The following is a 101454-nucleotide window of genomic DNA, read 5'->3' on the forward strand; positions in this document are numbered from 1 at the left end:
TCAGGCTCATATTGCCTAGGTTTACCATCGCGTTGCGGCCAAATTTAGAGTGGTCTGTCACTAACATTACGCAGCGGGAATTCTCAATGATGGCACGTTTGGTGCGAACTTCATGGTAATCAAATTCTAAGAGTGAACCGTCGCCGTCGATGCCGCTGATACCCAAAATTCCGTAGTCGAGGCGAAATTGCGAGATGAAATCTAGCGTGGCTTCGCCCATTATGCCGCCGTCACGGGTACGTACTTCTCCGCCGGCCAAGATGAGCCTGAAATCTTCTTTAGCGGTTAATATCGTCGCCACATTCAGATTGTTAGTCACCACGCGCAGGTTCTTATGATTAAGTAGCGCGTGGGCCACGGCTTCTGGCGTGGTGCCGATATCAATAAACAACGTTGCGCCGTCTGGAATTTGGCTAGCGACGCGCTGAGCAATTCGCGCTTTCTCTTCCGACCACATAATTTTTCGGTCGGTATAGGCGGCATTCACCGAACTTGATGGCAGCGCCGCGCCGCCATGATGACGATGGATTTTATTCTGTTCTGCCAGGTCATTAAGGTCGCGGCGAATGGTTTGCGGGCTCACAGCAAAATGCTCAACCAATTCTTCCGTGCTGACGTAACTCTGCTGGCGTACCAGCTCAATGATTGCGTCATGGCGTTGTGTCTGTTTCACCCCAATCCCCTAGTTCTGTTTGTGACGTATGATGCGTAAATCTACAAATGCCATCAGCAGCCCCAAAATAAGGCCAAATACGTGGGCGGCGTTGGCAATAGCTAAACCGAATACATCGAAGTAACCCAACACTAGCCAAACGATGGAAAATACCATTAAGCCGCGTGGTAAAGAGAGCTGGCGCTCTGGTTTTAATTCGCCGGTCAGCCAGACATAACCCATTAATGCGTAGACTACGCCAGATAAGCCACCAAAATAAATACCGCTGAAAATAGCCTGTCCCCAGTTGCTCACTAATGCTGAGACGATGGCAATGGTAAACAGCTTGCCGCTGCCCAGGCGTTTCTCTACCGGTCCGCCGAGATACCACCACCACAGCAGGTTAAACAGGATATGCAGCGGACTAAAGTGCAACAAAGCTGGGGTAAACCAACGCCAGAGCTGCATATGTTGGGCATCATCCGCCGGCCATCCCAACCATTCCATGATGCTTTGATCGCCATAAATTTGTTGCAGAAGATAGACCGCAATACACAAGACCATCACACCAAGCGTTAACGGCCCAGCCTGACTAAGAATACGTTGTGCGTAGGAATAGCGCTGGTAGCTTAAGTTGGCATTGGTACTACCGGTGTGCCAACTGGCAGCCAGATAGCGCTCATGCGTTGGGTTTTCGAGAAAGAGTGCTAACTGCTTTTCAACCTCAGGCAGTTTGGACTCATCTTCTAACAAAATTTGTACTTCTTGATCTTGCTTGCGTACCTGCAAAACGATCCCCAAGGTTGCCATATAATCGACAAACGCCAGTGCCAGGCGTGGATTAGGCAGGCTGATAATTCGCACCATAGTATTTTGCAGATCCCATAATTGGTTGATTTATTAGCTCATTAGCAGCAGAGAACTTGTCTCTGGCGGTGAGGCGCTACTGATTATAACGTCAGCGGCGCTGGCTGTAAGCCAGATAAATTTTCACCAAGAGGACAAACACGCAATCATAAGGCTGAATTGTCATTTGTCTGCATGTTGTCTTGCTAACCTATGAGCAATATCACTTTTTTAATTAAGGGGATCGGGGAGGGATAACTGCGAGGAGTCTCTCCGCTGCATAATCCAGCGGAGAGATAAAATGCCGAGATGTCAGGCTATATCACGACAATTACAGCCCTTCCAGCGCTTGCTGCAAGTCAATTATCAGGTCTTCAGCGTCTTCAATACCAATACTGATGCGCACTAATCCTTCGGTAATTCCACTCTCAAGGCGCACCGCTTCTGGTACCGCGCTATGCGTGGTGGAAGCCGGATGACAAGCCAGAGAATCAGTATCACCTACTGATACCGCTTGGGTAATCAGCGTGAGTTTATCGAGGAAGGTGCGCGCTGCCGCACGTCCGCCGCGCAGTTCAATAGCCATAATGCCGCCGAACAAACGCATTTGTTGTTTAGCAATATCATGTCCAGGATGCGAACTCAGCCCCGGGTAAAACACCTTATCTACCGCCGGATGTGCGTTAAGCATCTCTGCAATATGCATTGCGCTGACGCAACTAGCCTCGACGCGCAGCGGCATGGTTTTTAATCCGCGGATCAGCAGGTTGGCTTCAAATGGGCTTAAACAGCCGCCGAACTGTTTCAAACTCAAGGTGCGAATTGGCGTGATTAACGCCTGGCTGGCGACCACTACACCGCCGGTCGCATCACCATGACCACCGATATATTTAGTGGCAGAATGCAGCACAATATCAATGCCTAGCTCAAGCGGGCGGGTCAGATACGGCGTCGCGAAAGTGTTATCGGCGACGCTGATTACCCCGGCTTGTTTGGAGATACGGGCGATCTCGCGTAAATCGGCAATATCTAATCCCGGATTAGCTGGCGTTTCGACAAACACCATCTTGGTTTTGTCGGTTAGCGCGCCGGCTAAATCGGCGGTGCTGGCGACATGCACCGGCTTGATGCCGTAACGTGGTAACAGATTACGAATCACCCCTTCGGTGCCGCCATATAAGGTACCGATATGGATGATCTCATCGCCGGGGACGAGCAGAGCAAACAAAATGGCGCTAATCGCCGCCATGCCGCTGGCGCAGGCTACAGAAGCTTCTCCACCTTCCAATGCCGCAATTTTCTTTTCAAATACCGATACCGTTGGATTGGCAAAGCGGCTGTATATATAGCCTGGTTCTTCACCGCTAAACCGCTTGGCACCGCTGTCAAAATCATCGTAGGCAAAAGCAGAGGCGGCAGTAATCGGCGTGGTAATTGAACCCGTCTGCGGGTCGGGTTGCTGGCCTGCATGAACTGCCAACGTGCGCATCCCGAGTGAGCGCGGGTTATTAAGTTTATTCATCTTTAAATCCAAAAAATAGTAGGAAGAAATTATATCAATACTTTTCAAGGGTAGCTGAATCTGCTTAATAATATTTAAACACGAGATTAAAACTGTTGGTTATATAGCAGGGAGAGATCAAGAGGCAGAAACATCACCTGCCACTCGATCGTTTTTGAAAGCTGCGTGCCGTAATGTCTTGCTGTGTTAAGCGTCGATATCTTGTGGGAAGGTGTTTGACCAAGCTTCAAAGCCACCATCAATACTGTAAACCGCATCAAATCCTTGAGTCAGAAGATACTGTGCCGCGCTACGGCTACTGATGCCGTGATAACACATCACCATGACAGGTGTATTGGTATCAGCCTGTTGCATAAAAGCGGCCATGCTTTCGTTGCTAAGGTGAAAAGCACCTGGCGCATGAGCCTGCTGGAAACTTTGCGGATCGCGAATATCAACCATCACCGCTGAGCCTTGCTTTAGACGAGAATGTGCCTGCTCGACGCTGAGCGTTTCAAACTGTTCCATACTGCGATACCTCAATGAAAAAGGAAGTCGTACTGGCAACGGTAAGTGCCAAAGAAAAATATCCGCCGCTATTGTAGCGAATTCCTCTGTCACTTCGCGTAGAAAAAGTGTGGCGGCTTGCGCATTTTTCGTCCGTGCCGCTAGGGCGATTTTTTGCACGATAAGAGTTATACCTAAAAGGACAGACAAAAAAATCGGCGCCTTTGTATTTAGCATGGCGTTTTAGCATGAATAAGAAACAGAACGATTTTGCGCTATCACCACCTGACGTCCGGTACGTTGCTATTTTGATGTGGCCTCGGCTGCTTGCATCAAGCAGATAGCAATAACTTGCCCAACTAAAAGGAAAGAGATTGCCTTATGACGATTCCGACTGTAACGACTGCTACGCTGCCTGCGTTAACCCCGCCAAGTTTTGATCAGGATATTTTTTTAGCGGCGCTTAAACGCCATTGGCAGGCTTTTGGTTTAACACGTGCTGAGGATATGACTCGCCATCAATGGTGGCATGCGGTAAGTGCTGCTGTCGCCGAGCAACTGCCAGCCTTGCATGATAAAGCCCCTGTCAGTAGCCCATCTCATACCATTGAACGTCACGTTAATTATCTGTCGATGGAGTTTTTACTGGGAAGATTGACCGGTAATAATTTGATCAATTTAGGTTGGTTTGATGATGTTGCCCGCGTCCTGACTGATTTTGAGATCAATTTAAGCGACTTGCTAGAAGAAGAAGTCGATCCTGCGCTGGGTAATGGCGGACTTGGGCGATTGGCCGCCTGCTATCTCGATGCCATGGCTTGTGCCAGTCAGCCGGCGATTGGGCATGGTCTTAATTACCAATATGGGTTGTTCCGTCAGCATTTTGTTGAAGGCAAACAACATGAAGCACCGGATGATTGGCAGCGTAATCGCTACCCTTGGTTCCGCCATAATAGTGCGCTGGCGGTGAATGTGGGTATCGGCGGCAAGCTGACGTATCGCAAAGGGGGCGTTGTTGATTGGCAACCTGAGCTGAAGATCCGCGGTGAGGCTTGGGATCTGCCGGTGCTGGGATATCGTAATGGTATTACTCAACCGTTGAGACTGTGGGAAGCAACCCATAACCATCCCTTCGATTTAGAAACCTTTAACGATGGGAAATTCTTGCAGGCTGAAAAGCGTGGGGTAGAGGCCGCTAAGCTGACCAAAGTGCTGTATCCCAATGATAATCATCAGGCGGGCAAACGACTGCGTTTGATGCAGCAATATTTCCAGTGCGCCTGCGCGGTGGCGGATATTTTGCGCCGGCATCACTTTTTGGGGCGAAAAATTACTGAGTTACCCGATTATGAAGTCATCCAACTTAACGATACACATCCCACCATTGCCATCCCTGAAATGCTGCGTATTTTGCTCGATGAGCATCAACTGAGTTGGGACGATGCCTGGTCTATTACCAGCCGTACTTTTGCCTATACCAACCATACATTGATGCCAGAAGCGCTAGAAACCTGGGATGAAAAGCTATTCCGCAAGCTGTTACCGCGCCATTTCGTCATCATCAAACAAATTAATGCCAATTTTAAACAGCTGGTTGATAAACAATGGCCCGGCGATGAAGCGGTTTGGGCAAAACTGGCGGTGCATTACGATAAACAGGTCAGAATGGCGAATCTATGCGTGGTGGCTGGGTTTGCGGTCAATGGCGTGGCGGCCTTACATTCCAAGCTGGTGGTTGATGATTTATTCCCTGAATATCATCAGCTTTGGCCAGAGAAATTCCATAATGTCACTAATGGGATCACGCCGCGCCGTTGGTTAAAACAGTGCAATCCTGCGTTATCTGCGCTGATTGACCAACAGCTGAAAACCCAGGATTGGGTGACCCATCTTGATGAGTTGAAAAAGTTGGAAGACAGTGTCAAAGATAAAAAATTCTGCCAGCAATATCAGCAGATAAAACGCGATAACAAGGTCAAGCTAGCCCGTTATGTCAAACAGCGGATGGGCATCACTCTCAATCCTGACGCCATTTTTGATGTGCAAATCAAACGGCTACATGAGTACAAACGCCAGCATCTCAACCTATTACATATCCTATCGCTTTATCATCAGATTCGCGCCAACCCCAAACTAGACATCGTGCCGCGAGTATTCTTATTCGGGGCGAAGGCAGCGCCCGGTTACTATCTGGCGAAAAATATCATCTATGCCATTAATCAGGTGGCAGAGAAGATCAATAACGATCCGATCGTCGGCGATCGTCTGAAAGTCGTATTTATTCCAGACTATAACGTGTCGGTTGCTGAGATGATGGTGCCTGCCGCCGATGTGTCGGAGCAGATTTCCACCGCAGGAAAAGAAGCGTCCGGCACCGGCAATATGAAGTTGGCACTCAATGGTGCATTGACCATCGGCACGCTGGACGGTGCTAACGTTGAAATTGCCGAGCAGGTTGGAGAAGAGAATATCTTCATATTTGGCATGACGGTCGATGAGGTGAAAGCGCTACAGAAGAAAGGCTATAAGCCGCAAAATATCTTGAAGCAGGATAAACATCTAAAAGCGATTCTCGATGAACTTGCCAGCGGTTTCTACAGCAATGGCGATAAACATGCTTTTGATTTGTTGCTGGATAGCTTGAAGCAAGGTGGCGATCCGTATCTGGTACTGGCTGATTTCGCCGCTTATAGCGAAGCGCACAAAAAAATTGATGCGTTGTATCGGGATGCTGATGAATGGACTCGCCGGGCGCTGCTCAATACGGCGCGGGTGGGGATGTTTAGTGCTGACCGCTCGATTCGTGATTACCAGCAGCGCATTTGGCAGGCAAAACGATAGGAGCCTCAATGTCAGGAGATAATAGAAGGGATACGTCACTTGCGCAGGCGGCAGAGCAGGCGGGGATTATCGACAATTTTATTAATATGCAACAGCAGGTGCAGTCTATCTCCGATGACACTAAACGCACGCTGCTTGCCATCATGAAGGGTGAGCATCACGCTGTGCCAGCTGCATCGCCATTGCCGCCGGTTGTCGTCTTTATTCAAGGTGAAGATATTCAACTTACTGCGCAGGGCGGCGGGGCGTTCGATTGGCAGTTAACACAGGAAAACGGCGAGCTGTCGCAGGGTAAAATCGACGGCGGTCGGCCTTTAGTATGGAATCAACCTTTACCGCTGGGTTATCACCAGCTCACGTTATTGCAGAATCAACAGCGTTGGCAGAGCCGGATTATTATTGCTCCCGCGCGCTGTTATGAACCCCCGGCGCTGGTGGCCGGGGAAAAACTGTGGGGCGCGACGGTGCAGCTTTATACCCTGCGTTCAGAAAACAACTGGGGTATTGGCGATTTTGGCGATTTAAAGCTTTTAGTGGAGCACATTGCACGACGCGGCGGGGCTTTTGTTGGGCTCAACCCGATTCATGCGCTCTATCCGGCTAATCCGTTCAGCGCCAGTCCTTATAGTCCGTCGTCACGCCGCTGGCTAAATATTATTTATATCGACGTTAATGCGGTGGCGGAGTTTGCTCAAAGCACAGCGGCGCAGGCCTGGTGGCAGGAGGCGGTAACCCGTGATGCGTTATTGCAGGCTCGCGGTGTTGATAACGTTGATTATTCACAAGTGATGGGGCTGAAATTACAGGCGCTAAAACTGGCCTGGCCGACGTTCAGTGCGCTTCCTGCAGATAGTTCGCGCAAACAGGCGTTTCAGCGCTTTGTATTACAAGGTGGCGAGAGTCTGCGTCAATTAGCCGTGTTTGATGCTTTGCATATGCACCTGCGCGAGTTGGATTTGGGGCTGTGGGGCTGGCCGGTTTGGCCGGAGGTTTATCGTCAGGCTGATAGCCCCGATGTTGCTGAATTTATTGAATACCATCAGGATGATATCGCATTTTATCAATGGCTACAGTGGTTGGCTGCCAGTCAACTTGCCCAGTGCTATCAGGCGAGTCAAAGGCATAATATGCCGATTGGTTTATATCGTGATTTGGCGGTAGGCGTTGCTGAAGGGGGGGCTGAAACCTGGTCCGATCCCGATTTATATTGCCTTGCTGCCACTATTGGTGCGCCGCCGGATCTTCTGGGGCCACAGGGACAGAATTGGGGATTGCCGCCGATAGATCCGCATATCATGCAGCAACGCGCCTATCAGCCGTTTATTGATTTGCTACGGGCTAATATGGCGCAGTGTGGTGCATTGCGTATTGATCATGTGATGGGATTGCTACGTTTATGGTGGATCCCCGCTAACGGGCAGGCCAGTGAAGGGGCCTATGTGCGCTACCCGCTGCATGACTTACTCGGTATTTTGGCGCTGGAAAGTCATCGCCATCAATGCATGGTCATTGGTGAAGATCTCGGTATCGTCCCGGATGAGATTGTCACTAGCCTGCACGATAGTGGTGTTTACTCTTATAAAGTGCTCTATTTCGAGCACGATAGCGACTGGGTTTATCACTCCCCGCAAGATTACCTGACGCAGGCGATGGCCACACTGAATACCCATGATTTACCGACGCTGCGCGGCTACTGGCAGGCTGAGGATTTAACCTTGGGGAAAACGCTGGGTATTTATCCTGATGCTGATGTGCTGGAAAATCTGTATCAAGAACGAGAGCGAAGTAAACAAGGGCTGCTCGAGGCGTTGCATCACGCGGATTGTCTGCCAGAGAAAGTCGCGCATGATGCGAAAAATGTCGCCATGAACCCGTTATTGAATCGGGGATTGCACCGTTATCTGGCCGCTAGCAATAGTGCTATGTTGGGGCTACAGCCGGAGGATTGGTTGGATATGTCGACGCCGGTTAATGTGCCCGGTACCAACACGGAATATCCCAACTGGCGGCGTAAGCTTGCCTGCGGTCTTGATGAGATATTCAGCAATCCAGAAGTGAACCGGCTGCTTAAGGATGTGGATCAACGGCGTAAAAATACTGATGGCTAAACGGCGGCCGCTTAACGTAAGTTTGGGCGGTAGGCTCATTTTGGGTTACACGATAAAACCAACGTGTTTGCCATCGGGTAGATCAACTTCGATGCGTAGCGTACCGCCCATCGCTTCAACGTAGCGTTTTAGCGTGGCAATTTTCAGGTCATTGCCGCGCTGTTCAATGGCGGCAACGGAAGGTTGAGCAATATCCATGGCTTTGGCTATCTGTGTTTGCGATAGCTGCAGGGATTCTCGCAGTTCATAAAGATGAGTTTCCAGACGCATCTCCGCGGCCATCTCTGCAATGCGCTTTTTGCTCTCGGGGGAGCGTTTGTCCATTAGTTCTTTTAACGTAGCCATCGTTTTATTGCTCCAGATTATTGAGATGCTTTTCGAACTCAGTGTCTGCAGTTCTCACCATATCTTTATAAAATTGTTTCTCTTTTTTCCCGGTTTTGTCGCCGGCGCATAGCATGATGGCGCAACGTTTGGGGTCAAAGGCAAAAAAAGCGCGAATAGGATGCCCTTCATGCTGAACGCGCAACTCCTTCATATTGAGGTAGTGTGAGTTTTCAAGCGTATCGACGTGAGGGCGAGATAGGTTAGGGCCATCTTCAAACAGAAGATGCATACCCGCTAACATTCGCTCCTGTAGACGTTCGCTCTGTTGCTCGAACCAGATATCAAAGCATTCCGTTGTGATGACTTCCCACATCCGTGTCGACCTCTCTATAGGCTATAGCATATATATATTGTAGTCTATATAAATTACAGTATATATAGACTGTAATTTATGATGTATAAAAATAGACGTTAATAAATGATGGGTGGTTCTACATCATATAAGTAACATTTATGAGAGAGTTAAACCGTGTTTTTATCGATTTTTCAGATAAGGCTCGCAAGAATACGTCGGTAAAAATATTTTTATAAATAAAGAGTTATCTAATATCTTGATGCAAGATTTAGGAGAGTAGTAGGTAGGCGAGGATGCAGTGAGATGACATATAAAAAGGCCAGTCAGAGTTAACTGGCTGGCCTGATATCGGGCTGAGAAGTGATTAGTAGAACGAGTGCTCGCCGCGTTGGTGCTCGGTCAAATCGCGCACGCCTTTGAGTTCAGGGAAGGCTTGCAGCAACTCTTTCTCAATACCTTCCTTAAGTGTCACATCAACCATTGAACAGCCGTTGCAGCCGCCGCCAAATTGTAGAATTGCTAAACCATCGTCGGTGATTTCCATCAGAGAAACTTTGCCGCCATGGCTAGCCAACTGTGGGTTAATCTGTGATTGCAGTTGATATTCTACGCGTTCGATCAACGGGGCGTCATCGGACACTTTACGCATTTTGGCGTTAGGTGCTTTTAACGTCAGCTGTGAACCCAACTGGTCGGTAACAAAATCAATCTCAGCATCTTGCAAGTAAGGTGCGCTTAACTCATCAACAAAGGCTGAGAGTCTCTCGAACTTCAGTTCGGTATCTGTCGCTTCTACGGCATCAGGTGGGCAATAAGAGACACCACATTCTGCGGTAGGAGTACCCGGATTAATCACGAATACGCGGATCTGGGTGCCTTCTTCTTGGTTTGCCAATAACTTGGCAAAGTGCGCTTGGGCAGCATCGGTAATGATGATCATAGTATTGGCTCAATAGTTGACTTCCACAGTAGGTTATAATACGCCCTTTCCTAAGCCGACTACAAGGTGCGACAAATGCTGAAGACCTGTATTGAAGCAATAGGTTGATTAAGAAGAACTTTAGTAATCTCCCTTAATGTACTGCCGGTGGTTATCACATCATCAAGTAGCGCAATATGCAGGCCGCTTAGATTTTCGTCGACGCTGAATGCATGGCGCAGATTACGTTTGCGCTGTTTTTCGCCAAGGCCTAGTTGCGGCGGTGTCGAGCGATGTCGCCTTAACGCATTCGCTGAATAATCACATTGCAGCCAGCGAGCCAAAGGGAGAGCTAATAATTCACTTTGGTTATAGCCACGTTGCCGATAGCGTTGTATATGCAGCGGAACGCTGAGCAGTACATCGGGGCGGTTCACACAGCCTTGCCGAAAACGGGTCAGCCAACGTAGCAGTAACAAGCGGGATAACGGCGTCGCCAGTTCTGGCAACGAAGAAAACTTCATTCGTTGTACCAGCCTGCCGATGGGGCCGTTATAGTCACTGGCAAACACCATCGTTTGCCAGGGCGGCGGTTGATTTAAACAACGCCCGCAGCTCATAAGAGAGCTGGCTGACGGGAGTCCGCAACGCGGGCAGCAAATAGGCAGTGCAGGTAAGTTTTTCAGACAAAGCGAGCAAAATCCCGTCTGGGCAAGCTGTAATGGCTGTTGGCATAGCCAACAGCGGCTGGCAATTGTTAGCATAGCTTCTCCTTATTATTGCAACGTCATCCTTTGACTCACGGACACTACACTATGAATCAGTTGTACTGGCAGACTATTGGCCAAGGCGATCGCGATCTTGTGCTACTTCACGGATGGGGGCTGAATGCCGAGGTCTGGCGTTACACCGCAGAGAGACTTGCGCCGCATTTTCGCCTGCATCTGGTTGACCTTCCTGGCTATGGTCGCAGCCAAGGGTTCCCCGCGATGTCGCTGCAACAAATGGCGGATGTGGTATTGGACGCGGCACCAGCTCGGGCTATTTGGTTAGGCTGGTCGTTAGGAGGGTTAGTGGCGAGCCAGGCAGCATTAAGTGCTCCAGAGCGCGTTAGCCGCTTGATTACCGTGGCTTCTTCTCCTTGCTTTGCTGCGCGCGAAGCCTGGCCGGGGATCCGTCCAGAAGTGTTGCAGGGCTTCCAACAGCAGTTGAGCGAAGATTTTAAACGTACAGTGGAGCGTTTTCTGGCATTGCAAACGCTTGGCAGTGACAGTGCGAGACAGGACGCTCGGCATCTGAAAGCCATTGTGTTGGGTCAACCGTTGCCAACGGTTGAGGTGCTTAATGGCGGCTTAGCGATTTTGCATGATGATGATTTGCGTCAGGCCATGTGTGCGCTGAGTTTGCCGATATTACGTATTTACGGTGCGTTAGATGGCCTGGTTCCGCGAAAAATCGTCCCCTTACTGGATGCACTGTGGCCTGCTTCGCAATCTGTTGTTATCGAGAAGTCGGCTCATGCACCGTTCATCTCTCATCCAGATATTTTTTGCCAGAAAATTATCGATTTTTGTGAATAAAAATATCAATAAGTAACAAAATAAATCACCTTCTCTATGGCTAATTTCCAATAGTGATTAATACTTGAACGGTAGCAGCAGAACGAAGGACCAACGCTTTTTAGGCGTTTTAAAAGGAAGGCAACGTCTCTGGGGAGATGGTGGCATTTGAGCACGATGCTCAGTGCCCGCGTTGCAATACGTTACTGCCTAATGACGTTAATAATTAATCATTTTATAAGAGGTCATACCATGAAGTTATTCCAAATTGTGATTGCAAGCGTGCTGGCCGGTGCGTTTTCTGTGAGTGCGATGGCTGCCAAAGAAATTACCCGTGAAGAAGCAGAAAAAGCTAATTATGTCAGCCTGGGAACCGTACAAGTTTCTGGTGAACCAACTGAGCCTAGTAGTACCAAGGCAGATCTTTCTAAGCTAGCCGATGAAAAAGGCGGCAGCTATTATGTGATCATTGCTGCTGACAACGATCGCCAAATCTCTGCGACGGCTGAAGTCTTCAAGCCTACCGAGAACTAATGATAAGTTATCGATAGAACCTATCCGGGATGCTGTTGGCATCCCTTTTTAGTATTTGCGGCACCTCTCTCATTCCTCTCTTTTCATCCATTTGATTTTTATATCTTTTAAATATTCATTACTCATAGCTTAACCAAGTGTCGCACAGCTTGATTGATACATGCTGCGCGGTTTTTCTACACTTATTTGGCGAAATAATAGGTTGTTTATGAAGTACCGCCGCTTGTTAAAACGCCTTCGTTCTCGGTTGACATAATGGGCTTTAATTTTTGAGCGTGGCACCTGTTATATCAATGCACACGGAGGCAGCAACGAGTTAACGCCAGGAGGTTAAGGCATGTCGCAATATTCAAAGACCCCTAAAATTTGGGACACTCATCGCCGAGAAAAACAGCGGCGTATCGAGTTAGTTAAGTCCGTCAGTCAGGGGAAAGTATTACCTACCGATCGTATTACCAGCATTCTTGAAACGCTGATTGTTCCCGGTGACCGTGTGGTCATGGAAGGGAACAATCAAAAGCAGGCTGATTTCCTCTCCCGAAGTCTGGCGCAAGCCAACCCGCAGAAATTACACGACCTGCATATGATTATGCCCAGCGTCAGTCGTGCTGAGCACCTGGATTTATTTGAACGAGGTATCGCCCGCAAGCTTGATTTTGCTTTCTCCGGCGCACAAAGCCTGCGTGTTGCCCAACTGCTGGAAGACGGGCAGATGGAGATAGGGGCCATTCATACCTATATAGAGTTATACGCCCGCCTGTTTGTCGATTTAGTTCCCAATGTTGCGCTCGTCGCCGGTTTTAAAGCGGATCGCAATGGCAATTTATATACCGGTGCCAGTACCGAAGATACCCCGGCACTGGTTGAAGCCGCTGCCTTTAAAAACGGTATCGTTATTGCTCAAGTCAACGAATTGGTTGACGAAGAGAACGATTTACCGCGCGTTGATATTCCCGGTTCTTGGGTCGATTTTGTGGTGGTGGCCGATAAGCCTTTCTTTATCGAGCCTCTTTTCACCCGCGATCCGCGCTTGATTAAACCGGTGCATGTATTGATGGGTATGCTGGCGATCAAAGGCATCTACGCAAAACATCAGGTGCAATCTCTTAATCACGGAATTGGTTTCAATACTGCCGCTATCGAATTATTGCTACCGACTTACGGTGAGCAGCTCGGTCTGCGCGGCAAAATCTGCAAACACTGGACGCTAAATCCTCATCCAACCCTGATCCCGGCGATTGAAAGCGGTTGGGTCGATACCGTGCACTGTTTCGGCGGTGAGTTGGGCATGGAGGAGTATATCCGTGCTCGTCCAGATGTGTTCTTTACCGGTCATGACGGCTCGATGCGTTCTAATCGCGCGATGTGCCAGATGGCTGGGCAATATGCGGTAGATATGTTTATCGGTTCCACCCTGCAGGTTGACGCCTTTGCCAACTCTTCGACGGTAACGCGCGGCAGATTGGCAGGGTTTGGCGGGGCGCCCAATATGGGGCATGACCCGCACGGCCGCCGTCATGCAACACCGGCCTGGCTGGATATGATTGAAGAGCCTGACCCGCTGGCGCGCGGTAAAAAGCTGGTGGTGCAGATGGTGGAAACCTACCAGGCAGGCGGTAAGCCGACCTTTATCGAGAAACTCGATGCCGTCGACGTGGGTAAGGACTCGGGGATGCCATTGGCTCCGGTGATGATCTATGGCGATGACGTCACGCACGTGCTGACTGAAGAAGGCATTGCTTACCTACATCGTGCCCGTTCAATGGAAGAACGCCGGGCGATGGTTGCTGCCGTTGCCGGAATTACTGATGTCGGCTTGGGGGTTGATGCGAAGCGAGTTGCTGAACTTCGTCGCCGTGAGTTAGTCGCCTTCCCGGAAGATTTGGGCATTCGCCGTACCGATGCGACACGCTCATTGTTAGCGGCGGGCAGCGTGAGTGACTTGGTTGAATGGTCTGACGGACTGTATAACCCACCTGCGAAATTCCGGAGCTGGTAATGACGCTATCCACCCTTCCTGTTAGTGCCTTTGCGGGTAATCAATGTGCGGAAGCCTTGGCGACGCAGCTTGCTGCTTTAGCAACCCAGTCATTGCTTGATGAAGTGCGTTTAAGCCCGAAGCCAGGCTTAGTGGATAGCAGAGGCTCGGGAGCACATCAAGATTTAACATTAGCCTTGATGGAACGTTCCGCACATAGCCTGACGCCGACTTTTCATGCCTTAGCGCTGCACAGTTGGCAGCGTCCTGCTGATATCGCTTTACGCCAAAAAATCGGGCAATTAGGTCGTCTTGGCGAACAGCACATGATGGCGGCAACCGGTGGGGTGAATACGCATCGCGGAGCGATTTGGGCGCTAGGGCTGCTGGTCTGCGCGGTGGCTATGAATTCTGCAAACGTAGTTGCGCAGGATATTGCGCAGCGGGCGGCACAGCTGGCGGCATTGCCCGATACGCTCAGTCCGAAATCTTTCAGCAAAGGTGCGCGAGTGGTGCAGCACTATCAGGTGCCGGGTGCCAGAGAAGAGGCGCAACAAGGTTTCCCCCATGTAATGCAATGTGCACTACCACAGCTTTTGCACAGCCGAAAACAAGGGGCGACTGAAACCCAAGCGCGGCTTAATGCGCTGCTGGCAATTATGACCACGTTAGCCGATACCTGCGTGCTATCTCGCGGCGGCATGTCCGCATTACAGGCGATGCACCTTGGGGCTGCGCAAGTACTGTCAGCAGGTGGGGTACAACACCCGGCCGGTCGCGACAGACTTGCCCAACTTGAGAAACGCATGCTGGCGGATAACGTCTCCCCAGGCGGCGCTGCCGATTTGCTGTCTGCAACGTTATTCCTCGACGGTATCAGCCGTGCTGAGCCAAACACATCATCATTAACATCATGATTTGAATAAAGAGGTGTTATGGAACGTTTTAAATTTTCTTATCCAGCCACTCAGCCACTGCCTGCACAGGCTCAGGCGGGTGTCGTGGGATCCGGTGATCTTGAAGCGCTGTACCAACCACAATTGGGCAATACGCTGAACATCAACGTGATGACTTCTGTTGATGGCAGCCATGGATTATGGCAGCACTTTTTCGACCGTTTAAGCGCCCTGCGTTCTCTGCCATCGGGCCAGTTAGACCTGCATGATTTTGGGGCTACGCCGGGCGTTGCGCGGCTGCGTATTGAACAGGTATTTGAGGAGGCTGGCGATGCAAACCAATAATCTTTTGCAGCACCCAAATCATCTTTTGCAACACCATAGTTTTATCGAATTAACCGCGCGTCAGCGCGCACATAAATTGCTTGATGCCGGTAGTTTCCGCGAACTGTTGGGCCCCTTTGATCGCATCGAATCTCCGTGGCTGCCTAAGCAGGATATCGTGCCGCAGGCCGATGACGGTATGGTCGTTGCCAAAGGCACAATCGAAGGTAAGCCAGCGGTAGTCATTGCTATCGAAGGTGGTTTTCAGGGAGGAAGCATGGGGGAGGTTTCCGGTGCCAAGATGGCTGCAGCATTGGAGTTAGCGGCAGAGGATAATCGCCAAGGTATTGCCACTCAGGCGGTGTTATTGCTGGAAACCGGTGGCGTGCGTTTACAAGAAGCTAATCTCGGTTTAGCGGCGATTGCCGATATTCATGCCGCGATTGTTGACCTGCGTCGCTATGTCCCTGTGATTGGCATTATCGCCGGTACTGTCGGTTGTTTTGGCGGGATGTCGATTGCGGCAGCGTTATGCAGCCGATTGATTGTTACCCGCGAAGCGCGACTTGGGCTTAACGGCCCACAAGTCATTGAGCAGGAAGCCGGCATTGATGAATACGACTCTCGAGACCGGCCATTTATCTGGAGCATAACCGGCGGCGAAGTGCGTTATCACACCGGCTTTGTCGATGCGCTGGTCGCTGATTCGGTCGATGAAGTGAAAAACAGCATGCTTTCATTTATCCATCAAGGCGTACCGACCAGCCATCGCAGCGAACAATACGATGTTTATTTGCCAAAACTTGCGGCATTCGATACTCGCATACAGGCGAGTCGTGACGTCACCATGGCGCTGTTTAACCGGGAGAAAACATTATGAGTGCATCAAGTAAAGTTCTCAGCCGCGGAGATTATTGGTTCAACCTGTTGGCTCATTCTGGGCGGACGGTTTCAGAGTTGTGCGCTTCGGTAAAAGCCGCCGATAGCCAGCTAAACGGACGACAGGTGCGTTTTATTGCCGTGGTACCCGATGCCAACAACCATTATCCGCGAGCCAGACAGGGTGAAGTGGGTTTATTAGAAGGTTGGACGCTTGCCAAAATTGTTCAACAGGTGATTGAGCAGGACGCGGATTTATCGGAAAAGCGTGCCATTGTTGCGGTGATTGATGTCACCAGCCAAGCCTACGGACGCCGTGAAGAAGCCTTTGGTATTCATCAGGCGCTAGCGGGCGCGGCGGGCGCTTATGCCCAGGCGAGGTTGGCCGGGCATCCGGTGATTGGTTTGATTGTCGGTAAGGCGATGTCAGGCGCGTTTTTGGCGCACGGTTATCAAGCCAATAAATTGATCGCCTTTAATGACCCGGCGGTGATGATCCACGCCATGGGGAAAGAGTCGGCGGCGCGTATTACTCTGCGCTCTGTTGAGGCGTTAGAAAAACTGGCGGCAACTATTCCGCCCATGGCTTACGACATTGAGCATTACTCATCTCTGGGTCTGTTATCGCAACTGATGAATATTGCTAATCCTGACAGCGCGAGTGCGGAGGATATTGCTCGTGTGCAAGCGGCGATAACGCAAGCCATTAAAGAAGTGGAAGAGCAAGGAGTTTATTTGGTTGATCGATTAGGGGCCACTAATCGAGCTAGTTCTTCAACCGTGCGCGAACTTATGCGCCAGCAGTGGCAGTAAAAAGCAAAGACGAGAAGCTAAGAGTAAAGGGACGTTATTTCTCTTGTCACTAACCGGTCAAACGCACCTGCAAACAGCGTGAAGTTGTCGTAAAAGCCAGATTCCGCCTGTCGTATTCGGTCGGGCGGTGATGGCCTTTTAAGCGGCATATGACTGTAAACAATAAAAAACATCGTTACCGGCGGGCCGGAGAATTTTTTTAAATTCTGACCAAGGGACTCCGCAATGACTTATGTGATTTTATATGCTTTGGCTCCGATTTTTATCATCATGCTGCTTGGCTATTTTGCCGGTAAGAGCAAGATGGTGAATAACCAAGATGTTTCGTTGCTGAACATTTTTGTGATGGATTTTGCATTACCCGCTGCGCTATTTGCTGCCACGGTACAAACACCTTGGGTGGGCATTATGCAACAGACGCCGTTGATTCTGGTGTTGGTGCTGGCGATGTGGATAACCTACGCGGTAATTTACTTGGTATGTACACGTGTTCTACACAAGTCGGCCCAGGATGCAGCGGTATTAACACTGACCGTGGCGTTGCCTAATTACGCGGCGCTTGGCTTGCCGATTCTAGGCAGTGTGTTGGGTGAAACACCGTCTACTTCGCTCTCTGTTGCGGTTTCTATCGCCTGTGGCTCTGTACTGATGACACCATTTTGTCTGCTAATTCTCGAACGCGAAAAAGCCAGAGCTAGCGGGGGAAGTCAGAGTGCTTCTGCGGCGTTGTTACCTATTCTTATGTGGCGTTCAGTAAAAAAACCGATCGTTTGGGGACCGCTACTTGGCGTGGTGCTATCAGCTTTTGGCGTCACGATGCCGGGAATTGTCTTGGCGGCACTCAAACCTCTGGGATTAGCCGCCACCGCGTCGGCACTGTTTTTAACCGGGATTATTTTGTCTGCTCGTCAGGTGAAAATTAATACGGCGGTGGTTATTTCCTGTATTGCTAAAAACCTTATTCAACCGTTTATCGCCTGGGGATTAGTGCTGGCATTTGGGCTGAGTGGCCAGGTAGCTGTGACGGCGATACTGATGATTGCATTGGCAGCAGGGTTCTTTGGTATTGTCTTTGGCAATCGCTTTGGCGTGCAATCGCCGGATGCTGAAGCATCGCTGCTTGTGAGTTCGGTACTCTGTATTCTAACCTTACCGTTGTTTATCACCTTAACGGCTTCGATGCATTAAAGACGGAGAACTCAAACCATGTTACTACCTCGCCCCCATGATTTGCTGTGGATCACTGACCGCTCAGATTTACAAAGTGATACGCCATTGCCTGATTGGGTGGCGAGCGCCTGGCGTCCCGCTCTACCGCTGGTGGTGCGTCGTGACAAACGAGCTGATGGCGCGGTTGCCGTTGGGATTCGCGGCGTCAATCGGCTTCAACGCGCTGCCGCTTGGGTGGCACCGGCCAGTATTAAGCATCTCATTACCCCAGAATCCTTGGTGGTTGACGTGAATACACTGCTACGTTCGCCGTTTGTTTCACAACAGCCAGTGCAGGCGTTGATCGCCTTGTGTGAGCAGCGTTTTCCCTGGATGTGGGGCGTGACCGGCAGTTGTGCTTATGCGTTGGCAACTGATATTCCGGTGATGCACGCTGAGAGCGATCTCGACTTACTGATCCGTTGCTCACAACGTGTCGAACGTGCGGAATTTAGCGATTTCTACTCTCTATTACAGAAATTACCTTGCCGCGCGGATGTACAAATCAATACGCCCGCTGGCGGATTCGCATTAAGCGAATGGCTGAGTGCGGATCGCGTTATGTTGAAAACCGATACTGGGCCGCTGTTGGTTGACGATCCTTGGGCGGTGATGGGGCAATGTGAAAGCGCGCTATAAATGATATTCACCAAGGGAGAGGCACAATGAAGATAATGTTTACTTTTCCCGGTCAGGGAGCCCAGAGCGCGGGAATGCTACATGCTTTGCCGGATGACGCTTTGACAATGGCTTTACTGCAACAGGCCAGCGAAGCGTTAGATGAAGATATCCTGTTACTCGATACGCCACAGGCGCTAGCGTCAACCCGAGCCGTTCAGCTTTGTCTGCTAATTTGTGGCGTGAGCTGGGCAAGACGGCTACAACAGCAAGGCGTGGTGGCAGATTTCATCTGCGGCATGTCGATTGGTGCGTTTCCGGCAGCGGTGATCTCCGGCGCACTATCCTTTGCTGATGCGTTGCGGCTGGTAGCGCTGCGCGGGGAGTTGATGCAACAGGCTTATCCGCAAGGTTTTGGCCTTGCCGCTATTAGCGGCTTGCGCCGTCTTCAGGTAGAAGGGCTGATTAAACAGGTTAATTCGCCACAACTGCCGGTCTATTTGGCGAATATCAATGCAGATACCCAAATCGTTATCGCAGGAAGTGAGCGCGCCATGCAGCAGGTTATTGACTTAGCTCATGAGCAAGGTGCGCAGAAGGCGCAGCATTTGGCTGTCAGCGTGCCCTCGCACTGCCCGTTACTGGACGAGCCTGCTGAGCAGCTCGCGCAGGCGTTTAAACAGGTCGAGTTACAGTCACCCACTTGTGGCTATCTTAGCGGCACCACCGGGCGGGTTTACTGGCAGCCGCAGCAAATTAGCAATGATTTGGCTTTTAATATGGCTCGTACGCTTAACTGGCATGATGCAATGATCGCTGCCTACCAGCGAGGTGTCAGATTGGCGATAGAGATGCCACCGGGAGCCGTGCTAACTGGGTTGACTCGTCCGGTGATGGAGCAGGGCGAAGCGTTGTCATTAAGCCAGACGAGTGTTGATGTTGCGAGAACCCTCGCACAACGGGTGACGGCTGGCGTTGAAAGCTATCAATAACAACTTACTTCTTATTCCCCAATACCAGCATGCGGCTTTCTGCCGCCAGCGCTAACAGATTAGGGTCGTGTTCCCGATTGCGCGGATAAACCAGAGAAATGGTTTGCCGCATTTGGTAGCTCTCGGTGAGTGGCAGCAGTTTGACGCTGTTTTCAAATACGCCTTTCATACGCCCTGGAACCAACGCAAAGCCGACGCCAGCCTGCACCAGACTCAACATTGAAAAGATATCGTTCACCCGAGTGACAATATCGGGTTCAAACCCCGCCACTTGAAATGCTTCTTTAAAGCCGTGGTAAGTCGCAAACCCATCGGCCAGGGCGACAAATTTTTGTTGGCGAAAATCACGCAGGTCGGCGACTGCTTTGCTATTTAACGGTGAACTAGCCGGAGCAGCCAGGAAAATATCGTCGATGAATAATGGTAAGTGTTCGTAGCGCTGCGGGTCGATATCGGTGTCGCTACTGGAAATCAAAATGGCATCTAATTGCCCATCTTCTAACCGGGCGTGTAAGTCGCAGTTGGAGCCCATAACTAACTCGATCTCCAGCTCTGGTCGACGTAATTTAAGGCCCATGATCAGACGCGGGATTGTTTCTAAGGTTAAAGAATACAGGGTGCCGACCTGTAATCGTTTCTGCCCAAAGCCTGCGGCAATCTGCGTTGCGACGATACCGCGCTCCATATGTTCGATAACCTGACGCGCGCTTTCCAACAGCGTATTGGCTGCCGGTAGCGGGACCAGACTTCGCCCTCGATGAACGAACAACGGGCAACGCAATCCTTCCTCAAGTGAATGTAAAGCACGATGCACGCTCACGCTGCTTAGACTGAGATGTTCGGCAGTGCGGGCGATATTGAGTTTTTCCATATAGGCCAGAAAAACCTCCAGCTTACGAAAGGTGATTTCATTGTCGATCATGCATGTCTCCGTGCTGGAAAAAATTCGATGGCAAGAAAATCATAGCGGCAGTGCTGGATGGGTTATATAGCCTAAAATCACCTTTTTTCATGAAGTTAACCAGTAGTTAGATCAAAAAGTGCGATTTATCACTGAATTAACCGATAGTGTGGCTGACGTCGACATTTCTTGCCCTCTGGGCAATGCTGGCAACCGCCCGCTAAGGTCGGTTCCTGCGCGGGGAGTTTTTCTGCTTTGTGCATGATAACCAGCTGTTCGAGCATCGCTTGTACCAACGGCAGAGATAAGTTTAGCCGTTGGCTGAGCTGATGAGCATCCGCCGTGCCGAGTAATGTCAGAGCATCTCTGATTTGCAATAAAGGCGTCACACTCTCCTCCCTGTAGACCGATAAGTGGTTAATGACATGCTCTACTGCCCGATTGGCAGCTTGTTTCTTCTGGCTTTGTCGATAGATTTACCGTCACTCTGCTACGCGATTTACGCAGCCCCAGCAGGATTAGGGCGTTGATGATGAACACAACGAATAGCGTGATCAGGCTTGATAATGGGTGCTGCGCCCAGGTGGCCAACTGATAAAAGATCGTTGCCAGTGAATAGGCAACATCCAGCCCCCACAGAATGGAGAACGTCATCCAGCCACGGTTGGTTTCTCGAGCGATAGCCCCCATCACGGACACGCAGGGAATATAAAGTAGAACAAAAATCAGATAACTGTATGCTGACACTGCCGAGCCAAATTTATGGCTCATCATTCCCATCGAGCCTGCTTCCATCTCGCCATCACCTTTGCTGGCTTCAATCGGATTGGAAAGTACGTTTAGGCTCAATGTCTCTTTTAAGCCTTGCCAGGTTTCGTCGACAGCATCTTTTAGCGTAGCGAACAGATTAAATTGCTCAGCATCAAAAGGCTGCTTGGTAATTTTCTCCGCGGTATAGAGCGTATTTAACGTACCAACGACCACTTCTTTGGCCATGGCTCCGGTGACTAAGCCCACGGTGGCCTGCCAGTTATCAGGATGTACGCCCATTGGGGAAAGCAACGGCGTCAGCACTTTACTGACGCTGGCGAGCGCCGAATCATTAATGCTATCCACTGCTTTACCATTAAATGAGAAGCTGTTTAGCGCGCCGATAAAAATACTGGCGACGACGATCACTTTCCCGGCACGCAGTACAAAGCCTTTTAGCCGTTGCCAGGTCTGTAAAAGCAGGCTTTTCAGATGGGGAACGTGGTAGACCGGCAGCTCCATCACGAAGGGTGAGGCTTCGCCGCGCATAATGGTGTATTTCATTACTAGCCCGGTAATGATAGCGACCACAATACCCAGCAGGTAAAGCGAGAACACAATCGATGCGCCTTGTTGACCAAAGAAGGCGGCGGAAAATACGGCAAAGATAGCCAGACGTGCGCCGCATGACATAAAGGGTGCCATCATCACGGTAATCAGCCGCTCTCGCGGGGCATCCAGCGTACGCGCTCCCATAATAGAGGGAACATTACAGCCGAATCCTACAATCAGTGGGACAAAGGATTTCCCCGGCAGGCCCAGCGATTGCATCATCCTGTCCATCACAAAGGCGGCGCGTGCCATATAGCCAGAGTCCTCCAGAAAAGAGAGGAACAGATACATCATGCCAATTTGCGGTACCAGCGGCAGCACGGTATTGATACCGCCACCGATGCCCTGCGCCAGAAAAATTGTCAGCCAGTCAGGCAAGTGCAAGGTAAATCCAACCCATTGCATACCCTGAATAAATATCGCTGCCGATCCTATCTCGAACAGCGGCTGTAATGCGCCGCCAATATTGATGGCAAGTACGAACATGACGTACATCACCAACAAGAAAATCGGCACACCGAGGAAGCGATTGAGGATCACCTTATCCAATACTTGCGTGAGACGATTAGGGGAACTCAGATGGCTGTTACTGGCATCGGCACACAGGGTGGTGATGGTCTGATAACGCGCATCGGCAATCAGTAGCGCCGGATCGTCTAGCTGCTGCTCGGCAAAACTGGCGTTAATTTGTGGCAGCAACGTCACAGCATCACCGGCCTGAGTATGGCTATAAATATCCCCTTCCAGCATTTGTATGGCTAACCAATCACGCTTTTGTTGCGTAAGCACTGTCGGCATTGCTGCCGCCAATATAGCGGCTTGTTGTTGTAATGCTGGATGGTAATGAATCTGGGGAAGTGGCTGGTTGGTGGCATGAGTGTCGATAGCCTCTTTTAGCTGGCCAATGCCTTCACCTTTGGTTGAAATGATGGCGATGACCGGGCAACCCAGGCGAGCGGCCAGCGTTGGAATATCAATCTCGATATGTTGCGCTTTGGCAATATCCAGCATATTTAACGCCACAATGCAGGGAATACCAAGCTCCAGCAATTGCAACGTCAGGTAGAGATTACGCTCCAAATTACTGGCATCGACCACATTGATCAGCAAATCAGCATCACCGCCGAGGATAAAATGGCAGGCGATTTGTTCATCGAGTGAAGTTTGTAATGAGAGCGTGCTCAGAGAATAGGTACCTGGCAAATCTATCAGCCGGACTTGATGTTGCGGCGTGGCAAATTGCCCTTCTTTGCGCTCGACCGTTACGCCAGCCCAGTTGCCTACTCGCTGCCTCGCACCGGTTAATTGATTAAATAATGTGGTTTTTCCTGCGTTTGGGTTGCCAATCAGGCCGAGGGTGAGCGTGTTGTTTGATGAGGTTTTATTCGGTGATGTTTGCATAGATTATCTTTGCATAGTGGCTAATGCCGCAGTGGCTTGAGGTCGAAGACGAGGGGGGCGATATTCATCCCTGAACTTCTAGTTGCAGCAGCGCCAAGTCTTTTTTGCGTAATACCAGACTGACGCGGCGGGTTTCAATTTGTAGCGGGTCGCCGAGTGGCGCAACGCGGATCACATCGAAGCAGGAACCGGGTAGCATCCCCAGAGACAGCAGTTTTTGTCGGTAGGCTGGGCTTATTTCGCTAGAAAAACCGGTAATTTTATAGCGATGTTTGGATTTGATTTGCATATCGCTCCTTGACTACAGCGAGCTGAAAAGAGGCTCTATTTTGAACGTGCAAGATAATGCATTGAAAATGATAGTGATTATCAGGAATATTTCGGTGCTGATAGCCATTAATGGTTAACCGCGTGGGAATATTCTATTGGCAGGGCTGATGATGGTTTTTGATGTAGCGCAGTAATTGAGCAAATTAGGACAAGGTGCAGGAAGGGGGAATGGTTAGCCTATGTCAGGATTGCAGCCCCGCGAGTAGATCTCGCGGGGCTGAGGGCAGCGTATAAAGCTTAAGACTTCTTACCGAAGGCCGCCGCTAATGCATCGCCCATGGCGCTGTTACCCGCTGAGGTGGATGTCCCACGACCAGCAGGTTTGTTCTGTGCAGGGCGTTTAGCTTGGGTATCGCGATGATTGCCAGCCGCCGCGGGAGCACCGCCTTTGCGGGATGCGGTTTCACCCGGTTGCTCATCCAGACGCATGGTTAAGGCGATACGTTTACGCTGCAAATCGACTTCCATTACCTTCACTTTGACGATATCGCCGGCTTTCACCACAGTATGTGGATCTTCGACGAATTTATTTGCCAGTGAAGAGATATGGACCAAGCCATCCTGATGCACGCCGATATCAACGAAAGCACCAAAGTTAGTCACGTTGGTCACTGAGCCTTCCAGTACCATGCCCGGCAACAGGTCGTTCATGGTTTCAACACCTTCAGCAAAGGCGGCGGTTTTAAACTCAGGACGTGGATCGTGGCCCGGTTTTTCCAGCTCTTTGATGATGTCGGTTACGGTTGGTACGCCAAAACGTTCATCGGTGAATTCACTGACTTTCAGGCCGCGTAATATATTGGCATCACCGACTAAATCGCGTAAAGCGAGATTGGTTGCTGCCAAAATACGTTCTACTACCGGATAGGTTTCCGGGTGAACGGTGGAAGCATCCAGCGGGTTGTCGCCGTGGTTGATACGCAGGAAGCCTGCGCACTGCTCAAAAGCTTTCGGCCCTAAACGGCTGACTTTCAGCAGTTGTTCGCGGTTGCGGAATTGCCCGTTCTCATCGCGCCAGTTGACGATATTCTGCGCCATCATTCGGGTTAAACCCGCGACGCGCGTCAGCAGCGGAACCGAGGCGGTATTGAGATCCACGCCGACGGCGTTCACACAGTCTTCCACCACAGTATCGAGTTTTTTCGCTAATTGGCTCTGGCTCACATCATGTTGATACTGGCCGACACCGATAGATTTTGGATCGATTTTCACCAGCTCTGCTAATGGATCTTGCAAGCGGCGGGCAATGGACACTGCGCCACGAATCGACACATCTAAATCTGGGAACTCCAGCGCTGCCAGTTCGGAGGCAGAATAGACCGATGCACCGGCTTCGCTGACGATCACTTTCTGAGCGTTAACCGCCGGGAACTGTTTTTGCAGATCCAGGAAGAAGCGCTCAGTTTCGCGTGAGGCGGTGCCGTTACCGATGGCGACCAGCTCAACGTTATGTTTGATACACAGCGCTGCAACCTGCTGTGCGGCTTTCGCTGCCTGCCCGGTGTGGGGATAAACTGTGTCGATATCCACCAGTTTGCCGGTGTTATCGACTACCGCGACTTTTACACCAGTACGCAAACCCGGGTCCAGACCCATAGTCGCGCGCATGCCGGCAGGTGCTGCCATCAGCAAATCATGCATGTTGCGAGCAAACACGTTGATGGCTTCGTCTTCGGCACGTTCGCGCACGGTGCTCATCAATTCAGTTTCCAGGTGCAGCATCACCTTGATGCGCCAGGTCCAGTTAACGACAGCACGGCGCCAAACGTCAGCCGGTGCACCGTTCAGACGCAGACCTAAATGATCGATAATCAACTGCTCAGCATAACTTTCACGCGGCGGCTCATCAAATTGAGGATCGGCATTGAGTGCCAGTTGCAGCACACCTTCGTTACGGCCGCGGAACATTGCTAGCGCACGGTGCGAAGGCACTTGTGAAATCGGTTCATGATGGTCGAAATAGTCACGGAATTTTGCGCCTTCGACTTCTTTGCCATCCACCATACGTGAGGTGAGATGTGCGTTTTTCCACAAATATTCACGCACTTTTGCCAGCAGCGCGGCATCTTCGGCAAAACGCTCCATCAGAATATAGCGCGCACCATCGAGAGCGGCTTTAACATCGGCCACGCCTTTATCTGCGTCCACAAAAGCGGCGGCGGTGGTATCTGGATCGTGCTCAGGCTCGTTCCACAATGTATCGGCCAGTGGTTCCAAACCTGCTTCAATAGCAATTTGTCCACGAGTGCGGCGCTTGGGTTTATAAGGGAGATAAAGGTCTTCGAGTTCGGTCTTGCTGAGCGTGCTACCGATAGCGTTGGCGAGTTCTTCGCTGAGTTTGCCCTGTTCTTCGATAGATTTGAGGATAGTCTGACGACGCTCTTCCAGTTCACGCAGGTACCCCAGACGCTGGTCCAACTGACGCAGTTGGGTATCATCCAATCCCCCGGTGACTTCCTTACGGTACCGAGCGATAAACGGTACGGTATTTCCTTCATCCAGCAGACGCACCACGGAAGCAACCTGCTCCGGGCGAACCTGCAATTCCATTGCGATAATGCGGCTCAGTTGATCATTCATAAGTCTGGTATCTGTTTTATCAAGTGGGTGGCGTATACTCGTCATACTTGAAGTTGCTTCTGCGTTGGCTACATTACTCGGCCCATCCGTGGGCCTCGCCCCGTTGGGGCCGCTGCAAGCAGCGTTCAAATCTGCTCCTGGCAGATTTGTCATTTACCCGAATCACTTACTTGAGTAAGCTCATCGGGATGCATTCCCTTACCGCCTTGAGGCAACTCCAATTATTTTGGGTATAAATCAGGGGACAGTTATACGTTTTGGTTAGTTAAAATGCTAGTTCACTAATCCGACTGTCATGTTTTGGTGCCTTCAGTCTTGCTGACCGTAATCAATGGCATTGATATACCACTGTGCTTCACCGACTGGCGTCATCACGGTTGTGACATCGCCCACTTCTTTTTTTAACAATGCGCGGGCCATCGGTGAATCGATAGAAATATAGTCTTTGCGGCCAAATATTTCGTCATAACCGACAATACGAAAGCGCTTAGTATCGCCATCGTCGTTCTCGACCTCAACCCAGGCGCCAAAGAACACTTTACCGTCTTGCTGCGGTGAGTAATCAACAATTCGTAGCTGTTCGAGGCATTTCGTCAGGTAACGCACGCGACGATCGATTTCGCGCAGGCGTTTTTTGTTGTACTGGTAATCAGCATTTTCACTGCGGTCGCCAAGGCTGGCGGCCCATGTCACCTTTTTGGTCACTTCTGGGCGTTCTTCACGCCACAGAAAATCCAGCTCTTGCTTTAGCTTGTCGTAGCCTTCACGGGTAATTAGCTTCGTTTTCATGTTGCCTTCTGCGTTACACAAATAGATAACAGTATTTTATAGAGCGCATTGTTTCACAAATCTATCGTGCTGGCAGTGATAGAAAATTTGAGGAAAGCAGTGTGTTGCTATGGAATAAGCAAGGATAACCAATAGCCCCGTATCTTGAAGTATCGTGGGTATATGGTAGTTATTCTGATTAAAATGAGTACGAATTTTTTAACCAGATATTGTGTGTTAAGGTTTATACCCCTAGTAAAGATAATGGATTATTTTTATGCTAAAACGTGGCGGTTTAAGAATTTTAACCGGAGGAGAAATTTCTCTAGCACAGGAACTCTACTCTTTCTCGATTCGCTATAATCAAGTATGGGTTCATCATGGTAGCTATCTGCCATTTAGTATGCAGGATAAAGATACAATAATCATTAGATATAAAAATTACGACCCGCGTGAAAGTATCAAAGAACTTATTGCTAAATATCAACGTGTAATTGGAAATTTTTCATCATGAAAAAATTAATAATAGCATTGATATTATTCATCTCTGGATGTGTCGGGGATCGATTGGATTTTAGACATGAAGGGAGTGTTTATAAAAAAGGAAATGATTCAGTTTGCGTCACTTCTAAAGAAGGGGATAACATAACTTACTATCTTTTAAGCTCATCAGAAAATAATTATAGTCCACCATTACTATTTGAAGATAATATTGAAAGAAAATACCCTAACCATTGTTTTGATGTGAAATTAAAAAAGGGCGTTACTTACAATCTTATTTATGAAATGAATGATATTAAATATCGCGTGGATTTTAAACTTGACGATAAAAGTAATATAAAACAAGGCGTGAATTTATAGCTATTCGATTGTGAGTGTTAGGGTACCTAATGTAAGCATCTAGATACATTCCCTTTTGCTCACTATGGCTAACCTTAAAACGTTTGATTATTGATGGCTATGCCAACTACTACATACAGTAGCAATCAATGCTGCTGGCAGAGGGTAAGTCACGCTCGAAATCGTACGTGTGCAATAGATAGGGTGCGGACGTATCTATATCCATGTAATTTATGTTGGTATCATTGATTAACACCCTTCTATAGGTTATCGGCGATAAGGCAAGTGCTGAGGGGAAAACAGGCGAAGATAGCATTAGCTAGCGTTCGTAAGCCTCAATACCAGACGATTAGCCTGAGATTGTTGATAATTTAGGAAAACAATATCCATTGTTACAATTTCGGCTAGAATGTATACCATTAAAAGCTAGGTGTTACGGCCAGCTTTTTTAACAATACGAACTTCAGGTATTCACGCCTTTGGGAGTAATAAAGATGCAAGAAAATCACAAAATTCTGGTGGTTGATGATGACATGCGCTTGCGCGCATTGTTGGAACGTTATTTGACCGAACAGGGCTTCCAGGTACGTAGCGTCGCTAATGCCGAGCAGATGGACCGCTTGCTGACTCGCGAATCCTTCCACCTGATGGTTCTTGATTTGATGTTGCCGGGCGAAGATGGCTTGTCTATCTGCCGCCGTCTGCGCAGTCAAAGCAACCCGATGCCAATTATCATGGTGACTGCGAAAGGCGAAGAAGTTGATCGCATCGTGGGCCTGGAAATCGGCGCTGACGATTATATTCCTAAGCCGTTCAACCCGCGTGAACTGCTGGCACGTATCCGTGCAGTATTGCGCCGTCAGGCCAATGAACTGCCGGGCGCACCGTCTCAGGAAGAAGCTGTGATTTCGTTTGGTAAATTCAAACTGAACCTCGGCACGCGTGAAATGTTCCGTGAAGATGAACCTATGCCATTGACCAGCGGTGAGTTTGCTGTGTTGAAAGCCTTGGTCAGCCATCCGCGTGAGCCGCTTTCTCGTGACAAACTGATGAACCTGGCTCGTGGTCGCGAGTACAGTGCGATGGAGCGTTCTATCGACGTACAGATTTCACGCCTGCGTCGTATGGTAGAAGAAGATCCGGCTCATCCACGTTATATCCAAACCGTTTGGGGTTTGGGCTACGTCTTTGTCCCGGACGGCAGTAAGGCATGAGACGAATACGCTTTTCACCGCGTAGCTCGTTTGCCCGAACCCTGCTGTTAATCGTCACTTTGCTGTTCGTCAGCTTAGTGACGACTTATTTGGTGGTGCTGAATTTCGCCATCCTTCCAAGCCTGCAACAGTTTAATAAAGTCTTGGCATACGAAGTGCGTATGCTAATGACTGATAAGTTGCAGTTGGAAGACGGAACGCTGTTGGAGGTCCCTCCAGCGTTCCGGCGCGAAATCTATCGCGAACTGGGTATTTCTCTTTATACCAACTCTGCTGCTGAAGAGAGCGGTTTGCGCTGGGCGCAGCATTACGAATTCCTCAGTCAGCAAATGGCCCAGCAGCTGGGTGGCCCAACGGATGTCCGCGTTGAGGTTAATAAAAATACCCCGGTAGTTTGGTTGAAAACCTGGTTGTCACCAGATATTTGGGTGCGAGTTCCTCTGACCGAAATTCATCAAGGCGATTTCTCCCCGCTGTTCCGCTATACCCTGGCGATTATGCTGCTGGCGATAGGCGGCGCATGGCTGTTTATCCGTATTCAGAACCGACCCTTGGTGGAACTCGAACACGCCGCGTTGCAGGTTGGTAAGGGGATTATTCCGCCACCGCTGCGAGAATATGGCGCATCTGAAGTCCGTTCCGTAACGCGAGCCTTCAACCAGATGGCCTCCGGTGTTAAGCAACTTGCCGATGACCGTACCTTATTGATGGCTGGTGTCAGCCACGATTTGCGTACCCCGTTGACCCGTATTCGTCTCGCGACCGAGATGATGAATGACGAAGACGGTTATTTGGCGGAGTCGATCAATAAAGATATCGAAGAATGTAACGCCATTATCGAACAGTTTATTGATTACCTGCGTACCGGTCAGGAAATGCAGACGGAGATGAGCGATCTCAACTCGATCCTGGGTGAAGTAATTGCTGCCGAAAGTGGTTACGAGCGTGAAATCGAAACCGATATCGCAGACGGTGAATTGCTGGTTGATGTGCATCCATTATCGATTAAACGTGCGGTAGTGAATATGGTGGTCAACGCCACTCGCTACGGCAATGGTTGGATAAAGGTCAGCAGCGGCAGCGAATTAAACCGTTGTTGGTTCCAGGTTGAAGATGACGGCCCGGGGATTGAACCGGATCAGTTACAACATCTGTTCCAGCCTTTCGTCCGTGGCGACAGCGCTCGTACGACCAGTGGCACTGGCCTAGGTTTGTCGATTATCCAACGTATCATTGATGCCCATGCTGGCTCACTGGATATCGGCAAGAGTCCGCGTGGTGGTTTACGGATCAGAGCTTACTTACCGCAAGTGGAAGTTACTGAGAATCAGCAGGTTCCCTCTACAGAGGTGAAAAGCTAGATCGAGCTTTTGGGCGATTTCTTTGGGCCAGAAGCGCTTTCAGATCAATGACCGTGATTTGGGGTGGTTATTAAAACCAGAACGGTGAATATTTCGGTTTATCAAATCTAGGCCGAGATTATGCGGCTTTATGAAAACCAGAATGGTGTAATTTTCGGTTCTTCAAATGCCGTGTTTAATGTGGCTTTGCAGTCTGAACCGCCAGAAGGGGCGGTAAGCGCCGCCCCTTCTGAATCCCGCGCCTTTTCAAACATTTACTCTGAGTCCAGCGGAGGCCATGTTTCAGGAGCTTGCGTGATAGCGCAAATTTCATCCCTCCAGGATGCCCGACTGCGGGGTCGAGCCAATGATAAACCTATTGTCTCTCACCACTTGCCGGTGAAATTTTGAGTGCGCTTAGCGGCTTTTAAAATCAAGTTCAAAGGTGAAGCAAAGCAGTTTTCGTTTTTGACTTCAAAAAATCCAACAAGGCGCGCTCGAAATGGCGCTGAAGGAGTGGTGAGAAATCGCGAAGGTTTATTGAGCGAGTCCGAATCCCGACTGAAGGCACTGCGGAGCAGCGGAATTTGCGCCTGTCGCTGTCGCTCCTGAAACATGGCCTCCGCTGGACTCAGAGTAAATGTTTGAAAAGGCGCCGGATTCTAAAGGGCCGCGCCTAGGCCCTTTAGACGGCTTAGGCTGCGGAGCCGTATTGAGAACTGTATTTGATAAGCCGGAACGTTCACTGTTCTGGTTTTACAAAACAGCCCAACACTCGGTAATAGCTTTCAAGCCCTAGAAACCGCCCAAAACTCTGTCAAGTTTTCCGACTCATCACATAATACTCAGCCGCTTCCTCATGCCAGCGTTGGTTGCTTGGTGTCTGCCATGGATTGATTAATTCAATGCCGATTGTACAGAACGCACTGCTCTGGCTGGTTGCCAAGGTCGCCTGATGTTGTTGGCAAATCGCGGCGATTTGTAGCGTGGTATGGCTTAGGGAATGATTGATGGGCTGGGCGGCTAACTGAGCGTAATGCAACGCGCTGGCCGCATCAAATGGCAGGATGCGGCCTGAAAAGTCTTGATTGAACATGGCTAATAACGTCGAGGAGAAACGTTGTTTCAGTTCGCCTTCACTGAGACTTGCTATTGCAGTGAACAGTTCTGCGACACTTAGCGCGGTGAGATATAGGTGGTGAGTGTCCTGTGCATCAAGCCATTGCAAAACTTGCCGCTGTGGATTGCTGCTGATGACTTCTTTGATGACGCAAGTATCGAGGATGATCATCGCGGCGGCAGTTCCAGAGGTTTGTCTGACAAAGTCGAGAATCGTTGCTGAAGTTTACTGCCAAGGCCCAGGCTCGGCTGCGTTGATTGCAACGCTTGCCGTAGGATAATACGGGCTTCTTCCTCCATCGAATGACCATTTTTGGCCGCCGACAGACGCAAGAGTTCTTTTATTTCATCATCCAGATTTCTGATGGTGATCGCGGCCATGTTTGCCTCAGGGTTATTCAGTAGTCACCGGCATATTTTGGTTCGTGGTTGGGCAGAACGCAATGCAATAAAAAAGGCGCGAGAGTCGCGCCTTTAAACCTATCACGGGCAAAGAATAACTTAGAGCTTTGGCCCAGCGTTAACTAACGCAGCACCTGCTGGCGTCACGGTATATTTATCAAAGTTGCTGATAAACCGCTGCGCCAGATCTTCTGCTTTTTCTTGCCACTCGCTTGCATTAGCGTAAGTGTTACGTGGGTCGAGGATCTCGGTTTCCACGCCTGGCAGAGCAGTCGGTACTGCAAGGCCAAAGATTGGCAGAGTGAAGGTTTCTTCTTTATCGATGTCACCATTAAGGATGGAATCAATAATGGCACGGGTGTTCTTGATAGAGATGCGCTTACCAGTACCGTTCCAGCCGGTGTTCACCAGATAAGCCTGTGCACCCGCAGCCTGCATGCGTTTTACCAGCACTTCCGCATATTGTGTTGGGTGCAGCGACAAGAAGGCCGCGCCAAAACAAGCAGAGAAGGTTGGGGTCGGCTCGGTAACGCCGCGTTCAGTACCCGCCAGTTTAGCGGTGAAGCCAGACAGGAAGTGATACTGAGTTTGATCTGCGCTCAAGCGTGATACTGGTGGCAGTACCCCGAAAGCATCGGCGGTCAGGAAAATGACTTTAGTGGCATGTCCTGCTTTAGAAACTGGCTTGACGATGTTATCAATGTGATTGATTGGGTAAGAAACACGGGTGTTCTCGGTCTTAGAACCGTCATCAAAATCAATATTACCATCGGCATCAACAGCCACGTTTTCTAGCAAAGCATCACGTCGGATAGCTGCAAAAATCTCAGGTTCAGCCTGTTGGCTCAGCTTGATAGTTTTGGCATAGCAGCCACCTTCAAAGTTGAATACGCCGTCATCATCCCAGCCGTGTTCGTCATCACCGATCAACTGACGTTTAGGATCGGTAGAAAGTGTGGTTTTGCCTGTGCCAGACAAGCCGAAGAACACCGCAACGTCGCCTTTTTCCCCAACATTGGCGGAGCAGTGCATAGATGCGATGCCTTTTAATGGCAGCAGGTAGTTCATCACTGAGAACAGACCTTTCTTCATTTCGCCGCCGTACCAGCTACCGCCGATCAACTGCACGCCTTCGGTGAGGTTGAAGGCGACAAAGTTCTCGGAATGGAGACCTTGTTCTTTCCAGTTAGGGTTGGTGCATTTCGCGCCGTTCATGACCACAAAATCTGGCTCAAAGTCGGCCAGTTCCGCCTCGCTTGGGCGAATAAACATGTTGGTAACGAAGTGTGCCTGCCAGGCAACTTCGGTGATAAAACGAACTTTAAGGCGAGAGTCAGCATTAGCGCCGCAGAATGCGTCGACGACAAACAAACGTTTGCCTGAAAGTTGCTGACCGACTAAAGATTTCAGTGATGACCAGACTTCCTGACTCATCGGCTGGTTGTCGTTTTTACCTTTGCCTTGATCAGACCACCAAATAGTGTCGCGAGTCATATCATCACGAACGATATATTTATCTTTCGGCGAACGCCCGGTAAAGATACCGGTGTCAACGTTAATGGCACCCAGTTTAGTGAGTTGGCCACGTTCGAACCCTTGCAGACCAGGCGCAGTTTCTTCCTGATACAACAAATCGTAATCTGGGTTATAGATGATTTCACTTGCCTGCTGGATACCGTATTGTGCCAGCTTCTCGGTGGAAAGATGCTTATGCGGCATATCCCTGCTCCTTGTAAGTGTTTTGTGATGTTTTTGTATTTCGAGTGGTAAAACAATTGTACGGAGAATACCTTGTCTGTCTGAGACTGCTATCAAAAATTGTCGGTAGCATTGAGTTTTTGGCTCTTTTGGGAGATGGCACACGTGAGGATGTAACTACAAAAACAGTGATACATTTTTTGCAGGTATAAAATAATGATGGGCAACAATGCAGTCACCCATCAAAAATTCATTTACTTATTAGTGTGTTAATGGACGTTGTTTTCAGTGCTGCCCGCACTGCCTGAGCGTAATGACACCATATCCATTGCATCGAAGATGTAGTGGCTACCGCAGTAATCGCAATGCATATCAATCTGGCCGTCTTCTTCCAACATTTCCAGCACTTCTTCATCAGGCAGCGTCAATAGCGCATCACCGCAGCGCTCACGCGAGCAGGTGCAACGGAAGCACACATCTTGTGGTTCATAAAGGGTGACTTCTTCCTGATGGTACAGGCGATATAACACTTCATTAGCCGGTAAGGTGAATAGCTCCTCGGCTTTGATAGTGGTTGTCAGTTGTACCAAATTATTAAATTCTTCAGCATCGGTTTCTTGTGCCGGGAGAACTTGCAGCAGCATACCGCCAGCAGCAGGCTGGCCTGCTGATTCGCCGGTACGGATGAAAATACGGGTAGGCAACTGCTCGGATTGCATAAAGTAGTTTTCCAAACATTCAGCCAGCGTTTCACCTTCCAGACCTACGATGCCTTGATAACGCTCACCTTCGCTAGGTGTAATGGTGATCACCATATAGCCGTTGCCAATCATTTGCTTCAAGCTGCTATCTGCAGCAATTTCACCCTGAAGACGGGCAACGCCACGCATTTCCTGGCGGTTATTGCCGTTGATAACGGCCAACTTTAATGGGCCATCGCCTTGTAACTGAACGGTGATGTCACCATCAAATTTCAGTGTTGCGGTGAGCAGGCTGGTTGCGACCAACATTTCACCCAAAAGGTGACGGACTTCTGCCGGATAATCATGGCCAGCAATAATTTGCTGATAAGTTTCGCTTAGTGAAACCAACTCACCACGTACGGCGTGATGGGTGAACAAATAGCGGTGTAACTGGTCTGGATTGGACATAATATTCTCTCTGTTTGGCGTTTGAAGCGGCTTGAGCATCTTAGCTATCGTCTGCTTCGCCATATTTAAATTTGATCAGGTTGCGACGTTCTTTTTTATCTGGACGTCGGTCAGGATGCGGCATAGTTAACGCATTCAGTTTACGCGCCTGGGCAACTTTCTCCCGGTTATCAATGCTGGCCTGCGTTTCCTTGTACAGCTGTTGTGCTTCTTCTGCTCCACGACGCTGGCCGGTCAGGCCCAGAACAACGATGGTTCTCTCATCATTGCCTTGTCGCAGTTTTATCTCTGCATTCACCTCGACCTGTTTGCTAGGTTTCCCCCGCTGGCCGTTATAGTGAACCTTACCGCCTTCAATCATTTCGCGGGCAATAGCCCGTGTTTTATAAAACCGCGCCGCCCATAACCATTTATCGAGCCTAACGCTGTCATCCAATTGTGTCGTTTTATCCTTCATAATGGCTCCTTAAAACGGACGGATTATGAACTGAACGCCGCTGTTGAATGTTGCAAGGATGGCAACAAGCAATGGTAATCATTAACCGATGGATGGTTTAAAAACACTTTATTGGCAGCACTGGAGTCAGGATTTTCGATGCCGAGACAATAGCGGATGCCAAAGTTTTTTGCCGCATCGAGAATCGGTTCACCGTCATCGACAAAGAGCGTGCGCTGCGAGTCGAAATTAAGGTGCTTTTGTACCGCTTGCCATAAACGATGATCTTCTTTCGGATAACCAAATGTGTGGGTGGAAAGTAATAAATCAAGGTGCTTATCTAAGCCGGTATGCGCAATTTTTACCGCGAGTCCGTGAGTGTGGGCGTTAGTCAGTAAAATCGTCCGGCGTCCGCTATCGCGTAATGCGTGCAGAAAGGGCAGGGTATCTTCGCGTAAGCGTGCCGTTGCGCCAATATCGGCGATCATTTGATAAATATCGAGATCGAGTTTTTCAGCCCAGTAATCAAAGCAATACCAGTTCATGGTGTGCTGGACCGCCAGATATTCCCGGTGGATAAGCGCTTTGGCGTCTTCAATAGGAATGTGGCGTTTTTGGCTGAGCGTTAAAGGTACGGTATGTAGCCAAAAACGACTGTCAAAAGCCAAATCTAATAATGTGCCATCCATGTCCAGCAGCACGGTATCAATGTTTTTCCAGTCAAAATCTGGCGGCATGCAAGCTCCTGGCGGATGAGAATATTGGTGAGGTAACGGATAAAGATAATGACGGCCGGGTACCGTCATGTCACCGAAACTCACGCACTTTATTTATGAGGGCGCAGCGGCGAAGCCATGAACGTTGGATTAAAGCAGTGGTTGTAGTAATCCTGTATATCTTTAATACGATGCTTATCTTTGATGATGCGTTTCGTTAACACAATGACATTATAAATCATGCAGGCCGCCAAAAGCACCAATAACAAACTGGTGCCAAGATAGCGCCAAAGTGTTGAGATATCCGGTTCGCTGTGCAGGCTGATATGTCGGGTGCCATTGGCATCAGTATTAATATTAGTGATCACGCCTTGGGCGGTAAACGGCGCGTGCAGCAGCATCGTAGACAGGCTCTGGAGCTGAGCCCATTGCATCTGCGGGTTATAGTTAAATAGCGGCACTGAAGGCGCAGGTTGCGCGACCAGCTGTTTACCTTCATCGTTACTGATCAAGAATCCGCCAGGCGGTGGACTATTCAGTGCTTCAGCTGCCCGTAATGTTTCATGGGTGAAAAACGATGCGGTTGCTGTATTTGCCAAATCGCTAAGCATTTGTGCACTGACTGGGCGCAATAGAACATTCATGCCTTTAAGTGAACCAGATTGTGCTCGTTTAACGAGCGCAGCCCAGTTGTCTGCATTACCCAGATTCACTAAGGCATTTTTCAGGCGCACACAATTTTCGTTGTTGCCGCAAAGGTCTTGGGTTTTCAGCACGATATCTGAGAAATCATCGAGCAAAATCATGCCTGATTTTTCGATAGCAGTTGCTAATTGCGGGTTAATCGATTGCTCCGTTGCGCTATTGGCTGGATGCAATTGATTGTTCAGCGTTGCCAACAGTGCATTGGCTGCCTCTACTGTTTCTGATTCGGGTATCGGCAGCGGTGCCGCTTCATTCCAGTAAATGCCAGAGCAGTCGAAAGGCGCAAAGTTATTGCTTGGCCGCGTGTTGAAATGCGGTGGAACATAGCACATACCATTGCCCTTTACTTTCAGGATATCCCCAACGCGTAAGGGCGTTTTCTCTAATTCTTCTACGTGGCTGACTTGCGTAGTTTGCGCTCCTTGCAGCCAAGCCACGCTGAGCTTGAAAGGTAAACTCAGTGGGACATAAATAAACATCATCGCAAGTAAGATGAATGAACAGCAGGCCATCAACAGGTTCTTACCCCAATGTTGTAGCGGGAAGTTTTTCACTTCATCGTGCAGTGACAGGTAGTTCCCCTGACGCACAACCTGCTGATTGACGTAAACATCAATGTCAGTTTTTTGGCCCAGTTCATTATTAATATAGGGTTGCCAATGTGCCGGATAGACTAAATCGAGCACGCCCAGAGAGATATTGCTGATATCACCTTGGTTGGATTCGCCAAATAATCCCAAACGTTTAGGCATTCCCCGCAGGCAATGAATTTCTTTACGGTTCAAGCCCATTGACTGCGGAATAATGCGCCATGCTAACCAGCCGATCAAAATCGCAACACAAGCCAGCATCCAGGGCAAGATGGCAACCGGCCCGATAAGCGTAACGAACAGCAGCACCATAATCAGAGCGACGACGGCCGCCTCGCGAACGCCGTTTGATTGCGTAAGCTTTTGCTCTTCGTTGGTCTCTTTGCGCACATTAAGTAATTCAACATACGCATTATCTTCTTGCCGGATTGAGGCGTTTTCCGGCGGTTGACTCGGCACCGTTGGTGAAGGCGAGGTGCGATCATAAATGTGGTTCGCCAGTGAATGGCCGTTTAGTGAGATAACCAGCGGGACACTTTGCGTCTTGATAAGCTCAACATGATTTTCTGCCGCAATATATTGTTCCCAGAATGGCGGCAGATGAATCTCAGTGGTATCGATGAAATAGCGTGACTTGTTGTGTGTTTCACTGGCCAGCCCATAACGCGTAATCGCATTGGTGACCGAGAAGACGTTTTCACTTTTGGCAGTTAAGGTCAGCTTATCGCTCGATAACGAGAAGTTATTATTGTGTAGTAGGGGAGATTGCTCTGGACGTTGGCTATGGCGCAGGTATTGCTCTACCGCATCCCGTTCTTGTCGGGTCAGTTTCCGTTGCTTAGGATTTGATAAATTGATCGATGACAGGGCCACACGTCGGCGCTGGCGGGTAAACCAGATATAAACGCCTAGAGCAGTGAGACCAACAATCAATACAATCAATATCACAACAGTGCTCATCCGATCCCCGTTCAGATGCAGATGGCCTTATGCCATCAGAGAAGAATATGTTCTGTTCAACATAAAATATGTTCTATTCAACATAAAAGTTGGCTTGGGCCAATGTATAAGGATAAAGGCGAGCATAGTACAATTTATGCTCTTTGCCCTTCAAAATGCAGAGGTGTTTGCTGCCCTCGTTCACTCGAATTCCTTGTTGATACAAGTGCATCAGGATGAGTTCGGTAATCGCCTGCTCGTATCTCGAAGTAACTTGGTTACCTGTTTTTCTTAGGTCTAATCAAGCAGCAACGCAATATACGCCATTTTTGAGCATAACAACATTCTTACTAACACTGATATCAGGTCTAATCCTATTTTTAAATGTCGGTTGACTTGTTATTGAAGGATCTCTTCTGTGACTTCTTTTGACTCTGGAAGCCAATCGGCCCACAAGAAGTGGATATCAGGCTAAAATTTAGCGTTCAATGATTGCGATTGAGGCCAGCATTAACGCACAATGCAGTCAACTGAACATTTTTCTAGCAGGCAAATATAGCTTTTTTCACCGACAAGCGTTGGTCTGCGCAAAGGAATAATTTAATTGGGGACGATATGGATAAGCATCTGCAAAAACCTAAAATCCTAAAAGTAGACACTGTCGCCAGCTCCCGTTTGTTTACTATCGAGTCGGTTGACCTGACATTCAGCAATGGTGTGAATCGAGTCTACGAGCGCATGCGTTCTTCTGGCCGTGAAGCGGTGCTTATTGTGCCGGTAATTGGCGACGATTTGTTGCTGATTCATGAATACGCGGTGGGAACAGAAAGCTACGAATTAGGTTTTCCAAAAGGACTCATCGATCCTGGCGAAAGCGTGCTTGAAGCCGCAAATCGCGAGTTGATGGAGGAGGTCGGGTTTGGCGCAAAGCATTTTGATGTGCTGGCGAAATTGAGCATGGCCCCGTCTTATTTCTCTAGCAAAATGAATATTGTTATTGCTAAAGGATTATATCCGCAGAGTCTGGAAGGTGATGAGCCTGAACCGCTGCCACAGACCCGTTGGCCTATATCTCGTATGATGGAGTTGTTGCAACAACCTGATTTTACTGAAGCCAGAAACGTTAGTGCACTGTTTTTGGCGCGGGAATTCTTGCAGCGTGAGCTTCTCTAATCGCCCTAATCGTTGAGATTGAGTTAGCGAGAATAAAAAAGCCGGTCTGCTTATCAGCATGACCGGCTTTTTGTTGCCTTTTTGACGTCGCGAGGTCAGACACTTTCGTACCTGACCGACATTTCGGTACTATTTAGCTCATCTATCAGAACAGTTCATGCGACTCACCATTATCCATAATGGTGGTACCGACTTCATGAACAGCGCGTTCTGTTGGCTGGGTGCCATCGATAAAGTATTCAGGACGGCTGCTGCTGGTGCCGTCAGATAGCTTACCGGTTTTTCTATCGATATTAACCGTCACAATACCCGGCGGTGGTGCCAGCGGTTGCTCGGGAACGCCTTCCAGCACGGCTTTCATATAATCGTCCCAGGCTGGCTGTGCCGTTTTGGCTCCGCCTTCATAGCCAGAGATCTGATCCGCAATTGCTCCTGATGCGGTGGTACGGCCTAAATCGCGGCGGTGATCGTCAAAACCGATATACACAGACGTCACGTAACCAGGGCCATAACCGGAGAACCATGCATCTTTTGAACTGTTGGTCGTACCGGTTTTTCCACCGATATCGTGACGTTTCAAATCACGTCCTGCACGCCATGCGGTACCCATCCAACCTGGTTCACCAAAGATATTGCTGTTTAGCGCATCGTGGATCAGGAAAGAGAGCTGAGTGCTGATAACGTGCGGCGCATATTCCTGGTCGCCGTCTTTCGCAACTTGAGTCGTAGTGACCTGCTCGAGTTGTGGCATTGGTACCGAATTGTTATTGGCTTCATTAGACACGGCGACATTTTCAACATTGTCATCTGACAACACTGCTGAATGCTGAGAGTCACCATAAATCACCGGTATATTGCAGGTTTCACAGGCAATTTTAGGTTTCTCTTCAAACACGGTTTTACCCGATTCGTCGATAATTTTACTGATGAAGTACGGATCAATCAGATAGCCGCCGTTGGTCAGTGTGGCGTAGCCTCGTACCAGCTGTAACGGGGTAAAGGACGCAGAACCCAATGCCAGTGATTCTGAGTGCACGATGTTGGCTGCCGGGAAGCCGAAACGTTGCAAATAGTCCGCCGCATAGTCGACACCCATTGCTCGCATCGCACGTACCATGACGACGTTTTTAGATTGCCCTAAACCTTGGCGTAAACGGATTGGACCATCGTAGGTTGCCGGGGAGTTCTTCGGTCGCCAATCGGTACCAGCACCGGCATCCCAACGGGTAATTGGCGCATCGTTGAGAATAGAAGCCAGCGTGAGCCCTTTGTCCATAGCCGCGGTATACAGGAATGGTTTGATGTTTGAACCTACCTGACGTAAAGCTTGGGTCGCTCGGTTGAATTTGCTCTGGTTGAAGTCGAATCCACCGACTAATGCTTCGACAGCACCGTTTTGTGGGTTCAATGACACGATAGCTGAGTTAACGTCTGGCACCTGAGACAGCCACCAATCATCGCCAACTTTGCGGATCCAGACTTGTTGGCCTGAGTGCACGACCTCGTTCACGCTTTTTGGCGTTGGGCCTTGGCTGATATCTGAACGATAAGCTCGTGCCCAGCGCATACCGCTAAATGGCAGGCTGACGCTCTCGCCGTTGGCCATTAACGCCGTTGCCTGCGCATTGTCCGTCTGGGTAATAACCGCAGGGAACAGTGGCCCATAAACCGGCAGATTTTTTAGCGACTCAACAATGCGTTTTTGATCCCAAGGCGTTTCACCTGCTTTCCACAGCACGTTAGCCGGGCCGCGGTAACCGTGGCGCATATCATAAGCTAAGACGTTATTACGTAAGGCGTCTTGTGCAGCCAACTGGGTCTTTTTCGTAATAGTGGTGTAAACCTGATAGCCATCGGTATACGCGTTATCACCATAACGTTTCACCATCTCTTGGCGCACCATTTCAGTCAGATAAGGGGCTGAGAAGGCGATTTCTGGCGCGTGATAGTTAGCAACCAGCGGTTCCTGGCGCGCTTCATCATACTGAGCTTGAGTGATGTATTTCTCATCGAGCATGCGCGCTAAGACAACATTGCGGCGTGCTAGCGCACGGCTGTGGGAATACAGCGGGTTAAACGTTGACGGCGCTTTTGGCAAGCCGGCGATAACAGCCATCTCACCTAGCGTAAGCTGATCAACATTCTTACCAAAATAGACCTGAGCCGCCGAACCTACGCCATAAGCGCGATAGCCGAGATAAATCTTGTTGAGATATAGCTCAAGAATTTCATCCTTGTTCATCAACTGTTCAATACGGATAGCCAGGAAGGCTTCCTTGATTTTGCGAGTCAATGTGCGTTCTGGGCTAAGGAAGAAGTTTCTCGCCAGCTGTTGAGTGATGGTACTTGCCCCTTGGCTTGCATGGCCAGAGACCAACGCTACGGAAGCCGCTCGGAAAATACCGATTGGGTCAACACCGTGGTGCTCGTAGAAACGGCTGTCTTCAGTGGCAATAAACGCATGCACCAGATTCGGTGGGATCTGATCGAGTTTCAGTGGAATACGGCGTTTCTCACCGTATTGAGCGATCAAATTGCCCTCGGCACTGTAAACCAGCATTGGCGTTTGCAAACGCACATCTTTTAGCGTGGCAACGTCAGGTAGCTGTGGCTCGATATATCGATAAAGCCCATATATCGAGGCAACTCCCAACAAAATGCAACACAGTGCAAAAATGAATAAATACTTTACGAACTTCACCTGAGATTTCCCATTAAATGACTTTTGGGCAGTTTATAAATAACCGCGCGCGCAGTACGGTGGTGGCAGGCAAGAGTATAAAGGCAAGCCTACGACATGGATACGTTCTTTTTTCAACCAAATGATATGGAGGTCAGGCCGATATGTGTCTAAAAGCATGGCAGATAGGTTTGGATATTCAAACCGGATATGCCAGAGCAATAGCCGTTCAGCGGAGACGCAACGGTTGGCAATTGCGTCATTGGTGGCAGCACCCCATCACGGAGGATATTCTGCGTGAGGGGATATTATATGAGACCGCGCCACTAATCGCCATTTTATCCAAGTGGCGCTCCAGCTTGCCCAGACAAATTTCATTGCGTTTAAGTCTTCCGGCGCAGCGAATCATGCAGCAACGCATGCCAGAACCAGACATGCGGCTGCGTGAGCCTCATCGCGAAACCTACATCAAAACCAGCGCCAGTAAGCAACTTCCACTAAGTCAGCAATCGTTGGTGATGGATTATCGCGCCGACCCTTGTGGCGATCGGCAGCTTATTGTCACCGCAGCGCAGCAAAAAGAGGTAGCCCAGTGGCAGGCCTGCTTGGCACAGGCAGGTTTATTTCCACAGGTGATGGAGCTTGCGCCTTGTGCGCTGCAAATCGCCGCTTGTGCAGCCAGATTAAACCCCGAAACGCTATTAGTTCACCCATTAGACGGTGGCTGGATGTGGGCTTCGCCTTGGGGGCTGCCTTTTGAATTTGGCGTCATCAATGCCGAAGAAGCGCCAGAACTTACACAATTGCGCCAAGCTATCGTGTTGCAATATCGGGCCGGGAAGCTCTGTGAAGAGGGGCTTTATTGCAGTCATACCTTCGACGGACCAATGCCTGATGTATGGAAAAGTTGGTCACCGCTGTGTGCTTTGACACAAATGTCTGCGCCGCTCCCAGGTAATCCAGAAGCCTTTGCAATAGCGATGGGGCTGGCGCTAAGAGCGGATGACGGCTGATGCTACAAGTCAATTTATTACCGTGGAGACAATGGCAGCGCCTGCGGCGTTTAAGTAATGCATTTTGTGTTGTTACGGTCCTAATCATGCTGATAGTGCCGTTGTTCATCGGTTGGCAGTGGTATTTGCAAGATGATATTGCCACCAATCAAAGAACGCTGGCTGCATTGGCGCATCAGCGACAGGCTTTGGCACACCAACAAAGCCTGGTAGATAAGGCCGAGGCGTCCTTATTACTGGTACAGCAGAGAAGGGAGCAAAGTTTGCAACAATATCGGCGTAGTTTGCGTTATCTAAATTTGCTGCAAGCTGTCTCCACAGCGATCCCCGATGAGGTGTGGCTAACACAATTGCATGAACATGACGGCAAACTGATGTTATCTGGGCTCAGTCTGGACTATCCCCAACTATTGGCATTCAGTAAACATTTGCAGTCTTTTGGTGTATTGGAACATATCACCCTCCACGAAGTGAGTCAGCTACCCACGCAGCGCCTGCGTTTTGTGATTCGTGCCAACTTGAGTGAACAGGATAATTCGCCGTTAGCCGAATACGGCCTTTTCCTCGATAGGGGCAACAAGGAGCCTTTCTATGCGCGTATTTTATCGTCATCACGGTGATAAAAATCGTCTGAATACAAAGAGCTTCCCTGGCCTCTTGGCGGCTAACCCGGCTTTGACAAGATGGCTCGATAAACCACGATGGCAACGGGTGATGTGGATGGGCGCGGTACTGTTGATCCTTTGTTGTGGAGCATATTGGCTCATGATCCACGGGCTTTGGCAGGAACAGCAACGGATAAGTCAGGATGTCTCGCAACAGCGCCTAACGGTTATTACACAGTATCGCGCGTTGCTCCTGCGCCCTGTCAGGGCTGAAGTAGATGAAAAACGACAGGCATTATTGATGCAGGAAAAAAGCCGGCCGCCGCTTACGCAACAAATCGCTGCACCGTTGGCGGCATCTAACGCGCGGTTAAAGCAGTGGCAACCCGAACCTGCTGTTGAATCGGGTTTATCGCGCTCGGCGCTGAAAGTGCAAATGGATTATCCGGGCCTGGCCGTTTTCCTACAAAAACTGTTAGCGGGGAGCAGTCCACCGTCTATCGAGCAGCTTAGCCTTAACGCTATTTCAGGTGAGCTAGATATCGACATGCTGCTATCGGCATCGCGTTATTCTGCCCAACGGCCCGCTATGCCAGATGTGGTGTTATCCCGCGACCCTTTTAACCAACGAACAATAGAACAGTGCCTTGAGCGGCATGATGTATTAAGCCAATCGCTGCTTAAAGGTATTGTCGGTAGCAATACAAAGCGAACCGGCTGGCTAGCCTGGCCGGATGGCAGTTGGAAAAAGGCACAAGCAGGGCACAGTATTTCCTCTACGGACTGGTTAGTTGATTCGGTTGCTACCGATAGCATCGTGCTGATACGTCATGGGCTGAAAAATGACGGTGCATCTTGTGATGCAGGTCATAAGCGGATGAGCCTTCACCCGGAGAGCGAAAACCAGAAGAAGCCAGAGAAAGCATTACAAAAATGGATTAATAAGGCAGAACAGGATGACATGGACGATCAAGGTAGCTAGCAGGCTGGGGTGGATAATAACAATTATTGGGTTGGCGGTAGTGCCAGCCGTTCAGGGACACGCGGCAAAAACCAAGGCAGGGAAGACGCACGTTATCGATAAAACAATCGGCAACGCAGCCATGAACAAGATAAGCCTAGAGTTTAACGACGCGCCGCTGAATGTGGTTTTACAGGCGTTGGCGGATCACCAACAGCTGAATCTGGTTGTTGCGCCAGGTGTCGAGGGAGTATTAAGCCTGCGTTTGAGAGATCTGCCGTGGCAGCAGGCATTCGAGATTATTTTGCAGATGGGTAAGCTGACCAGTAAGAAGCAGGGCAACGTACTGATGATTTTTCCTGAATCGGAACTGCTATTGCTGCACCAGCAGGAAGTCGAACGAAAGGCGCAGCAGTTGAGTGAACAGCCGTTAGTGAGTAAAACATGGGCATTAAAACACGCTGATGCTAACGAAGTCGCAACCAGTTTGAACGCCCAGCAAGGTGCCTTGTTATCGGTACGTGGACAGGCCTCGGCAGATAGCCGTACTAACACGCTATTAGTTCGCGACACTGCCAAGGTGCTGGACGATGTTTTATCTTGGGTTGATGCGATGGACAGACCGTTACAACAGGTGCAATTGGTGGCGCATATCGTGACGATTAACAGCCATAGTTTGCGTGAGCTTGGCGTGCGTTGGGGTTTTAACTCGTCGGAAACTCAAGCCAGCAGCATGGTCATTGATCACCTGAATATGGGCTTACCCGTTGCGAATCCAACGCTGACTGCAGGCTTTAATCTGGCACGCATTAGCGGGCGGTTGTTGGATCTGGAACTTACTGCGTTGGAGCAAGAAGGAAACGTTGAGATTATTGCCAGCCCAAGATTGCTGACGGCCCATGCACAAACCGCCAGCATCAAGCAGGGAACTGAGATTCCTTATCAGGTTTCTAGCGGGGCAAGCGGGAGTACGTCCATCGAATTCAAAGAGGCAGTGTTAGGTATGGAGGTGACGCCCAAAATCCTGCCCAATGGTGCAATCACGCTAGCACTAGAAATTAGCCAGAATATGCCGGGTCGTTCTATTCGCCAGGCTGAAGGGGAAGCGCTAGCAATAGATAAGCAGGAAATCAAAACTCAGGTCACGGTCAAAAATGGGGAGACCATTGTGCTCGGTGGCATTTTCCAGCGCCATAATGAGAAAGGTCAAAGTAAGGTTCCCGGGCTTGGCAATGTGCCCGTTATTGGATCATTGTTTAAATATCAATCAACAGAACAGCGACGACGCGAGTTAGTCATTTTTATTACCCCAACATTGATAGAAAGCCAATAGGATAACGGTTCGCTAATGTATGAAATGGCATACTAAAGTTGAACTTATGAAACTTTTTGTGTCACTAAAGCCTTATGGGTTTGACGCTGCGGCCGATTTAGCTTACAAGGGTTACCGAATTGAGCACCGAGATTTTTAATTAATGCAATCACGCCGAAAAAAACGTACGTTTTCCCTCCTGCGGCGTGGTTTGTAATTTATTCGGTTGCCAAACTACCAGGAGTGTTGAGATAATTTTTATCTGATCTCACACTATCGCTCATGAGGTTTCAGTTTAGGTCCCGTCGCTGATTTGATTGGCGGGGCGGGTTATCATCAACGAATTGTCTTAGTAATACCGAAAAACATGGCAGAGAAACGCAATATCTTTCTGGTTGGGCCTATGGGTGCCGGCAAAAGCACTATTGGTCGACAGTTAGCTCAACAACTCAATATGGAGTTCTTCGACTCCGATCACGAAATTGAGCGACGTACCGGAGCTGATGTGGGCTGGGTATTTGATTTGGAAGGCGAAGATGGATTCCGCGACCGCGAAGAAAAAGTGATCAACGAACTCACCGAAAAACAAGGCATCGTTCTGGCAACTGGCGGCGGCTCGGTTAAATCCCGTGAAACCCGTAACCGTTTGTCTGCGCGAGGCGTCGTCGTATATTTAGAAACTACAATTGAAAAACAGTTGGCACGCACACAGCGTGACAAAAAGCGTCCTTTGTTGCAGGTCAGCGCACCGCCACGAGAAGTATTAGAAGCATTAGCGGCTGAGCGTAACCCGTTGTATGAAGAGATTGCCGATGTCACTATCCGTACTGACGATCAAAGCGCCAAAGTAGTTGCTAACCAGATAATCAACATGCTGGAAAGTAACTAAGTTTGGTATTTCGCAATTGCCTGAGAGTGTAAGTTAAGAAGGTCACTGAGCGCGAGATGGAGAGGATTACCGTAACGTTAGGGGAGCGTAGTTATCCCATTACGATTGCCGCCGGATTATTTAATGATCCGGCTTCTTTTATGCCTATAAAGGCTGGCGATCAGGTCATGCTGGTAACAAACCAGACTTTGGCGCCTCTCTATCTGGACAAGGTCCGTTCAGTGTTAGAGCAGGCAGGCGCTCATGTTGATCAGGTGATTCTACCTGACGGTGAGCAGTATAAATCCCTGTCTGTTCTTAATGATGTCTTTTCCGCGTTACTGGAGAAGCCTCATGGTCGTGATACCACGCTTGTTGCCCTTGGCGGTGGCGTGATTGGAGATTTGACAGGTTTTGCTGCGGCAAGTTATCAGCGCGGCGTTCGCTTTGTTCAAGTGCCAACGACTCTTCTATCTCAGGTCGATTCTTCCGTTGGGGGCAAAACTGCCGTCAACCACCCGTTAGGCAAAAACATGATAGGCGCATTTTATCAACCTGCGTCTGTTGTCGTCGATCTCAATTGCCTGCAAACACTTCCTGCCCGTGAGTTGTCCTCAGGACTGGCAGAGGTGATAAAATACGGCATTATTTTAGATGCCGACTTCTTTACTTGGCTTGAAGACAACATGGATGCGTTGTTGGCTCTCGATATGAGTGCTATGGCTTACTGTATCCGTCGTTGCTGCGAGCTGAAAGCTGAAGTAGTGGCTGCCGATGAACGTGAAAGCGGCATGCGCGCTTTACTCAATCTAGGCCATACTTATGGTCATGCCATCGAAGCCGAAATGGGCTACGGCAACTGGCTGCATGGAGAAGCTGTTGCAGCAGGAATGGTGATGGCGGCCTTTACCGCTCACCGTTTAGGACAGTTTAGCTTACAGGATGTTGAACGTATCAAACGACTTATCTCACGTGCTGGCTTGCCTGTTAGCGGCCCTGATGAGATGACGGCGGAATCTTATCTGCCACATATGATGCGAGACAAGAAAGTGTTGGCGGGAAAATTGCGATTGGTACTGCCTACGGCAATCGGACAATCAGAAGTACGTTCTGGTGTGTCTCACGAAATGGTGCTGGCCTCCATTGAGGATTGTCGGACTGTTTGAGCCTAGTGCTTAACAGACTTCAGTTTTGCTAAACAGCCCGGCAATAAATGATGACGGGCTGCTTTGTGTCAGCAGAAAGTTAGCGTTTATCCGCCATAATTGTTGCCTGCTTAATGTGATGCTATGCGGGCCTTAGGCTGGGTTGGAGGATTTTAGATGGATGATGTAAAACCAGAAGATGCTCTGAAATCAGAACACAATCTGAAGTCAGAACATGACCTGATCCCAGAGCATGACTTGCTCCCAGAAGATGATCTCATTCCTGAGGACGATCTTAAACCCGATACAAGCGATCGTCCTGTTTCACGTTCTTCCCGTTCGCGCAAACCCGCAGCTTCTGCTTCTGGCCCTAAAGCATCTGGCGCTAAAACAGCGGTATCTCGTCAACATATCATGATTGGTGTCGGTATTTTGGTGCTGATTTTACTGATCGTTGGTATCGGTTCGGCGCTAAAAGCACCGACTGAACACCAGCTTTCTCAGCAGGCCAACGCACCCAAAGATATTAATTTGTCTGGTGCAGGTAGCGATGCTGCTGCAACGCCAGCACAACCAGCAGACGGTTCTCAGCCATCTGTGGCTCCATCTTCTGCAACTCAGCCTCAGACAGATGCGGCTCAACCGTCTCCTGCCCAACAGCCGGCAGCCGATGGACAACAGCAGCCGCAGAATATTGGTTTACCACCGATCTCTTCTACGCCGACGCAAGCTGCCGCACCGACAGGTGATGCACAGCTTAAAGAGCGTGTTGATTTGCCTGGTGATATCAATGATGCGTTGGCTCAACAGCAGAACCAGGTCAACGCGGCCGCTCAAGATGGCATTAATGCTGGGACACAGTCTCAGACCTCTTTGCCAACAGCACCAGCAACGGTTGATACTTCAATCAAAGGCGCACCGAAAGTTGTCGCTCCTGTTAAAGAGACTGCTCCACGTCCAGTGCGTAGCAAACCTGCACCGGTTGAGCATCGTCAGCCTGCGCATGTTGCGCCAGTACGCGAAGCTAAGCCTAAAGCACATGAGCAAGTGCGTAAGCCAGTAGTGCAAAAAACCCAAGAGCATAAGCCAGCAGTGCATCAGTCCGAAGCTCGTACGCCTGTTGCTGTTAAGCCGGAAGCCAAAGCGCCAGCGCATGTGGCCGCTCAACAGCCAGCGGCAGTTGCCAGTGGCAGTGCAAGCTCACTGAAATCTGCACCGGGCAGTCATTTTACTCTGCAATTAAGCGCGGCATCGCAAGCAACTTCGCTGCACAATTTTGCCAAGCAGCAGGGTTTGAAGAACTATTCGGTTTATCAGACTGTACGTAATGGCCAACCTTGGTTTGTGTTGGTGAGTGGCAATTATGCTTCTTCTGCTGATGCTAAACGTGCAATAGCTAGCTTGCCTGCTGATGTTCAGGCGAAAAAACCGTGGGTTAAACCTGTACATCAAGTGCAGCAAGACCTGAAAAAATGAATTTGATCTCGTACGCGATTGCTGTCTAAAAGCAGAGTACAATCCGCGGCTGTGAATTGTATAAGTAGCTAATTGATAGCATGAAGAAAAACCGCGCTTTTTTAAAATGGGCTGGTGGCAAGTATCCGCTGGTAGATGACATCAAACATCATCTACCTGCGGGGGATTGTTTAATTGAGCCTTTTGTTGGTGCGGGATCGGTATTTCTGAATACTGATTACAAATCGTACATCCTGGCTGATATTAACAGCGACCTGATTAATCTTTATAACATCGTGAAAACCCGCACAGACGAATTTGTGCGGGATGCTCGCGTGCTTTTTTCCCCTGAATTTAATCAATCAGAGCGCTTTTACGAATTTCGGGAAGAGTTTAACCGCTCTCAGGATGACTATCGCCGCTCGGTACTTTTTTTGTATCTCAACCGTCATTGCTACAACGGGCTGTGCCGCTATAACTTGAGCGGTGCTTTTAACGTCCCATTTGGCCGTTACAAGAAACCTTATTTCCCCGAGGCTGAACTCTACTGGTTTGCCGAAAAAGCACAGAATGCACAGTTTGTCTGCGAGCATTACCAGCAAACTCTGTTGAAAGCGAAAGCCGGATCGGTGGTGTATTGCGATCCGCCTTATGCGCCGCTCTCGGCAACGGCGAATTTTACGGCCTATCACACCAATAATTTTAGCATGGCAGATCAGATGAACCTGGCTCAGTTAGCCGCTCAGCTTTCTAGTAAGCACGGGGTACCCGTACTGATTTCCAATCACGAGACGCCGCTGACGCTTGAGTGGTACGCTGGTGCTGAGTTGCATCGGGTTTCCGCTCGCCGGACTATCAGCAGTAATGCATCTCAACGTAGTAAAGTGAATGAGCTTTTGGCACTGTACTGTAAAGGCTAAGACCAATATCGCTAAGCTAGGGTCATGGCTCTAATTTGGTAAATACCCCTATCGTTTGGAGAAGCGGATGAAAAAGTTTTTGATAGCCCCGTCCATTCTGTCGGCTGATTTTGCCCGTTTGGGTGAAGATACTGTCAACGCGTTAAAAGCTGGCGGCGATGTCGTGCATTTCGATGTAATGGACAATCACTACGTGCCTAACATGACGATAGGGCCAGTTGTATGCCAGGCGCTGCACAAATACCTGCAACAGGCAGGTGTTGATGCGCCTATTGATGTGCATTTGATGGTTAAACCGGTCGATAGTCTGATCCCCGAATTCGCCGCGGCGGGTGCAACCTATATCTCTTTCCATCCAGAAGCGTCAGAACACGTTGATCGCACTATTCAGTTGATTAAAGAGCACGGCTGTAAAGCCGGTCTGGTTTTCAACCCGGCGACCTCTTTGAGCTATCTTGATTATGTGATGGATAAGCTAGATGTCATCTTACTGATGTCCGTTAACCCTGGCTTCGGTGGTCAATCATTCATCCCTGGTACACTTGATAAATTACGCCAGGCGCGTAAGCGTATTGATGAAAGTGGCTATGATATTCGCCTGGAAATTGACGGCGGTGTTAAACCGGAGAATATTGCTGAAATTGCTGCGGCAGGGGCAGATATGTTCGTTGCCGGTTCTGCTATTTTCAATCAGCCCGATTATGGGGTGGTGATTGATAAAATGCGTAGCGAGTTGGCGAAGGTGACACATGGCTGAGGCGCTTTCACTGCGCGGTGCGGCTTTTGACCTAGATGGTACGCTGGTTGATAGTGCGCCGGGTTTGGCACAAGCGGTCGATCTGGCCTTAGCGGATTTCTCTTTGCCGCCTGCGGGTATTGCTCGTGTCAGTACCTGGATTGGTAACGGCGCTGATGTCATGGTTGAGCGAGCGCTGCGTTGGGCTGAAGGCGATATGTCCCCTGCGTTTCGCCAGCAAGTGCGTGAAAAATTCGATCGTTACTATGCGCAAACCGTTGATGCAGGTAGCCAGCTATATCCGCAGGTAAAAGAAACGCTGGCGGCACTGGTGGCAGCGGGTATTCCGCTTGGTGTCATCACCAACAAACCTACGCCGTTTGTCGCGCCACTGTTAGCCTCGTTGGGCATTGAGCACTATTTTACGCATGTCATCGGTGGCGATGATGTGGCTGTGAAAAAACCGCATCCCGCGCCGATTTATCTGATGCTCGCCAAGCTAGGATTGCACGCCAGTGAATTGGTCTTTGTAGGGGATTCACGTAACGATATTCAGGCGGCACAGGCTGCAGGATGCTGTTGCGTAGGCATGACATATGGATATAACTACGGTGAAGCTATCGCGCTGAGCAAACCTGACAGGGTCCTTGAACGCTTTGCCGACCTTCTGCCCACTTTTGGGCTAGCACCTTTACAGAATCAGGAAGTTTAAAATGAGTAAACCCATTGTATTTAGCGGCGCGCAGCCCTCAGGTGAGTTGAGTATTGGTAACTACATGGGTGCATTGCGTCAATGGGTTAACATGCAGGATGACTACGAATGTATCTACTGTATCGTTGACCTGCATGCGATCACCGTTCGCCAGGATCCCGTTCAGTTACGTAAGGCGACGCTCGATACGTTGGCGCTTTACTTAGCTTGTGGTATCGATCCGCAAAAAAGTACCATTTTTGTTCAGTCTCATGTGCCTGAGCACACGCAACTGGGTTGGGTACTGAACTGTTATACGCAGTTTGGCGAACTAAGCCGCATGACGCAGTTTAAAGACAAATCTGCGCGCTATGCTGAAAACATTACTGCGGGTCTGTTTACTTATCCGTCGCTGATGGCGGCCGATATTCTGCTGTACCAGACCAATCAGGTTCCGGTAGGCGAAGACCAAAAACAGCATTTGGAACTGAGCCGCGATATCGCTAATCGTTTCAATAATCTGTATGGCAACGTATTTGCGATCCCTGAGCCGTTCATTCCTAAATCCGGTGCTCGTGTGATGTCCTTGCAGGACCCGACCAAAAAGATGTCCAAATCAGATGATAACCGTAATAACGTTATCGGCCTGTTGGAAGATCCAAAATCGGTAACTAAGAAGATCAAACGTGCCATGACCGACTCTGAAGAGCCGCCTGTCATTCGTTATGATCAAAAGGCAAAGCCAGGTGTATCTAACTTGTTGGATATCCTCTCTGGTGTGACTGGCAAATCAATCCCTGAGCTAGAAGCTGAATTTAACGGTCAGATGTATGGGCATTTGAAAGGTGCTGTCGCTGACGCTGTTTCTAGCATGTTGACTGATTTGCAGACGCGCTATCACCATTTCCGTAATGATGAAGCACTGTTGCAGCAAATCATGCGTGAAGGTGCGGAGAAAGCCCGCGCTCGTGCGCAAGATACGCTGAAAAAAGCCTATGAAGCCGTCGGTTTTGTCGCACAGCCGTAATTAATGACACAGCTTAGATTAAGGAACCACGTTCACAAAACGTGGTTTTTTTTCGCCCAGATACAGGCTCAGATAAGTGTCGTCAGGGGCTTGGCATGGTAAAACAGTCTATCGGTAGTAATTGGCCATCGGCACTTCTTTGCCATCGTCAATGATTATGCCTGCATTGAATAACAAACTGATGGGAAGGGATGAGACGTGGAGAAAAACAGCTTACAGGCGATTAAGAACGTACGAATACCTCATTGTGAAGGATTGTGGCAGATAGCGTTTGCCCAAGGAAAGATCCAGCAGATTACGCCTCAGCCGCAGGATAACGGGCCACAAGAGGGAGTATTAGATGCGGAAGGTGGCCTCGTGTTACCGCCATTTATTGAACCACATATTCATTTAGATACCACGCAAACTGCCGGGCAGCCATCATGGAATCTCTCCGGCACGCTGTTTGAAGGTATTGAGCGTTGGGCTGAGCGTAAAGCGTTGCTGACGCATGAGGATGTGAAGCAGCGTGCCTGGCAAACGCTGAAATGGCAAATCGCCAACGGTATTCAGTTTGTCCGTACTCACGTTGATGTGTCCGAACCTAATTTGACGGCGCTTAAGGCGATGTTGGAAGTAAAACAGGAGGTTGCCCCTTGGGTTGAGCTACAAATTGTGGCGTTTCCCCAAGAAGGGATTATGTCTTATCCCAACGGCGAAGCCTTACTTGAACAAGCCTTGCAACTTGGAGCCGACGTCGTAGGTGCTATCCCGCATTTTGAATTTACCCGTGAATATGGCGTCGAATCGCTGCATAAAACCTTCGCGCTGGCGCAAAAATATAACAAGCTGATTGATGTACACTGCGATGAAATTGACGATGAGCAGTCGCGATTCGTAGAAACTGTGGCAGCGTTGGCACATCGTGAGCAGATGGGCGAGCGGGTAACGGCTAGCCACACGACCGCCATGCATTCGTATAACGGTGCTTATACCTCGCGCTTGTTCCGTTTGCTTAAGCTTTCCAAGATTAACTTTGTTGCTAATCCATTAGTGAATATTCACTTGCAAGGGCGCTTTGATACTTATCCCAAGCGCCGTGGTATCACGCGGGTTAAAGAGATGCTCGAAGCAGGGATTAACGTCTGTTTTGGGCATGATGATGTCTTTGACCCTTGGTATCCTTTGGGCACCGCCAACATGCTGCAAGTTTTGCATATGGGGTTACATGTTTGTCAGTTGATGGGATATGAGCAAATCAACGACGGTATTAATTTGATTACTACTCACAGTGCGAAAACGCTAAATCTATCGGATTACGGCATTAAGAGCGGTAATCCAGCGAACTTAGTCATTCTGCCTGCAGAAAGTGGCTTTGATGCGGTGCGCCGTCAGACCCCGGTTCGCTACTCAGTTCGCGCAGGGGTATTGATTGCTGAAACCCAGCCAGCGAAAACGACGATCCACCTTGCAGGTGCAGAATCCGTCGACTTTACTCAGTGAAAACGCGCTTTCCGCCGCAATGTGCGTAAATAAAGGTAAAAGTGTGGCGCATTACAGGCTAGCTCTTTAGAATCAAGCCGTTCTGTTATTTGTATCCTCGAGAAAGGAACTGTCCATGTTTAAACGTACTTTAGTGGCCTTTACAGCAATGTTGTCCCTGACGGCGTTTGCGCCTTCGGTTTTTGCTGCATCGGCTGATACACACGTGATGTTAACGACATCTGCGGGGAATATTGAGTTAGAACTCGATAATGCCAAGGCACCTGTTTCAGTGAAGAACTTCGTTGATTATGTGCAGAGTGGCTACTATAACAACACCATATTCCATCGTGTGATCCCAGGTTTCATGGTACAGGGCGGCGGCTTTACTGCGGATATGCAGCAAAAGTTGACCAATGCACCGATTAAAAATGAGGCCGACAATGGCCTGCGCAACTTGCGTGGCACCATTTCCATGGCGCGTACTGCAGATAAAGACAGCGCCACCAGCCAGTTCTTCCTTAACGTGGCAGATAACGCCTTCCTTGACCACGGTCAGCGTGATTTTGGCTATGCGGTATTCGGTAAAATCATCAAAGGAATGGATGTAGTAGATAAAATTTCTCAGGTGAAAACTGATAATGTTGGGCCTTATCAAAATGTCCCAACCACGCCGGTGGTTATCCTGTCTGCGAAAGTGCTGCCATAAATACAGCATTTCTCTCGCATATCTCTAAGCCTCCCATCGTGGAGGCTTTTTTTTGGGCGTAACTTACCGGCGTGACTTATAATTTTATCCACGCTATCTCTCAAGATTTAGCCTCATTTTTGCCTCTTTTAAGGATCGTTTATGAGTGAAGCACGGATCATTGCCAAAGCGATGCATGCCGGTAACCCGGCGCAAGAGTTAGCCATTTTACCGGCCTTGGCTAACCGCCATGGTTTAATCACCGGCGCGACCGGGACGGGTAAAACCGTGACCCTACAAAAAATGGCCGAGCAGTTTTCACAAATTGGCGTGCCGGTCTTTCTGGCGGACGTAAAAGGCGATCTCTCCGGTATCGGGGCTGAGGGCGTGGCTTCAGAAAAACTCGCAGCGCGTTTGGCGGCCATTGGTGTAGAAGATTGGCAGCCGCAGGCGAGCACGATTATCCCCTGGGATATCTTCGGCGAAAAAGGTCATCCGATCCGCGCGACGGTGTCAGATCTTGGACCATTGCTGCTGGCTCGATTGTTGGATTTGAATGACATTCAAAGCGGTGTGCTGCAACTGGTCTATAAAATTGCGGATGATAATGGCCTGTTACTGCTTGATATGAAAGACCTGCGGGCCATGGTGCAGTTTATCGGTGACAACGCTAAACAGTTCCAGACGCAATACGGCAATATTTCTACCGCTTCGATTGGCGCAATCCAGCGTGGTTTGTTGACGTTAGAAGGCCAGGGAGCCAATCAGTTCTTTGGTGAGCCGATGCTCGATATTCAGGACTTGATGAAGACTGATGCGCAGGGCCGTGGAGTGATCAATTTATTGGCCGCTGACAAACTCATTAATCAGCCGAAACTCTATTCGGTCTTTTTACTGTGGCTGTTGGCTGAGTTGTTTGAACATTTGCCGGAAATTGGTGACCCTGAACAACCAAAGCTGGTGTTTTTCTTTGATGAAGCCCATCTGTTGTTTACCGATGCACCGGAAGCACTGCTGACTAAAATCGAACAGGTCGTGCGGTTGATCCGCTCCAAAGGCGTAGGTATTTACTTCGTGACTCAAAACCCGCTGGATATTCCTGATAGCGTGTTAGGGCAGTTGGGCAACCGGGTACAGCATGCGCTGCGAGCTTTCACACCGCGAGATCAAAAAGCCGTTAAAGCCGCGGCGCAAACACTGCGTGCGAATCCTGCTTTTGATGCTGAAACCGCCATCACCGAACTGGGGGTGGGGGAAGCGTTGGTCTCTTTCCTCGATGAAAAAGGCCGCCCGGAGATTGTCGAACGAGCGATGGTCATTGCACCACAATCCAAAATGGGGGAGTTGGGAGAGGAGGGATTGAATCGTGCGATCAATAAATCCCCGCTCTATGGTCGCTATGAAGAAGCCATCGACCGCGAATCGGCTTACGAGAAGATCGTCTTACAAGGCTTTAATACCCTAGGCAAAGTACAAGGTGAGCAAGATGCCCCTGCTAAAACCGCCGAGAAAACCAGTAGTGGTGGCGGTTTGATGGACGGGTTAAACGAGCTGCTGTTCGGCTCCACTGGTCCACGCGGTGGTAAACGTGATGGGATAGTACAAACAGCCGCAAAAAGCATGGCAAGAGATTTAGGCCGCCAGCTCCTGCGCGGTGTGCTGGGTTCGCTAAGCGGTGGGCGAAAGCGCTAACTACTGAGGGCTATTTTATCGCGGTGAAGGGCTGATAGAGCAAGGCGAGGCACGCATTTTACTAAATCAGCACCTTCAATCCATGCTTTTGCACCACGGAAAGCAGTTTAAGTGATAATCCACTCGGGCGTTTTGCCCCGCTTTCCCATTTCTGTACCGTTGAAACACTGGTATTCAGATAGTGTGCGAAAATCGGTTGGCTAATGTTTAATTTTTCACGTAATGCTTTAATTTCCATTGGTTGAAGATCGCTGACGTGAGTAATGCATGCGAGATCAAAGCTGCGCATCGTTTCTTGAGCGATGGCGTCAATGCTAAATAATCCAGATGCAGCGCTATGGATAGCCTCCAATGCTGAACTTTTAAATTTACTTTTTGCGGCCATAGTAAATCTCCACTAATTCTTTACTGTTAATCAATGCGGTAATTTTCTCGTCTGAAAGTTGAGCATAGTGTTTTGCTAACTCTCGAAATCCAGCCAATTCGCGAGCATCAATATTTGTGATGTCCTGTTTGGCATAAAGGAAAGTGTAGTACCAATAGTTGCCACCTTTAGCCAATATGATGGCGCGATCTCTGTTTTGGCTCAGGCGTTTTTTATAAACCCCTCCACCGAGGTCATTCGCTTTTCCTTGAAGAGTTGATTCGATAGCTTGATATAACTCACTATCTTTGATCGCGTGAGACTTGGCTGCCTTGTTAAACCATTTCGTTTTAAATATTCGCATCAGGCCGACATCCTGTTACCTTCGCTATAGCACCTAGTGCTAGGTTACTCTCTTCTCTTGCTGATTCAACATTTTTGATATTATTCACCTCATAACGAAAATGCTGATGGTCGCGAGGCAAATGCGTAGAATGGCCGGGTTAATTTCAAGATGCTATTTGCCGGGATGCCCATGCTGTTAATGATCGATAACTACGACTCTTTCACTTACAACCTCTATCAATACTTCTGTGAGCTAGGGGCTGAGGTGCTGGTGCGCCGTAACGATGAACTCAGCTTGCAAGATATCGAGCAGTTAGCGCCTTCACACTTGGTTATCTCTCCCGGCCCTTGCACGCCCGATCAGGCAGGGATTTCCGTCAGCGCTATTGCGCATTTCTCGACGCGATTACCTATCCTGGGCGTATGTTTAGGTCATCAGGCCATGGCGCAGGCTTTCGGCGCGAATATCGTGCGCGCCAGACAAGTCATGCACGGCAAAACCTCACGAATAGAACATCGAGGAACTGGCGTATTTAACGGGCTGGCGCAGCCGCTTACCGTTACTCGCTATCACTCTCTGGTCGTTGAACCCGCCTCGTTGCCTGATTGTTTTGAAGTGACCGCCTGGACACAAACGCCAGGCCAGGACGATGAAATTATGGGCATTGCCCATCGTTCACTGGCACTCCATGGTGTCCAATTCCACCCTGAAAGCATTTTGAGCCAGCAGGGGCATCAACTTCTCGATAATTTCCTTAAAATTTAATGAGTTAATAATTAATTCTTAAATTGCACTGATTTCTATTGCCTGATTTTGATTTTTTATTCATATTTTGTGAGTAATTTTTCATTTGTCTTTGCGGGATAATTTGCCGTAATGACGATAAATCGGATGGGAGAGTGTGGGATGGCACAAAAGCCAGCGGTAGAGCGCAGTGATTTTGATCGGGTTATTCTGCCGGTTTATGCACCAGCTAAGTTTATTCCGGTCAAGGGGAAAGGCAGTCGTATCTGGGATCAGCAAGGCGCTGAGTATATTGATTTTGCCGGCGGTATTGCCGTTACGGCACTGGGTCATTGCCATCCTGCTTTGGTAGAAGCGCTGCATAAACAAGGTGAAACCTTGTGGCATGTCAGCAATGTCTTTACCAATGAGCCTGCTTTGCGTTTGGCACAGAAACTAATTGATGCCACCTTTGCTGACCGGGTATTTTTCGCCAACTCGGGTGCCGAAGCTAATGAAGCTGCATTCAAGCTGGCGCGTTACTACGCATCTGCTCGCCATAGCCCTTACAAAAGCAAAATTATTGCCTTCCACAATGCTTTCCATGGCCGCACGTTGTTTACCGTTTCAGTCGGTGGACAGCCAAAATATTCGGACGGATTTGGCCCCAAGCCTGCTGATATCGTCCATGTACCTTTCAATGATCTGGCCGCGGTTAAAGCGGTTATCGACTCCCACACTTGTGCCATTGTCGTCGAACCGATTCAAGGTGAAGGCGGTGTAACGCCAGCTACCCAAGAATTTATGCAAGGTTTACGTGACCTGTGCGATGAGCATAACGCGCTGCTGGTATTTGATGAAGTGCAAAGCGGAATGGGGCGCAGCGGCAAACTGTTTAGCTATATGCATTATGGCGTCACGCCAGATATCCTCACGACGGCCAAAGCGTTGGGCGGTGGTTTCCCAGTGAGCGCGATGCTGACTAGCGAAGAGGTCGCCTCGGTAATGGCACCGGGCAAACACGGTACCACTTACGGTGGTAATCCGCTGGCTTGTGCGGTTGCCGAAGCGGCGCTGGATTTGATTAATACGCCAGAAGTATTGGCTGGCATTGATGAACGTCGTGATGCCTTCTTACAGGCGCTGACGGCTATCAATGACAAATATAAGGTCTTCCAGGAGTTTAGAGGTCAAGGCTTGCTGATCGGCGCTGAGTTGTCAGAAGCTTATAAAAACCGGGCTGGTGAGTTCCTTGCCGCCGCGGCTGAACAAGGCGTGATGGTCTTGGTGGCTGGCACAAATGTGATGCGCTTTGCCCCGTCATTAGTGATCGATTTTGATGATATTCGGGAAGGTATGGCGCGCTTTGAACAGGCGGTTGCTCAGGTTGTTGGCGTTTAATATCTGGCTTAAAAGAGTCCAATAAAAATGGCGCAGCAGAATTATCTGTTGCGCCATTTTTTCTTTAAGATTTTATTCAGGGTTAATAAATGCTGGCGGTGAATTAACGGGTGCCGTAAACGACAATTGTTTTACCGTGTGCGGAGATCAGGTTCTGATCTTCGAGCATTTTGAGGATACGTCCAACTGTCTCACGTGAGCAGCCGACGATCTGACCGATTTCCTGACGAGTGATTTTGATCTGCATACCATCTGGGTGGGTCATGGCATCGGGCTGTTTAGCCAGATTAAGCAGAGTTTGGGCAATACGGCCTGTCACATCAAGGAATGCAAGATTTCCTACTTTTTCAGAAGTCACTTGCAAACGGTTCGCCATCTGCGCGGAAAGGCGCATTAAAATATCCGGGTTCACTTGGATCAACTGGCGGAATTTCTTATAGGAAATTTCTGCCACTTCACAGGCAGTTTTTGCCCGTACCCAAGCGCTACGTTCCTGGCCTTCTTCGAAAAGACCAAGCTCGCCGATGAAATCTCCCTGATTCAGATAGGAGAGGATCATCTCTTTGCCTTCTTCATCCTTGATCAGCACGGCAACCGAACCTTTCACGATGTAGTAAAGCGTTTCGGCTTTTTCACCTTGGTGAATCAGCGTACTTTTAGATGGATATTTGTGTATATGACAATGAGACAGGAACCATTCGAGAGTAGGGTCTGTTTGTGGTTTGCCGAGAACCATTAGCTATTATCCTCTGTTATTACCGTCTGAGTTCCCTGTACGGCGTTTTTATAAATAAGCGCCATTTTAGCATATGAACAGATCAGCAATACTGCAAGCGACAGGCGGAGCGATATCCCTCAAAAAAGGGGTGTCACTATGAAAACCGGAGCCGGAAATTGCTGATAAGTTTCTGTCGCTTTGTTTGTAACACAGGATTGCCCTAGTGTCTCCTGTTGTCTCGCTTCAGCATGACGGCGATCTCCCTGCATTGCATTTTTAGGCTAAAAGGGTAGTCTGTCGGGGAATATTCGCTGGGAGAAAAAGAGATGCAGGCACGGGTAAAGTGGGTCGAAGGGTTGACGTTTTTAGGCGAATCCGCATCAGGTCATCAGGTATTGATGGACGGAAATGCGGGTGATAAAGCGCCAAGCCCAATGGAAATGTTGTTGATGTCCGCTGGTGGATGTAGCGCCATTGATGTGGTGTCTATTTTGCAAAAAGGTCGTAACGATGTGGTGGATTGCGAGGTGAAGCTGACCTCAGAACGTCGTGAAGAAGCGCCTCGTTTATTTACTCGCATCAACCTGCATTTTATTGTTACAGGCACTGGTTTGACCGATAAAGTGGTTGAACGTGCGGTCAGCCTGTCTGCGGAGAAGTACTGCTCGGTATCGCTGATGCTGGGTAAAGCCGCCACCATTACGCACAGCTTTGAAGTGATTAACCCGCAGGATGCGAATACCTCATTATAAGAGGTCGTCGTTTTGTCCGCTAAGTTGCTGGCAACGATGACGCACTAATTCTATAAAACGCCGCGCCGTTAAGGTTAGCGGCGTTTTTTGTGAGTAAATCAGGCTGTACTCGACTGTTGGAAGATGCGGGATTGGCAAGGGGCAGAACATACGTTGCATCAACGGCAGTCTGAACATGGCCGCGGTTCCCAACGTAAGATAATCAGCGCTAAGCACCAGTGTTAACCCAAATAACAGAGAGTTGCTATGCAATACCGTTTGCCCCGTTCGCGAGGGAATTGCCAGCAGCGATTGGCTAAGTTTTTGATAGTAGCCCATGTCATCGTCGGGCAGTAGCCAGCTCGCTTTAGCCAATTGCGCGATGTTGGTCGCGCGCTGCAACGGATGGTGTCGGCGTGCGATTACGCATATTGGCGTGATAAATAGTGATTCACTGGCTAGTCCCGTCAGTGGTACGTCAGGGCTGATAATATCTATCGCCATGTCCAGACGCCCTTCACGTAGTGCAGGCAAGAGCGTTAAAAGGTGCCCTTCCTCAACGCGTAATTTGGCCTGCGGGAATTGTTCACTAAACTGCTCAGTAAGTTGGGGAAGCAAGAGCATGCCCATCGACGAGGAAAAACCAACGCTGACCGATCCCGCTGACATAGCATCGATTTGCTGTACTTCATCTACCGCCCGTTGCAACTCTTCCAAAATAAACTGCATACGCTGCGCAAAAGCCTGGCCACTTGGCGTCAAGGTCATGCCGTGCGTACCACGAATAATAAGTTGGGTTTCTAGCGTTTGCTCTAATTCTCGCAATGCTCTGCTGACCGCTGGCTGGGTTTGATTCATTGCTCGCGCCGCGGCGCGAATGCTCCCCGCCCGGATAACCTGTTGGAACACTTTCAGTTGCTGTAACTTCGGAAGATATCTCATCTAAATTCCTATGCCAATAAAGTATCCCGATTAGAAAAATTTCATCTTATCCCACTCATATAAAGCTGTTAGCGTCACTAGCTGTGATTTAACTCATTGTTATTGAATGTGAAGTGACTGATGTCGCATTTTTGAGTTGTGCATTATCACAAGTGGTAAACCCTTGGGGTAAACGTATCGAGGATACAACAATGAAAAAATCTTCCTTTATGATCTTTCTGCTTTTTTTAGGTTATGTTCTTATTTATACAGACAAAATGGCTATCGGTTTTTCTCTGTTACCCATTAGCAAAGAGTTTCATTTACGCTCCGATCAGCTCGGATATATCACAGGAGGCTTTTTTCTCGCTTATTCAATCTTCCAACTACCCTTTGGCTGGCTTACAGACCGCTGGGGATATAAAAAATTACTTCCGCTATCTCTCGGTTTATTAGGTATTTTTGCCATCAGCTTCGGCCTATTAGGTGCCAGCTTAGGTTTATTGATCGTTATTCGCTTTTTGGCTGGGATTGGACATTCAGGTTATCCGCCATCCTGTGCAAAAGCGGTCGTCTCTAACTATTCATTTGAACAGCGTACTTTCGCTCAATCCGTATTGCTCTCTTCTAGCGGGGTGGCACAAGTGGTTGGCCCACTGCTCGCATTATGGGCGTTGAGTACGATTGGTTGGCGTGATTACTCAGTCATTCTGGGTATCATCGCTTTGCTATTGGCGGGCTGTGTTTTATTTCTGGTGCCTGCTCCAATAACTAAGAGTTCTTCGCAATCTACCCCGGAACATCGTACTTCCCACTATCGTGAAGCCTTAAAAAGCTCATTAGTCATACTGCTGTTCTTGAGTATGTTTTGTATCAATATGTCGGTTTATGGGCTGATGGCTTGGTTACCAAAGTACATGGTACAGCAGCGTGAGCTGCCGCTGGGTACATCTAGCGCCATCATGGCGCTGTCTGGAGCAGGGAGTTGGCTCGCGTTTTTAGTCACTGGTTGGGTCGTTGGGCGCCATATGCAAGGCAAAGAGCCGCAAGTCATGGTGGTTTTTTCTGTGCTATCTGGCGTCGCGGTTTGGTGTCTTGGTAATAGCCGGGGAGAGCTGGCTATTACGCTCTCTTTAGTTGCCAGCATTATCTGTATTACTACAGCGTTCCTCACTGGATTTACCTTACCGATGAAACGACTGCCGATTGAAATTATCGGTGGAACAATGGGGGTGCTCAATAGTGGCGGGATCCTCGGCGGCTTTGTTGCCCCTATTGTCATGGGGTACCTGATAAGCCCCGAACACGGCTACACCTATGCTTTTCTCTTTCTCAGCCTGGCAATGATTATTGCCGGGCTTTTTATGTTGCCACTGATCCGCAAGGTACCCGTTGCCTTGCATGACGTGGTGTAAATATGGAGCTTAACGATGACAATTGATTTTACTAAGTTAATTTCAGAAGTTAATGCAGACGTTGTGCGTTGGCGCCGGCATATACACGCCCATCCAGAACTGTCGTTTCATGAACAGGCGACGGCAGATTACATTGCCGAACAACTGGCTGAATTTGGTCCTTTGACGATTAGTCGCCTGACTCCCACCAGCGTCGTTGCTGAATTAAAAGGCAGCCAGGCAGGCCCTATTTATGCCTTGCGTGCAGATATCGATGCCTTGCCGATTTTGGAAGAAACTGGCGAAGAGTTTGCTTCGACTCACCCCGGGGTGATGCACGCCTGTGGGCATGATGCGCATACGGCAATGTTGCTGGGGGCTGCCAAAGTCTTATCGCAATGCCAAAGCGCTCTGCGCGGAACCGTGCGTTTTATTTTTCAGCATGCCGAAGAAGTACCACCGGGTGGCGCGCAGGAATTAGTGAAACTCGGCGTTTTGGAAGGGGTAACGATGATTTTCGGATTGCACGTGATGCCGCTCGCTCCCACGGGGAAGGTCATGCTCAAAGAGGGCGTATATTCAGGTTCCAGTGATAATTTTGATATTTTGATCAAAGGAAAAGGTGGGCATGGTTCTGCCCCTTATCTCAGTATCGACCCTGTCACCGTCGGGGCGCAGGTCATTACTGCACTACAAAATATTGTTTCTCGTCGCCTTAACCCTAGCTTCGCACCTGTGCTGACAGTGGCAACGTTCAATGCTGGACAAATCTACAACATTATTCCTGATACGGCGGTATTGACTGGGACACTGCGTACGCACAGCCCGCAGGTTCGTCAAGAAGTGCCCAAGCTGATGGAGCAGACAGTTAAGGGGATTACGCAGGCCTTTGGTGCTGGATTCGATATTAAATGGAGCGAAGGCTATACCATTGGGCACAATCATCCTGATGCCAGTGCGATTGCTCGCAAAGTGATTGTTAATTCAATCGGGGAAGAGGCATTGCAAGAAGCCAGCGTACCTATGTATGGCAGCGAAGATTTCTCTTCTTATCAGGAAAAAATCCCCGGTTGTTTCTTATTTGTCGGCAGCGGCAATCCGCAGATTAACGCCAACTACATGGTGCACAATCCGTTGTTTAAACTCGATGAAGCCATGCTGGCAATTGGTGTAAAACTCCACGTTGGGTTTATTCGCGAGTTGTTGATGAATTAATGTCATTTGTCGAGAGGTAAAGCACCCAGCTATCGTCTGGGTGCTTTACGTTTTACTCGATCTTCTTGCCTTCCATCAACCGTTGTACCAGCGGGGCCATAATGAGCTCCATCGCCAGCCCCATTTTGCCGCCGGGGACGACCAACGTATTGATATGTGAAATAAACGATCCTTGGATCATCGCCAGCAGATACGGGAAATCGATATGATCCAAGCCACGGAAGTGGATCACCACAAAGCTTTCATCCAATGAAGGAATCGCTTTGGCGGCGAAGGGATTCGAGGTATCGACGGTGGGTACGCGCTGGAAGTTGATATGGGTGCGCGAAAACTGCGGCGTAATGTAGTTAATGTAATCATCCATCGAACGCACCACGGAATCCATCACCGCTTCACGTGAATGCCCGCGCTCCCCGGTGTCACGCACCAGTTTCTGAATCCATTCCAGATTGACAATCGGTACTACGCCAACCAATAAATCTACGTGGCTGGCAACATTAATGTCTTTTGCCACCACGCCGCCGTGCAGCCCTTCATAAAACAGAATGTCGGTAGGCTCAGGCAGCGGCTGCCAGGGAGTAAACGTCCCCGGTAACTGGTTATAAGGAACGGCTTCATCATAGGTATGCAAATACTTGCGTGACCGACCCGTGCCGCTTCTGCCGTATTCGATAAAGCTTTGTTCTAAGAGAGAGAAGTCATTAGCTTCCGGGCCGAAATAGCTGATATGGCGACCTTGATCCCGTGCTTTACGAATGGCCGTGTCCATTTCGGGACGGGTAAAACGGTGAAAACTATCCCCTTCCAATTCAGCGGCGCGCAGCCCGAATTGCTGAAAAATCTTGCGAAATGCCAAGCTGGTGGTGGTGGTTCCAGCTCCACTTGAGCCGGTGACGGCGATAACAGGGTGTTTAGCGGACATAGCTGATGGTGGCTCCCTACTGGTGACACGGGCTGGTGAAGTCCGCGCATAATTAGTCCATTGTTACCATACTTAGGCAACAAATTATAGAACACTGTGCAGCATAATCTGTGGCCTATTTCTTGTGTTGAGTGATGCCTAAAACACAACGCAGCGGCGACTTTTTGTTGCTTTAATCTCAGATGTAATTCACTACACTGTCGGCAAAAGCATCGCGACCTGTTGCTCAAAACTCTCGGAGATACCTGATATGCAAATGCCTTCATCGCGCTGGTGGTGGGATCTGTCCACATTGGAATTTAGCCAATTAGAGATGGAAAACATTGTTGCCATCTTGCCAATCGGGGCGGTTGAACAGCACGGGCCGCATCTGCCGGTGCGGGTAGACGAGGCGATTAACGCCGGGATTGTGGCTCGCGCTGTTGAGCTATTCCCGGCTGACTTACCGGCACTGGTGATGCCCGCATTACCGATTGGTAAATCAGACGAGCATCTGGAATACCCCGGCACTTTGACCCTGCCTTTCGAGGTCTTGGCGCAGGTGTGGTTTGAAGTGGCGAAAAGCGCGTGGCGAGCCGGTGTACGTAAAATTATCTTTTGGAACTCTCACGGCGGTCAGCCGCAACTAATGGAGATTATCTGCCGTAAATTGCGTGTTGAATTGGGGATGTTTGCCGTCGGCGCCAGCTGGTTTGCCACTATCGACAGCTCAGATCTGTATAGCGAGAAAGAATTACAGTTTGGGTTGCACGGCGGGGAAACCGAAACCAGCGTAATGCTGCACCTGCACCCAGAATTAGTGAAGATGGCGTTAGCGGAGGATTTCACCTCGGCGGCGGAATCTTTGGCGAAAAAAGGCGGCATTTTAACGCCAGAAGGTGGGGTAAGCTTCGGCTGGCAGGCGCAAGACTTACATCCGGCGGGCGTAACAGGTAATGCCGCCGCCGCTGATGCCAAGCGTGGCGCAGAACAGGTAGAGCGCGCCGCCAATGCACTGATCGCATTAGTGAAAGAAGTGGCAGATTATCCGTTAAGCGCGCTGACGCAGAACACCCGTTTTTAGCTTTCTCATCGCTGTCTACCGGCTGCGCTCTGTCAGCCGGTTTCCTCCATCATGCCTTTAATGGTTTCTGCCAGCACGCTGCCGATGGTGCTGGTCCCGCGATCGTGACCAATCAGCATTAATTTTTGCGTCTGCTGGCCCAACTCTCGTACCGGAATGTAAATCAAACGCCCTGCGCGTTGATCAAATTCGATATCAAATGGCGTCAGGAAGGTTAGCATTTGGTCGATCATCGCCGTGTGGCGCATCACCTCAATGGAGTTAGTTTCCACCGCAGGATGGACCGTCACCAGGTTTTTAGCGAAAACATCGTTGAGATAGGGGCGAATAACCGTGGTTTTATCTGCAATCACAATCGGATAGTTAATACAGTCACTGATGCGCAGACTGGTCTTATCCGCCAGTGGATGACCTGGTGCGACAACGGCACCTAATCGCCCGACGGCGCTGGAGAGCAAACGCAATGTCGGCGGCAGCACAAAATCGAAGCCTAAGCCTAAATCGGCCTCGCCAGATTCAACGGCGGACATGATGTCATCGCCATCGGTCAGTTGGCGCAGCAGTAATTTTACCCGCGGATTGGCGCGACGGAATTCGCTAACCAGCCTTGGGATCAGGTTGGCGGCCAATCCGCTCATCATCGCCACGGTGACTTCGCCGCGGCGTAATCCCTTCAACTCTTCGATTTTTATCTGTGCCCATTCCATCTCTTTAAAAGATTGGCGCACGTGATGAATCAATACTTCTCCTGCGGCGGTCAGCACCATTTTGCGCGGCAGGCGCTGAAATAACGGCGTACCCAGCTCATCTTCTAACGCCAAAATCTGTCGGTTAATCGCAGATGCCGAGATATGCAAACGGGCCGCTGCTTTACGGATAGAGCCGGCACGAGCCACTTGATCGAGGTACATCAATAATCGGTATTGCAGCATGTTTTCTCTCCGCCAGATGTGATTGCACATTTTTAGCACAAGCGTTGCTTAAAAGGCATCGTTGAGTGCGAAAAACTGTGCTTTTAAGGTAACGAAAATCGAGGCATAACTGAACTTCTGTTATCCGGGGGAGTAAAGGTTATGTCTGGTTTATCGCGCCGTAATTTTGCCAAAGCGCTGGCAAGCATGATGTTGGTTCCGTTGGCCGCACCGCTGTTAAGCCGTAAGGCATTTGCTGCCGGTGAAGAGATTAAAGTTGCCCTGTTATTGCCAGGCTCAATTGCCGACGGTGGCTGGAACCAACTGGCTTATCAAGGGCTGCAAAATCTGAAAGCACAGGGTTTTAAAGTATCCAGCAGTGAAAGCGTCTCGCAGGCGCAGATGGAGCAGACCATTCGCGGCTATGCCGACGACGGCTATACCCTGATTATCGGCCACAGCTTTGAATATGGCTCGGCTTTTGACGAAATTGCCCCGGAATACCCGGATACCTATTTCTTTGCCACCACCTTCAAACCGGCAGAGAAAGCACCAACCAACGTTGAATTTGTTGATTTGGCTTATCTGAATGTGGCTTACGGCGCAGGCGCACTGGCGGCATTAATTTCTGAAAAAGGGAAAGCGGTTGGCTTTGTCGGCGGCGGTGACAACCCGACGCAGCAGGGCATGATGCGCGCCTTTATCGCCGGTGCGCAGAAGACTCGTCCAGGCATTAAAGGAGTGGGCATTGTTACCGGCGACTACGACAACGCCGCTAAAGGTCGTGAAGCGGCCAGCACCATGATTGGCAACGGTGCGGACGTGATTTGGCACAGCGCCGATGTGACCGGCTTGGGTGCGATCCAAGGGGCGGCCGCGGCAAAAGTTAAAGCCATTGGTTGCTACTCCGACCAATCACAAATTGCGCCGGACTTTGTTGCCACTAGTTTTGAAACTAACCTGCCTTGGGTGGTCGAGCAAATCGGACACGACGTACAGAATAAAAAATTCCTAGGTGGTCAGGAATGGAAACCGTCGGTGGCGAAAGCCTGGCTGCCGCTGTATGGCAAAGAGAGTTACAACAGCAAGCTGATTACGGCTGATAACTGGGCCAAATTCCAGACCATCTGGCAACAGCTCGACAGTGGCAGCATCGATGTTGCCAGTTTGATTAAGTCTTGAGGGTAGTTCGCTCATGAACCTGCGTAATACCGCTGCAGCTCCGGCGTTTGTGGAACTGAAAGGCATCACTAAACAGTTCGGTAAAGTTCTGGCTAACGATAGCGTCAGCATGACTATCGGCAGTGGGAAAATTGTCGCGCTGTTAGGCGAAAACGGCGCGGGAAAAAGCACCCTGATGCAGATCCTTTATGGTCTGTATCAGGCGGATGCCGGAGAGATTAGGGTCGCCGGTAAACCAGTACGCATCACCCATCCCGGCGATGCCATTGCGTTGGGTATCGGCATGGTGCATCAAGAATTTATGCTGGTACAGCCGATGACCGTGGTTGAGAACGTCATCCTTGGACTTAAAGAGACGCGCAGCGGTCGGCTGGATCTGCACAGCGCTGCTAAGCGTTTGCAGGCCATTTCCGATCGCCACGGGCTGGCTGTTGATCCCTGGGCTCGGGTCGAACATTTGCCAATTGGTGTGCAGCAGCGCGTTGAGATCCTCAAGCTGCTATATCGCGATGCCAAAGTGTTGATCCTCGATGAGCCTACCGCAGTACTGACACCGCGCGAAAAAGAGGGATTGTTCGCTACCTTGGCTTCATTACGTGCCGACGGTCGTTCCATTGTTATCGTCACTCATAAGTTGTACGAAATCATGGCGATTGCCGACAGCGTCTCGGTGATGCGAAGTGGCAAGATGGTGGAAAGCGTGGCGGTTGCCGCCACCTCGGAGGCGGATCTGGCGCGGCGTATGGTGGGGCGTGATGTGTTGCTGCGCGTCGAAAAGCCGCAACAAGTACCAGGTGACGAGGTATTACACATCGACAATATCGCCATGCGTGACAGCGCCGGTAATCAGAAGATTTGGCGTGTCTCGCTCAAAGTTCGCGCCGGTGAAATTCTTGGTATTGCCGGTGTGGATGGCAACGGGCAATCAGAACTGGCCGATGCACTATTGAATTTGCGCCCTATTGAAGCTGGACGCATTCGTTTATCTGGCGTGGATATTTCTGACTATAGCCCGGCACAACGTCGTGCCGCAGGTATTGGTTTTATTCCTGCAGACCGCCGTGGCGTGGGTTCCATCGTTTCAATGTCAATTGCTGACAACGCTATCTTGGGCGCGCAGCGTCAATACACCCATAAAGGCGGCTGGTTCCTTAGCCTGCAAGCGATCGCGGCTAAAGCGAAAGATATTGTTAAACACTTCAACGTTGTCACACCGGATCTGGATTTTGAGGCCGGTAAGTTGTCCGGTGGCAATCTGCAAAAATTGATCCTCGGGCGCGAAGTCATGCGGGCGCCAAAATTGCTGGTGGTCGAGCAGCCGACGCGCGGACTGGACGTCGGTGCGGTGGAGGCGGTGTGGCAAGGACTACTCGAGGCACGCCAGCAAGGCTGCGCGATTGTGATGATCTCCGCCGAGTTGGAAGAAATTATGAATTTATCCGATCGCATTGCAGTGATGTACAGCGGCCAAATCGCCGGCGTACTAGATACCCGCGAGGCGACGGTAGAACAAATTGGTGAACTAATGGCCGGTGGCAAGCTGCCCGTGCGTCAGGAGGTGGCATGAAACCTATTTTTGAACGTCGACAAACGCCAGCCGATTCGCGCTGGGCGTTAGCTGGCACCACGATATTCGCATTATTGCTGGCTTTTGTGCTGGCAGGGCTGCTGTTTATCCCTTTTGGCGCGAGGCCATTGCAGGCTTTTGTTTCTTTGTTTGGTGAAGCTTTTGGCTCTTTGCGTGGTCTGGCGCAAACCCTGATCCAAGCCACGCCACTGATTTTGATTGCCCAAGCCACCATTGTCATTTGGCGCGGTGGCCTGGGTTATATCGGCTTTGAGGGGTGTTTTTTAGTCGGTGCAACCGCCGCTTCTTGGGTTGCGCTGGGCAATGTTTCACAAGGGATAGGCATCGCGTTACCGGCGTGGGCGTTTTGGCCTGTCGTGCTGGTCGTCGCTTTCGCCGCGGGGGCGTTATGGGCAGGTCTGGTTGGGATTCTGCGCGTGCGTTTTGGCGGCAACGACGTGTTGATTTCCTTGATGGCTAACTATGTTGCGGCTTTTTTGGTGCAGTACCTGGTTTCTGGCCCGATGCGTGCCGTGGGCGATTTACCACAAACGCCGCGTCTGCCGTTGGACACTTGGTTGCCGCCGATGTTTAGCGCAATGCGCGTGCATATGGGGCTGGTGATTGCCCTGGTCTGTTCACTATTTGTCTGGGCGCTGATCCGAAAAACTCCGCTGGGTTACGAAATTATCGTCAGCGGACTCAATCCGAAAGCGGCGCGTTATGGCGGCATCAACGTGATGCGTCGTCAAATGTTGGCGGTGTTCCTCGGCGGGGGCATGGCGGCACTAGCCGGACTGTGCGCGGTGTTGGGTGTTCAGCATCGTTTGATGGATGGGCTTGCCGGTGGCGTTGGTTTTGTCGGGGTAGTTGTCGCGTTACTGGCAAGGCTTAATCCATTGATGGTGATCCCAACGGCGATTTTATACGGCGGTCTGGAAGTCGGTGGTAACGCCATGCAACGTGATAGCGGTTTGCCAACCTCGGTGATCTTCATTTTGGAGAGCCTGGTCGTGTTGTTGATTCTGGCAGGCGATATTTTGCGTTATTACCGCATTAACTGGCCAAAGCGTGTGCTGGAGCACCGGTTAGATACCGCGCAGGAGAAGAAATCATGAGTCTGTGGGCTGATTTGGACAGCGCATTCGTTGTCACTTGGTTAGCAGCGGCTGTGCGTCTGGCTGGTCCAGTTTTACTGGCCTCGCTGGGCGAGATTTATGCCGAACGTTCCGGGGTGCTCAATATTGGTATTGAAGGCACGGTCTTAATGGGCGCGCTGTCGAGCTATCTGGTATCGGTCTATTCCGGCTCCAGCGTGTTGGGATTTTTTGCGGGTGGAATAGGCGGGTTACTGGTCGGGCTATTTTTGGCGTTCTTTTATCTGCGGGCGCTGGCCAGCCAGGTGGTGGTCGGGATTGTATTTAATATTTTGGCCGCCGGATTATCGACTTATATCTACAGCCTGGTGATGGGCAATAGCAGTTCACCGACCATCACCATGTTTAACTCGCTGTCAGTTCCCTGGTTGTCGTCAATCCCGTTGATTGGTCGAGTGTTTTTCCATCAACCTTGGCCGCTCTATTTCACCTTAGTGATGGTCGTTGTGGCACAGGTGGTTTTATTCCATACGCGCTTTGGGTTATCGCTGCGTGCGGTAGGAGAAAATCCCCGCGCCGCTCATGCTGCAGGCTTAAACGTCCAGCGCATTCGTACCTATGGCGTGATGCTCTCCGGGTTAAGCGCCGGGTTAGCCGGTGGTTATCTGGTCACCGCGCAGATTGGCCTGTTTCGCGACAATATTGTCAGCGGCGAAGGTTTTATTGCGCTGGCGATCGTTATTTTTGGCCGTTGGAGCCCGGTAAAAGCGCTATTGGCTGCCTTTATTTTCGGTGCGGCCGATGCGCTGCAACTCTCTTTGCAATTGGTAAATAACCACATCCCTGCACAGTTGCTGCTGGCGTTGCCGTATTTACTCACCATTTTAGCGATGTCCGGCTTGGTAGGGAAAACTGTCCAACCGGGTGCCCTCACTCAGCCTTATCGTAAGGAGTAGCAGGGGATTCTGCTACCTGGATATTTTAGGAGATACCGATGATCAGCAACTTCCGTGGTACCGATGTGAAATCCGCTCAGGCTTTTCGTATCAGCCCGAATGACAGCAACTACTTCGCTATTTTGTTCGATAAGCATCAGGACGATATCGAAAATATTTTCGTTATCGAGATTTTTAAAATCGGCGGTGCGACGCCACCTAATGAACACGCGGTAGCACACGAATTTTTCTACGTGTTGCACGGTGAAGGCATTGCCAGCTGTAGTGGTGAAGAGGTGTCACTACGCAAGGGGGATGCTTTGCTGCTTAAACCAGGTAATGAGCATGTGATCCGCAATACCGGTAGCAGCAAGCTCTATACCTTGACGGTAATGACGCCCAATGAAGGCTTTGCCGAATTGATCCGTTCCGGTGAACCCGTTGCGCTGGATGACGAAGACTTGAGGATCCTCAGTGGGGAGCAGGCGTAATGCGTCAACGACCGGCTAACTTGACTCCGCTGGGTGCCAGCTCGCGTAACCAGTGGCATGTGTCCGCACAGGACGTAGATTTAGTCCGTGATACGCCGCCGCCTGCGACGGTGACACTGCGTGATGGCCAGCGGCGTATTCACCTCGATGTTGGCCGCACCGCGCTGATTGTGGTGGATATGCAAAACGACTTCTGTCACCCACAAGGCTGGTTAAGTCATATCGGCGTAGATGTCACGCCCGCCCGAGCACCGATTGCGCCACTACAGCGTTTGTTGCCTTCGCTGCGCCAATCGGCAATGCCGGTGCTGTGGCTCAACTGGGGCAATCGCACGGATAAGCTGAATCTCAGCCCTGCGGTGTTACATGTCTATAAACCGACCGGTGAAGGCGTGGGATTGGGCGATCCGCTGCCCTCGAATCATGCTCCGGTATTAGAGGCGGGGAGCTGGGCGGCGGCGGTAGTCGATGAACTTGCACCACAGCCGCAAGACATATTGGTGAATAAATATCGCATGTCAGGGTTTCAGGATACCGAGCTTGATAGCATCTTGCGCAACCTCAATGTCACGACCTTGTTGTTTGCCGGGGTGAATGCCGACCAGTGCGTGCTTTGTACCTTGCAGGATGCCAATTTCCACGGCTATGACTGTTTACTGCTCGAAGATTGCTGCGCAACGACATCGCCGCAGTTTTGTATGGATGCCACGTTATATAACGTGCGCCAGTGCTTTGGTTTTGTGACGGATTCGCAGCAACTGCTTGAACAGTTGGCCGAGTCTGCCGTGTAGAACGATTGAGGTAACAGATGGGCAGTTATATTTTGGCCGACGGCTGGGTCGTCACCATGAACCCCGCGCGCGAAGTGCTAGAAGAAGCCAGCATATTGATTGAAGGTGATCGCATTAGTGCAATTGGCACGCGCGGACAACTGGTCGCCAGCCATCCTGAAGCCGAGGTATTGGATTGCCGCAATGCGATTATTATTCCCGGCATGGTCAATACCCATACGCATCTGTTCCAAACCCTATTAAAAGGGCTAGGCGATGATATGGTGCTGAAAAAATGGTTCACCTGCATGACTGGACCGAGCGCCGTGGAATTGACCGAAGAAGATGTGTCGGCAGCGGCGATGCATGGCTGTGTGGAGTCTTTGCGTTCCGGTGTTACCTCGCTGGTCGATTTTATGTATGCGCATCCGCGCCCGGGGCTGACTGCGAAAGTGGTCGAGGCCTTTGAGATAACGGGTATTCGCGGTTACGTTTGCCGCGGTTTTCTCACCACTGGTGCAGAGCACGGTATCCCGAGTGAATTAATCGAAACGCCCGAGGCGGCACTGGCCGATGCGCGGCGTTTGATAAAATTTTATAACCGCCCCGATGCGCGGGTAAAAGTGGGTATTGCGCCGAGTATGATCTGGGCATTGGACGAGAAAGTGCTGCGCGGTACGCGCGAACTCGCTAATGAAACGGGGGCGCTGATTACGACTCACATCGCAGAAACCGATTTCGAGATAGCCCAGTCGCAGCTGCGCTTCCAGTCTACTGATACCGAATTTTTAAGCGATATTGGCTTTCTTGGCCCGGATGTATTGGCGGTACATTGCGTACAGTGCGCCAGCCGCGATATCCGTGCATTGAAGCATCACGATGTGCGCGTATCCCATAATCCGTGCAGCAATATGTATCTGGCCTCTGGCGTGGCGCCTATCCCAGAAATGTTAGCGGCGGGTATTACAGTGGGATTAGGCTCGGATGGTCCGGCGAGCAGTAATAATCACAGCTTATTCCAAGCGATGAAAATGGCGGCGCTGTTGCAAAAAGGTGTACATCGCGACCCGACGATTATGACTGCAGAAAAAGTGCTAGAGATGGCAACTATCGACGGTGCACGGGCTATCGGCTTGGATCACCTGATTGGTTCGATAGAAGTGGGTAAAAAAGCGGATATTGCTATCGTGGGCACCGATCATCCGGCAATGACGCCGGTGCATCATCCGGTTTCTTCGCTGGTTTACTCGGCGCTGGGCCATGAGGTGACGGATGTGTTTATTGATGGTGAACCGGTATTACGTAACGGTAAGCTGACCAGAGTGAACGAACGGGAAGTTTTGTTGCGCTCGCAGCAGGCGGCGAATAGTTTAGCCGAGCGGGCGGGCAGCGATCGTTTTAAACGCCGTCCTTGGCGCGCGAGTTCTTTCTAACGGCATCCTGCTTAAAACTGTTCTCTCTCTTCATCCCCCGCGCGGAATTGTCCGCGCGGCATAATGTTCAGCGTTTCGTGCAATTCTGACCAGACTAATACCACGTCGCTGCTTTTTAGCTGACGAATAACGTCGGCGACTTTCTGTTCCAGCGAGCGTTCCTGTTCGCCGTAATCGGTACCTTCGCGCAGGACGAAGGCCTCAATGACGTTATTCAGGGTTTCCGCGTCCAACTCTTTCCAGGGAATAATCACGATAGGCTCTCTCTTAAACCAAATGAGGTGCCAGCCAGGTTGGAATTCGCTGCTCGAGCCACATTTGTGGACGACGTAAGCTGCCAGTAACAAAACCGACGTGGCCGCCGTGCTCGGTCAGTTGATATTCGATATTGGCCGGTAAATCTTTAACGTCGGGGATCACATCATGAGTCATGAAGGGATCGTCCTTGGCGTGGATAATCAGCAATGGGATCGCCACCTGGGGTAAGAGTGGCAGGGCGCTACAGCGGCGATAATAATCCAACGCATCTTCAAAACCATGAGCCTTAGAGGTAATGGCATCATCAAATTCGCGCAGACGTTTCATGGCATTGAGCTGTTTTAGCGTGACCGGCAAACTATCTGGATATTTTTTCAGTTTACGCCGGGCGTTAATTTTTAACTGATTGAGTAAATAGCGCTGATAAAACTGCGATGGGCCTTTTTCCAAACGGTATGAACAAGGTTCTAACATTAAGGGGGCAGAGACCACCACCGCCGCTTTCAACCGGCAGTTTTCCCCTTCTTCGGCCAGATAACAGGCCAGCATATTGCCGCCAAGTGACACACCAACCGCTCCGGTTGGCACATCGCCATAAGTTTGGGTCATCCAGTTGAGGAAGAAGCGTGCATCTTCGGTTTCACCCGAATGATAGATACGCTCCATCTTATTTGGCTCACCGCTGCAACCACGAAAATGCATCACGACACCCAGCCAGCCTTGCTTGCGCCAGGCATTGAGTAAACCATGAGCATAAGGGCTATGCACGCTGCCCTCTAATCCATGAAACATCACCATACGAGGCTTGTCTTTCGCCAGTTCGGGATCTTCACTCCACGCTAGGTCAATAAAATCGCCGTCGGGAAGATTCAACCGCTGCCAATGCGGCTTGATCAGCGTGCGTCGCCGCAACAATCTTGGCAGCAGTGTTTGCAGGTGAGGATTACGAGCACCTGACAGAGGGCGGAATATTTCATGCATAACGTGAATTAAATTCTCTTAAAAACAAACTTGTAGGATCAATACCACACTGATAATTTCATCACTGATGACATATCTTGGGTAGGATACCTTATTAAATGGAAATTGGTTTCTTTCTATCAATGCTTGGCTTTTTATGGGTCGCGGCAATTACGCCAGGCCCGAATAATATGCTATTAACCACCTCCGGCGCCAATTTTGGTTTTGTCCGTTCGTTACTGTTGATGATCGGCATCATGTTGGGGATGCAAAGCATCATGCTATTGGTGGCGTTTGGCGTCGGTAGCCTGATTCTGGTTTATCCGCTGCTGCATACTATCCTGAAAGTACTCGGTAGCCTTTATCTGTTATGGCTGGCCTGGAAAGTGGCAACTTCAGCTTATGAAACCTTAGAGGTAGGTGTCGCACCTCCCAAGCCTTTACGTCTTTATCAAGGTTGGTTATTGCAGTTCCTTAACCCGAAAGCCTGGCTGATGGGATTAGGTGCCGTTGCCAGTTTCAGTTTGCCGGGAGCGGCCTACAATCAGTCAATTGCGGCCATCGCGCTGGGCATCTTTTTAGTCAATCTTGTAGCGGGAGTTATCTGGCTGGGTTTTGGCACGGTGATTGGCCGTCTGCTGCACAGCCGGCGCTCATGGTACACCTTTAATATCTCTATGGGGCTATTAACCGCTGCCTGCGTGTTATTGATTTGGCGTTAATGGGTGGTCTGGCGTGAATAGTTTATCGAATGCTAGTAGTTAATTTGATCCTGATGTTTAGTGTATTGACGACAAAGGCATTTACTAAAAATTTCTTCACAATAATTGAATCCCAAATCGCCGCACGACCATGGCATAGAGGATAAATAGCAGTACGGTAACGACACAGCAGATGGCCAGAGTCGGCCAAAAACCAAAGCGGTTGAGCAGCACAGGGAATAAAAGAAACATCGGCAGCGTCGGTACGACATACCAGAATGTGTACCACGCGTGATTGGCAATTTTATTGAGCGGCTGGCCTTCTACTTTCATCCAAATTAATACCAAGATGGTGACTAGCGGCAGAGCGGCCAGCAACCCGCCCAGCCTGTCGCTGCGTTTCGCCACTTCCGACACCAACACGACAACGCTGGCAGTGATGGCATATTTTATCAGTATCCAGAACATGTTGTTTCTTACCTTAGCGTAATGTGGCCGGCTTATCGCCGGCCAAAGAAAGTTATATCGCAACGTCATGAAAACCGTGCATCGCCATGTAGAATCCCACCACGGCGATCAGCGCACTGGAAAAATAGGGGGCACGGCGTGCCAGCGTGGAGAAGCCGCTCCAGCGTTTGCTAACATGGCGTACGCTATAGGCCGCGCCCACACCAACGGTAACCAGCGTGAGTGCTAATCCGATGCTGAAGCAGAAAACGAGCGCCGCACCGAGGGCAAACTTTTTCACCTGGATGCATAACAGCAAGACGGTAATCGCCGCCGGGCAAGGGACTAATCCGCCGGTCAACCCGAACAGCAGAATTTGCCCGTTGGTGACATCGCGATTAGCAAAGCGTTTGCTGATATCACTGGCATGCGCACGTTCGTGAGCATCCTGATATTCCTGTGAACCCTGTTCCAGCCCATCCAACTTGGCATGATCGTGTGCATGTTCATGCTCTTGGAAATCAACCTCATAGCTGTGGAAGTGGTGGCCGTGTCCAAGGTGTAAACGCACCTTGAATTCATGCGGTTCTGGAATGATCTCCTCTGATACCAACAAGCCATCTTGCTGCTTAAAGATAAAGCGTTGTGTACTGCCGTCAGCACGCTCAGTTTCTAGTGTGGCATCATTAGCCTGCCATTTTTGCCCTGATAGCGTTTGTAAATTCCAACGCGGCGGTGCGTTGACTTCAACAATTTCCAGCCTGACCTCGCCATGGCCGGTATTGATGATTCTCACTTCGTCATGATCGTGATGATCGCCAGATTGCGAGGCTTTCCATTGACGTTGATCTGACCAGGTGCGCCAAAACATCCAGGCTGCGGTACCAATAATAATGGCGCCGGAGATCAGCTGGAACCAAGGTTCTACGGCTTCTGGCGTAAATTTCCTGCTGATCATCATCCCGCTCATGGCCACGAGCCAAACGACCACGGTATGTGAAAGGGTCGCAGCCAGGCCAAGCATCACGGCCTGTTTAACCGTTCCTCGGATGGCGACAATAAAAGCGGCCATCATGGTTTTTGAATGGCCTGGTTCAAGGCCATGTAAGGCCCCTAGCAATATGGCGCTAGGGATGAAGATAAGAGCACTTGACGTGCCATGATTGAGTAATGCGGCAAAGTCGGTCATGTTAGCGGCTCGAAATGATAGTATTAAAGTAAAGGTTCTGGCTGTCCCCAGAACATAAATATACTATACCCCAGTATACTATTAGATCAACATGGAGATCGAAATGGCGCATATTATTTCCAATCAGAAAAAACTACTGGCTCGAATTCGCCGGATAAAAGGCCAAGCCGAATCTCTTGAAAAGTCGATCGGCTCAGAGAATGAGTGCATCAACATATTGCAGCAGATCGCGGCTATTCGCGGCGCGGTCAATGGGTTGATGAGCGAAGTGATGGAAGGACATATCCGTGAGCATCTGATGAATGAGAACGAAACGCCGGCGCAGCGAGAAGCCGATATGGAAGAGATCGTGTCGGTGATCAGGTCTTATTTGAAATAAACATATAAAAGTAATGACCAAGCCATTGAGTTTGATGGAAAAGCCATCCAGCTCGTCATCATAAAACTGGTTATGGCAGCGTTGTGCAGGTTCGGGCGCTTATGAATACATCGTAATATGTCAGCGTTGTCGAACGCGCCCGGCAAGGGTTTAAGGCGAAACCCTTGCATCCCCGCCTTACGCTTAAACTTATCGGGTCGCTGCGCGACTGCCCGCACTCTCTGCTTCGGCCGGGTGGGTCGGCTGAGACGGTCGTCCCTGACCGGCTCAACCTAAATCGACCGTCCTTGGTCGATTTCCCCTGGCCTCATTCGTTCGTTTGGCCGACAAGATGCGCTGTTGAAGGTCAAAAGGGCTAAAGTCAAAAGAGCTAAAGTCAAAATAGAGAGGGTCAAAAGAGGGGTTAAAGGCTTTATTGCAATAGTTTGGTTCTTATCTGATTTTCTTATATATTCCAAAAGGTAATTAAAGATAATTTCTAATTACTTTAAGTGCGCCATTCGCTCGGCTACAACAGTCATCACACCCTGAGAATTTCTGATGATCTTTTGTGGAGCACCTGATTATGGCGAGCAACCTTTTTACCCCGTTTAGACTTTCTGTTCCAAAAGCCCGCACTCTGGCGCTGTTGCTGTCGGTGAGTGCCGCTAGCGCTTACGCAACGGATGTGACCGTGGCTTATCAAACGTCGGCGGAACCGGCAAAGGTGGCTCAGGCCGACAATACCTTCGCAAAAGATTCAGGCGCAAAAGTCGAGTGGCGCAAGTTTGACAGTGGCTCCAGCGTGCTGCGGGCGTTAGCGTCAGGTGATGTACAGATTGGTAATATCGGCTCCAGCCCGTTAGCCGTGGCTGCCAGCCAAAAATTACCGATTGAAGCCTTCCTGCTGGCCTCTGAACTAGGCAGCTCTGAAGCCTTTGTGGTGAAGAAAAATATTACCTCGCCAAAAGATTTGATTGGCAAGCGTATCGCCGTGCCTTTTATCTCAACCACCCATTACAGCCTGCTGGCCGCGCTTAAGCATTGGGGTATTGACCCTAAACAGGTGACGATTGTTAACCTGCAACCCCCAGCCATTGCGGCGGCGTGGGAGCGCGGAGATATCGATGGCGCTTACGTTTGGGCACCGGCGGTCAACGAACTCGAGAAAACGGGTCACGTACTTACAGATTCTTCGCAGGTCAGTAAATGGGGTTCACCAACGCTGGATGTGTGGGTAGTGCGCAAAGACTTCGCTGCCGCACATCCTGATATCGTTACCGCCTTTGCCCGTAGCGCGTTAGCCGCACAGGGTGATTATCTGCAACAACCGGAAAAATGGCTTAAAGATAGCCACAATATTGAGATCCTCTCACGCTTAAGCGGCGTGCCGGATGCACAAATTCCAGGATTAGTGCAGGGCAACCGCTATTTGCCAGTCGCTGACCAGATCACTCAACTGGGACAGCCGGTAGATAAGGCAATTAAAGATACCGCTGCATTCTTGAAAGAGCAGGGCAAAATCCCGCAGCTTGATAGCGATTACAGCAGCTACGTCACCGATCGCTTTGTTAAAGCGGTACAAGCAGCACCGAAATCTTAAGGAGGGCGTATGCTTCAGGTTTCTCACCTCTCGGCCAACTATCAGGGGCGACCTGCGCTGAAAGATATCTCATTAGAGATTGGTAATGGTCAGTTAGTGGTCGTTTTAGGCCCGTCAGGTTGTGGCAAAACAACCTTGCTCAATCTGATTGCCGGATTCATTGCGCCATCTTCCGGCACGATTACGCTGGATGATAAGCCGGTAACCGGGCCGGGAGCCGATCGCGGCGTGGTGTTTCAGCATGAAGGGCTGTTGCCGTGGCGCGATGTGTTGAGCAACGTGGAGTTTGGCCTGCAATTGGCTGGTGTGAGTAAAACCGAACGTCAGGAAACCGCGCGGCGGGTGCTAAAAAAAGTCGGGTTAGCCGATTATCAGCACCACGCGCTGTGGCAACTGTCGGGCGGGATGCGTCAGCGAGTGGGGATTGCCCGCGCGCTGGCGGCAGATCCGCGACTGTTGCTGCTCGATGAGCCTTTTGGCGCTTTAGATGCCTTTACTCGTGAACAGATGCAAGAACTGCTGCTCAACATCTGGCGTGATACCGGCAAACAGGTGCTATTGATCACCCACGATATTGAAGAAGCGGTATTTCTGGCCAGCGAGCTGCTATTGCTGTCACCTGGTCCGGGGCAAGTGGTCGAACGTTTGAAACTGAACTTTGGCAAGCGTTATGCCGATGGCGAAGCTTGCCGTGCCATCAAATCAGATCCTGAATTTATCGCCCAGCGCGAATATGTTTTGAGCAAAGTGTTTCAACAGCGTGAGGTGCTGATATGAGTCTCGATTCTACTTTGTCAGCGCCTGCCTCGGCTCGCAAACGTCAGCGTATTCCGCGCAACGTACGTTTGAGTATTGCCACCATTGTGGTGCTGCTGTTTGTCTGGTGGGCAGTAACGGCATTAAAACTGATCCCGCCATTGTTTTTACCTGCGCCGCAGCAGGTCTTGCATCAGCTGTGGGTGATTGCCAGCCCACAAGGTTTTATGGATGCCACGCTATGGCAACACCTTGGCGCGAGTTTGGCTCGTATTTTAGTAGCACTGCTGGCAGCCGTTATTATTGGGGTACCCGTCGGTATTGCGATGGGCTTGAATGAAACCCTGCGCGGCATTCTCGACCCGCTGATTGAATTATATCGGCCGGTGCCGCCATTGGCCTACCTGCCGTTGATCGTCATTTGGTTTGGCATCGGCGAAACGTCCAAAATCTTACTGATTTATTTGGCGATTTTTGCCCCGGTCGCTATGTCAACCCTGGCCGGTGTCCGTAGCGTATCGCAAGTTCGAGTACATGCTGCGCAAGCCCTGGGTGCCAATCGCCTCCAAGTACTGCGTTTTGTGGTATTACCCAGCGCATTACCTGAAATTCTCACCGGTATCCGCATTGGATTAGGCGTTGGCTGGTCAACGCTGGTGGCAGCAGAACTTATCGCCGCCACGCGAGGACTCGGTTTTATGGTGCAATCTGCCGGTGAGTTTTTGGCAACAGATGTGGTTATTGCGGGGATCGGCGTCATTGCCTTGATCGCCTGTGCTTTAGAACTGGGCCTGCGGGCTGTACAACGTAAATTAACGCCTTGGCATGGAGAACAACAATGAACGAGCGACTCAATATTACGCCACTTGGCCCTTACATTGGCGCACAAGTTGACAATGTCTCGTTGGTGAGACCTTTATCAGATGCCCAGTTTGAGCAGCTTTACCATGCCTTGTTAAAACATCAGGTGTTGTTTTTCCGCAACCAACCGGTCACGCCACATCAGCAGCGTGCATTAGCGGCACGTTTTGGCGATTTGCATATTCATCCGGTGTATCCGCATGCGCCGGATGTCGAAGAAATTATCGTGCTGGATACCCATGATGATAATCCACCGGATAACGACACTTGGCATACCGATGTGACCTTTATCGAGACGCCGCCCGCTGGCGCAATTTTGGCGGCAAAACAATTGCCCAGCACGGGAGGGGATACTTTATGGACCAGCGGAATTGCTGCCTATGAGGCGCTCTCTGAGCCCTTTAAAAAATTATTAGCGGGATTGCAGGCTGAACATGATTTCACCAAGTCTTTCCCGGAATTCAAACATCGTAAGACGCCGGAAGAGCACCAGCAGTGGCAGAGTGCAAAAGCCAAGAATCCACCGTTGCTGCATCCGGTTATTCGTACCCATCCGGTGAGTGGTAGACAGGCGCTGTTCGTTAACGAAGGCTTTACCACCCGGATTGTCGATTTGAGCGAAAAAGAGAGCAGTACGCTGCTGAATTTCTTGTTTAGTCATATCACTAAACCGGACTTCCAGGTGCGTTGGCGCTGGCAGGAGAATGATATTGCCATCTGGGATAACCGCGTGACGCAACATTATGCTAATGCCGACTATCTGCCACAGCGCCGTATTATGCACCGCGCTACGATTTTAGGAGACAAGCCGTTTTATCGTGAGGGTTGAAGATATCACCACGAAAATTTTATGGCTTCATCACGTAAACGCCTCGCCTTTTTGCAAAGGTGGGGCGTTTGATAAATACTTCTGCACATATTTTGATGCTGATAATGTGGGCGGAATTAAAGATGGAACAGATTGAATGGGGCGATTTTACTAAAGTCGAATTAAGGGTCGGCAAAGTTATCGAGGTAGCCTCTTTTGAAAAAGCCAGAAAACCGGCTTTTATTCTGCATATCGATTTTGGCCCGGAGATTGGCATCAGGAAGTCCAGTGCCCAAATCACTCAGCTTTATAACCCCGACACGTTGCTTAACAAGCTGGTCGTTGCCGTGGTTAACTTCCCTAAAAAACAGATCGGACCAATACAATCAGAATGTTTAGTCACGGGATTTCATGACGAACAAGGACGGGTTGCTCTTTGCGTGCCGGACTTCGATGTACCGCTGGGCACCAAATTGCTCTAATGATCTGGCGTTTGCTCGTCATCCATGGATTGACTCTCGAGAGGCCGCATGAAGAACATCCGATTTGTATTGGCTCCAGACTCCTTTAAAGAAAGTATGACCGCTAAACAAGTGTGTCAGGCAATGGAAGCCGGTTTGAAAATACTTTTTCCAGAGGCGGAATTTATTCATGTGCCGATGGCTGACGGTGGCGAAGGGACGATGCAATCATTAATTGATGCCACGGGCGGGGAAATCTACTCAAAAACTGTTAGCGGGCCGGTCGGTCAAAACGTGGCCGCTCAGTTTGGCATCATCCACTCTCAGCAAACTGCTGTCATAGAAATGGCATCCGCCAGCGGTATTCAATACACCAACCAACACACCAAGAACCCGCTTGAAGCTACGACGTATGGCACAGGAGAGTTAATCAAGGCGAGCCTTGATAAAGGGGTGAAGAAAATCATTCTTGGTATTGGTGGCAGTGCCACTAATGATGGCGGTGCAGGGATGGCCGCCGCGCTTGGCGTGAGATTTTTAGATAAACATGGCGCTGCATTGCCACCCGGCGGCGGTGCGTTAGGTTTGTTGAGTACAATTGATATTAGCGGCATGGATTCGCGTATTGCGGATGTTGAGTTCATTGTTGCTTGCGATGTGACGAACCCATTGTGTGGCGAAACCGGTGCATCAAACGTCTTTGGCCCACAAAAAGGCGCTACGCCAGAGATGATCGCTACCCTGGATGCCGGGTTAGCGCATTATGCCCAGATTATTTTCGAACAATTGGGGCGGGTGGTTAAAGATGTCCCGGGGGCGGGCGCTGCCGGTGGTTTGGGGGCGGGCTTGATGGCTTTCACCCAATGCAACATGGCGCGTGGGATTGATATTGTGACTGAGTATTCAGGGCTAAGTGATAAATTGCGCGGCGCTGACTATTGTTTGACTGGCGAAGGCGGGATTGATTTTCAAACCAAATTTGGCAAAACCCCTTATGGCGTCGCACAAGTGGCGAGATCTCATGGTGTGCCGGTCATCGCTCTCGCAGGTTATATCGGCGCGGGAGTGAATGAGCTGTATTCAGAAGGTATTGACGCGATTTTTGGCATAGTACCGGGGGCGGCGTCTATCGAGACCTTGCTGGCTCAAGGGCCAGAAAATATTGCGCGTACCTGTGAGAATATCGGCAGGTTACTGAAGCTTTCACCGGCTGGCTGGACTAAATAGATGCAGCATTATGAGCATCGTTTGATGTGGTAAAAATAATTTTTCCCTGCTGGGAATAAAATACATCATGGTTCGTCTTATAGGCTCAATGCACAACGAGATATATCCAAAATAATTGAAGTTGCCTCAAGGGAGCGCAGCCAACACAGAAGCAACTTCAAGTATGGCAGGTATGAATACCTTATTCTGTGAGCTTATAATATGCCTAAACCCCGTTCTTCCTTGCGCGATGCGCCTGACAACCCAAAACCCTCCGCCAGTCTTTCCACAAGGGCAGCAATATGGCCGCGCCTTGCTCTGGTGGCGCTAATTCCTGTAGTGATTTGCGCGTTATTTGCCTGGGCGTGGGGGATATTCTCGCCTGAGCGTCTTTCACCGGACACATTGGTCAACGCGTTGGAAAAAACCGGCGGTGTCCATCCTGGTTATCGTCGTAATCATGCGAAAGGCATTTGTGTCGCAGGCTATTTTGAGGCCAACGGCAATGCCAGCACGATTTCAAAAGCCAGCGTATTTCGTCAGGGGCGCACGCCGGTTATCGGCCGCTTTGCGATTGCCGGTGATAATCCCAATGCGCCTGATGGTGCGGTACCGGTACGCAGCCTGGCACTACAATTTAAAACCGCCGATGGGCAAGAGTGGCGGACCGGCATGAATGCTCTGCCATTTTTTTCGGTATCCACCCCACAAGGGTTTTTAGCTCAACAGCAGGCAGCACAGCCCGATCCGGCGACGGGGAAACCCGACCCTGCCAAGATGCAGGCATTTCTAGCTGCCTATCCACAAGCGCGGCCGTTTTTTTCCTGGGTTAAACAGTATGTTCCAACGTCGAGCTGGGCTAGCGATAGCTTTAACAGCTTGAATGCTTTTCGTTTTATTGATGCGCAAGGTACTAGTCACAATGTCCGCTGGAGCATGGTGACACAAACTGCCGCTACGCCAATCAGCGCCGCAGATAAAGCGAACCCGCTGTTCTTGCAGCATGATTTGCAGCAGCGTTTGTCATTGGCACCGCTGAAGTGGAATTTAATCATCACCTTGGCAGACAAGAATGATCTGACTACTGATGCAACTAAAGCCTGGCCGGATAACCGCCAAAAAATCAATGCAGGTACGTTGGTACTGACCTCGTCTCAAGAACAAGACGTTGGCCATTGTCGCGATATTAATTATGACCCGCTGGTGCTGCCAAACGGTATTGCCGGTTCGGACGATCCGCTGCTGAGTGCGCGCTCTGCGGCGTACTCTACGTCTTTCAATCGTCGTACTCATGAAGAAGCTCAGGCACATCAAGGAGCGGGACTATGAACTCACCTCGCCATTTTCATCCAGTTTTGCGTCTGGTTCATTGGCTAATGGCCTTACTTATTATGGCCATGCTGTTTATTGGTGTTGGCATGGTATCGACCGTTTCATCGCTACATGAGACGCTCATTTCATTGCATAAACCGCTGGGCATTGCGCTCTTGCTGCTGGTGGTTGTACGACTCTATTTGCGTTTTCGCTACCCAACGCCGGCACTACCTGCTCAGTTGCCTGCCGCCCAAAAACGCGTAGCGTATTTATCACATTGGCTGTTATACGCGTTGATGTTGCTTCAGCCATTGCTTGGCTGGGCGATGCTTTCTGCCGCGGGCTACCCGATTACGCTATGGGCGGGTTTTACCCTGCCGCCGCTGCTGGGGAAAAACATTGATCTCTATGCATTGCTGTGCCCGGCGCATACTTGGGTCGCTTTACTGCTTTTTATCGCGATATTGGCACACTTAACGGCGGCTTTATTTCATGCGTTAATCCTGCGTGATGGCGTCTTTAGCAGCATGTCAGGTAATAAACATCGTGGCTAAAAATAAGCGATGGCTTTGGTTATTGATGAAGGTGGAAGGCGTATGCCAGAGTTGACCGAGGGGGAAGTGAGGGAAATGCTGCCTCATTTGCAGCGTTTTTCCCTATGGCTAACGCGCGATCCTCATTCGGCTGAGGATTTGGTGCAGTCTTGTCTGGAGAAAGCACTGGCGCAGAGTAAATCCTTAAAGAATGCGCCGAGCCTGCGGGCTTGGCTGTTCTCCATTCTTTACCGCCAGTTTATTGATGGTCAGCGGCGTAAGCGGCGATATCAGCGTATTTTATCGTTATTCACCGGGGAGGATACTGAGGTGGTGTCTTCGGCTGAAGAGATGATGATTAACGATGATATGCTAGCGGCATTCGCCCAGTTACCCACGGAACAGCGAGCGTTGTTAATTTTAGTCAGTGTCGAAGGGCTCAGCTATAAAGAGGTTGCCCAGACGCTGGATATTCCATTAGGAACGGTCATGTCTCGGTTGTCTCGAGCGCGTAAACAGTTACAACAATGGGGAGAAGGCAGCGCTTCCCCCGGGGTATTAAGGAGATTGAAATGAATCCATTACCTCCCGAAGAGCAAGACTTACATGCTTACGTTGATGGTCAGCTTGATGAAGAGCAGCAACAGTGGGTTAAACAATACTTAGAAGAGCAGCCGGCGATCGCGGCGCAGGTTGCCAAATGGCAGGCAGATGCACAAGGCCTGCGTATCGCTCTCGATGCGTTTACCCCGCCGCTGGCACCGCGTTCTGTGCCATTACAGAGCGTACGCTCTCGAGTAAAAAAACGCCGACAGCTGCGCGTAGCCATGGCGTTTACGGTAATTTTCTCGTTGGGAATGGGGGGCGTGGGGGGCTGGCAGTTGCATGCAGGCAGTGAACAACATGCAATATTGCCAATGGAAGATGCCATTCAGGCTTATCGCTTGTTTAGCAATGATCATGTGAAAGCTTTGGATGTGGTCGCTAAAGACAATAACCAGATGAACCTGTGGATGAGTCAATATTTTATCAACGGTAATCTGCCGCCAAATCTGGAGAATTACGGGTTCAAAATTATTGGTGGGCGTTTGATGGCAACTGACCGCGGCCCATCAGCCCTGATTGTGTATCAAGATGCCGCCGGTATGCGAGTCACGTATTACATTCGGCCTTCTGGCGCATTAGATATCGGTAAAGGCGAACGTAAGGCCGATAATTTGATGGCACAATACTGGAGCGACAAGCGTTATAACTATGCGGTGATAAGCCCGGCGAACAGCACTCAGGTTGCGCCATTACAAAAGGCTATTGCAGATTATACCTAGGACAGTAAACCGCTTGCTGACATTGGCCGACAAGGCACGCTTGGCGGCCAATGATCTGTGCAACAGTTATTGTGATGTGTCAATTTCAAAGGCTTTTGACAGCGTTTCTAGTTCTTCCTGTGCGTCTAGCCAGGTCATTTCAGTCTCTTCCAACGCGCCTTTTACTTTGATCTGCTGTTGCAGACAGGCGGTGAGATCGGCTTTGCGAGCGCTGTCGTAAATTGCAGAGTCAGCCAGCTTGGCTTCAATCTCAGCCAGTTCTGCACCCAGTTTATCCAGCTGTTTTTCTAGCTGAGTTATCTGTTTACGCAGCGGCTGTGTTTGATTACGGAAGTCTGCTTCACGACGCTTTTGATCTTTACGTGACTGAGCGCTGTTCACGCCAGTTTCTTTGGCTGGCGCATCTTGCTGGCTTTCCTGACGCTGAATATCCACCAGCCACTGCTGGTAATCATCCAAATCACCGTCGAACTGCTCAACTTTGCCGCCGTGTACCAGATAGAGATCATCGGTGGTCGAGCGTAACAGGTGACGGTCGTGCGAGACGACAACCATCGCGCCTTCGAAGTCGATCAGGGCTTCGGTTAGCGCTTGGCGCATATCTAAATCCAGATGGTTAGTCGGTTCATCGAGCAGCAGCAGGTTAGGGCGCTGCCAGACGATTAGCGCCAGCACCAGACGGGCTTTTTCACCACCGGAGAAGCGCTCGGTTCTTTCAGTGACTTTATCGCCCTGGAAACCAAAGCCGCCGAGATAATCGCGCAATTGTTGCTCGGTTTCTTTAGCGGCTAAGCGAGTCAGATGCTGCAAGGGGGATTCATCGGCGCGTAAAAATTCCAACTGATGCTGGGCGAAGTAACCCAGTTTGACGCCTTTCGCCAGACCAATATCACCGGACAGCGGCGGCATAGTGCCAGCCAGCAGTTTGATCAGCGTTGATTTACCTGCACCGTTGCGGCCTAACAACCCAATGCGCGAGCCAGGCACCAGATTGAGCTTAATTGACTCAAGGATGGTGTTGTCACCATAACCGGCGCTGACTTTTTCCATGCGCAACAATGGGTCGGGCAGGCTTTCTGGCGAGCGGAAGCTAAAGTGGAATGGGTTATCGACGTGCGCAGGGGCGATAAGCTCCATACGTTCAAGCATTTTGATACGACTCTGCGCCTGTTTGGCTTTGGTCGCCTGTGCGCGGAAACGATCAATGTAACTTTGCAGGTGGGCGACTTTTTCTTGCTGATGCTCAAACAGCGACTGCTGTTGTGCCAGCTTGGTCGCACGTTGACGTTCGAACGACGAGTAGTTGCCGGTATATTCGTTGAGCGTTTGCTGTTCGATATGCAGAATTTTATCGACAATGGGATCGAGAAAATCACGGTCGTGGGAAATCAGCACCAGCGTACCGTTGTAGCTTTTCAGCCATTTTTCCAGCCAGATAACCGCATCAAGATCTAAGTGGTTAGTCGGTTCATCAAGTAATAATAGGTCCGAGCGGCAGATCAGCGCTTGTGCCAGGTTCAGACGCATACGCCAGCCGCCGGAGAATGATTTTACCGGTTGTTGTAGCTGATTTTGCGTAAAACCTAAGCCACTTAATAAGCTGGCGGCACGTGCGGGAATAGTCCAGGCCTGAATCGCATCAAGTTTGCCGTGGACGCTGGCAATCGCATGGCCGTCGTCGCGTTCATTGGCCGCCTGTAATTCAGACTCAAGCTGACGAAATTCTCGGTCACCATCGATAACATACTCTATGGCGGGAACATCGAGAGCAGGCGTTTCCTGATTAACCCAGGCTAATGCCCAGTTATTAGGGAAACTCAGATTGCCAGCATCCGCGCTCATTTCATTTTTTAAAAGCGAGATGAGTGTCGATTTTCCGCACCCATTTTTACCCACTAAGCCCACTTTTTGGCCGGGGTTAATCGTGGCAGACGCATTGTCCAGCAAGACGTTGGTGCCACGCCGAATTTGTAACGAGGAGATAACAATCATAGTGTGCCGTCAGTTTATACCCGTCATAATTCGAACTGCAGGGGCGTTGGCTGCTTTCATTCACCTCAGTCACTTAGTTAACTAAGTTCCTAAGGATTCATTCAATTGCCGTCTACCTGCATCTCGAATTTTTTTGAATATAGAGTATGTTAAATTGTCATAAAATTAGGTTAAACAAGACGCAGTGCGTCCCATTTGTGTATTTGCGAAGCATGGTAACGGAAAAACCGCACCCTGACGACGCTTTGGAGGTTATTGATGTCGCAGCCACCAAAGGTTTTGCTGCTGTATGCTCACCCCGAGTCACCTGATTCTGTCGCCAACCGCGTGTTATTAGAACAAGCCAATAAGCTTGAGCACGTTACTGTGCACGATCTTTATGCTCACTATCCCGATTTTTTTATCGATATTCATCATGAACAGCAGTTGCTACGTGAGCATAAAGTGATTGTTTTTCAATATCCCCTTTATACCTATAGCTGCCCTGCTTTATTAAAAGAGTGGATGGATCGCGTATTAGAGCGTGGTTTTGCCAGCGGCGCCGGAGGGAATGCCTTGCTTGGAAAATATTGGCGTTCGGTTGTGACAACAGGGGAGCCGGAAGGCGCTTATAAAATTGGCGGATACAATCGCTATCCGATGACCGACATTCTGCGTCCTTTTGAGCTGACTGCCGCAATGTGTCATATGCATTGGCTGTCGCCGATGATTATTTATTGGGCGCGCCGCCAGCCGAAAGAGGTGCTGCATAGCCATGCACAGGCTTACGGTGAATGGCTGCAATCTCCTATACCTCATGGGGGATTGTGATATGGACGGCACGAATATCGTTACGGCGATTATGATGTTCCTGTTTGCTGCCGTGGTGGCGGTGCCTATTGCTCAGCGCCTGGGAATTGGTGCGGTATTAGGCTATTTGCTGGCGGGTATCGCCCTTGGCCCCTGGGGCTTAGGTTTTATCCGTGATGTGGATGAGATTTTGCACTTCTCCGAACTGGGCGTGGTGTTCCTGATGTTTATCATCGGGCTGGAGCTTAATCCTGGGAAGCTATGGCAATTACGCCGGCAAATTTTTGGCGTGGGGGCCGGACAGGTGCTCCTCACGGCTGCGGTGCTGACCGGCGTGCTGTATATCACCAATTTTGCCTGGCAAGCGGCGCTGATTGGTGGCATTGGTTTTGCCATGTCATCAACGGCCATGGCGCTGCAATTGATGCGTGATAAAAGTATGACCCGCAATGAAGGCGGTCAGCTCGGTTTTGCCGTGCTGCTATTCCAGGATATTGCGGTGATCCCGGCGTTAGCGTTAATTCCTATTCTTGCCGGTACCTCGCAAGGCGGCAACGATTGGGGCATGGTCGCGATGAAGGTGCTGGCCTTCGCAGGTATGTTGATTGGCGGGCGTTATTTACTGCGTCCGCTATTCCGTTTGATTGTGGCGTCTGGCGTGCGTGAGGTCTTTACTGCCGCGGCATTGTTGGTGGTGCTGGGGTCGGCCTTCTTCATGGAGTCGCTAGGTTTCTCAATGGCGCTGGGCACCTTTATCGCCGGTATTTTATTGGCGGAAAGTGAATATCAGCATGAGCTGGAAATTGCTATCGAGCCATTCAAAGGGCTGTTGCTGGGGTTGTTCTTTATCTCGGTTGGGATGGCGCTCGATTTAGGTGTGCTCTATAGCCATTTGCTATGGGTATTAGTTGGCGTTGCGGTATTGGTTTCTGTAAAGAGCTGCGTGTTGTATCTGTTGGCTCGTTTGTTTGGTTTGAGTCGTTCTGTGCGCCTGCAATTTGCTGGCGTGTTGAGTCAGGGCGGTGAATTCGCGTTTGTCTTGTTCTCAGCTGCTGGGGCGCAAAAAGTCTTGTCGGCAGACCAACTGCCGCTGTTGTTAGTCATTGTGACGTTATCGATGATGACAACGCCGGTGTTAATGCAGGTCATCGATCGTATTCTGGCCAGACGTTATAACGACACGGAAGAAAGCGACGAAAAGCATTATGTTGAGGACGATGAGCCTCAGGTGATTATTGTTGGCTTTGGGCGTTTTGGTCAGGTGATCGGGCGACTGCTGATAGCCAACAAAATGCGTATTACCGTGCTTGAGCGTGATATTAGCGCGGTGAACCTGATGCGCACTTATGGTTATAAAGTCTATTATGGTGATGCGACTAAGCTCGAGATGCTGCGAGCCAGCGGTGCGGAACAGGCTCAATCTATCGTGATTACCTGCAATGAGCCGGAAGATACGATGGAGATTGTTCATCTGTGCCAACAGCATTTCCCGCAATTGCAGATCCTGGCGCGTGCACGTGGTCGTGTTGAAGCTCATGAGTTATTGCAGGCTGGTGTGAAAAACTTCTCGCGTGAAACATTCTCCAGTGCCCTTGAATTAGGCAAAAAAGCCCTGATTACGTTGGGGATGCATCCACATAATGCGTATCGTGCTCAGCAACATTTCAAACGGCTGGATATGCGGATGTTGCGTGAGTTAGTGCCGCAGGTTAAAGGAGATGTTGCGCAGATCTCTCGTATAAAAGAAGCGCGTCGGGAGTTGGAAGATATTTTCGAGCGTGAAATGCATAATGAGCGTCGTCGCTTGGATGGCTGGGATGATGACGAATAGCGGAGAAAAGGATAATGGCTGCAACACGTAAACGTTTTATTGCAGGCGCGGTATGCCCAAAGTGTAAAGCGTTAGATACGTTGGCGTTATGGCAAGAAGATGGTGTTGAAGTGGTGGAATGCGTTAAGTGCGGTCACCACCAGCGCCAAACCGACGCACAAGTTGAAAAACACGTTCGTCGTGATGAGCAGGTTATCGGTATTTTTGATCCGAAGTAGTATTCTGGCGGCTTTTTTTATGCTGAACGGTACAGCGGCGTGGTTTTCCGCTACAATCTTCGCCAAATTTATTCGTTATCGGCTTCTGTTTACAAAACGATGACGTCACTGAATTGCCTAAAGTAGTGATAGATAGCTGAGGGTTTCTTTGGCCATTGCTACTCAAAAATTAGCGCTACTCAAAACGTAGTATCCAACGGTAGGAGTTATCATGAAAGTATCAAAAGACCTGGTTGTAAGCGTTGCATATCAGGTACGTACAGAAGACGGTGTATTAGTTGACGAGTCTCCGGTTAGTGCACCGTTGGACTACCTGCACGGTCATGGTTCACTGATCTCCGGCCTGGAAAATGCGCTGGAAGGCCATGCTGTTGGCGATCGTTTCGATGTGCACGTAGGTGCTAACGATGCATACGGCAATTACGATGAGAACTTGGTTCAACGCGTTCCTAAAGACGTGTTTATGGGGGTTGAAGAGCTGGAAGTGGGTATGCGCTTCCTGGCTGACACCGACCAAGGTCCAGTTCCAGTTGAAATCACTGAAGTTGACGGTGACCACGTAGTGGTTGACGGTAACCATATGCTGGCTGGTCAGAACCTGAACTTCAACGTTGAAGTTGTGGCGATTCGTGAAGCGACTGAAGAAGAGCTGGCTCACGGCCACGTTCACGGTGAGCACGGTCATGACCATGGTCACGACCACGACCACGGTTGCTGCGGTGGCCACGGCCACGATCACAGCCATGAACACGACCATGACCACGGTAAAGGTGGTTGCGGTAACGGCGGATGCGGTTGCCATTAATGATGGCATGACCGTGCCATGTGCGGTCTGTGTTGTTTGAAGGAGGGGGGCGCTTGTTGATACAAGCGCCCCCCTTTTTTATCCCCTGGATGGGAATCTAGACCGAGATTCAGGCGGTTTTGTAAAACCGAGAACGGTGGATATTTCTTTTTCTCAAGCTTGACCTAGCTTGACAGGGGGTTGAAAAACCGGGAACGGTGAGTATTTCGGTTTCCGAATTGCAGTTCTCAATGTGGCTTCTCAGCCGAAACCGAGCAAAGGCGCGTGGGCGCGCTCCTTTGCAATCCTGCGCCTTTTCAAACTTCAACACGGCCATCCAGTGGAGGCTATGTTTCAGGTACTACTGTGACAGGCGCAAATTTCATGGCTCCGCCATCCCTTCCTTGGATTCGAGCCTGCTTCGCCGTCTCTCCATCACTCGTCAGTGAAATTTTGAGTGCGCCTCACCAGCGTTTTTAAGGCCAAAATCTAAACTGCCTTTGCTTTTTTGTTTTTTCTGTTGATTTAAAAGCCGCTAAGCGCACTCAACATTTCACCGGTAAGTGATTAAGAGACAACAGCGTTATCGTTGGCTCGTATCCGCAGCCGGGCATCCCTGATGGGATGAAATTTGCGCTATCACGAAAGCTGCTGAAATATGGCCTCCGCTGGACTGGATATCGATGTGATAAAAAGGCGTGGGATCGCGAAGGGGGGCGCCACCCCCCTTGGCTCGGTTTTAGCTGCGAGACCACATTGAGCATAGCATTTGAAAAACCGAAAATTACACTATTCCGGTTTTAATAACCGAACAAGCACGGTCATTGCTTCAAAAACCGAAATATTCTCGATCTGCTTTTAGAAAAAGATTTCTCCAAGTTTATAAAACTTGCTTTCTCACCCCGCGGCCGAGCGAAAAACCCACTTAATAATCAATAGTGTGGTGGAGGCGTCTCTTCCGACTGGTCGGCAATATTTGATGGCTGGGTGGCGCGTAATCTGTCGGTTAACAGGCGCAGGTGATCGTGCAATTTGCTCATTTCCATCTGATGTTCAGTGACAATCAGATTTAACTCTTCAATCGTCACTTCTTGAAAAGCTAAACGGCTTTCCAGCAGTTCCAGGCGTTGCTCAAAAGTATTTTGGTCCATGATAGCGTAACCCCTTATACCGGCACGCGATTGCATGCGACATGTAAATTAAGCTGATTATTCTACCTGCAAACGGCTCATACCTAAATCATCATGTTAGCCATAGGTTTTCTAAGTGCTTATCGAAACTTATTGATGCAAAAAAGGTCATAATAAAACGCGTTCGGTGCGTATAGAGATTGTCATCTCTTGATAGAGGCAGTTATATTAACCGGCGAATTTTCGTAATTGTTACTTGGGCAACGTGTTCCAAGTCTTGGAGAAATGGATGAAATCACTGTTTAAAGTAACGCTGTTGGCTACTACGATGGCACTTGCGCTGAATGCAACTCAGGTTATGGCCGACGATGCTGCAAAAGCGACTGCTGATACGGCAGCTGCACCGGCAGCGGCTACTGCACCTGCGACAGCAGCGGCGCCAGCAGCAACAGATACTACCAAGTTTAAAAGTGATGATGAGCAGGCTGCTTACGCGCTGGGTGCCTCATTTGGCCGCTACATGGACAACTCTCTGAAAGAACAAGAGAAACTTGGCATTAAGCTGGATAAAGATCAATTAATCTCTGGTATCCAGGATGCGTTTGCTAACAAAACCAAACTCTCCGATGCTGATATCGAGAAAACACTACAAACCTTCGAAGGCCGTGTGAAAGAAGCGGCTCAGGCTAAAGTAGATCAAGACGCTAAAGTTAACGCTGATAAAGGCGACAAGTTCCGCGCTGAGTTTGCCAAAGAAAAAGGCGTGAAGACCACTAAATCTGGTTTGCAGTATCAGGTTGAGAAACCAGGTACCGGTGCAGAACCTAAAGATAGCGACACTGTTGTTGTTAACTACAAAGGTACATTGACTGACGGGACTGAGTTCGATAACTCTTACACCCGTGGTGAACCTTTGTCATTCCGTCTTGATGGTGTTATCCCAGGTTGGACTGAAGGCCTGAAACACATTAAGAAAGGCGGTAAAATCAAACTGGTTATTCCACCAGCATTGGCATACGGTAAAACGGGTGTCCCAGGTATCCCAGCTAACTCTACTCTGGTATTTGAAGTAGAGCTGTTGGATATCAAGCCAGCACCAAAAGCTGACGCAAAAGACGCTGAGAAACCAGTTGATGCAGCAGCAGCTAAAGCTGAATAAGTTTTTTTATTGCCAGTAAATAAACCGTCGCATAAGCGGCGGTTTTTTTTCGCCATACCTCTCTATCTCACCTTTATTTGACTGTGGTTATTCTATGATGATTACTTGACGATGTTACGTTGCGGGCATACCGTCATTGTTCACCAGAAGCATTTTTCAGTACGTAAAGTGTTCAAGGTGTAAAATGTTTACTGTGTAAATTGTTCAATAAACGGCGTGTTCAAAGTATAAAAATAAGGGTAGGGGCGTTTGTGTTATGAATTTGTTACACTGCGGCCTAGTGAGATTGAATGATGAGCCTTGTCCCTGACGTTGGGTAGAGGTAGATGCTGAGGGTGGTAGCTTCGATGTCTAATTCGCTTTTAAATGGCGAAATCGGTGAACTGGATTTACTGGATCAACGTCCTTTCAGTGCAACTGACCATGAAATATTGGCCTCTTATGAGGCAGTCGTTGACGGGTTGGCAATGTTAATTGGCCAACACTGTGAGATCGTTTTGCATTCCTTGGAAGATTTGAAGTGCTCAGCGGTGCGCATAGCCAACGGAGAACATACTGGACGTAAGATTGGCTCGCCAATAACTGATCTTGCTCTGCGGATGTTGCACGAAATGAGGGGTGCAGACAGTAACGTCTCCAATGCCTATTTTACCCGCGCAAAAAGTGGCGTACTGATGAAGTCAGTCACCATTGCTATTCGTAATCGGGAACAGCGTTCTATTGGTTTGTTGTGCATCAACATGAACCTTGATGTGCCTTTCTCGCAAATCATCAAAACCTTCATGCCGCCTGAAGCGCAAGAATCTGCCCCAGCGGTTAATTTCGCCTCTTCAGTCGATGATTTGGTTGCTCAAACCCTTGAGTTCACCATTGAAGAAGTTAACGCCGATCGTAATGTCTCTAACAATGCCAAAAATCGTCAAGTGGTACTGAACCTCTACGAGAAAGGTATTTTTGATATTAAAGATGCCATTAACCAAGTGGCAGAGCGACTTAATATCTCTAAACACACGGTGTATCTATATATCCGCCAGTTCAAAAGTGGTGATTTGGTGGGGAACGAGCGTTGAGTCTGCGTTATTGCATTTTAGTAACGGGCCCGGCTTATGGTACACAGCAAGCGAGTGCCGCTTATCAGTTTGCGTTGGCTCTGTTATCGCGTGGTCACCAGATTGCTAGCGTTTTCTTTTATCGCGAAGGCGTACTTAACGGCAATCTGCTCTCTTCTCCGGCATCAGATGAGTTTGATTTAGTCCGCGCATGGCAGCGACTGGCTGCGGATCATCAGGTTGAACTGCATTTATGCGTTGCTGCTGCATTGCGTCGTGGCGTGATTGATAGCAATGAAGCCGCCAATCAAGGGCTGCAGGTTTCTAATCTTCAGGCTGGATTCACTTTTACGGGACTGGGTAGCCTGGCGGAAGCGGCGCTCAGTTGTGACCGTTTGATGCAGTTTTAAGCGCGGAGCCATTCATAACGATGAAAAAGGTCGCATTCCTTTTTACTCAAGGACCACATACCTCGTCTGCTGGTCGCGAAGGACTTGATGCTTTACTGGCGACGTCTGCGCTGACGGATGAGATTGGCGTATTTTTTATTGGCGACGGTGTTTTTCAACTGTTATCAACCCAGCAGCCTGAAAAAATATTAGCCCGAGATTATATCGCCACCTACGGTGTTTTATCGCTGTACGATATCGACAAATGCTATCTCTGTGCATCATCAGCCGAGAGTCGGGGACTATCTGATTATGCAGATTGGGTGCTTAGCGTTGAGAAGTTAGCGCCAGAGATGCTGCGTCAGGTATTGGCATCCTATGATGCCGTCATGACTTTTTAAACGAGACTGTAGATGCTGTATACCTTGGCCCACTCACCACAACACTGTGATTTTGGCGCGCTTATCGAACTGATCGGCCCTGATGATGTGCTGTTGCTGATGCAAGACGGCGTATTTGCTGCACTGCAAGGTTCTCAAGCGCTTAAGCAATTAACATCACGTGATTTGCTTGTTTATGCGTTATGTGAAGATTTACAGGCACGCGGAATTGCTGCTCAAATTTCACACAATATTGCTGTGATCGACTATACTGGTTTCGTCACCTTAAGTGAGAAACACATTCAGCATATTGCGTGGTGATTTATCTAAATGCTGTATATTTCTTGACACCCTTCAAGGTCAGCAATAAAATTCTGCGTCCCATATTAGCGTTTGCTGATCGTGGGGCGATTTATCACGTGTTTACAAAGTAGTTTACGAACCAAAATCCAGGAGCTTTTTAATGGCAACAATTAATCAGCTGGTACGCAAACCACGCTCTACGAAGGTTGCTAAAAGCAACGTTCCTGCGCTGGAAGCTTGCCCGCAAAAACGTGGCGTATGTACTCGTGTATATACTACCACTCCTAAAAAACCGAACTCCGCATTGCGTAAAGTATGTCGTGTTCGTTTGACTAACGGTTTTGAAGTTACCTCCTACATCGGCGGTGAAGGTCATAACCTGCAGGAGCACTCCGTGATCCTGATCCGTGGCGGTCGTGTTAAAGACTTGCCAGGTGTGCGTTATCACACCGTCCGTGGCGCGCTGGACTGTTCAGGCGTTAAGGACCGTAAACAAGCTCGTTCTAAATACGGCGTTAAAAAGCCGAAGTCTTAATGGTTCTCCGTTAAGTAAGGCCAAACATTTTCACTTTAATGTCAAAATAAACTCGTAGAGTTTTGGACAATCCTGAATTAACAACGGAGTATTTCCATGCCACGTCGTCGCGTCATTGGTCAACGTAAAATCCTGCCAGATCCTAAGTTCGGGTCAGAGTTGTTGGCTAAATTTGTAAATATCCTGATGGTAGATGGTAAAAAATCTACTGCAGAAGCAATCGTCTACACTGCACTTGAGACCCTGGCTCAACGTAGCGGTAAAGATAGCCTGGAAGCTTTCGAAGTCGCTCTGGACAACGTCCGTCCGACCGTCGAAGTTAAGTCCCGCCGCGTAGGTGGTTCTACTTATCAGGTACCGGTTGAAGTACGTCCGGTTCGTCGTAATGCCTTGGCAATGCGTTGGATCGTTGAAGCTGCTCGTAAACGCGGTGATAAATCCATGGCTCTTCGCCTGGCGAACGAACTTTCTGATGCTGCAGACAACAAAGGTACTGCTGTTAAGAAACGTGAAGACGTTCACCGCATGGCTGAAGCCAACAAGGCGTTCGCACACTACCGTTGGTAATAATTACCCTGTAGTAGTTATGCTAACCAAGCGGGCGTCAACTTTGGCCAACCCGCTTGGCTTAACCGAACTTGAACGCCCTAGTAATAGAGGAATCAAATGGCTCGTACAACACCCATTGAGCGCTATCGTAACATCGGTATCAGTGCTCACATCGACGCCGGTAAGACTACCACTACCGAACGTATTCTGTTCTACACCGGTGTAAACCACAAAATCGGTGAAGTTCATGACGGCGCTGCCACCATGGACTGGATGGAGCAGGAGCAGGAGCGTGGTATTACCATCACTTCTGCAGCAACAACTGCATTCTGGTCTGGTATGGCTAAGCAGTTTGAGCCACACCGCGTAAACATCATCGACACCCCAGGACACGTTGACTTCACCATCGAAGTAGAACGTTCTATGCGTGTTCTTGATGGTGCTGTAATGGTTTACTGTGCTGTTGGCGGCGTTCAGCCACAGTCTGAGACCGTATGGCGTCAGGCTAACAAATATAAAGTTCCACGCATCGCGTTCGTTAACAAAATGGACCGTATGGGCGCGAACTTCTTGAAAGTTGTAGGCCAGATCAAATCCCGTCTGGGCGCGAACCCTGTTCCGCTGCAGTTGGCGATTGGTGCTGAAGAGAAATTCACCGGTGTTATCGACCTGGTGAAAATGAAAGCTATCAACTGGAACGACGAAGATCAGGGCGTTACCTTCGAATACGAAGATATCCCAGCTGACATGCAGGACCTGGCTGACGAATGGCACCAGAACCTGATCGAGTCTGCTGCAGAAGCTTCTGAAGAGCTGATGGAAAAATACTTGGGCGGCGAAGAGCTGACCGAGGAAGAAATCAAGACTGCTCTGCGTCAACGCGTTCTGAACAACGAAATTATCCTGGTTACCTGTGGTTCTGCATTTAAGAACAAAGGTGTACAGGCGATGCTGGATGCGGTAATCGATTACCTGCCAGCACCAACTGACGTACCAGCAATCAACGGTATTCTGGACGACGGTAAAGATACTCCAGCTGAGCGTCACGCTAGCGATGAAGAGCCATTTGCTGCACTGGCATTCAAAATTGCTACCGACCCGTTCGTTGGTAACCTGACGTTCTTCCGTGTGTACTCTGGTGTTGTTAACTCCGGTGACACCGTACTGAACTCAGTAAAAGCTGCACGTGAGCGTTTTGGTCGTATCGTTCAGATGCACGCTAACAAGCGTGAAGAGATCAAAGAAGTTCGTGCAGGCGACATCGCTGCTGCAATCGGTCTGAAAGACGTGACTACTGGTGACACTCTGTGTAACCCAGATAACGTCATCATTCTGGAGCGTATGGAATTCCCTGAACCGGTAATCTCCATCGCTGTAGAACCGAAAACCAAAGCTGACCAAGAAAAAATGGGTCTGGCTCTGGGCCGTCTGGCTAAAGAAGACCCATCATTCCGCGTATGGACTGATGAAGAGTCTAACCAGACAATCATCGCAGGTATGGGTGAGTTGCACCTGGACATCATCGTTGACCGTATGAAGCGTGAATTCAACGTTGAAGCAAACGTCGGTAAACCTCAGGTTGCTTACCGCGAAGCAATTCGCGCGAAAGTTACTGATGTTGAAGGTAAGCACGCGAAACAGTCTGGTGGACGCGGTCAGTACGGCCACGTTGTATTCGATCTGTATCCGCTGGAGCCAGGCTCAAATCCGAAAGGTTATGAGTTCATCAATGACATCAAAGGTGGTGTAATTCCTGGTGAATTCATCTCCGCGATCGATAAAGGCGTCCAGGAGCAGCTGAAAGCTGGTCCATTGGCTGGTTACCCGGTAGTAGATATCGGTGTTCGTCTGCACTTCGGTTCTTACCATGACGTTGACTCCTCTGAGTTGGCGTTTAAACTGGCAGCTTCCATCGCCTTTAAAGATGGCTTTAAGAAAGCAAAACCTGTGCTTCTTGAACCTATCATGAAGGTTGAAGTTGAAACTCCAGAAGAGAACACTGGTGACGTCATCGGTGACTTAAGCCGTCGTCGTGGTCAACTGAAAGGTCAGGAATCTAACGCTACTGGCGTTCAGATTCACGCTGAAGTTCCGTTGTCCGAGATGTTCGGATACGCAACTCAATTGCGTTCTCTGACCAAAGGTCGTGCTTCTTACTCCATGGAGTTCCTGAAGTACGATGATGCACCGAGCAACGTTGCTCAGGCCGTTATCGAAGCTCGTGGCAAATAATAAGCCTTCGAGTTTAATACATTGATCCCGTGCTCTCTCCATAAGGGGGGAGCACAAGAGTAAGGAATATAGCCGTGTCTAAAGAAAAATTTGAACGTTCCAAACCGCACGTTAACGTTGGTACTATCGGCCACGTTGACCACGGTAAAACTACCCTGACTGCAGCAATCACTACCGTTTTGGCTAAAGCTTACGGCGGTTCTGCTCGTGCATTCGACCAGATCGATAACGCACCAGAAGAAAAAGCTCGTGGTATCACCATCAACACTTCTCACGTTGAATATGACACCCCAGCACGCCACTACGCGCACGTTGACTGCCCAGGGCACGCCGACTACGTTAAAAACATGATCACCGGTGCTGCTCAGATGGA

The 101454-nt window shown here is 49.7% G+C and carries 104 protein-coding genes (1 of these 104 running past the window's edge); 69 read left to right on the forward strand and 35 right to left on the reverse strand.

What is annotated here, in order from left to right; genetic code table 11:
* From ACL9RG_RS04940 to glpE, 4 genes are all read right to left on the reverse strand, one after another.
* Positions 1-673 carry the 5' portion of a DeoR/GlpR family transcriptional regulator gene (locus tag ACL9RG_RS04940; RefSeq protein ID WP_422791479.1) on the reverse strand. The gene continues 86 nt to the left of window position 1, outside the view, so 673 of the gene's 759 nt are visible here — the first part of the coding sequence; it begins with the start codon at positions 671-673; its stop codon lies beyond the left edge, outside the window.
* A 9-nt stretch (positions 674-682) separates the two neighbouring features.
* Positions 683-1519, reverse strand: a complete 837-nt coding sequence (glpG, locus tag ACL9RG_RS04945) for a rhomboid family intramembrane serine protease GlpG (RefSeq protein WP_422791480.1) — start codon at positions 1517-1519, stop codon at positions 683-685.
* A 310-nt stretch (positions 1520-1829) separates the two neighbouring features.
* Complete coding sequence (locus tag ACL9RG_RS04950; protein WP_422791481.1) at positions 1830-3020, reverse strand: trans-sulfuration enzyme family protein; 1191 nt, start codon at positions 3018-3020, stop codon at positions 1830-1832.
* Positions 3021-3206: 186 nt separating this feature from the next.
* A complete protein-coding gene (gene glpE, locus ACL9RG_RS04955) occupies positions 3207-3527 on the reverse strand; it encodes a thiosulfate sulfurtransferase GlpE (RefSeq protein WP_422791482.1) in 321 nt (106 codons plus the stop codon).
* A gap of 360 nt (positions 3528-3887) precedes the next feature.
* Between glpE and malP the strand changes: the two genes are divergently transcribed.
* Both malP and malQ read left to right on the forward strand, forming a co-directional pair.
* A complete protein-coding gene (gene malP, locus ACL9RG_RS04960; RefSeq protein ID WP_422791483.1) occupies positions 3888-6347 on the forward strand; it encodes a maltodextrin phosphorylase in 2460 nt (819 codons plus the stop codon).
* 8 nt (positions 6348-6355) lie between these two features.
* Positions 6356-8455 carry a 4-alpha-glucanotransferase gene (malQ, locus tag ACL9RG_RS04965; RefSeq protein WP_422791484.1) on the forward strand — a complete coding sequence of 700 codons (2100 nt, stop codon included), beginning with the start codon at positions 6356-6358 and terminating at the stop codon, positions 8453-8455.
* A gap of 45 nt (positions 8456-8500) precedes the next feature.
* Here the strand turns inward: malQ and ACL9RG_RS04970 are convergent, their stop codons facing one another.
* From ACL9RG_RS04970 to gntX, 4 genes are all read right to left on the reverse strand, one after another.
* Complete coding sequence (locus tag ACL9RG_RS04970; RefSeq protein WP_422791485.1) at positions 8501-8800, reverse strand: helix-turn-helix domain-containing protein; 300 nt, start codon at positions 8798-8800, stop codon at positions 8501-8503.
* Positions 8801-8804: 4 nt separating this feature from the next.
* Positions 8805-9155, reverse strand: coding sequence for a type II toxin-antitoxin system RelE/ParE family toxin (locus ACL9RG_RS04975; protein WP_422791486.1), 351 nt, complete (start codon positions 9153-9155; stop codon positions 8805-8807).
* 346 nt (positions 9156-9501) lie between these two features.
* Positions 9502-10077 (reverse strand): Fe-S biogenesis protein NfuA, encoded by a 576-nt coding sequence (gene nfuA / locus ACL9RG_RS04980; RefSeq protein WP_422791487.1) that lies wholly within the window; start codon positions 10075-10077, stop codon positions 9502-9504.
* A 59-nt stretch (positions 10078-10136) separates the two neighbouring features.
* Entirely contained in the window at positions 10137-10820 is a 684-nt protein-coding gene (gene gntX / locus ACL9RG_RS04985; RefSeq protein ID WP_422791488.1) for a DNA utilization protein GntX, read from the reverse strand.
* A 51-nt stretch (positions 10821-10871) separates the two neighbouring features.
* Here gntX and bioH point away from each other — a divergent pair, with 51 nt between their 5' ends.
* The 10 genes from bioH (at position 10872) to mdcH (ending at position 19858) form a co-directional block, all read left to right on the forward strand.
* A complete protein-coding gene (gene bioH, locus ACL9RG_RS04990) occupies positions 10872-11636 on the forward strand; it encodes a pimeloyl-ACP methyl ester esterase BioH (protein WP_422791489.1) in 765 nt (254 codons plus the stop codon).
* Positions 11637-11867: 231 nt separating this feature from the next.
* Positions 11868-12149: a DUF1471 domain-containing protein gene (locus tag ACL9RG_RS04995; protein WP_422791490.1), complete on the forward strand. Its 282-nt coding sequence runs from the start codon at positions 11868-11870 to the stop codon at positions 12147-12149.
* A 337-nt stretch (positions 12150-12486) separates the two neighbouring features.
* Positions 12487-14148, forward strand: a complete 1662-nt coding sequence (gene mdcA, locus ACL9RG_RS05000) for a malonate decarboxylase subunit alpha (RefSeq protein ID WP_422791491.1) — start codon at positions 12487-12489, stop codon at positions 14146-14148.
* On the forward strand, positions 14148-15044 hold the full coding sequence (locus tag ACL9RG_RS05005; RefSeq protein WP_422791492.1) for a triphosphoribosyl-dephospho-CoA synthase: 897 nt from the start codon (positions 14148-14150) through the stop codon (positions 15042-15044). Before mdcA ends, ACL9RG_RS05005 begins: the two co-directional genes overlap by 1 nt.
* A gap of 18 nt (positions 15045-15062) precedes the next feature.
* The gene (gene mdcC / locus ACL9RG_RS05010; RefSeq protein WP_422791493.1) at positions 15063-15368 is read left to right on the forward strand and encodes a malonate decarboxylase acyl carrier protein; all 306 of its coding nucleotides are present in this window, start codon (positions 15063-15065) and stop codon (positions 15366-15368) included.
* Positions 15355-16227 carry a biotin-independent malonate decarboxylase subunit beta gene (locus ACL9RG_RS05015; RefSeq protein ID WP_422791494.1) on the forward strand — a complete coding sequence of 291 codons (873 nt, stop codon included), beginning with the start codon at positions 15355-15357 and terminating at the stop codon, positions 16225-16227. The genes mdcC and ACL9RG_RS05015 overlap by 14 nt, the downstream gene beginning before the upstream one ends.
* The gene (mdcE, locus tag ACL9RG_RS05020; RefSeq protein WP_422791495.1) at positions 16224-17039 is read left to right on the forward strand and encodes a biotin-independent malonate decarboxylase subunit gamma; all 816 of its coding nucleotides are present in this window, start codon (positions 16224-16226) and stop codon (positions 17037-17039) included. Before ACL9RG_RS05015 ends, mdcE begins: the two co-directional genes overlap by 4 nt.
* A gap of 225 nt (positions 17040-17264) precedes the next feature.
* Positions 17265-18227 carry an AEC family transporter gene (locus ACL9RG_RS05025; RefSeq protein ID WP_422791496.1) on the forward strand — a complete coding sequence of 321 codons (963 nt, stop codon included), beginning with the start codon at positions 17265-17267 and terminating at the stop codon, positions 18225-18227.
* A gap of 18 nt (positions 18228-18245) precedes the next feature.
* The gene (locus ACL9RG_RS05030; protein ID WP_422791497.1) at positions 18246-18887 is read left to right on the forward strand and encodes a malonate decarboxylase holo-ACP synthase; all 642 of its coding nucleotides are present in this window, start codon (positions 18246-18248) and stop codon (positions 18885-18887) included.
* 26 nt (positions 18888-18913) lie between these two features.
* Positions 18914-19858 (forward strand): malonate decarboxylase subunit epsilon, encoded by a 945-nt coding sequence (gene mdcH / locus ACL9RG_RS05035; RefSeq protein WP_422791498.1) that lies wholly within the window; start codon positions 18914-18916, stop codon positions 19856-19858.
* A 4-nt stretch (positions 19859-19862) separates the two neighbouring features.
* Here the strand turns inward: mdcH and ACL9RG_RS05040 are convergent, their stop codons facing one another.
* The 6 genes from ACL9RG_RS05040 to greB form a co-directional block, all read right to left on the reverse strand.
* Positions 19863-20780, reverse strand: coding sequence for a LysR family transcriptional regulator (locus ACL9RG_RS05040; protein ID WP_422791499.1), 918 nt, complete (start codon positions 20778-20780; stop codon positions 19863-19865).
* 128 nt (positions 20781-20908) lie between these two features.
* The gene (locus ACL9RG_RS05045) at positions 20909-21148 is read right to left on the reverse strand and encodes a FeoC-like transcriptional regulator (RefSeq protein ID WP_422791500.1); all 240 of its coding nucleotides are present in this window, start codon (positions 21146-21148) and stop codon (positions 20909-20911) included.
* Between the two features lie 28 nt (positions 21149-21176).
* Positions 21177-23522: a Fe(2+) transporter permease subunit FeoB gene (gene feoB / locus ACL9RG_RS05050; RefSeq protein WP_422791501.1), complete on the reverse strand. Its 2346-nt coding sequence runs from the start codon at positions 23520-23522 to the stop codon at positions 21177-21179.
* A gap of 64 nt (positions 23523-23586) precedes the next feature.
* Entirely contained in the window at positions 23587-23811 is a 225-nt protein-coding gene (feoA, locus tag ACL9RG_RS05055) for a ferrous iron transporter A (protein WP_422791502.1), read from the reverse strand.
* A gap of 278 nt (positions 23812-24089) precedes the next feature.
* Positions 24090-26432 (reverse strand): Tex family protein, encoded by a 2343-nt coding sequence (locus tag ACL9RG_RS05060; protein WP_422791503.1) that lies wholly within the window; start codon positions 26430-26432, stop codon positions 24090-24092.
* Positions 26433-26741: 309 nt separating this feature from the next.
* Positions 26742-27221 (reverse strand): transcription elongation factor GreB, encoded by a 480-nt coding sequence (greB, locus tag ACL9RG_RS05065; RefSeq protein WP_422791504.1) that lies wholly within the window; start codon positions 27219-27221, stop codon positions 26742-26744.
* Between the two features lie 256 nt (positions 27222-27477).
* Here greB and ACL9RG_RS05070 point away from each other — a divergent pair, with 256 nt between their 5' ends.
* The 4 genes from ACL9RG_RS05070 (at position 27478) to envZ (ending at position 30615) form a co-directional block, all read left to right on the forward strand.
* Positions 27478-27714 (forward strand): hypothetical protein, encoded by a 237-nt coding sequence (locus tag ACL9RG_RS05070; protein WP_422791505.1) that lies wholly within the window; start codon positions 27478-27480, stop codon positions 27712-27714.
* Positions 27711-28061: a putative T6SS immunity periplasmic lipoprotein gene (locus ACL9RG_RS05075; RefSeq protein WP_422791506.1), complete on the forward strand. Its 351-nt coding sequence runs from the start codon at positions 27711-27713 to the stop codon at positions 28059-28061. Before ACL9RG_RS05070 ends, ACL9RG_RS05075 begins: the two co-directional genes overlap by 4 nt.
* Positions 28062-28534: 473 nt before the next feature.
* The gene (gene ompR, locus ACL9RG_RS05080; RefSeq protein WP_009635740.1) at positions 28535-29254 is read left to right on the forward strand and encodes a two-component system response regulator OmpR; all 720 of its coding nucleotides are present in this window, start codon (positions 28535-28537) and stop codon (positions 29252-29254) included.
* Positions 29251-30615, forward strand: coding sequence for a two-component system sensor histidine kinase EnvZ (gene envZ, locus ACL9RG_RS05085; protein WP_422791507.1), 1365 nt, complete (start codon positions 29251-29253; stop codon positions 30613-30615). The genes ompR and envZ overlap by 4 nt, the downstream gene beginning before the upstream one ends.
* A gap of 365 nt (positions 30616-30980) precedes the next feature.
* Here envZ and ACL9RG_RS05090 read toward each other — a convergent pair whose 3' ends face one another.
* The 8 genes from ACL9RG_RS05090 to ACL9RG_RS05125 all read right to left on the reverse strand — a co-directional run bounded on the left by ACL9RG_RS05090 (position 30981) and on the right by ACL9RG_RS05125 (position 38371).
* The gene (locus tag ACL9RG_RS05090) at positions 30981-31211 is read right to left on the reverse strand and encodes a hypothetical protein (protein WP_422791508.1); all 231 of its coding nucleotides are present in this window, start codon (positions 31209-31211) and stop codon (positions 30981-30983) included.
* A 200-nt stretch (positions 31212-31411) separates the two neighbouring features.
* Entirely contained in the window at positions 31412-31885 is a 474-nt protein-coding gene (locus tag ACL9RG_RS05095) for a type II toxin-antitoxin system VapC family toxin (RefSeq protein WP_422791509.1), read from the reverse strand.
* Positions 31882-32094 carry a FitA-like ribbon-helix-helix domain-containing protein gene (locus ACL9RG_RS05100; protein WP_422791510.1) on the reverse strand — a complete coding sequence of 71 codons (213 nt, stop codon included), beginning with the start codon at positions 32092-32094 and terminating at the stop codon, positions 31882-31884. Before ACL9RG_RS05100 ends, ACL9RG_RS05095 begins: the two co-directional genes overlap by 4 nt.
* 120 nt (positions 32095-32214) lie before the next feature.
* Positions 32215-33834: a phosphoenolpyruvate carboxykinase (ATP) gene (gene pckA, locus ACL9RG_RS05105; RefSeq protein ID WP_422791511.1), complete on the reverse strand. Its 1620-nt coding sequence runs from the start codon at positions 33832-33834 to the stop codon at positions 32215-32217.
* A 248-nt stretch (positions 33835-34082) separates the two neighbouring features.
* Complete coding sequence (gene hslO / locus ACL9RG_RS05110; protein WP_422791512.1) at positions 34083-34964, reverse strand: Hsp33 family molecular chaperone HslO; 882 nt, start codon at positions 34962-34964, stop codon at positions 34083-34085.
* Between the two features lie 40 nt (positions 34965-35004).
* The gene (hslR, locus tag ACL9RG_RS05115) at positions 35005-35421 is read right to left on the reverse strand and encodes a ribosome-associated heat shock protein Hsp15 (RefSeq protein WP_422791513.1); all 417 of its coding nucleotides are present in this window, start codon (positions 35419-35421) and stop codon (positions 35005-35007) included.
* Positions 35422-35444: 23 nt separating this feature from the next.
* Positions 35445-36137: a GMP/IMP nucleotidase gene (gene yrfG / locus ACL9RG_RS05120; protein WP_422791514.1), complete on the reverse strand. Its 693-nt coding sequence runs from the start codon at positions 36135-36137 to the stop codon at positions 35445-35447.
* A gap of 89 nt (positions 36138-36226) precedes the next feature.
* Positions 36227-38371 carry an IgaA/UmoB family intracellular growth attenuator gene (locus ACL9RG_RS05125; RefSeq protein ID WP_422791515.1) on the reverse strand — a complete coding sequence of 715 codons (2145 nt, stop codon included), beginning with the start codon at positions 38369-38371 and terminating at the stop codon, positions 36227-36229.
* 594 nt (positions 38372-38965) lie between these two features.
* Between ACL9RG_RS05125 and nudE the strand changes: the two genes are divergently transcribed.
* On the forward strand, positions 38966-39523 hold the full coding sequence (gene nudE / locus ACL9RG_RS05130) for an ADP compounds hydrolase NudE (protein ID WP_422791516.1): 558 nt from the start codon (positions 38966-38968) through the stop codon (positions 39521-39523).
* A 145-nt stretch (positions 39524-39668) separates the two neighbouring features.
* Here nudE and mrcA read toward each other — a convergent pair whose 3' ends face one another.
* Entirely contained in the window at positions 39669-42224 is a 2556-nt protein-coding gene (gene mrcA, locus ACL9RG_RS05135) for a peptidoglycan glycosyltransferase/peptidoglycan DD-transpeptidase MrcA (protein ID WP_422791517.1), read from the reverse strand.
* Between the two features lie 143 nt (positions 42225-42367).
* Here mrcA and pilM point away from each other — a divergent pair, with 143 nt between their 5' ends.
* From pilM to ACL9RG_RS05205, 14 genes are all read left to right on the forward strand, one after another.
* Complete coding sequence (gene pilM / locus ACL9RG_RS05140) at positions 42368-43216, forward strand: pilus assembly protein PilM (protein WP_422791518.1); 849 nt, start codon at positions 42368-42370, stop codon at positions 43214-43216.
* Complete coding sequence (locus ACL9RG_RS05145; protein ID WP_422791519.1) at positions 43216-43836, forward strand: PilN domain-containing protein; 621 nt, start codon at positions 43216-43218, stop codon at positions 43834-43836. Before pilM ends, ACL9RG_RS05145 begins: the two co-directional genes overlap by 1 nt.
* Complete coding sequence (locus ACL9RG_RS05150; RefSeq protein WP_422791520.1) at positions 43808-44803, forward strand: hypothetical protein; 996 nt, start codon at positions 43808-43810, stop codon at positions 44801-44803. The genes ACL9RG_RS05145 and ACL9RG_RS05150 overlap by 29 nt, the downstream gene beginning before the upstream one ends.
* Positions 44804-44924: 121 nt before the next feature.
* Complete coding sequence (hofQ, locus tag ACL9RG_RS05155) at positions 44925-46115, forward strand: DNA uptake porin HofQ (RefSeq protein WP_422791591.1); 1191 nt, start codon at positions 44925-44927, stop codon at positions 46113-46115.
* A gap of 346 nt (positions 46116-46461) precedes the next feature.
* Positions 46462-46983 (forward strand): shikimate kinase AroK, encoded by a 522-nt coding sequence (gene aroK, locus ACL9RG_RS05160; protein WP_422791521.1) that lies wholly within the window; start codon positions 46462-46464, stop codon positions 46981-46983.
* A gap of 56 nt (positions 46984-47039) precedes the next feature.
* Positions 47040-48128, forward strand: coding sequence for a 3-dehydroquinate synthase (aroB, locus tag ACL9RG_RS05165; protein ID WP_422791522.1), 1089 nt, complete (start codon positions 47040-47042; stop codon positions 48126-48128).
* 156 nt (positions 48129-48284) lie between these two features.
* Positions 48285-49583 carry an SPOR domain-containing protein gene (locus ACL9RG_RS05170; RefSeq protein WP_422791523.1) on the forward strand — a complete coding sequence of 433 codons (1299 nt, stop codon included), beginning with the start codon at positions 48285-48287 and terminating at the stop codon, positions 49581-49583.
* Between the two features lie 80 nt (positions 49584-49663).
* A complete protein-coding gene (gene dam, locus ACL9RG_RS05175) occupies positions 49664-50482 on the forward strand; it encodes an adenine-specific DNA-methyltransferase (RefSeq protein ID WP_422791524.1) in 819 nt (272 codons plus the stop codon).
* Positions 50483-50549: 67 nt separating this feature from the next.
* A complete protein-coding gene (rpe, locus tag ACL9RG_RS05180) occupies positions 50550-51239 on the forward strand; it encodes a ribulose-phosphate 3-epimerase (RefSeq protein ID WP_422791525.1) in 690 nt (229 codons plus the stop codon).
* On the forward strand, positions 51232-51930 hold the full coding sequence (locus ACL9RG_RS05185; RefSeq protein ID WP_422791526.1) for a phosphoglycolate phosphatase: 699 nt from the start codon (positions 51232-51234) through the stop codon (positions 51928-51930). Before rpe ends, ACL9RG_RS05185 begins: the two co-directional genes overlap by 8 nt.
* A gap of 1 nt (position 51931) precedes the next feature.
* Positions 51932-52936, forward strand: coding sequence for a tryptophan--tRNA ligase (gene trpS / locus ACL9RG_RS05190; protein ID WP_422791527.1), 1005 nt, complete (start codon positions 51932-51934; stop codon positions 52934-52936).
* 198 nt (positions 52937-53134) lie between these two features.
* Positions 53135-54418 (forward strand): cytosine deaminase, encoded by a 1284-nt coding sequence (locus ACL9RG_RS05195; RefSeq protein ID WP_422791528.1) that lies wholly within the window; start codon positions 53135-53137, stop codon positions 54416-54418.
* A gap of 115 nt (positions 54419-54533) precedes the next feature.
* Positions 54534-55106 (forward strand): peptidylprolyl isomerase A, encoded by a 573-nt coding sequence (ppiA, locus tag ACL9RG_RS05200; protein ID WP_422791529.1) that lies wholly within the window; start codon positions 54534-54536, stop codon positions 55104-55106.
* 141 nt (positions 55107-55247) lie between these two features.
* On the forward strand, positions 55248-56777 hold the full coding sequence (locus tag ACL9RG_RS05205) for a helicase HerA-like domain-containing protein (RefSeq protein ID WP_422791530.1): 1530 nt from the start codon (positions 55248-55250) through the stop codon (positions 56775-56777).
* A gap of 61 nt (positions 56778-56838) precedes the next feature.
* Here ACL9RG_RS05205 and ACL9RG_RS05210 read toward each other — a convergent pair whose 3' ends face one another.
* Both ACL9RG_RS05210 and ACL9RG_RS05215 read right to left on the reverse strand, forming a co-directional pair.
* Positions 56839-57162 (reverse strand): helix-turn-helix domain-containing protein, encoded by a 324-nt coding sequence (locus ACL9RG_RS05210; RefSeq protein WP_422791531.1) that lies wholly within the window; start codon positions 57160-57162, stop codon positions 56839-56841.
* Positions 57146-57505, reverse strand: coding sequence for a type II toxin-antitoxin system RelE/ParE family toxin (locus tag ACL9RG_RS05215; RefSeq protein WP_422791532.1), 360 nt, complete (start codon positions 57503-57505; stop codon positions 57146-57148). The genes ACL9RG_RS05210 and ACL9RG_RS05215 overlap by 17 nt, the downstream gene beginning before the upstream one ends.
* A 171-nt stretch (positions 57506-57676) precedes the next feature.
* On the opposite strand from ACL9RG_RS05215, the gene ACL9RG_RS05220 reads away from it, so the two are divergent.
* Positions 57677-58252, forward strand: a complete 576-nt coding sequence (locus ACL9RG_RS05220) for an aminodeoxychorismate synthase component II (protein ID WP_422791533.1) — start codon at positions 57677-57679, stop codon at positions 58250-58252.
* 141 nt (positions 58253-58393) lie between these two features.
* Positions 58394-59611: a bifunctional acetylornithine/succinyldiaminopimelate transaminase gene (argD, locus tag ACL9RG_RS05225; RefSeq protein WP_422791534.1), complete on the forward strand. Its 1218-nt coding sequence runs from the start codon at positions 58394-58396 to the stop codon at positions 59609-59611.
* Between the two features lie 103 nt (positions 59612-59714).
* On the opposite strand, the gene crp is transcribed toward argD, so the two are convergent.
* Positions 59715-60347 (reverse strand): cAMP-activated global transcriptional regulator CRP, encoded by a 633-nt coding sequence (gene crp / locus ACL9RG_RS05230; RefSeq protein WP_005969523.1) that lies wholly within the window; start codon positions 60345-60347, stop codon positions 59715-59717.
* Positions 60348-60655: 308 nt separating this feature from the next.
* On the opposite strand from crp, the gene ACL9RG_RS05235 reads away from it, so the two are divergent.
* The gene (locus ACL9RG_RS05235) at positions 60656-61081 is read left to right on the forward strand and encodes an OsmC family protein (RefSeq protein WP_422791535.1); all 426 of its coding nucleotides are present in this window, start codon (positions 60656-60658) and stop codon (positions 61079-61081) included.
* On the opposite strand, the gene ACL9RG_RS05240 is transcribed toward ACL9RG_RS05235, so the two are convergent.
* Complete coding sequence (locus tag ACL9RG_RS05240; RefSeq protein WP_422791536.1) at positions 61076-62002, reverse strand: LysR substrate-binding domain-containing protein; 927 nt, start codon at positions 62000-62002, stop codon at positions 61076-61078. The two genes, ACL9RG_RS05235 and ACL9RG_RS05240, sit on opposite strands and share 6 nt — an antisense overlap.
* Before the next feature lie 191 nt (positions 62003-62193).
* Here ACL9RG_RS05240 and ACL9RG_RS05245 point away from each other — a divergent pair, with 191 nt between their 5' ends.
* Complete coding sequence (locus ACL9RG_RS05245; protein WP_422791537.1) at positions 62194-63396, forward strand: MFS transporter; 1203 nt, start codon at positions 62194-62196, stop codon at positions 63394-63396.
* Between the two features lie 15 nt (positions 63397-63411).
* The gene (locus ACL9RG_RS05250) at positions 63412-64590 is read left to right on the forward strand and encodes a M20 metallopeptidase family protein (protein WP_422791538.1); all 1179 of its coding nucleotides are present in this window, start codon (positions 63412-63414) and stop codon (positions 64588-64590) included.
* Between the two features lie 52 nt (positions 64591-64642).
* Here the strand turns inward: ACL9RG_RS05250 and ACL9RG_RS05255 are convergent, their stop codons facing one another.
* The gene (locus ACL9RG_RS05255) at positions 64643-65512 is read right to left on the reverse strand and encodes a phosphoribulokinase (RefSeq protein ID WP_422791539.1); all 870 of its coding nucleotides are present in this window, start codon (positions 65510-65512) and stop codon (positions 64643-64645) included.
* A 250-nt stretch (positions 65513-65762) separates the two neighbouring features.
* Here ACL9RG_RS05255 and ACL9RG_RS05260 point away from each other — a divergent pair, with 250 nt between their 5' ends.
* Entirely contained in the window at positions 65763-66575 is an 813-nt protein-coding gene (locus ACL9RG_RS05260) for a creatininase family protein (protein WP_422791540.1), read from the forward strand.
* Between the two features lie 32 nt (positions 66576-66607).
* On the opposite strand, the gene ACL9RG_RS05265 is transcribed toward ACL9RG_RS05260, so the two are convergent.
* Positions 66608-67507 (reverse strand): LysR family transcriptional regulator, encoded by a 900-nt coding sequence (locus tag ACL9RG_RS05265; RefSeq protein ID WP_422791541.1) that lies wholly within the window; start codon positions 67505-67507, stop codon positions 66608-66610.
* 141 nt (positions 67508-67648) lie between these two features.
* On the opposite strand from ACL9RG_RS05265, the gene ACL9RG_RS05270 reads away from it, so the two are divergent.
* Genes ACL9RG_RS05270 through ACL9RG_RS05300 form a run of 7 tightly spaced genes read left to right on the forward strand, consistent with a single transcriptional unit; the run spans position 67649 to position 74961 of the window.
* A complete protein-coding gene (locus tag ACL9RG_RS05270) occupies positions 67649-68668 on the forward strand; it encodes a BMP family protein (protein ID WP_422791542.1) in 1020 nt (339 codons plus the stop codon).
* A gap of 13 nt (positions 68669-68681) precedes the next feature.
* Complete coding sequence (locus tag ACL9RG_RS05275) at positions 68682-70235, forward strand: ABC transporter ATP-binding protein (RefSeq protein WP_422791543.1); 1554 nt, start codon at positions 68682-68684, stop codon at positions 70233-70235.
* A complete protein-coding gene (locus tag ACL9RG_RS05280; protein WP_422791544.1) occupies positions 70232-71353 on the forward strand; it encodes an ABC transporter permease in 1122 nt (373 codons plus the stop codon). Before ACL9RG_RS05275 ends, ACL9RG_RS05280 begins: the two co-directional genes overlap by 4 nt.
* Positions 71350-72288, forward strand: a complete 939-nt coding sequence (locus ACL9RG_RS05285) for an ABC transporter permease (RefSeq protein WP_422791545.1) — start codon at positions 71350-71352, stop codon at positions 72286-72288. The genes ACL9RG_RS05280 and ACL9RG_RS05285 overlap by 4 nt, the downstream gene beginning before the upstream one ends.
* A 38-nt stretch (positions 72289-72326) precedes the next feature.
* Complete coding sequence (locus ACL9RG_RS05290; RefSeq protein ID WP_422791546.1) at positions 72327-72758, forward strand: cupin domain-containing protein; 432 nt, start codon at positions 72327-72329, stop codon at positions 72756-72758.
* Positions 72758-73549, forward strand: coding sequence for a cysteine hydrolase family protein (locus ACL9RG_RS05295; RefSeq protein WP_422791547.1), 792 nt, complete (start codon positions 72758-72760; stop codon positions 73547-73549). The genes ACL9RG_RS05290 and ACL9RG_RS05295 overlap by 1 nt, the downstream gene beginning before the upstream one ends.
* A 17-nt stretch (positions 73550-73566) precedes the next feature.
* Positions 73567-74961, forward strand: coding sequence for an amidohydrolase family protein (locus tag ACL9RG_RS05300; RefSeq protein ID WP_422791548.1), 1395 nt, complete (start codon positions 73567-73569; stop codon positions 74959-74961).
* An 11-nt stretch (positions 74962-74972) separates the two neighbouring features.
* Here ACL9RG_RS05300 and ACL9RG_RS05305 read toward each other — a convergent pair whose 3' ends face one another.
* Together ACL9RG_RS05305 and ACL9RG_RS05310 are read right to left on the reverse strand one after the other, a co-directional pair.
* Positions 74973-75215: a YheU family protein gene (locus ACL9RG_RS05305; protein WP_422791549.1), complete on the reverse strand. Its 243-nt coding sequence runs from the start codon at positions 75213-75215 to the stop codon at positions 74973-74975.
* Between the two features lie 13 nt (positions 75216-75228).
* Entirely contained in the window at positions 75229-76200 is a 972-nt protein-coding gene (locus ACL9RG_RS05310) for a hydrolase (protein WP_422791550.1), read from the reverse strand.
* A 98-nt stretch (positions 76201-76298) separates the two neighbouring features.
* On the opposite strand from ACL9RG_RS05310, the gene ACL9RG_RS05315 reads away from it, so the two are divergent.
* A complete protein-coding gene (locus tag ACL9RG_RS05315) occupies positions 76299-76901 on the forward strand; it encodes a LysE family translocator (protein ID WP_422791551.1) in 603 nt (200 codons plus the stop codon).
* A gap of 96 nt (positions 76902-76997) precedes the next feature.
* Here ACL9RG_RS05315 and ACL9RG_RS05320 read toward each other — a convergent pair whose 3' ends face one another.
* Together ACL9RG_RS05320 and ACL9RG_RS05325 are read right to left on the reverse strand one after the other, a co-directional pair.
* A complete protein-coding gene (locus ACL9RG_RS05320) occupies positions 76998-77348 on the reverse strand; it encodes a DUF3147 family protein (protein ID WP_422791552.1) in 351 nt (116 codons plus the stop codon).
* Between the two features lie 52 nt (positions 77349-77400).
* Positions 77401-78516: a nickel/cobalt efflux protein RcnA gene (locus tag ACL9RG_RS05325; RefSeq protein ID WP_422791553.1), complete on the reverse strand. Its 1116-nt coding sequence runs from the start codon at positions 78514-78516 to the stop codon at positions 77401-77403.
* 103 nt (positions 78517-78619) lie between these two features.
* Here ACL9RG_RS05325 and ACL9RG_RS05330 point away from each other — a divergent pair, with 103 nt between their 5' ends.
* From ACL9RG_RS05330 to ACL9RG_RS05380, 11 genes are all read left to right on the forward strand, one after another.
* Positions 78620-78895 (forward strand): metal/formaldehyde-sensitive transcriptional repressor, encoded by a 276-nt coding sequence (locus ACL9RG_RS05330; protein ID WP_422791554.1) that lies wholly within the window; start codon positions 78620-78622, stop codon positions 78893-78895.
* A gap of 565 nt (positions 78896-79460) precedes the next feature.
* Positions 79461-80477, forward strand: a complete 1017-nt coding sequence (gene tauA / locus ACL9RG_RS05335) for a taurine ABC transporter substrate-binding protein (protein WP_422791555.1) — start codon at positions 79461-79463, stop codon at positions 80475-80477.
* Between the two features lie 9 nt (positions 80478-80486).
* Entirely contained in the window at positions 80487-81254 is a 768-nt protein-coding gene (gene tauB, locus ACL9RG_RS05340; protein WP_422791556.1) for a taurine ABC transporter ATP-binding subunit, read from the forward strand.
* Positions 81251-82075 carry a taurine ABC transporter permease TauC gene (tauC, locus tag ACL9RG_RS05345; protein WP_422791557.1) on the forward strand — a complete coding sequence of 275 codons (825 nt, stop codon included), beginning with the start codon at positions 81251-81253 and terminating at the stop codon, positions 82073-82075. Before tauB ends, tauC begins: the two co-directional genes overlap by 4 nt.
* Complete coding sequence (tauD, locus tag ACL9RG_RS05350; RefSeq protein WP_422791558.1) at positions 82072-82923, forward strand: taurine dioxygenase; 852 nt, start codon at positions 82072-82074, stop codon at positions 82921-82923. The genes tauC and tauD overlap by 4 nt, the downstream gene beginning before the upstream one ends.
* Before the next feature lie 122 nt (positions 82924-83045).
* Positions 83046-83384 carry a tRNA-binding protein gene (locus tag ACL9RG_RS05355; RefSeq protein WP_422791559.1) on the forward strand — a complete coding sequence of 113 codons (339 nt, stop codon included), beginning with the start codon at positions 83046-83048 and terminating at the stop codon, positions 83382-83384.
* Between the two features lie 48 nt (positions 83385-83432).
* On the forward strand, positions 83433-84590 hold the full coding sequence (locus tag ACL9RG_RS05360; protein WP_422791560.1) for a glycerate kinase: 1158 nt from the start codon (positions 83433-83435) through the stop codon (positions 84588-84590).
* A gap of 201 nt (positions 84591-84791) precedes the next feature.
* The gene (locus ACL9RG_RS05365; RefSeq protein ID WP_422791561.1) at positions 84792-85898 is read left to right on the forward strand and encodes a catalase family peroxidase; all 1107 of its coding nucleotides are present in this window, start codon (positions 84792-84794) and stop codon (positions 85896-85898) included.
* A complete protein-coding gene (locus tag ACL9RG_RS05370; RefSeq protein WP_422791562.1) occupies positions 85895-86437 on the forward strand; it encodes a cytochrome b in 543 nt (180 codons plus the stop codon). Before ACL9RG_RS05365 ends, ACL9RG_RS05370 begins: the two co-directional genes overlap by 4 nt.
* A gap of 42 nt (positions 86438-86479) precedes the next feature.
* A complete protein-coding gene (locus tag ACL9RG_RS05375; RefSeq protein WP_422791563.1) occupies positions 86480-86992 on the forward strand; it encodes an RNA polymerase sigma factor in 513 nt (170 codons plus the stop codon).
* Positions 86989-87741 carry an anti-sigma factor family protein gene (locus ACL9RG_RS05380; protein ID WP_422791564.1) on the forward strand — a complete coding sequence of 251 codons (753 nt, stop codon included), beginning with the start codon at positions 86989-86991 and terminating at the stop codon, positions 87739-87741. The genes ACL9RG_RS05375 and ACL9RG_RS05380 overlap by 4 nt, the downstream gene beginning before the upstream one ends.
* Positions 87742-87807: 66 nt before the next feature.
* Here the strand turns inward: ACL9RG_RS05380 and ACL9RG_RS05385 are convergent, their stop codons facing one another.
* Positions 87808-89733: an ABC transporter ATP-binding protein gene (locus ACL9RG_RS05385; RefSeq protein WP_422791565.1), complete on the reverse strand. Its 1926-nt coding sequence runs from the start codon at positions 89731-89733 to the stop codon at positions 87808-87810.
* Between the two features lie 258 nt (positions 89734-89991).
* Between ACL9RG_RS05385 and kefG the strand changes: the two genes are divergently transcribed.
* From kefG to slyD, 4 genes are all read left to right on the forward strand, one after another.
* Positions 89992-90543, forward strand: a complete 552-nt coding sequence (gene kefG / locus ACL9RG_RS05390) for a glutathione-regulated potassium-efflux system ancillary protein KefG (RefSeq protein WP_422791566.1) — start codon at positions 89992-89994, stop codon at positions 90541-90543.
* Position 90544: 1 nt separating this feature from the next.
* The gene (gene kefB / locus ACL9RG_RS05395; protein ID WP_422791567.1) at positions 90545-92353 is read left to right on the forward strand and encodes a glutathione-regulated potassium-efflux system protein KefB; all 1809 of its coding nucleotides are present in this window, start codon (positions 90545-90547) and stop codon (positions 92351-92353) included.
* A 14-nt stretch (positions 92354-92367) separates the two neighbouring features.
* Positions 92368-92571 (forward strand): YheV family putative zinc ribbon protein, encoded by a 204-nt coding sequence (locus ACL9RG_RS05400; RefSeq protein WP_422791568.1) that lies wholly within the window; start codon positions 92368-92370, stop codon positions 92569-92571.
* A gap of 211 nt (positions 92572-92782) precedes the next feature.
* Positions 92783-93376 (forward strand): peptidylprolyl isomerase, encoded by a 594-nt coding sequence (gene slyD, locus ACL9RG_RS05405; protein WP_422791569.1) that lies wholly within the window; start codon positions 92783-92785, stop codon positions 93374-93376.
* Positions 93377-94287: 911 nt separating this feature from the next.
* Here slyD and ACL9RG_RS05410 read toward each other — a convergent pair.
* Positions 94288-94506, reverse strand: coding sequence for a protein SlyX (locus tag ACL9RG_RS05410; protein WP_422791570.1), 219 nt, complete (start codon positions 94504-94506; stop codon positions 94288-94290).
* 268 nt (positions 94507-94774) lie between these two features.
* On the opposite strand from ACL9RG_RS05410, the gene fkpA reads away from it, so the two are divergent.
* The 9 genes from fkpA to ACL9RG_RS05455 all read left to right on the forward strand — a co-directional run.
* Positions 94775-95644 carry an FKBP-type peptidyl-prolyl cis-trans isomerase gene (gene fkpA, locus ACL9RG_RS05415; RefSeq protein ID WP_422791571.1) on the forward strand — a complete coding sequence of 290 codons (870 nt, stop codon included), beginning with the start codon at positions 94775-94777 and terminating at the stop codon, positions 95642-95644.
* A 347-nt stretch (positions 95645-95991) separates the two neighbouring features.
* Positions 95992-96714, forward strand: coding sequence for a helix-turn-helix transcriptional regulator (locus tag ACL9RG_RS05420; protein ID WP_422791572.1), 723 nt, complete (start codon positions 95992-95994; stop codon positions 96712-96714).
* 2 nt (positions 96715-96716) lie between these two features.
* Entirely contained in the window at positions 96717-97103 is a 387-nt protein-coding gene (tusD, locus tag ACL9RG_RS05425) for a sulfurtransferase complex subunit TusD (RefSeq protein ID WP_422791592.1), read from the forward strand.
* Positions 97104-97123: 20 nt separating this feature from the next.
* Positions 97124-97483, forward strand: a complete 360-nt coding sequence (gene tusC, locus ACL9RG_RS05430; protein ID WP_422791573.1) for a sulfurtransferase complex subunit TusC — start codon at positions 97124-97126, stop codon at positions 97481-97483.
* Between the two features lie 12 nt (positions 97484-97495).
* Complete coding sequence (gene tusB, locus ACL9RG_RS05435; RefSeq protein ID WP_422791574.1) at positions 97496-97783, forward strand: sulfurtransferase complex subunit TusB; 288 nt, start codon at positions 97496-97498, stop codon at positions 97781-97783.
* A 142-nt stretch (positions 97784-97925) separates the two neighbouring features.
* Positions 97926-98300: a 30S ribosomal protein S12 gene (gene rpsL / locus ACL9RG_RS05440; RefSeq protein ID WP_422791575.1), complete on the forward strand. Its 375-nt coding sequence runs from the start codon at positions 97926-97928 to the stop codon at positions 98298-98300.
* A 96-nt stretch (positions 98301-98396) separates the two neighbouring features.
* On the forward strand, positions 98397-98867 hold the full coding sequence (rpsG, locus tag ACL9RG_RS05445) for a 30S ribosomal protein S7 (RefSeq protein ID WP_169405524.1): 471 nt from the start codon (positions 98397-98399) through the stop codon (positions 98865-98867).
* 99 nt (positions 98868-98966) lie between these two features.
* Entirely contained in the window at positions 98967-101081 is a 2115-nt protein-coding gene (gene fusA, locus ACL9RG_RS05450; protein WP_422791576.1) for an elongation factor G, read from the forward strand.
* A 74-nt stretch (positions 101082-101155) separates the two neighbouring features.
* The coding region (locus tag ACL9RG_RS05455) for a GTP-binding protein (protein WP_422791577.1) at positions 101156-101454 on the forward strand (299 nt) is incomplete at its 3' end.

Source organism: Rouxiella sp. Mn2063 (genome assembly GCF_049319665.1).
Taxonomy (GTDB): domain Bacteria; phylum Pseudomonadota; class Gammaproteobacteria; order Enterobacterales; family Enterobacteriaceae; genus JBMOUD01.

Coding starts and splice junctions, on each gene's coding strand:
- ACL9RG_RS05235 (WP_422791535.1), top strand. CDS start 60,656: ATGCAGGCACGGGTAAAGTGGGTCGAAGGGTTGACGTTTTTAGGCGAA.
- ACL9RG_RS05025 (WP_422791496.1), top strand. CDS start 17,265: ATGACTTATGTGATTTTATATGCTTTGGCTCCGATTTTTATCATCATG.
- ACL9RG_RS05380 (WP_422791564.1), top strand. CDS start 86,989: ATGAATCCATTACCTCCCGAAGAGCAAGACTTACATGCTTACGTTGAT.
- ACL9RG_RS05275 (WP_422791543.1), top strand. CDS start 68,682: ATGAACCTGCGTAATACCGCTGCAGCTCCGGCGTTTGTGGAACTGAAA.
- ACL9RG_RS05255 (WP_422791539.1), bottom strand. CDS start 65,512: ATGTCCGCTAAACACCCTGTTATCGCCGTCACCGGCTCAAGTGGAGCT.
- ACL9RG_RS05320 (WP_422791552.1), bottom strand. CDS start 77,348: ATGTTCTGGATACTGATAAAATATGCCATCACTGCCAGCGTTGTCGTG.
- ACL9RG_RS05260 (WP_422791540.1), top strand. CDS start 65,763: ATGCAAATGCCTTCATCGCGCTGGTGGTGGGATCTGTCCACATTGGAA.
- mdcE (WP_422791495.1), top strand. CDS start 16,224: ATGAGTGCATCAAGTAAAGTTCTCAGCCGCGGAGATTATTGGTTCAAC.
- ACL9RG_RS05125 (WP_422791515.1), bottom strand. CDS start 38,371: ATGAGCACTGTTGTGATATTGATTGTATTGATTGTTGGTCTCACTGCT.
- ACL9RG_RS05210 (WP_422791531.1), bottom strand. CDS start 57,162: ATGGCCGCAAAAAGTAAATTTAAAAGTTCAGCATTGGAGGCTATCCAT.
- ACL9RG_RS05400 (WP_422791568.1), top strand. CDS start 92,368: ATGGCTGCAACACGTAAACGTTTTATTGCAGGCGCGGTATGCCCAAAG.
- glpG (WP_422791480.1), bottom strand. CDS start 1,519: ATGGTGCGAATTATCAGCCTGCCTAATCCACGCCTGGCACTGGCGTTT.
- mdcA (WP_422791491.1), top strand. CDS start 12,487: ATGTCGCAATATTCAAAGACCCCTAAAATTTGGGACACTCATCGCCGA.
- ACL9RG_RS05410 (WP_422791570.1), bottom strand. CDS start 94,506: ATGGACCAAAATACTTTTGAGCAACGCCTGGAACTGCTGGAAAGCCGT.
- mdcH (WP_422791498.1), top strand. CDS start 18,914: ATGAAGATAATGTTTACTTTTCCCGGTCAGGGAGCCCAGAGCGCGGGA.
- gntX (WP_422791488.1), bottom strand. CDS start 10,820: ATGCTAACAATTGCCAGCCGCTGTTGGCTATGCCAACAGCCATTACAG.
- ACL9RG_RS05300 (WP_422791548.1), top strand. CDS start 73,567: ATGGGCAGTTATATTTTGGCCGACGGCTGGGTCGTCACCATGAACCCC.
- glpE (WP_422791482.1), bottom strand. CDS start 3,527: ATGGAACAGTTTGAAACGCTCAGCGTCGAGCAGGCACATTCTCGTCTA.
- malP (WP_422791483.1), top strand. CDS start 3,888: ATGACGATTCCGACTGTAACGACTGCTACGCTGCCTGCGTTAACCCCG.
- pckA (WP_422791511.1), bottom strand. CDS start 33,834: ATGCCGCATAAGCATCTTTCCACCGAGAAGCTGGCACAATACGGTATC.
- ACL9RG_RS05205 (WP_422791530.1), top strand. CDS start 55,248: ATGAGTGAAGCACGGATCATTGCCAAAGCGATGCATGCCGGTAACCCG.
- aroB (WP_422791522.1), top strand. CDS start 47,040: ATGGAGAGGATTACCGTAACGTTAGGGGAGCGTAGTTATCCCATTACG.
- ACL9RG_RS05310 (WP_422791550.1), bottom strand. CDS start 76,200: ATGCATGAAATATTCCGCCCTCTGTCAGGTGCTCGTAATCCTCACCTG.
- ACL9RG_RS05075 (WP_422791506.1), top strand. CDS start 27,711: ATGAAAAAATTAATAATAGCATTGATATTATTCATCTCTGGATGTGTC.
- ACL9RG_RS05375 (WP_422791563.1), top strand. CDS start 86,480: ATGCCAGAGTTGACCGAGGGGGAAGTGAGGGAAATGCTGCCTCATTTG.
- ACL9RG_RS04970 (WP_422791485.1), bottom strand. CDS start 8,800: ATGGCTACGTTAAAAGAACTAATGGACAAACGCTCCCCCGAGAGCAAA.
- ACL9RG_RS05095 (WP_422791509.1), bottom strand. CDS start 31,885: ATGATCATCCTCGATACTTGCGTCATCAAAGAAGTCATCAGCAGCAAT.
- ACL9RG_RS05420 (WP_422791572.1), top strand. CDS start 95,992: ATGTCTAATTCGCTTTTAAATGGCGAAATCGGTGAACTGGATTTACTG.
- ACL9RG_RS05325 (WP_422791553.1), bottom strand. CDS start 78,516: ATGACCGACTTTGCCGCATTACTCAATCATGGCACGTCAAGTGCTCTT.
- aroK (WP_422791521.1), top strand. CDS start 46,462: ATGGCAGAGAAACGCAATATCTTTCTGGTTGGGCCTATGGGTGCCGGC.
- ACL9RG_RS05060 (WP_422791503.1), bottom strand. CDS start 26,432: ATGAATGATCAACTGAGCCGCATTATCGCAATGGAATTGCAGGTTCGC.
- argD (WP_422791534.1), top strand. CDS start 58,394: ATGGCACAAAAGCCAGCGGTAGAGCGCAGTGATTTTGATCGGGTTATT.
- ACL9RG_RS05285 (WP_422791545.1), top strand. CDS start 71,350: ATGAGTCTGTGGGCTGATTTGGACAGCGCATTCGTTGTCACTTGGTTA.
- rpsL (WP_422791575.1), top strand. CDS start 97,926: ATGGCAACAATTAATCAGCTGGTACGCAAACCACGCTCTACGAAGGTT.
- ACL9RG_RS05015 (WP_422791494.1), top strand. CDS start 15,355: ATGCAAACCAATAATCTTTTGCAGCACCCAAATCATCTTTTGCAACAC.
- ACL9RG_RS05355 (WP_422791559.1), top strand. CDS start 83,046: ATGGAACAGATTGAATGGGGCGATTTTACTAAAGTCGAATTAAGGGTC.
- ACL9RG_RS05170 (WP_422791523.1), top strand. CDS start 48,285: ATGGATGATGTAAAACCAGAAGATGCTCTGAAATCAGAACACAATCTG.
- ACL9RG_RS05315 (WP_422791551.1), top strand. CDS start 76,299: ATGGAAATTGGTTTCTTTCTATCAATGCTTGGCTTTTTATGGGTCGCG.
- dam (WP_422791524.1), top strand. CDS start 49,664: ATGAAGAAAAACCGCGCTTTTTTAAAATGGGCTGGTGGCAAGTATCCG.
- tauA (WP_422791555.1), top strand. CDS start 79,461: ATGGCGAGCAACCTTTTTACCCCGTTTAGACTTTCTGTTCCAAAAGCC.
- ACL9RG_RS05370 (WP_422791562.1), top strand. CDS start 85,895: ATGAACTCACCTCGCCATTTTCATCCAGTTTTGCGTCTGGTTCATTGG.
- ACL9RG_RS05265 (WP_422791541.1), bottom strand. CDS start 67,507: ATGCTGCAATACCGATTATTGATGTACCTCGATCAAGTGGCTCGTGCC.
- tusB (WP_422791574.1), top strand. CDS start 97,496: ATGCTGTATACCTTGGCCCACTCACCACAACACTGTGATTTTGGCGCG.
- slyD (WP_422791569.1), top strand. CDS start 92,783: ATGAAAGTATCAAAAGACCTGGTTGTAAGCGTTGCATATCAGGTACGT.
- ACL9RG_RS05250 (WP_422791538.1), top strand. CDS start 63,412: ATGACAATTGATTTTACTAAGTTAATTTCAGAAGTTAATGCAGACGTT.
- hslO (WP_422791512.1), bottom strand. CDS start 34,964: ATGTCCAATCCAGACCAGTTACACCGCTATTTGTTCACCCATCACGCC.
- ompR (WP_009635740.1), top strand. CDS start 28,535: ATGCAAGAAAATCACAAAATTCTGGTGGTTGATGATGACATGCGCTTG.
- ACL9RG_RS04950 (WP_422791481.1), bottom strand. CDS start 3,020: ATGAATAAACTTAATAACCCGCGCTCACTCGGGATGCGCACGTTGGCA.
- ACL9RG_RS05220 (WP_422791533.1), top strand. CDS start 57,677: ATGCTGTTAATGATCGATAACTACGACTCTTTCACTTACAACCTCTAT.
- ACL9RG_RS05270 (WP_422791542.1), top strand. CDS start 67,649: ATGTCTGGTTTATCGCGCCGTAATTTTGCCAAAGCGCTGGCAAGCATG.
- rpsG (WP_169405524.1), top strand. CDS start 98,397: ATGCCACGTCGTCGCGTCATTGGTCAACGTAAAATCCTGCCAGATCCT.
- malQ (WP_422791484.1), top strand. CDS start 6,356: ATGTCAGGAGATAATAGAAGGGATACGTCACTTGCGCAGGCGGCAGAG.
- tauC (WP_422791557.1), top strand. CDS start 81,251: ATGAGTCTCGATTCTACTTTGTCAGCGCCTGCCTCGGCTCGCAAACGT.
- ACL9RG_RS05185 (WP_422791526.1), top strand. CDS start 51,232: ATGGCTGAGGCGCTTTCACTGCGCGGTGCGGCTTTTGACCTAGATGGT.
- tauB (WP_422791556.1), top strand. CDS start 80,487: ATGCTTCAGGTTTCTCACCTCTCGGCCAACTATCAGGGGCGACCTGCG.
- fusA (WP_422791576.1), top strand. CDS start 98,967: ATGGCTCGTACAACACCCATTGAGCGCTATCGTAACATCGGTATCAGT.
- ACL9RG_RS05295 (WP_422791547.1), top strand. CDS start 72,758: ATGCGTCAACGACCGGCTAACTTGACTCCGCTGGGTGCCAGCTCGCGT.
- nfuA (WP_422791487.1), bottom strand. CDS start 10,077: ATGATCATCATTACCGATGCTGCCCAAGCGCACTTTGCCAAGTTATTG.
- ACL9RG_RS05145 (WP_422791519.1), top strand. CDS start 43,216: ATGCTACAAGTCAATTTATTACCGTGGAGACAATGGCAGCGCCTGCGG.
- ACL9RG_RS05150 (WP_422791520.1), top strand. CDS start 43,808: ATGCGCGTATTTTATCGTCATCACGGTGATAAAAATCGTCTGAATACA.
- ppiA (WP_422791529.1), top strand. CDS start 54,534: ATGTTTAAACGTACTTTAGTGGCCTTTACAGCAATGTTGTCCCTGACG.
- hofQ (WP_422791591.1), top strand. CDS start 44,925: ATGAACAAGATAAGCCTAGAGTTTAACGACGCGCCGCTGAATGTGGTT.
- feoB (WP_422791501.1), bottom strand. CDS start 23,522: ATGCAAACATCACCGAATAAAACCTCATCAAACAACACGCTCACCCTC.
- kefB (WP_422791567.1), top strand. CDS start 90,545: ATGGACGGCACGAATATCGTTACGGCGATTATGATGTTCCTGTTTGCT.
- kefG (WP_422791566.1), top strand. CDS start 89,992: ATGTCGCAGCCACCAAAGGTTTTGCTGCTGTATGCTCACCCCGAGTCA.
- ACL9RG_RS05215 (WP_422791532.1), bottom strand. CDS start 57,505: ATGCGAATATTTAAAACGAAATGGTTTAACAAGGCAGCCAAGTCTCAC.
- ACL9RG_RS05245 (WP_422791537.1), top strand. CDS start 62,194: ATGAAAAAATCTTCCTTTATGATCTTTCTGCTTTTTTTAGGTTATGTT.
- yrfG (WP_422791514.1), bottom strand. CDS start 36,137: ATGCCGCCAGATTTTGACTGGAAAAACATTGATACCGTGCTGCTGGAC.
- ACL9RG_RS05090 (WP_422791508.1), bottom strand. CDS start 31,211: ATGTTTCAGGAGCGACAGCGACAGGCGCAAATTCCGCTGCTCCGCAGT.
- ACL9RG_RS04995 (WP_422791490.1), top strand. CDS start 11,868: ATGAAGTTATTCCAAATTGTGATTGCAAGCGTGCTGGCCGGTGCGTTT.
- ACL9RG_RS05070 (WP_422791505.1), top strand. CDS start 27,478: ATGCTAAAACGTGGCGGTTTAAGAATTTTAACCGGAGGAGAAATTTCT.
- ACL9RG_RS05280 (WP_422791544.1), top strand. CDS start 70,232: ATGAAACCTATTTTTGAACGTCGACAAACGCCAGCCGATTCGCGCTGG.
- ACL9RG_RS05100 (WP_422791510.1), bottom strand. CDS start 32,094: ATGGCCGCGATCACCATCAGAAATCTGGATGATGAAATAAAAGAACTC.
- bioH (WP_422791489.1), top strand. CDS start 10,872: ATGAATCAGTTGTACTGGCAGACTATTGGCCAAGGCGATCGCGATCTT.
- ACL9RG_RS04975 (WP_422791486.1), bottom strand. CDS start 9,155: ATGTGGGAAGTCATCACAACGGAATGCTTTGATATCTGGTTCGAGCAA.
- ACL9RG_RS05330 (WP_422791554.1), top strand. CDS start 78,620: ATGGCGCATATTATTTCCAATCAGAAAAAACTACTGGCTCGAATTCGC.
- tauD (WP_422791558.1), top strand. CDS start 82,072: ATGAACGAGCGACTCAATATTACGCCACTTGGCCCTTACATTGGCGCA.
- mdcC (WP_422791493.1), top strand. CDS start 15,063: ATGGAACGTTTTAAATTTTCTTATCCAGCCACTCAGCCACTGCCTGCA.
- trpS (WP_422791527.1), top strand. CDS start 51,932: ATGAGTAAACCCATTGTATTTAGCGGCGCGCAGCCCTCAGGTGAGTTG.
- ACL9RG_RS05385 (WP_422791565.1), bottom strand. CDS start 89,733: ATGATTGTTATCTCCTCGTTACAAATTCGGCGTGGCACCAACGTCTTG.
- fkpA (WP_422791571.1), top strand. CDS start 94,775: ATGAAATCACTGTTTAAAGTAACGCTGTTGGCTACTACGATGGCACTT.
- ACL9RG_RS05040 (WP_422791499.1), bottom strand. CDS start 20,780: ATGATCGACAATGAAATCACCTTTCGTAAGCTGGAGGTTTTTCTGGCC.
- ACL9RG_RS05030 (WP_422791497.1), top strand. CDS start 18,246: ATGTTACTACCTCGCCCCCATGATTTGCTGTGGATCACTGACCGCTCA.
- rpe (WP_422791525.1), top strand. CDS start 50,550: ATGAAAAAGTTTTTGATAGCCCCGTCCATTCTGTCGGCTGATTTTGCC.
- nudE (WP_422791516.1), top strand. CDS start 38,966: ATGGATAAGCATCTGCAAAAACCTAAAATCCTAAAAGTAGACACTGTC.
- feoA (WP_422791502.1), bottom strand. CDS start 23,811: ATGCAAATCAAATCCAAACATCGCTATAAAATTACCGGTTTTTCTAGC.
- ACL9RG_RS05290 (WP_422791546.1), top strand. CDS start 72,327: ATGATCAGCAACTTCCGTGGTACCGATGTGAAATCCGCTCAGGCTTTT.
- ACL9RG_RS05365 (WP_422791561.1), top strand. CDS start 84,792: ATGCCTAAACCCCGTTCTTCCTTGCGCGATGCGCCTGACAACCCAAAA.
- pilM (WP_422791518.1), top strand. CDS start 42,368: ATGTGTCTAAAAGCATGGCAGATAGGTTTGGATATTCAAACCGGATAT.
- greB (WP_422791504.1), bottom strand. CDS start 27,221: ATGAAAACGAAGCTAATTACCCGTGAAGGCTACGACAAGCTAAAGCAA.
- ACL9RG_RS05240 (WP_422791536.1), bottom strand. CDS start 62,002: ATGAGATATCTTCCGAAGTTACAGCAACTGAAAGTGTTCCAACAGGTT.
- ACL9RG_RS05360 (WP_422791560.1), top strand. CDS start 83,433: ATGAAGAACATCCGATTTGTATTGGCTCCAGACTCCTTTAAAGAAAGT.
- hslR (WP_422791513.1), bottom strand. CDS start 35,421: ATGAAGGATAAAACGACACAATTGGATGACAGCGTTAGGCTCGATAAA.
- tusC (WP_422791573.1), top strand. CDS start 97,124: ATGAAAAAGGTCGCATTCCTTTTTACTCAAGGACCACATACCTCGTCT.
- crp (WP_005969523.1), bottom strand. CDS start 60,347: ATGGTTCTCGGCAAACCACAAACAGACCCTACTCTCGAATGGTTCCTG.
- envZ (WP_422791507.1), top strand. CDS start 29,251: ATGAGACGAATACGCTTTTCACCGCGTAGCTCGTTTGCCCGAACCCTG.
- ACL9RG_RS05005 (WP_422791492.1), top strand. CDS start 14,148: ATGACGCTATCCACCCTTCCTGTTAGTGCCTTTGCGGGTAATCAATGT.